This is a genomic window from Clostridium sp. JNZ J1-5, assembly GCF_053901425.1.
In genome coordinates this window covers 3370001-3485343 of record NZ_CM132773.1, presented here as the reverse complement: position 1 = coordinate 3485343, position 115343 = coordinate 3370001, and the positions used below count along the sequence as shown (strand labels likewise).

The 115343-nt window shown below is 30.4% G+C and carries 107 protein-coding genes, 1 tRNA gene, 2 rRNA genes, 1 other RNA gene, 1 riboswitch and 1 other annotated feature (2 of these 113 running past the window's edge); of the genes, 15 read left to right on the top strand and 96 right to left on the bottom strand.

All coding sequences use genetic code 11. The features are described from left to right. The 28 genes from ACWW38_RS16680 to flgL all read right to left on the bottom strand — a co-directional run. A protein-coding gene (locus tag ACWW38_RS16680) for an ABC transporter substrate binding protein (RefSeq protein WP_456258649.1) crosses the window boundary here: on the bottom strand, nt 1–260 show its beginning. The gene continues 2641 nt to the left of window position 1, outside the view; the window shows 260 of its 2901 coding nt (coding positions 1–260); its start codon is at nt 258–260; its stop codon lies off the left edge, out of view. 140 nt (nt 261–400) lie between these two features. Further along, nucleotides 401–748: a hypothetical protein gene (locus tag ACWW38_RS16675; protein WP_456258648.1), complete on the bottom strand. Its 348-nt coding sequence runs from the start codon at nt 746–748 to the stop codon at nt 401–403. Continuing rightward, entirely contained in the window at nt 749–2515 is a 1767-nt protein-coding gene (locus ACWW38_RS16670; RefSeq protein ID WP_456258647.1) for a motility associated factor glycosyltransferase family protein, read from the bottom strand. A gap of 93 nt (nt 2516–2608) precedes the next feature. Further along, on the bottom strand, nt 2609–3490 hold the full coding sequence (locus ACWW38_RS16665) for a flagellin N-terminal helical domain-containing protein (RefSeq protein WP_456258646.1): 882 nt from the start codon (nt 3488–3490) through the stop codon (nt 2609–2611). Between the two features lie 97 nt (nt 3491–3587). After that, nucleotides 3588–4826 carry a motility associated factor glycosyltransferase family protein gene (locus ACWW38_RS16660; RefSeq protein ID WP_456258645.1) on the bottom strand — a complete coding sequence of 413 codons (1239 nt, stop codon included), beginning with the start codon at nt 4824–4826 and terminating at the stop codon, nt 3588–3590. Between the two features lie 112 nt (nt 4827–4938). After that, entirely contained in the window at nt 4939–6069 is a 1131-nt protein-coding gene (locus tag ACWW38_RS16655; protein ID WP_456258644.1) for a DUF2920 family protein, read from the bottom strand. Between the two features lie 126 nt (nt 6070–6195). Further along, the gene (gene pseG / locus ACWW38_RS16650; RefSeq protein WP_456258643.1) at nt 6196–7191 is read right to left on the bottom strand and encodes a UDP-2,4-diacetamido-2,4,6-trideoxy-beta-L-altropyranose hydrolase; all 996 of its coding nucleotides are present in this window, start codon (nt 7189–7191) and stop codon (nt 6196–6198) included. A 9-nt stretch (nt 7192–7200) separates the two neighbouring features. Continuing rightward, nucleotides 7201–7881 carry a PIG-L deacetylase family protein gene (locus ACWW38_RS16645; RefSeq protein WP_456258642.1) on the bottom strand — a complete coding sequence of 227 codons (681 nt, stop codon included), beginning with the start codon at nt 7879–7881 and terminating at the stop codon, nt 7201–7203. Between the two features lies 1 nt (nt 7882). Then, nucleotides 7883–8569, bottom strand: coding sequence for a formyltransferase family protein (locus ACWW38_RS16640; protein WP_456258641.1), 687 nt, complete (start codon nt 8567–8569; stop codon nt 7883–7885). A 1-nt stretch (nt 8570) separates the two neighbouring features. After that, nucleotides 8571–9620, bottom strand: coding sequence for a pseudaminic acid synthase (gene pseI, locus ACWW38_RS16635; RefSeq protein WP_456258640.1), 1050 nt, complete (start codon nt 9618–9620; stop codon nt 8571–8573). Between the two features lie 84 nt (nt 9621–9704). Beyond that, nucleotides 9705–10154: a GNAT family N-acetyltransferase gene (locus tag ACWW38_RS16630; protein WP_456258639.1), complete on the bottom strand. Its 450-nt coding sequence runs from the start codon at nt 10152–10154 to the stop codon at nt 9705–9707. 257 nt (nt 10155–10411) lie between these two features. Continuing rightward, nucleotides 10412–10573, bottom strand: coding sequence for a hypothetical protein (locus ACWW38_RS16625; protein ID WP_456260478.1), 162 nt, complete (start codon nt 10571–10573; stop codon nt 10412–10414). Nucleotides 10574–10625: 52 nt separating this feature from the next. Next, nucleotides 10626–11333, bottom strand: coding sequence for a cytidylyltransferase domain-containing protein (locus ACWW38_RS16620; protein ID WP_456258638.1), 708 nt, complete (start codon nt 11331–11333; stop codon nt 10626–10628). Beyond that, entirely contained in the window at nt 11327–12118 is a 792-nt protein-coding gene (locus ACWW38_RS16615) for an SDR family oxidoreductase (protein WP_456258637.1), read from the bottom strand. Before ACWW38_RS16615 ends, ACWW38_RS16620 begins: the two co-directional genes overlap by 7 nt. 1 nt (nt 12119) lies before the next feature. Beyond that, nucleotides 12120–13013, bottom strand: a complete 894-nt coding sequence (locus ACWW38_RS16610) for an aldo/keto reductase (protein ID WP_456258636.1) — start codon at nt 13011–13013, stop codon at nt 12120–12122. A 63-nt stretch (nt 13014–13076) separates the two neighbouring features. Further along, nucleotides 13077–14090 carry a UDP-N-acetylglucosamine 4,6-dehydratase (inverting) gene (gene pseB / locus ACWW38_RS16605; RefSeq protein ID WP_456258635.1) on the bottom strand — a complete coding sequence of 338 codons (1014 nt, stop codon included), beginning with the start codon at nt 14088–14090 and terminating at the stop codon, nt 13077–13079. A gap of 30 nt (nt 14091–14120) precedes the next feature. After that, nucleotides 14121–14468, bottom strand: a complete 348-nt coding sequence (locus tag ACWW38_RS16600; RefSeq protein WP_456258634.1) for a hypothetical protein — start codon at nt 14466–14468, stop codon at nt 14121–14123. Continuing rightward, complete coding sequence (locus ACWW38_RS16595) at nt 14469–16268, bottom strand: motility associated factor glycosyltransferase family protein (protein ID WP_456258633.1); 1800 nt, start codon at nt 16266–16268, stop codon at nt 14469–14471. It abuts the gene before it with no gap. Nucleotides 16269–16422: 154 nt separating this feature from the next. Next, nucleotides 16423–17256 (bottom strand): flagellin Hag, encoded by an 834-nt coding sequence (gene hag / locus ACWW38_RS16590; protein WP_456258632.1) that lies wholly within the window; start codon nt 17254–17256, stop codon nt 16423–16425. 141 nt (nt 17257–17397) lie between these two features. After that, the gene (locus ACWW38_RS16585; RefSeq protein WP_456258631.1) at nt 17398–18222 is read right to left on the bottom strand and encodes a flagellin N-terminal helical domain-containing protein; all 825 of its coding nucleotides are present in this window, start codon (nt 18220–18222) and stop codon (nt 17398–17400) included. 135 nt (nt 18223–18357) lie between these two features. After that, nucleotides 18358–18711, bottom strand: a complete 354-nt coding sequence (locus tag ACWW38_RS16580) for a hypothetical protein (protein WP_456258630.1) — start codon at nt 18709–18711, stop codon at nt 18358–18360. A 14-nt stretch (nt 18712–18725) separates the two neighbouring features. After that, nucleotides 18726–21149, bottom strand: coding sequence for a flagellar filament capping protein FliD (gene fliD, locus ACWW38_RS16575; protein WP_456258629.1), 2424 nt, complete (start codon nt 21147–21149; stop codon nt 18726–18728). 58 nt (nt 21150–21207) lie between these two features. After that, nucleotides 21208–21594, bottom strand: a complete 387-nt coding sequence (gene fliS, locus ACWW38_RS16570) for a flagellar export chaperone FliS (protein WP_456258628.1) — start codon at nt 21592–21594, stop codon at nt 21208–21210. Between the two features lie 24 nt (nt 21595–21618). Beyond that, nucleotides 21619–21933 (bottom strand): hypothetical protein, encoded by a 315-nt coding sequence (locus tag ACWW38_RS16565; RefSeq protein WP_456258627.1) that lies wholly within the window; start codon nt 21931–21933, stop codon nt 21619–21621. Between the two features lie 18 nt (nt 21934–21951). After that, entirely contained in the window at nt 21952–22347 is a 396-nt protein-coding gene (locus ACWW38_RS16560) for a flagellar protein FlaG (RefSeq protein WP_456258626.1), read from the bottom strand. Between the two features lie 44 nt (nt 22348–22391). Further along, entirely contained in the window at nt 22392–22607 is a 216-nt protein-coding gene (gene csrA / locus ACWW38_RS16555) for a carbon storage regulator CsrA (protein ID WP_456258625.1), read from the bottom strand. Beyond that, on the bottom strand, nt 22608–23039 hold the full coding sequence (fliW, locus tag ACWW38_RS16550; protein ID WP_456258624.1) for a flagellar assembly protein FliW: 432 nt from the start codon (nt 23037–23039) through the stop codon (nt 22608–22610). A gap of 146 nt (nt 23040–23185) precedes the next feature. Further along, nucleotides 23186–24592, bottom strand: coding sequence for a flagellar hook-associated protein FlgL (gene flgL / locus ACWW38_RS16545; protein ID WP_456258623.1), 1407 nt, complete (start codon nt 24590–24592; stop codon nt 23186–23188). A 170-nt stretch (nt 24593–24762) separates the two neighbouring features. On the opposite strand from flgL, the gene ACWW38_RS16540 reads away from it, so the two are divergent. Further along, complete coding sequence (locus ACWW38_RS16540; RefSeq protein ID WP_456258622.1) at nt 24763–25092, top strand: four helix bundle protein; 330 nt, start codon at nt 24763–24765, stop codon at nt 25090–25092. Here the strand turns inward: ACWW38_RS16540 and flgK are convergent. From flgK to glyA, 20 genes are all read right to left on the bottom strand, one after another. After that, nucleotides 25082–27007 carry a flagellar hook-associated protein FlgK gene (gene flgK / locus ACWW38_RS16535; RefSeq protein WP_456258621.1) on the bottom strand — a complete coding sequence of 642 codons (1926 nt, stop codon included), beginning with the start codon at nt 27005–27007 and terminating at the stop codon, nt 25082–25084. The two genes, ACWW38_RS16540 and flgK, sit on opposite strands and share 11 nt — an antisense overlap. A gap of 111 nt (nt 27008–27118) precedes the next feature. After that, nucleotides 27119–27556, bottom strand: coding sequence for a flagellar protein FlgN (locus ACWW38_RS16530; RefSeq protein ID WP_456258620.1), 438 nt, complete (start codon nt 27554–27556; stop codon nt 27119–27121). Nucleotides 27557–27588: 32 nt separating this feature from the next. Then, entirely contained in the window at nt 27589–27864 is a 276-nt protein-coding gene (gene flgM / locus ACWW38_RS16525; RefSeq protein ID WP_456258619.1) for a flagellar biosynthesis anti-sigma factor FlgM, read from the bottom strand. Nucleotides 27865–28166: 302 nt separating this feature from the next. After that, nucleotides 28167–29366, bottom strand: coding sequence for a flagellar motor switch phosphatase FliY (fliY, locus tag ACWW38_RS16520; RefSeq protein WP_456258618.1), 1200 nt, complete (start codon nt 29364–29366; stop codon nt 28167–28169). Next, entirely contained in the window at nt 29359–30354 is a 996-nt protein-coding gene (gene fliM, locus ACWW38_RS16515) for a flagellar motor switch protein FliM (protein WP_456258617.1), read from the bottom strand. The genes fliY and fliM overlap by 8 nt, the downstream gene beginning before the upstream one ends. 21 nt (nt 30355–30375) lie before the next feature. Beyond that, nucleotides 30376–30777, bottom strand: coding sequence for a chemotaxis protein CheW (locus ACWW38_RS16510; protein ID WP_456258616.1), 402 nt, complete (start codon nt 30775–30777; stop codon nt 30376–30378). Between the two features lie 17 nt (nt 30778–30794). Beyond that, on the bottom strand, nt 30795–31154 hold the full coding sequence (locus tag ACWW38_RS16505) for a response regulator (RefSeq protein ID WP_456258615.1): 360 nt from the start codon (nt 31152–31154) through the stop codon (nt 30795–30797). A gap of 16 nt (nt 31155–31170) precedes the next feature. Beyond that, complete coding sequence (locus ACWW38_RS16500) at nt 31171–31773, bottom strand: chemotaxis protein CheC (protein ID WP_456258614.1); 603 nt, start codon at nt 31771–31773, stop codon at nt 31171–31173. Nucleotides 31774–31785: 12 nt separating this feature from the next. Further along, nucleotides 31786–33861, bottom strand: a complete 2076-nt coding sequence (locus tag ACWW38_RS16495; protein ID WP_456258613.1) for a chemotaxis protein CheA — start codon at nt 33859–33861, stop codon at nt 31786–31788. 12 nt (nt 33862–33873) lie between these two features. Next, on the bottom strand, nt 33874–34641 hold the full coding sequence (locus tag ACWW38_RS16490) for a CheR family methyltransferase (protein WP_456258612.1): 768 nt from the start codon (nt 34639–34641) through the stop codon (nt 33874–33876). A gap of 3 nt (nt 34642–34644) precedes the next feature. Then, nucleotides 34645–35706, bottom strand: a complete 1062-nt coding sequence (locus ACWW38_RS16485) for a protein-glutamate methylesterase/protein-glutamine glutaminase (RefSeq protein ID WP_456258611.1) — start codon at nt 35704–35706, stop codon at nt 34645–34647. A gap of 15 nt (nt 35707–35721) precedes the next feature. Continuing rightward, nucleotides 35722–36210, bottom strand: coding sequence for a chemotaxis protein CheD (locus tag ACWW38_RS16480; RefSeq protein WP_456258610.1), 489 nt, complete (start codon nt 36208–36210; stop codon nt 35722–35724). Between the two features lie 10 nt (nt 36211–36220). After that, the gene (locus tag ACWW38_RS16475; RefSeq protein WP_456258609.1) at nt 36221–36673 is read right to left on the bottom strand and encodes a chemotaxis protein CheW; all 453 of its coding nucleotides are present in this window, start codon (nt 36671–36673) and stop codon (nt 36221–36223) included. A 24-nt stretch (nt 36674–36697) separates the two neighbouring features. Continuing rightward, nucleotides 36698–38623 (bottom strand): flagellar assembly protein A, encoded by a 1926-nt coding sequence (locus tag ACWW38_RS16470; RefSeq protein WP_456258608.1) that lies wholly within the window; start codon nt 38621–38623, stop codon nt 36698–36700. Between the two features lie 163 nt (nt 38624–38786). Then, nucleotides 38787–39614, bottom strand: a complete 828-nt coding sequence (locus tag ACWW38_RS16465) for an aminotransferase class IV (RefSeq protein WP_456258607.1) — start codon at nt 39612–39614, stop codon at nt 38787–38789. A gap of 12 nt (nt 39615–39626) precedes the next feature. Further along, nucleotides 39627–40268: an HAD-IB family hydrolase gene (locus tag ACWW38_RS16460; RefSeq protein WP_456258606.1), complete on the bottom strand. Its 642-nt coding sequence runs from the start codon at nt 40266–40268 to the stop codon at nt 39627–39629. 72 nt (nt 40269–40340) lie between these two features. Next, nucleotides 40341–40694 carry a DUF1292 domain-containing protein gene (locus ACWW38_RS16455; RefSeq protein ID WP_456258605.1) on the bottom strand — a complete coding sequence of 118 codons (354 nt, stop codon included), beginning with the start codon at nt 40692–40694 and terminating at the stop codon, nt 40341–40343. Between the two features lie 149 nt (nt 40695–40843). Further along, nucleotides 40844–44359: a pyruvate:ferredoxin (flavodoxin) oxidoreductase gene (nifJ, locus tag ACWW38_RS16450; RefSeq protein WP_456258604.1), complete on the bottom strand. Its 3516-nt coding sequence runs from the start codon at nt 44357–44359 to the stop codon at nt 40844–40846. A 306-nt stretch (nt 44360–44665) separates the two neighbouring features. Next, on the bottom strand, nt 44666–48169 hold the full coding sequence (nifJ, locus tag ACWW38_RS16445) for a pyruvate:ferredoxin (flavodoxin) oxidoreductase (protein WP_456258603.1): 3504 nt from the start codon (nt 48167–48169) through the stop codon (nt 44666–44668). 551 nt (nt 48170–48720) lie between these two features. Then, complete coding sequence (gene glyA / locus ACWW38_RS16440; protein ID WP_456258602.1) at nt 48721–49956, bottom strand: serine hydroxymethyltransferase; 1236 nt, start codon at nt 49954–49956, stop codon at nt 48721–48723. 227 nt (nt 49957–50183) lie between these two features. Between glyA and ACWW38_RS16435 the strand changes: the two genes are divergently transcribed. Together ACWW38_RS16435 and ACWW38_RS16430 are read left to right on the top strand one after the other, a co-directional pair. Beyond that, complete coding sequence (locus ACWW38_RS16435) at nt 50184–50960, top strand: threonine/serine exporter family protein (RefSeq protein WP_456258601.1); 777 nt, start codon at nt 50184–50186, stop codon at nt 50958–50960. Then, nucleotides 50957–51403 (top strand): threonine/serine exporter family protein, encoded by a 447-nt coding sequence (locus ACWW38_RS16430; protein ID WP_456258600.1) that lies wholly within the window; start codon nt 50957–50959, stop codon nt 51401–51403. The genes ACWW38_RS16435 and ACWW38_RS16430 overlap by 4 nt, the downstream gene beginning before the upstream one ends. Nucleotides 51404–51427: 24 nt before the next feature. On the opposite strand, the gene ACWW38_RS16425 is transcribed toward ACWW38_RS16430, so the two are convergent. The 27 genes from ACWW38_RS16425 to ACWW38_RS16295 all read right to left on the bottom strand — a co-directional run bounded on the left by ACWW38_RS16425 (nt 51428) and on the right by ACWW38_RS16295 (nt 77747). Further along, nucleotides 51428–51694 (bottom strand): metal-sensing transcriptional repressor, encoded by a 267-nt coding sequence (locus ACWW38_RS16425; protein WP_456258599.1) that lies wholly within the window; start codon nt 51692–51694, stop codon nt 51428–51430. Between the two features lie 156 nt (nt 51695–51850). Continuing rightward, a non-coding RNA gene (gene ssrS / locus ACWW38_RS16420) (6S RNA) lies at nt 51851–52034 on the bottom strand. Nucleotides 52035–52090: 56 nt separating this feature from the next. Further along, a complete protein-coding gene (aspS, locus tag ACWW38_RS16415) occupies nt 52091–53881 on the bottom strand; it encodes an aspartate--tRNA ligase (protein WP_456258598.1) in 1791 nt (596 codons plus the stop codon). Between the two features lie 177 nt (nt 53882–54058). Next, nucleotides 54059–55318: a histidine--tRNA ligase gene (hisS, locus tag ACWW38_RS16410; protein WP_456258597.1), complete on the bottom strand. Its 1260-nt coding sequence runs from the start codon at nt 55316–55318 to the stop codon at nt 54059–54061. A 102-nt stretch (nt 55319–55420) separates the two neighbouring features. Next, nucleotides 55421–56845, bottom strand: a complete 1425-nt coding sequence (locus tag ACWW38_RS16405; RefSeq protein WP_456258596.1) for a coproporphyrinogen III oxidase — start codon at nt 56843–56845, stop codon at nt 55421–55423. 15 nt (nt 56846–56860) lie between these two features. Beyond that, nucleotides 56861–57466, bottom strand: a complete 606-nt coding sequence (locus ACWW38_RS16400) for an MBL fold metallo-hydrolase (protein ID WP_456258595.1) — start codon at nt 57464–57466, stop codon at nt 56861–56863. A gap of 20 nt (nt 57467–57486) precedes the next feature. Next, the gene (dtd, locus tag ACWW38_RS16395; protein ID WP_456258594.1) at nt 57487–57936 is read right to left on the bottom strand and encodes a D-aminoacyl-tRNA deacylase; all 450 of its coding nucleotides are present in this window, start codon (nt 57934–57936) and stop codon (nt 57487–57489) included. Between the two features lie 74 nt (nt 57937–58010). Next, entirely contained in the window at nt 58011–60191 is a 2181-nt protein-coding gene (locus tag ACWW38_RS16390; protein ID WP_456258593.1) for a RelA/SpoT family protein, read from the bottom strand. Between the two features lie 156 nt (nt 60192–60347). Continuing rightward, a complete protein-coding gene (locus ACWW38_RS16385) occupies nt 60348–60866 on the bottom strand; it encodes an adenine phosphoribosyltransferase (RefSeq protein ID WP_456258592.1) in 519 nt (172 codons plus the stop codon). Between the two features lie 137 nt (nt 60867–61003). Beyond that, the gene (locus ACWW38_RS16380; RefSeq protein WP_456258591.1) at nt 61004–61861 is read right to left on the bottom strand and encodes a DHH family phosphoesterase; all 858 of its coding nucleotides are present in this window, start codon (nt 61859–61861) and stop codon (nt 61004–61006) included. A 191-nt stretch (nt 61862–62052) separates the two neighbouring features. Beyond that, complete coding sequence (gene secF, locus ACWW38_RS16375) at nt 62053–62922, bottom strand: protein translocase subunit SecF (RefSeq protein WP_456258590.1); 870 nt, start codon at nt 62920–62922, stop codon at nt 62053–62055. 5 nt (nt 62923–62927) lie between these two features. Next, on the bottom strand, nt 62928–64190 hold the full coding sequence (secD, locus tag ACWW38_RS16370; protein WP_456258589.1) for a protein translocase subunit SecD: 1263 nt from the start codon (nt 64188–64190) through the stop codon (nt 62928–62930). 84 nt (nt 64191–64274) lie between these two features. Further along, complete coding sequence (gene scfB / locus ACWW38_RS16365) at nt 64275–65651, bottom strand: thioether cross-link-forming SCIFF peptide maturase (RefSeq protein WP_456258588.1); 1377 nt, start codon at nt 65649–65651, stop codon at nt 64275–64277. A gap of 63 nt (nt 65652–65714) precedes the next feature. Beyond that, complete coding sequence (gene scfA / locus ACWW38_RS16360) at nt 65715–65852, bottom strand: six-cysteine ranthipeptide SCIFF (RefSeq protein ID WP_456258587.1); 138 nt, start codon at nt 65850–65852, stop codon at nt 65715–65717. Between the two features lie 74 nt (nt 65853–65926). Continuing rightward, entirely contained in the window at nt 65927–66304 is a 378-nt protein-coding gene (locus ACWW38_RS16355; protein ID WP_456258586.1) for a TIGR04086 family membrane protein, read from the bottom strand. Nucleotides 66305–66358: 54 nt separating this feature from the next. Beyond that, nucleotides 66359–66652: a preprotein translocase subunit YajC gene (yajC, locus tag ACWW38_RS16350; protein ID WP_456258585.1), complete on the bottom strand. Its 294-nt coding sequence runs from the start codon at nt 66650–66652 to the stop codon at nt 66359–66361. A gap of 23 nt (nt 66653–66675) precedes the next feature. After that, nucleotides 66676–67806: a tRNA guanosine(34) transglycosylase Tgt gene (gene tgt, locus ACWW38_RS16345; RefSeq protein WP_456258584.1), complete on the bottom strand. Its 1131-nt coding sequence runs from the start codon at nt 67804–67806 to the stop codon at nt 66676–66678. A 64-nt stretch (nt 67807–67870) separates the two neighbouring features. Continuing rightward, complete coding sequence (queA, locus tag ACWW38_RS16340) at nt 67871–68896, bottom strand: tRNA preQ1(34) S-adenosylmethionine ribosyltransferase-isomerase QueA (protein WP_456258583.1); 1026 nt, start codon at nt 68894–68896, stop codon at nt 67871–67873. A gap of 16 nt (nt 68897–68912) precedes the next feature. After that, nucleotides 68913–69926: a Holliday junction branch migration DNA helicase RuvB gene (gene ruvB, locus ACWW38_RS16335; RefSeq protein WP_456258582.1), complete on the bottom strand. Its 1014-nt coding sequence runs from the start codon at nt 69924–69926 to the stop codon at nt 68913–68915. Nucleotides 69927–69937: 11 nt separating this feature from the next. Continuing rightward, nucleotides 69938–70537: a Holliday junction branch migration protein RuvA gene (gene ruvA, locus ACWW38_RS16330; protein WP_456258581.1), complete on the bottom strand. Its 600-nt coding sequence runs from the start codon at nt 70535–70537 to the stop codon at nt 69938–69940. A gap of 954 nt (nt 70538–71491) precedes the next feature. Then, a complete protein-coding gene (locus ACWW38_RS16325) occupies nt 71492–71920 on the bottom strand; it encodes a DUF2935 domain-containing protein (protein ID WP_456258580.1) in 429 nt (142 codons plus the stop codon). Between the two features lie 219 nt (nt 71921–72139). Continuing rightward, on the bottom strand, nt 72140–72325 hold the full coding sequence (locus ACWW38_RS16320; RefSeq protein WP_456258579.1) for a DUF1858 domain-containing protein: 186 nt from the start codon (nt 72323–72325) through the stop codon (nt 72140–72142). A 105-nt stretch (nt 72326–72430) separates the two neighbouring features. Continuing rightward, the gene (locus ACWW38_RS16315) at nt 72431–72859 is read right to left on the bottom strand and encodes a SoxR reducing system RseC family protein (RefSeq protein ID WP_456258578.1); all 429 of its coding nucleotides are present in this window, start codon (nt 72857–72859) and stop codon (nt 72431–72433) included. A 92-nt stretch (nt 72860–72951) separates the two neighbouring features. Then, on the bottom strand, nt 72952–74508 hold the full coding sequence (locus ACWW38_RS16310; protein WP_456258577.1) for an ABC-F family ATP-binding cassette domain-containing protein: 1557 nt from the start codon (nt 74506–74508) through the stop codon (nt 72952–72954). A gap of 192 nt (nt 74509–74700) precedes the next feature. Next, nucleotides 74701–76044, bottom strand: a complete 1344-nt coding sequence (gene gdhA / locus ACWW38_RS16305) for an NADP-specific glutamate dehydrogenase (RefSeq protein ID WP_456258576.1) — start codon at nt 76042–76044, stop codon at nt 74701–74703. A gap of 317 nt (nt 76045–76361) precedes the next feature. Further along, nucleotides 76362–77297: an SPFH domain-containing protein gene (locus ACWW38_RS16300; protein ID WP_456258575.1), complete on the bottom strand. Its 936-nt coding sequence runs from the start codon at nt 77295–77297 to the stop codon at nt 76362–76364. 24 nt (nt 77298–77321) lie between these two features. Further along, nucleotides 77322–77747 (bottom strand): NfeD family protein, encoded by a 426-nt coding sequence (locus tag ACWW38_RS16295; protein ID WP_456258574.1) that lies wholly within the window; start codon nt 77745–77747, stop codon nt 77322–77324. A 408-nt stretch (nt 77748–78155) separates the two neighbouring features. Between ACWW38_RS16295 and ACWW38_RS16290 the strand changes: the two genes are divergently transcribed. Then, nucleotides 78156–80060 (top strand): NAD(+) synthase, encoded by a 1905-nt coding sequence (locus ACWW38_RS16290; RefSeq protein WP_456258573.1) that lies wholly within the window; start codon nt 78156–78158, stop codon nt 80058–80060. Nucleotides 80061–80123: 63 nt separating this feature from the next. On the opposite strand, the gene ACWW38_RS16285 is transcribed toward ACWW38_RS16290, so the two are convergent. Then, complete coding sequence (locus ACWW38_RS16285) at nt 80124–80546, bottom strand: YaaR family protein (protein WP_456258572.1); 423 nt, start codon at nt 80544–80546, stop codon at nt 80124–80126. A 162-nt stretch (nt 80547–80708) separates the two neighbouring features. Here ACWW38_RS16285 and ACWW38_RS16280 point away from each other — a divergent pair, with 162 nt between their 5' ends. The 4 genes from ACWW38_RS16280 (at nt 80709) to ACWW38_RS16265 (ending at nt 88591) form a co-directional block, all read left to right on the top strand. Beyond that, nucleotides 80709–81230, top strand: coding sequence for a chromate transporter (locus ACWW38_RS16280; RefSeq protein WP_456260477.1), 522 nt, complete (start codon nt 80709–80711; stop codon nt 81228–81230). Continuing rightward, complete coding sequence (locus tag ACWW38_RS16275) at nt 81227–81772, top strand: chromate transporter (protein WP_456258571.1); 546 nt, start codon at nt 81227–81229, stop codon at nt 81770–81772. The genes ACWW38_RS16280 and ACWW38_RS16275 overlap by 4 nt, the downstream gene beginning before the upstream one ends. A 207-nt stretch (nt 81773–81979) precedes the next feature. After that, nucleotides 81980–84589: a calcium-transporting P-type ATPase, PMR1-type gene (locus tag ACWW38_RS16270; protein WP_456258570.1), complete on the top strand. Its 2610-nt coding sequence runs from the start codon at nt 81980–81982 to the stop codon at nt 84587–84589. A gap of 1014 nt (nt 84590–85603) precedes the next feature. Beyond that, entirely contained in the window at nt 85604–88591 is a 2988-nt protein-coding gene (locus ACWW38_RS16265; protein WP_456258569.1) for a vitamin B12-dependent ribonucleotide reductase, read from the top strand. Nucleotides 88592–88673: 82 nt separating this feature from the next. Here the strand turns inward: ACWW38_RS16265 and ACWW38_RS16260 are convergent, their stop codons facing one another. The 4 genes from ACWW38_RS16260 to ACWW38_RS16245 form a co-directional block, all read right to left on the bottom strand. Then, nucleotides 88674–88961 carry a NifU family protein gene (locus ACWW38_RS16260; RefSeq protein WP_456258568.1) on the bottom strand — a complete coding sequence of 96 codons (288 nt, stop codon included), beginning with the start codon at nt 88959–88961 and terminating at the stop codon, nt 88674–88676. Nucleotides 88962–89032: 71 nt separating this feature from the next. Next, the gene (locus ACWW38_RS16255) at nt 89033–90493 is read right to left on the bottom strand and encodes a 4-hydroxyphenylacetate 3-hydroxylase family protein (RefSeq protein ID WP_456258567.1); all 1461 of its coding nucleotides are present in this window, start codon (nt 90491–90493) and stop codon (nt 89033–89035) included. A gap of 226 nt (nt 90494–90719) precedes the next feature. Then, a complete protein-coding gene (locus ACWW38_RS16250) occupies nt 90720–92135 on the bottom strand; it encodes a sigma-54 interaction domain-containing protein (RefSeq protein WP_456258566.1) in 1416 nt (471 codons plus the stop codon). Nucleotides 92136–92198: 63 nt separating this feature from the next. Further along, complete coding sequence (locus tag ACWW38_RS16245; RefSeq protein ID WP_456258565.1) at nt 92199–93257, bottom strand: HD-GYP domain-containing protein; 1059 nt, start codon at nt 93255–93257, stop codon at nt 92199–92201. Nucleotides 93258–93414: 157 nt separating this feature from the next. Here ACWW38_RS16245 and ACWW38_RS16240 point away from each other — a divergent pair, with 157 nt between their 5' ends. After that, nucleotides 93415–94683, top strand: coding sequence for a CehA/McbA family metallohydrolase (locus tag ACWW38_RS16240; RefSeq protein ID WP_456258564.1), 1269 nt, complete (start codon nt 93415–93417; stop codon nt 94681–94683). A 79-nt stretch (nt 94684–94762) separates the two neighbouring features. Here the strand turns inward: ACWW38_RS16240 and ACWW38_RS16235 are convergent, their stop codons facing one another. After that, a complete protein-coding gene (locus ACWW38_RS16235) occupies nt 94763–95530 on the bottom strand; it encodes a histidinol phosphate phosphatase (RefSeq protein ID WP_456258563.1) in 768 nt (255 codons plus the stop codon). 57 nt (nt 95531–95587) lie between these two features. Then, nucleotides 95588–95965 (bottom strand): hypothetical protein, encoded by a 378-nt coding sequence (locus ACWW38_RS16230; protein WP_456258562.1) that lies wholly within the window; start codon nt 95963–95965, stop codon nt 95588–95590. Nucleotides 95966–96325: 360 nt separating this feature from the next. Here ACWW38_RS16230 and ACWW38_RS16225 point away from each other — a divergent pair, with 360 nt between their 5' ends. The 3 genes from ACWW38_RS16225 (at nt 96326) to ACWW38_RS16215 (ending at nt 98216) form a co-directional block, all read left to right on the top strand. Continuing rightward, nucleotides 96326–96790, top strand: a complete 465-nt coding sequence (locus ACWW38_RS16225; RefSeq protein WP_456258561.1) for an Lrp/AsnC ligand binding domain-containing protein — start codon at nt 96326–96328, stop codon at nt 96788–96790. A 167-nt stretch (nt 96791–96957) separates the two neighbouring features. Continuing rightward, nucleotides 96958–97167 (top strand): DUF378 domain-containing protein, encoded by a 210-nt coding sequence (locus ACWW38_RS16220; protein ID WP_456258560.1) that lies wholly within the window; start codon nt 96958–96960, stop codon nt 97165–97167. A 102-nt stretch (nt 97168–97269) separates the two neighbouring features. After that, nucleotides 97270–97530 (top strand) — a binding site (T-box leader). Nucleotides 97531–97682: 152 nt separating this feature from the next. Further along, a complete protein-coding gene (locus tag ACWW38_RS16215; RefSeq protein ID WP_456258559.1) occupies nt 97683–98216 on the top strand; it encodes a tryptophan transporter in 534 nt (177 codons plus the stop codon). 193 nt (nt 98217–98409) lie between these two features. Here ACWW38_RS16215 and ACWW38_RS16210 read toward each other — a convergent pair whose 3' ends face one another. The 10 genes from ACWW38_RS16210 to ACWW38_RS16165 all read right to left on the bottom strand — a co-directional run bounded on the left by ACWW38_RS16210 (nt 98410) and on the right by ACWW38_RS16165 (nt 110000). Continuing rightward, nucleotides 98410–100152, bottom strand: a complete 1743-nt coding sequence (locus tag ACWW38_RS16210; RefSeq protein WP_456258558.1) for a Na+/H+ antiporter NhaC family protein — start codon at nt 100150–100152, stop codon at nt 98410–98412. A 132-nt stretch (nt 100153–100284) separates the two neighbouring features. Beyond that, a riboswitch (Lysine riboswitch) is annotated at nt 100285–100460 on the bottom strand. 121 nt (nt 100461–100581) lie between these two features. Further along, a complete protein-coding gene (gene argH, locus ACWW38_RS16205) occupies nt 100582–101895 on the bottom strand; it encodes an argininosuccinate lyase (protein ID WP_456258557.1) in 1314 nt (437 codons plus the stop codon). Nucleotides 101896–101994: 99 nt separating this feature from the next. Beyond that, nucleotides 101995–103194 (bottom strand): argininosuccinate synthase, encoded by a 1200-nt coding sequence (locus tag ACWW38_RS16200; protein WP_456258556.1) that lies wholly within the window; start codon nt 103192–103194, stop codon nt 101995–101997. A gap of 90 nt (nt 103195–103284) precedes the next feature. Then, nucleotides 103285–104016, bottom strand: a complete 732-nt coding sequence (locus ACWW38_RS16195; protein ID WP_456258555.1) for an amino acid ABC transporter ATP-binding protein — start codon at nt 104014–104016, stop codon at nt 103285–103287. A 14-nt stretch (nt 104017–104030) separates the two neighbouring features. After that, the gene (locus ACWW38_RS16190) at nt 104031–104678 is read right to left on the bottom strand and encodes an amino acid ABC transporter permease (RefSeq protein WP_456258554.1); all 648 of its coding nucleotides are present in this window, start codon (nt 104676–104678) and stop codon (nt 104031–104033) included. An 81-nt stretch (nt 104679–104759) separates the two neighbouring features. Continuing rightward, entirely contained in the window at nt 104760–105593 is an 834-nt protein-coding gene (locus ACWW38_RS16185; protein ID WP_456258553.1) for an amino acid ABC transporter substrate-binding protein, read from the bottom strand. A 285-nt stretch (nt 105594–105878) separates the two neighbouring features. Next, a complete protein-coding gene (locus tag ACWW38_RS16180; protein ID WP_456258552.1) occupies nt 105879–106181 on the bottom strand; it encodes an AzlD domain-containing protein in 303 nt (100 codons plus the stop codon). Beyond that, the gene (locus ACWW38_RS16175) at nt 106174–106902 is read right to left on the bottom strand and encodes an AzlC family ABC transporter permease (RefSeq protein ID WP_456258551.1); all 729 of its coding nucleotides are present in this window, start codon (nt 106900–106902) and stop codon (nt 106174–106176) included. Before ACWW38_RS16175 ends, ACWW38_RS16180 begins: the two co-directional genes overlap by 8 nt. Before the next feature lie 139 nt (nt 106903–107041). Beyond that, nucleotides 107042–108040, bottom strand: a complete 999-nt coding sequence (locus ACWW38_RS16170; protein WP_456258550.1) for an isocitrate dehydrogenase (NAD(+)) — start codon at nt 108038–108040, stop codon at nt 107042–107044. Nucleotides 108041–108080: 40 nt separating this feature from the next. Then, the gene (locus ACWW38_RS16165) at nt 108081–110000 is read right to left on the bottom strand and encodes an aconitate hydratase (RefSeq protein ID WP_456258549.1); all 1920 of its coding nucleotides are present in this window, start codon (nt 109998–110000) and stop codon (nt 108081–108083) included. 314 nt (nt 110001–110314) lie between these two features. Between ACWW38_RS16165 and ACWW38_RS16160 the strand changes: the two genes are divergently transcribed. Beyond that, nucleotides 110315–111766, top strand: a complete 1452-nt coding sequence (locus ACWW38_RS16160) for an NADP-dependent glyceraldehyde-3-phosphate dehydrogenase (RefSeq protein ID WP_456258548.1) — start codon at nt 110315–110317, stop codon at nt 111764–111766. Nucleotides 111767–111897: 131 nt separating this feature from the next. Here ACWW38_RS16160 and ACWW38_RS16155 read toward each other — a convergent pair whose 3' ends face one another. Further along, the gene (locus ACWW38_RS16155; protein WP_456258547.1) at nt 111898–112605 is read right to left on the bottom strand and encodes a lysophospholipid acyltransferase family protein; all 708 of its coding nucleotides are present in this window, start codon (nt 112603–112605) and stop codon (nt 111898–111900) included. A 165-nt stretch (nt 112606–112770) separates the two neighbouring features. On the opposite strand from ACWW38_RS16155, the gene ACWW38_RS16150 reads away from it, so the two are divergent. Further along, the gene (locus tag ACWW38_RS16150; protein ID WP_456258546.1) at nt 112771–113634 is read left to right on the top strand and encodes a ComEC/Rec2 family competence protein; all 864 of its coding nucleotides are present in this window, start codon (nt 112771–112773) and stop codon (nt 113632–113634) included. A gap of 5 nt (nt 113635–113639) precedes the next feature. Further along, nucleotides 113640–114410, top strand: coding sequence for a prolipoprotein diacylglyceryl transferase (lgt, locus tag ACWW38_RS16145; RefSeq protein WP_456258545.1), 771 nt, complete (start codon nt 113640–113642; stop codon nt 114408–114410). Nucleotides 114411–114502: 92 nt separating this feature from the next. On the opposite strand, the gene ACWW38_RS16140 is transcribed toward lgt, so the two are convergent. From ACWW38_RS16140 to ACWW38_RS16130, 3 genes are all read right to left on the bottom strand, one after another. Then, nucleotides 114503–114577: transfer RNA gene (locus ACWW38_RS16140), tRNA-Asn, on the bottom strand. A gap of 6 nt (nt 114578–114583) precedes the next feature. Further along, nucleotides 114584–114700, bottom strand: a 5S ribosomal RNA gene (rrf, locus tag ACWW38_RS16135). A gap of 111 nt (nt 114701–114811) precedes the next feature. Further along, nucleotides 114812–115343 (bottom strand): 23S ribosomal RNA (locus tag ACWW38_RS16130); it runs 2371 nt beyond the window's last position.

Below are 115343 nucleotides of genomic sequence, written 5' to 3'. Positions count from 1 at the left end.
TTTCTATATAAAATTTCAATATATTGAGGATTATTCACATTCTTTGTATCCATAAACTCATAATATAAGTTTATATTTTCACTACTTCCCAGTACACTCTCTATTCCATTTTCAATATCTTTTGTCCACTTAAATCCTTGATCATATGAATTTAATATTAAAACTTTTTTGTGCTCACTAGCTTTTACATTAATATCTAAATTTATAACTAAAATTAAATAGAATGCTATAAAAATAAAAAACTTAAATTTGTATTTCATATATTAAAGCACCTCAGCTTCACATAAATTTACAATATTTTACACTAACATATAACACTATATCTATTTATCGTTATAAAATGAAAAAAAATTAGTAGAATTAATTTTATTCTGCTAATTTTTTATATTCTCACTTAATTTTATACTAATGAAGAGTTAAGTTTTAGTTCCTCTATTTTTTTTCTTAATCTATAGTATATAACATCTGAAGAAGATATGTAGTCTTCCAGTTTTATATATTCATCTATTGTCATTATTTCTTTCTTTATATCATTGATTTTATTTATTGCTAAGTCTTTATATTTAGGGGTTAATTCCTTTTTTTCATAGTTAATTATTTTTTCCAATTCTTTTATATTATTTTTTGCAAAATCAAGAATTTTATTTCCATCTTCAAAATTTGCTCTTATAAAACAATTGTGTGAATATATTAATTGATTAATTATATTAGCCGTAATAAATTTATTAAATCCTTCTTTAAATTCCACTTATTCACCTTCTTTTATTATATCTTCTCCATAAAAAGCTTTTTCCATGATATAGCACTTGTCTAGTACGTACATATAGTAATTTAAGCTTCTTCCTATATAATTTTTAGGAAGAAGGAATTCTATTGGCTTCATAAGTTTTTTTAATATATTATTATACAGATCCAAATTTAATAATACTTTTTCCCTTTGTTTTATTTTTTCTACTAATTCATGGTTATCCTTTTCTTTGTTTATTAAATTAACTATCTCCTCACAAATATTAATAATCTTTTTATTTTGATTATGAAGATCTAATATTATATCATTATCATTGATTTTATCTTCATCAACTTCATCTTCATATACTTTTTCTAAAATTTCATCAATATTTATCTTTTTACTACTACTTATTATATCATCAAAATACCTGTTAAAGTCTATATTATCTGCACCTTCTATATTTAAGCCATTATCGCTACCATTTAAATACTTTATATGGGGATGTTCTTTAATGCAGTTTTCTAAAGAATACTTAAATGACAAAAATACAGATGTAGTATATACTTCTTCTCCCTTTTTATTATGCACTTTAATTAAATTTGGATTAGCTTCCAATTCCTCTTTAGTAAATTTATTATATCCTTTTGCACCCTTGGCATAAGAACTATTTTCACTATAACACACATCTTGTCCTAAAAGAATTATAGGATTGCACCCCAGTTGAGAAAGATTATATGTAACAATATTAGCAATTGAAGGTCCAGAGTACCCCTGTGATTTTTTCCACCCCATTGCTTTATGTAAGTACTCATCCATATCTACTTGATTTAATAAAAATTTTTTTCCTTTAAACATATGTAAAACCGAATAATAAGTCTGACTGGAATATAGAAGTGCAGTATTACTATTTAAAGCGAAATCTTTAAATATACTTTCCTCAGCCTTACCTCCATCTATTGCTCCTATAATATGGGCTTTTATTTTATTGCTCTCTAAAACTGTAGCACCACTACCTGCAGCTACTATTATACACCTGTCATTAATATTTTTTAATGCTTCTATATTTAAATTTAAAGATGGTCCTCCTGATACCACTATTGCTGGTTTTCCACTAAAATATTTTTTTAGAGATTCTACAGGTTTACTTTCTTTTAGGCTGCTTAAATTTAGAATATAATTTCTTGCCCATCTTTTTTGAAAAAAATTATTAGTGTTCACAGAAATGTAGTACATATTTAAGGTCTTCTTTATAGAATTCATTACATTTTCCCATAATTTTTTATATATTACTTTATAGGATGGAAGTACAACAAATTTAACTCTAAGGCTTTTATATCGATTTAATATATAACTGAAAACTTCATTTATGGCCTTTTCATCATTTCCAATAAAAAGATTTATGCTTTCCATAATAGGTTTAATATCTATGCAGTGAAGAGTGTTTTTAAATATTTCTACATCAGGCTCTATTACAAGATATATTTTATTAGGATTTTTCTTTTGCATTTCCCAAAGCTCATAACCAATACCTAATCCAAATTGAAAAACTATGTCACAATCCTCTTTAGATATAGCATCTGCTATTATTTTTCCGTTAACATATGGATCATAATTACTATGTATAGGGTACTCTGCATTATTAAAAATTTTTATAATATTCCTCTTACCAAGGACCCCTCTTTTAATATAGGCACTGTTGCCATTAGTCCTTAATATTTTTTTTTGAAGAGGGCTGTTTACACGCTCTAGATAACCCAGATTCTTTTTATATAATGCATCACTCAAATATCTACACTCCTTTTCCATTTATACCATTAGTATATAGTAAAATCTTAAAAATTTATACCCCAGAGTATACTTTACTCTGGGGTTACTATTCTATCTTGATCTTATATTTTCAAGAATTCTAAGAATATCTTGCGGGAATTTGTTAGTTTGAGCAAGCATAGCATGTCCTGCATCTATTAATATATTGTCCTTTGTATATTCTATCATTTCCTCAGCTATATCTGCATCCCTAACTTTACTTTCTGCCGATACTATTGTATCATGAATTTCTCTTACTTTATCAAAAGTACTATCAAATCTATTTGATAAGGCTCCATACTTATTTCTAGCTTTAGTAACCTGATCTATTGCGGAATCTACTACCGAAATTGCGTCACCAGTATTAACAGCTGGCGGTGGTAAATTTACACCATTTTTTAAGTCCTCTAACTTACTAACTAAATCTTTTAAATTACTGCTTTTTACATTTTGCAGAGGTATGTCTATTTTTTCACCTACATTTGGTCCTATTTGAGTAAAAATTTTATCCACATCTTTGCCGTTTACATCTTTTAAACTTCCATTTAATAATTTAACACCATTAAATTCTGTATTATCTGCTATATTGTCAATACCATCTATTATAGTTGATATTTCATTTTTTATGATATTTTTTTCTTCATCTGTATTAGTATCTGTTCCCGCTTTTACAACAAGCTCTTTAAGCCTTATAAGCATTTCAGATATATTTCCCAAAGCCCCATCAGCAGTCTGCATCATAGAAACCCCGTCTTGTATATTTCTTTCTGCCATTTGAAGACCTCTTATTTGAATTCTCATTTTTTCACTGCTTCCTATAACATTAGGATTATCCTTCGCTGAGTTAATCTTATAACCTGAGGATATTCTTTCAAGGGCTGTGCTTTGAGCATCTAAGGTTTTTATATGTCCTCTATATATGTTAAGAGATGCTAAGTTGTGATTTAGTCTCATTTTATCAACTCCATTTGAATATATTATTCTCCTTTTAGAAAACATAACAAATATCTATTATTATGATTTATCGTACTTTTTATTCCAATCTTTACAATTAGAATAGATTTTTTAAATCCATTTCAATAGTTCCTTTTATTCTAGCTCCCTTACTTGAATTAATGAATTTTATATTTTTATTATTTTCTATAAGTCTTTCTATACCTTTTTTAAACTCTAACATGCCAGAAGTAGTATTTAAATATGTTCCATCTACTCCTAATACTTTTTTGTAAGAATTATTTTCTTCTACAATTTCATTGTCCCCAGCGTGAAATCTATTATCTAAAAAAGCTATATCTTGTCCACATAGAATTATTTTAGAAGCTTCAGTCTTTATAGCTATATCTATGGTAGGTATAGCTACAGTTTTACCTGTTTCTATTACAATACCCTCTTTATTGTAGCTGCATTTTTTATTAAAAAACATATATTTAGGCCCTTTATAAGCTTCAACTGCCCATCTAGAACCTGTAGATATAAAACAGAGAGGAATATCTAAATTTTCATAACCCTCTATCTGACTATATACAATTTCTTGGGGGTCTAATATGGTAATTAAATCTGGTTTTATTCCATTTTTCATTAAAATATCTAAAGCTCTTCCCACAGCAAATATTTTAATATTATTCCTATTTTCTCTTATAGCAGATAAATCTTTTTCTAGTGAAGGTCCTGCAGATGCAATTACAACTGATTTCTTTTCTAATTTAAAAGACTTAAAAAATTCTCCTATAGTGTTATAATTATTTTTTATATTAACATTTTCGTTCTCTTCCATTATTGGCTTGAACTTTTCCAAATTAGTTTTTGATATTTTATAGCTTTTTATTGCTTCTTTAAAGTCTCTATATTTATCTTCCAAAACTTTTATAAGTGGTTCATAAACTATAATGTCCTCTACTAATGAAATCTTATTAGTAAACTGTTTATAAAAATCTTTACGATCACTTAATATAAGTTTTACCCTACCATCTCTTTTTATATCTTCTAAAAGATTGTACTTATTTGCTATATCATGTATTTCCATATCTAAATCAAATATAAACACTTGTGAATCCTTAGATAGTACTTTTAATAGCTCTTTTACATGATATCCAAAGCCTAATCCGTACATAACAATATATTTTTTGTTTAAAATTAGCTCACTATTGTTTTCAATAAACTTTGCTGCATCCTTCAGAGGATAAAATTTACTATATACAAACTTGTTTTCTACTTTTAAACAATAATTATTATCTTTAGATTTAATGATTTCTATTTTCCTTTTGTTACTACTCATTTTTTTATAATTCATTCCTCTATTTTTATTCATCAGTAAAACTATATTTAAAATTATTTTTCTGTTTTTATAATATAATCGTAAACTTATATACTATCTTTTCTTTTATAATTTTTTAAAATCACAGCTACACTATGTAAAACTCCGGTATTATATTGTCATAATTTATTAGATAGTTATTTTGTTTTGTACTTATTTTTAAACTAGGCAAATAAAAATTATTATCTTTCTCAAATTTAAAATTAAGCTTCTCTAAATCTTTCATAGTATAATCAAATAGATTTAAAAAATCTGCCCCTAATCCATGAGTATTAGACTTGAATGTAATTCCATCTATATTTTTTTCAGATATTTCATTATAGATACAATAATCTAAACTAGAGCAAAAACTTTTTTTAAGCTCATTATTTATTAGATTATCATTATCCCCATGATATGAAACTATGTTACAATTATTTCTCACCTTACTATATAAAACACTTAAATTTAGCAATTCTTCATCAAAATTTATGTTTTTAGCAAAGTAATCGAATTCTATAGCTAAATTCATTTTACCTGTTCTATTAAAAATCATTCTATTACTTTTAAGATACACAGGAAATAACCATGCAGAATTATCTATTAATAGAGAAAATAAATGAGGTGCTAGCACATTACACAAGTATGCTAAATAAGCACCATGAGAATGCCCGTATAAAATTACTTTTTTTGAATTGAATTTATAATTATTATTATACAATATAGACATTACACTTAAAACTGCTGTTATATTATCTAAAGTTTGCATTATTCCCATATCATTAAAATTTTTAAATTCTTCATTTGATAAATCCTCTTTACCAAATATGTTTATGTTGTAATTTTTTCCAACTTCAAGTAGCCTATCTAATTTTATATTATCTTGCTGAAATATAAGTTTGATTTCATCATTCGCAAATATTCCTTCTATATCGTTCCCGTTTAAATTTACCAATATATTATTTGCACCCTGCATAAATTCATATCCAAAATAATCACATTGTATAGTAACTAAATTATATTTATCTGCAAATATTTGTCTCATTTTTTTATAAACATTGGAATTGCTATTTCCCCCAAAACCTGAAATAAACAATAATATACCTGTCTCTTCATTTACTCCAAAATCCGGTTCAGAAAAATAAACTTTAAATTTTCTTTTATTATAATTATTTTTTAGGTAATTATTAATATATATACTATTATGGCCACACACATCTAATATGTATTCTTTTGCCATGCTATTGGCACCCCTTTGTTATTTATTAAAATTGTATTTTAAATTACTTTACTTTTTATGGTAATTTTATTGTGACAACTTTTTATCATAATACTATGCCTCATACAGTGCTTGAATTCTTCTTGCTTATAATTTTTCTATTTTTATTACTAATTCTTCTACTCCATTTCTATTTATGACTTTTTGCTTTTTAGTCATTATTTCTCTATTGTCTAATTTGCATATTCTATTAATATTGTATATAATTTTATCTTTATTTAACTCATTATACCAACCTAAGTTATATATTAGTCCTTCACAGTGCATTTTATATGCTATTTTTTCTTGGTTATCCGCGACAACTATTCCAAGGGTGGGAACACCACAAACTGCGAGTTCATATAGTGTGCTTCCACAAGCCGATATAGCTACATCACATTTATTCATTATTTCAATCATTTTGGGATTAAAATATAAATTTATATTTTTTCTCATATTTTTTAACTTTGTTAACTTTTTAATGTTCTCTTCTTTAAATGATGATCCTACTACAATATGAAATGTAAATTCTAAATCTTTTACATACTCACATATAATGTTAGTAATTCCGTTAGGGTCTGCTCCCCCTACAGTTATCATGATATCTGAAACTTTTTTGTTAATACCTTTACTATTAAATCTTCTAAATTCTTCTCTTAGCATAGTATACTCAGTTCCTAAAAGTAATCTTGTATCAGTATTAACCCTATATTTTAATCCTTCAGCCCCAATATTTTGATTTATTAGAAAATCTACATTAAAATAATATAGATTCATATCATCTATATACCCTGTAATTTTAAAAAACTTTTTAGTGACATTAAAATACTCTTCACTTACATCATAGCTGTCTGTAATTAAACAGTCAGCTCTAACTTGGAATAACTCTTTAATAAGGTTGTCTTCATTTATGGTTATTACCTTAAAACCATTAGACTTAACCATACTTATTCCAGGCTTATATTCATCAGAGAACAGCTTATCTATTTTACATACATAGAAAACTTCATTGGTCTTTTTTAATTCTTTAGCTAAAACCAGTGTCCTCATTATATGACCCATTCCAATTTTAGAACCACCATCTGCTCTTATTGCTATTTTCATCTAATCACCTTATTTTATCACTCTCACAACTTCAAATGCCTCTGCATAATCTCTACTAATTACACTACCCCACTTTAAAGCGGAAGCCTTTAAAGTTTTACTTGATCTTGGATGTGGAAAATCTCTTAATTCACTTTTGTAACATTCCATGGCTTTTAATTTCATATCTAAAGTTTCCGTCACATCAACAAAGTAATTTGGTTTAAAATTAGATTTACTGCCGAAGTTCCATTCTGTAGAGGATACAGTTTCAAAAGCATATATTTCTTTTACATACTGTTCTCCAATTGGTCTTGTAGCAGTTAATACAGCTTGAAAAGTTATTTTGTGATCTATATTCAAATCGCCTCCAAAATGAGTATATATTATATCAGGTTTTATGTTTTCTATATATTTTTCTATTATTTTTATAATGTCTAATAGAGGAATTGAATCAAATCTATTATCTGGCAAGTTTTTCATATAAGTCGTTTTATATCCTAAAATCTTTGCTGCTTTATATGTATCTTCATGAAGTTTTTCGATTTTTATACTATCTGCTAATTCCCTTTTATTATATCTTGATGTCATTCCTTCGCCTAAAATAAGTGCAAAACACTGGTCGCCATATTTAGTATGTCTCAAGACAGTTCCACCTACTCCCAGAATTTCATCATCTGGGTGTGCAGCTATTACTAATATTTTTTTCATATCACTCATCCTCGTCTATTATTTCAACATCTGCAATTATTCTATTATCTTTTAAACTAGCTCTTGAAAATTGAAGCTTATATTTCCCAAATTTAATAAAAGCCTTAGGATATCCTTCGCCATCTAACATTCTTATATAATCATATATTCTTTTCAAATCATAATTTAAAAGTATTTCACTTTGTGAAGGTTTTCTCCTTTTAAACTCGACGACTTCTCCTTTTTGCTTTTCAGGTACTATTTTCTCATTAATTATTTTAGATATCATCTTTTCAAAAATAATTTTAGATGATCGCATAAATATCTCATCAGCTGTTCCATTTAAATTCAAAGTTTCTTTAAAATATATATCGCCAGTATCAATACCATCATTGACTTTTATTACAGATATTTTAGTATTTTCTATTCCTCTTTCTATTAAATTTTGTAATGGACTTCCACCTCTACCAAAAGGTAAATCAGTCATATGAAAAACTATGCAGTTAAAATTTTGATATAGTTCTTTTGGAATAATCCATGACCAATGAGGAAAAAAAATGTATTCAGGATTTATTTGACTCACTTTTTTATAAGTTAAATCATTTTTATCTGTTATTATAAAAATATCATGCTTATAATTATTATCTCTTTTAAATTTTTCTGCATTTTTTATATTCCACGACTTAATAGTTGCAATTATAATTTTCATGTTACATCACCTTATCCCATGAAAGTGGAGTTCCTCTTTCTATATCACAAGCTGCTATTTTACCTAAGACATCATCATAATATTTGGGTTTCAATCCATTTCCAGGACGTATTATTCTTATATTTTTTTCTGTAAATTTCTCACCTTTTCTAATATCTTCTATTATGAAAATTGATCTTCTAAATATTTTACTTTGATTCTCTTTGTAAGAGAGTTTATAACTAACCTTTCCTATAGCTCTTTCTGCAGCTCTAACATCTTGTACCATATTTTTAAATTCTTGTGGCTCCATAGAAAAAGAAGCATCTGGATTTTCTATATCTCTACTTAAGCAAAAGTGTTTTTCTATTACTTTAGCTCCCATAGCAACTGCTGCAACTGCTGCAATTGACCCCAAAGAATGATCTGATAATCCTACTGGGACTCCAAAAGTATCACTTAAATTTTTCATAGTCATTAAATTCATATCGTCTGGTATAGCAGGATACGCACTTGAACATTTTAACAAACATAAATTTTTATTTCCAGCAGATTTAACAGCGTTTACAGCTTCCTCTATTTCATCTAATGTTCCCATACCAGTAGACATTATTATGGGTTTATTTTTAGATGCAATGTATTTAATTAAAGGAATATCTACTAATTCAAAAGAAGCAATTTTATAAAAACTAACATCTAAACTCTCTAAAAAATCTACTGAAGTTTTATCAAATGGAGTGGATAAAAAATCCATTCCTAACTCTTCTGCTATATTTTTTAATCCTTCTTGCCATTCCCAAGGGGTATATGCTTTTTCATAGAGTCTATACAAATTCTCTCCTTTCCATGTACCCTCTTTTATAGAAAAATATTCATTGTTGCAGTCAATAGTCATAGTATCTGGAGTATATGTTTGAATCTTAATACAATCTGCTCCTGAATCATTTGCTGCCTTTATTATTTCTATTGCTCTTTCATAACTTCCAGCATGATTTGCTGACATTTCAGCAATTATATAACAAGGTTGATTGTTTCCTATAATCCTACCATTAATATTTAATTCATTATTCATAGATAATTCTCCTTGCATATATTAAAAAAGTATTTTTACTATTAATCATAAAATAAATAAAACTTTTACTTAATTAATTTTATATTATAAATTTTTTCTATACACAACATATGATTCTTCAATAAATTTATTATAAGTATTTCTTTCAAAACATTTTTGAGATGGAATATTATTTATTTTAACTCTTCCCTCTAATGTTTTTATATATGACCAATTTGTCATTATCTCTCTTTCAAGCATATTTAAAATTTTATATCCATATTTCTTTCCTCTGTAATTTCTATCTATACTGTAATCAATAACTGCCTTTGTTTTATTAATATCAATTCTTATTTGACCTATCTTTTGTTCTTCTTTTTCTAATATGAATATTTGTGAAGATTGATCATCTAATTTATTTTTAAACCATTTTTTGTGTTCTTCATAGTTAATTTTGCTACTATTAAAAGAATTATTTCTTACTTCTTCATCGTTCACCCACTGGTACAGTAAATTGCAATCATTTAAGTTTGCCTTTCTTAATTCAATATTCATATTATATACCTCTTTTTATATATGCTTTTGCATTATTTTCTTGTTAATATCATAAAGCTTAGGGTACTCATTGTATAGATTTAATATATTTTCAAATTTAAATTTTGAATTCATATTTGGATATAATAGGTTATATATTTTATAAATAAGTTCAAAATCTTCCTCTGTATCTAATGTCCATCTTAAATATGAGTAGTCTTTACTACTTTTATATTGTTCTAATTTGAAAATTTCATTATTATCCCAAATATATGGTGTTATATGTTCTCTATCTCGTTGAATAGAACATCCTCTTCTGATCTTCTAAAGCACTTTACTCCTAATCTTTCACATTCATTTACAATAGCATTATCCTTTTCTAATGTGGTTGTAGCAATTACTATTTCATCTATATTCTTAATTCTTTTAAGTCTATCTATATCATGCTCTAGTATTACTTTTCCAAAATTTCGTTTTAATTTTTTGTATTAATTATTTATAATCTGTTTCCATAGCAATTCTCTTTTTATATAAATTCACAACCTCTCTCCAACTAAAGTCGATTCCAGAATTAGTTGTCAATTCATATAATAATTTTTCCGCCCTAATAAAATCTTCTTCGTAATCGACAGTTAATCTAACATTTGATAAATCTTCATCTAGTGGTATTTCTAATGTTTTAAAGTCATCAGTATTTTCTTTTATATACATTGTTACGTGTTCTCTATGTGACTTTTCAACTGCTTTTTTCCATGTTTTTTGTAATGCTTCAAATGTAAATACTTCTACATCCAGCCCATATGGCCACGTGTTTGTTTTATTTCTCATTGTAATATAATCCTTATTATAAGATAAAATAGTTGTAATAAGTAGATCTATTATCTTTGGATCAATAAAAGGATCATCAGCAGTAACTCTAACAATTATTTCAAATCCATACTTTAATGCCGCTTGATAATATCTATCTAATACATCATCTTCACTACCTCTAAAACATTCAATACCATTCGACAGACACCATTCTTCAATGCTGTCATCCATTGTTTCAATTGTAGTAGCTACAACTAGTTTGTTAATGTATTTAGAAAAGCTAGATCTTTTTACACTGTAGTATAGTAGAGGTCTTTTATCTATTTCTCTTAATGATTTTCCAGGTAATCGAGTTGACCCCATTCTAGATTGAATTATAACACCTACCATATTGTCCATCCACCATCCACGCTAATATTTGCACCATTTATATATGATGACGCATCTGAGGATAATAATGCAATAACCCCTTTTAATTCTTCTGGTTTTCCAATTCTACCCAAAGGCACTTTTCTTTCTAAGTTATTTATAAATTTTTCATTTTTTTGGACACTATCATTAGGAAAAGGACCTGGTGATACACAATTACATGTAATGCCATACTTTCCATATACAGCTGCAATATATTTTGTAAATTGAATAATTCCAGCCTTACCAATGCCATAATTAGCAGGATTGTAAAAATTATTTCCTTCATAAATTGAAACATCTGGTGCTACTATACCATACATTGAGGCAATGTTTATTATTTTTCCATATCTCTTCTCAATCATTGATATTAATACAGCCTTAGTTAGTCTAAAAACTCCATTAATGCTCCCATCAATTCCTTTATTCCAATCTTCTTCACTCATATTTAAGAGTTCAGCACCTGCTCCAAAGTAAGAATTGTTAATTAGCACATCAATTTTTCCGTATTTTTTTAAAATATTTTCTACAACCTCATTTATCATGATTGAATTTGATATATCTAAATTCATAGTTTCAACATGATTACCATATTTATATTCCAAATTTTGTTTAAGTTTTAAATTTTTTTGTTCATCTCTACTGGCCATAACTAAATTTGCACCAAATTCAGATAAAATTTCACTCATTGCTGTTCCTAGATAACCACTTCCTCCAGTTATCAAAACTACTTTTTCATGTAAATCAAATATAGTTTTTTCTATCATATTAAAACCTCCAATTTCTTGGATCTACTAATTCTTTAGGTATTTTTGAGAACTTATTTTTAATTATTTCTCTGTCAACACTATTTTCACCTTTAATTGTTATGATTTCTTTTAGCTGTTTAATAGAATCAACACCAAATACTATACTATCTATACTTTCATGATTCATTAAATAACTTATAGCAATCTCGCTAATACTCAATTTATAATAATTAGATATCTCTTTTAATTCTATAATATAATTTCTTATTTCGTACAATTCCCTAGGTAGCTTATCTTGATTAATAAAAATTAATCCTTGAACAAATGCACTTCTAACAAAAGTTTTAATATTTTTTTTCTTTAACTTAGTTAATTTATCTGATTCTAAAATTCTTTGGTTAAAAATACTGGCTGGAAATTGAATTGTATCAAAATTATATTTTGAAAGTACATCTATAGATTCCAAATCATAAATTGAATATCCTATATTTTTGGTATATCCTTTATCTTTCAATTTTATAAGAATTAAAGCTATTATATCACCATACTTCACTAAATCATTATAATCATGCAACATAATATTATCTAATTTATCAACTCTAAGTTTTTCAAGCGATAAATATACCTGTTCCTCTACATATTGCCACACATAATCTTTTGAAATATTTTTATTTGAAATAGACGGTATTTTCGAGGTAATATATAAATCATTATGCTTACTACTTTCCATCCACTTTCCAATTACATTTTCGCTATCTCCGTATGCAACTGCAGTATCTATTGACCTAATGCCATTTGCATATGCATATTCAAGCATTTCAATGCTTTTATTTAAATCAGGTTTTCCAAAATGATTATTAATACCGTACTTTAATCCAAATTGAGCTGTACCAAGTGTTAATTTTAATGACATATTATCGCCTTGCTTCCATAATAAAGTATTGTTTAATTTGTTATCTTCCTATTATTTTTATTATTACTCTTTTAAAATTCCTAATTTAACTAACTCTGTTTTTAAATCTTTTACTCCTAGCCACTCATTATTAGTTCCTGAATCATATTCAAAGCCCTCTTCTATAAGTTTTCCACCATTAGTATAGTGCTTTGATTCTTTCCACCAATTAAAATGAGGATAAACTATATAGTGTTCTGGATATTCATAGGTGTATCTTGAGTCATCCTTAGTTACCATTACTTCATGTAGTTTTTCTCCTTCTCTTATACCTACTTCCTTTAGTTTACAATCTGGTAGCATTGCCTTTGCCAAATCTATTACTTTAAATGAAGATATCTTGGATATGTAAGTTTCTCCCCCTTTAGATTCTTTTAATGCTTTAAGCACTAATTCTACTCCCTGCTCTAGTGTTATCCAAAATCTAGTCATTCTAAAATCCGTTATAGGAAGCTCCTTACACCCACTTTCTATTAAGGATTTAAAAAATGGAATTACAGAGCCTCTACTTCCTGCTACATTACCATATCTAACTACTGAAAATATAGTTCCACACTCTCCTGAGTAAGCATTAGCAGCAATAAAAAGTTTATCGGATACTAACTTTGTTCCTCCATATAAATTTATTGGATTTACCGCTTTGTCTGTAGATAAGGCTACAACTTTTTTAACCCCTCTATCCAGTGCTGCATCTATTATATTTTGTGCTCCATGTATATTTGTCTTTATAGCTTCAAAGGGATTATACTCACAAGCTGGTACCTGCTTCATAGCCGCAGCATGTACAACATAATCCACCCCATTAAAAGCTCTATATAATCTATCCTTATCTCTTACATCTCCTATAAAAAATCTAAGCTTGTCTACTTTATCTGGATATTTCAATGAAAATTCTTTTTTCATTAAATCCTGTTTAAATTCATCTCTTGAATATATAATTACTTTTTTAGGATTATACTTTTCTAAAATTATTTCAGTAAATTTTTTACCAAAGGAGCCTGTCCCTCCTGTTATTAAAACTATTTTATCTGATAGCATATTATCTCCCCTTAAATATCTATTGTTCTACTAATTAGCTAAACTTAAATTAATCTTTTCTTCAATATCATCTATAATTGGAATCAATTCATACTGAAACAAATCTCCAACTAAAATAAAATCATTATTTTCAACAGCTTCTACTATTTCTTCTAGTTTTTCATTCAATTCATATAATGATATTTCTGATTTTTGAATGTCCTTTGTTAATTCGATAACCTGTGTAAGCCACTCTATACCATCAACTATTAAAGGTATCGCCTCTAACCCTATATTTTCATCCCCTGTCTGAAATTTTTCAGCTGAATTTATTATACCTAGTTTTAAGTTTCCAATATATTCACTAGCAGTTTTTAGTGCTTCAAACTTCTCATTCACTTATATTTCCCCCTTTAAGCTTTCTATTCCATCTTTTAAAATTGGCATAAACTCTTTTATTTTATCCCTTATTCCTTTATATAAAGTCATACTTTTTTCTGCCACTTTTATGCTATTCTCTCTTTCACTATCCTTAGAATTTAACATATATTCAGTATTACATAATACATTCTCTATAGTCTCAAATAATAATGAATTTATAAGAATTATTCTTTCCCTATTTTCTTTTATATAATTATCTATTTCATCTAACTTTCTATTTATTTTACTTATATTAATGTTTATATTTTTTGCAAATGCAAGATACATATCATTAGAATAGTTTAGTGCTTTTTCTGCTTTTTTGCATATTTTATCTAATATCTCTTCACTTTCTTCTAAATATTTTAGTATTTTTTCTTTTACTACCATAGGGTGGTGTTTTAATATATTTTTTATTTTTTCTTTTTCTATGTCTTCTTTTCCATATTGTTCTATGGTTCTATCTAGAGATTGAACTATAGTTCCCTCCATATTTGCTCCACCCTCAGTACTATTTATAAAAATTTTATCATTATAATTATTTATTATTCCCTCCATATTAAGCCTATATATATTTAATATTCTATCTGTTTTAACTAAATTACCAAAGATATCTTTAACCTCTATAGTATCTATTTCGTTGTCTATTATATTTTTTTCTTGAAAAACAGAAGAATCTGAATGTAGTTTCTCTTCTGTGTAAGCAAAATCTTGTCCTATAAATGTAATAGGATTACATCCTAAATAAACTGCAAAAGATGTGCAAGTATGAGCAACTGACCCTCCTGTTATCAATCCATCCACATCATATTCTAACATAACAGAAGTTAATGGGTTACCTGAAAATAAAACTTTAGGTCCTCTATATAAATCCATAGCTTTATAGCTAGTATTCTCATAAAATACTAATGGAATTTCATACTCAGAATAGTCCTCTATAAACTTACAATTAAACTCTTTAGGATCTATCATACATATAAAATCAGGTGTTATACCATTTTTAATTAATGAACCTAGGCTTCTAGCTCCTGTTATTATTATAAATTTGCCTTGAACAGATTTTAATTTATGAATATTTTTCTCTAAAGATGGTCCGGCAGAAACCACTATAGAAGGTTTATCTTTAAATTCATTTTGAAAATAATTTATTGGAGTAGATTTTACTATGTGTTTTAAGTTATTTATAAAAGCTTTTGTAAACGTTTCTGAAAAATACTTTGTAGTAATATTATTCATTAATGAATTTTCCATAACCTTTTTCAAAACATAAAACGTTTCTAATAGAGGCTTTTGATATATCTTATCATATTTTGAGAATACTTTTATTTTTATATATTTTTTTACATTCATATTATCTATAATGGTATTAAATAAGCTTTCTATTTCTTCTTTTTTATATAGATGTAGAATTACTCTATCGTCTTCTATTATATCATTTGAATATTCTACTTCTATAAATTTATTTAATACATTTATATCAGGTTCTATAATTAAAATTTTATTATCCTTTTCTAATTTTTTTAAGATTTCTTTTATATGTTCTCCTGAAGCTAAACCAAAAACTATTATTATACTTTTAGAAGTTATATCTTCTAAATCATCTAGAAAAGTATCTATATCTCTTTGAACATTATATTTACTTCCTAAATATATATTTTTTCCTTCTTTATTTATTTTTATTATATATCTGTTATCCTTACTTTTTTCTAAAGAATATTCTTTATCTATATCTTTAAAATTTTTTAGATACTGTAATGTTTTATCTGTAAAGTTGTTCATACTACACCTCTAATATAGTTAATCTTTTCTTATTATGTTTCGTTATTTTTTATAATAACTTTACTATGAGTAAGAATTTGTTTTTATCAATTATTCAATTAAAAAAGAGCTAGAGAAAATTTCTCTAACTCTTTTTTATAAAATAATTTTCTGCTTATCTTAATAATTGAAGAACTCCTTGTGGTGCTTGGTTTGCTTGAGCTAACATTGCTTGTGCAGCTTGAGATAATATATTAGTCTTAGTGAAGTTCATCATTTCTTTTGCCATATCTACATCTCTTATTCTTGATTCTGCTGCTTGTAAGTTTTCTGATGAATTATCTAAGTTTGCTATTGTATGTTCTAATCTGTTTTGGTTAGCTCCAAGTTTTGCTCTTTCTTCTGATACAGTATTTATAGCTGTATCTATTGTTGTTATCATTCCAGTTATAGATGCTGCTGTTCCATCTACCTTTACTTTAGCTGCGTCAACACCTAAAGCAGATGCGTTCATTTTGCCAATATTTAAAGCAATTGTCTGACCACTATTAGCACCTATTTGGAAAGTCATTGCGTTAGCAGCACCAGATGCTGTTCCATCTAATAATTTTTTTGTATTAAATTCTGTCTGAGTTGCTATTCTATCTATTTCTGCTTGTAATTGTTCAACTTCTTTATTTAAGTTTTTTCTATCAACTGTTACATTTGTATCATTACTTGCTTGAACTGCAAGTTCTCTCATTCTTTGAAGAATTGAGTGTGTTTCATTTAATGCACCTTCAGCTGTTTGGATTAATGATATAGCATCTTGAGAGTTTCTTGATGCTTGGTTTAATCCTCTGATTTGGCCTCTCATTTTTTCAGAAATTGCTAGTCCTGCTGCGTCGTCTCCAGCTCTGTTTATTCTTAAGCCTGAAGATAATTTTTCAATAGCCTTTCCTGTATTTCCTGTGTTTATACTCATCTGTCTATGAGCGTTCATTGCATTTAAATTGTGGTTAATTATCATCTTTTATTCCTCCTTGAATTTTTTGAGCGTCCATGCTCTTGTTTTATACTTCAATAATTTATAAAGGAAATTCCTTCTCCTTATGTCGAATGAGTAAGCGATTCACACAATTTTAGAAAAACATTAAAATTGGTTCACTGCTTATCTTAATAACTGCAGCACTCCTTGTGGTGCTTGGTTAGCTTGTGCTAACATTGCTTGTGCAGCTTGAGATAGTATATTAGTCTTAGTGAAGTTCATCATTTCTTTTGCCATATCTACGTCTCTTATTCTTGATTCTGCTGCTTGTAAGTTTTCTGATGAATTATCTAAGTTTGCTATTGTATGTTCTAATCTGTTTTGGTTAGCTCCAAGTTTTGCTCTTTCTTCCGACACAGTATTTATTGCTTTATCTATTATTTCTACCATTCCAGTTATGTCGCCAGCACTTTTGCCTGAAAAAGTAACTTGTGCAGTATCTACACTTAGTTTAGCTGCATCCATTTTATTAATTGTAATTGAAATCATTTGATCTTTGTTAGCACCTATTTGGAATTTAACATTTGCTGCAGAACCGTTTAAAAGCTTTTTAGTGTTAAATTCTGTTTGGTCTGATATTCTTGTTATTTCTTTTTGCAGTTCTTTAACTTCCTTATCTAGATTTTTTCTATCTACATCTACGTTTGTATCATTAGTTGCTTGAACTGCAAGTTCTCTCATTCTTTGAAGAATTGAGTGTGTTTCATTTAATGCACCTTCAGCTGTTTGGATTAATGATATAGCATCTTGAGAGTTTCTTGATGCTTGGTTTAATCCTCTGATTTGTCCTCTCATTTTTTCAGAAATTGCTAGTCCTGCTGCGTCGTCTCCAGCTCTGTTTATTCTTAAGCCTGAAGATAATTTTTCAATAGCCTTTCCTGTATTTCCTGTGTTTATACTCATTTGTCTATGAGCGTTCATTGCATTTAAATTGTGATTAATTATCATTCTTTATTCCTCCTTGAATTTTCTTTAAGATAAACCTCCTTGTTTATCTTTTGAATTATTATTTATATAAAGCTTTTGCTTTATAATCACCATAGTATATATTTCGTAATAGGCATACATTACTTTACACTTTATCTAAATTTTTTTATTAAAATATATTGAGTCTACAGCTGATGTCCTTTTGTAAGATTTATTAGCTGTTTTATTATTTAAAATATTATTTATTTTGTCTTTTACATCTAGTCTTTTATTATTTATTAGGTTCTTTAGTTTTTCTTGAAGGGTTATGATTTGAAGCTCTGTTGCTATACTACTAAACTCTTCCTTGCTATACTCCAATTTATCCATGTTTTTAATAGCTTTTTCTCTATTATCAAGTATGTCACTTAAAGAGTCTATTTTTTCTTCTTCCAATGCAACAATAAGTTCTAAAGTATATTTTTTATAGGCTTCAAGTTCTTTTCTCAAATTTTCTAAATTGTAATTCATATTTCACTCCTAAACTATTGACCACCGCCACCAAATTGTTGCGCTAACCATGCAGATTGTTGATTCATTTGGCTCATGGCTCTTTCTAACTGGGCAAATTGAAGATAATATTTATTTTCTTTATCCGCTAATTTTTCATTTAGTCTATCAATTAAATCATCTTTTTCAGTTATATATTTGGATAGTGTACTATTTAAATCACTAAAGTCTCCCTTTATGCCTGCTTTTTCTAGAAGGGACCCTTTGCGGCCTTTTGAATCTCTTGTAATCCTTGTGTAGTCTTGAAGTATATCATTAACTCTTTGAAATATTCCTTCATCTTCATATCTTTCTTTTCTTTGAGAAGCTGTTAAGTCAGGATTATAATACTTGTAATTTGATGAAGTTTCTTTAGTAAATAAACTGGCTACTTTATCCCCATTTTCACTTATAGCCTTTTTAAGCTTTTCTTCATCTATTACAAGTTTTCCTCCTTCTTTATAGTCTCTTGAGGTTGTAATGCCTATATCACTAAGGGAGATACCAGCTCCTTCAACCTTGTCCGAGAAGGCTTGTCTTAATCTTATGAGCATACCTTGAAGTTGACTATCCCCTTTTATTATACCCATTTTAGCTCTCTCTTCCCAAAGTTTTATGTCATCATCCTTCATGTCTTTTCTTTGTTCATCTGTAAGAGGCTGATACTTGTATTGTTTTTTCTCAGTAAGCTTACTATTTATTTTTCCTATTATTTCATTATATTTGTCTACAAGTGATTTTATATTTTCAAAGGTTTTAGATGGATCCTTTGATAAATTGAAGGTTATATCAGTTCCTATTGGAGTATTGTTACTTAACTGATAATTCACACCATCTATAGTGAAGTTGTTTGTAGGTTTTGAAACTTTTGTTCCATTTATGGTGACTACAGCATCTTCACCGGTAGCTTCTATAGTACTAGTACCAAATAAAGTACTTAAAAAGCTACCGGTTACATCTTTAGCACTAACTTTAGATAACATACCTTCATTCTTAGAAGAAATTGAAAACTTATTAGTAAGTTGACTATATGAAATATCTACATTTGCCTTACTTGAAATATCAGCTAGTATATCAGATATGGTTTTATTATTATCTACTCCTGTACTAGTAAAATCATAATTAAATTCTACTCCGTTAATTGTAAACCCTACTTTTGCATTTACTAAATTGGACATTTTTTCTGTAGAATTCATACTTAGCTCATAGTTGTCTGGAACTCCCAAAACCGATGATGCATTTCCATACATACGAATTTGTTTTCCTGAAGTTGAAGAAAGCATAACATTTCCTTCTGAAGTTCTACTAACTGCAAGTGATGATGATATATTACTTGTACTACCATCTGATATTTTCTTTGCATTTTTTAAAGCATCTGTTACTCTTATTAATATATCTGAGTCATCTGTTTTTCCTGGAGCTATTTTTATTTCATAAGTATCTGTACCTACAATTATATTAAGTGTATCATTAAAGTCAGAAATTATTTCTTTTGAATAGGTTAATTGATCCATATTTGTTGATACATCTGTACCTGTTATACCATCTCCAAATTCACTACCAGCTAAGCTAATCTGATTTACATTAAATCCATTAGGAGTTGAAGATATAGTTCCTAAAAATGATATACTAGTTCCATCAGCACTTAATTCCGCTTTAACCGTATCTGTTAAAGTTTTAGTTCCATCTGTAGACTTTAATCCTTTTAATTTATTGTTAATCTGAGTAGTAAGATCCTCTAAGGTATAGTTACCATTATCCAATTTAACTTGAAAGTCTTTATCCACTCCATCTATATTTACTTTTAAATCCACAATATTATTATCATCTTTAATTTCTAATAAATTCATAAACTTTATGGAACCATCTTTTACTACGGCTTTTACTTTATCTTTTAAAGTGGAATCACTAATTTTATTATTTATTTCAGCACTTAAGGAATTTAAATCTCTATAATCCCCTTTAGACAAAGTTATTTCATTACCACCTATTACCATTTTATCATTGCTATCATCTATATTTATTCTAAAGTTTGTTTTACCTACTGTACTTACGTTATTAAATACTGCACCTGAGAACTCAGCTTTCTTAGCAACTTTTTCTACATTCATTGTATAACTTCCACCTACTGCATTAGCACCTGGAGTTACTTTAACTCCATTAGCTTCTGCAGCTCCACTTACTTGATAACTTGCATAATTTCTATTAGATAACATATATGTGTCTGATTTTAATACATCAAAGTATGTGCTTTTGAACATATTAAAATCCTCAAGTACTCCTCTGTATGCTTCTTGCTGCCATACCAATGCTTGTCTTTGTTGTTTTACTTTATCTACCTTCATATATTCAGCCTTCATTAGCTGTTTTACCATATTATCGGTGTCCATTCCGGTAGCAAGACCAGGTATCCTTAACATACTTATACATTCCACCTTTCCTTATATATTTTAGTAAAGAAAATTTTTGCTTATTGTTTTATCTAGATGAAGCTGCCAGCTTATAAACTTCATGCCACATATCTTTTATTTCATCAATTAATGGAATGACTTCATCTAATATTTCTGTGCTCTTTTTTATATTTGCCTCAGCTAACTTTCTTGTTATAAATTCATACAGTGCCATAAGGTTCTTTAACCAATTTTCTCCACTTGATACATCTAAAGTAGCCATAAGTTCATAAAATATGTCTTGAGTTCTTGTTAAATTGTCATGAGCTTTTGATATGTTTTTATCCAAGATAGCTTGTCTAGCTACTTTTACATATTTTGCCGCCCCATCTACTAGCATCAACAAGAGTTGTTCTTTTGATGAAAAATTAACGCTATTTTGTTTATAGGTATTATATGCATTAGATGGATACATCTTTTAAAAGACCTCCTATTTATTTTATCTTTTAGTGTTTAAAAATCTACCTCTTGTATAATCTTCAATGACATTTTCTTTTACCGCTTGTATCTCCACAGTTTTTTCTTTTACACTTTTTTCTATTTTTTCTGCCTGTACTTGAAATCTATTCTTCTCATCCTTTTGCCTTTTTGAAAGTTCTTTTTGAAATTCTTCCTTTTGTTCTTTATGTTTTCTTTCTCTTTCTTCTTCACTTATTCTTGTTGTCTCTTTATTCCCGTGGACAATTCCTTCTTTTGTAGAATCATTAACTATTTGTCTCAGTTCAGTGTCTATTTTGTTAAGTCTGAATTCCATAGAGAACACCCCCCATTTTTAGGCTTTTTCATCAAACATTACTCCTGCTAGGCGGCACATCTCTGCTACCATGTCCAGGATCTTTTTAGGTGGTATTTCTTTTATTACTTCTTTTGTATTGTTGTCTATTATTCTAATTACAAATTGAGTTTTTAACTTATCATGTCTTTCATATTCTACATGGGTGTTTTCACCTTGCAGAAACTTGTTTAATTTTTCTACAGATTTTTTTATTTGCTTTTCTGTGAATTCTCCTTGACCTTTACCTTTATCCATATGTTCCATGGATTTTTCATTTCCTAATACAGGAAGATTATTTTGAATATTTGCCTTTACATTATCACTTATCGGCACTGAGCTTTGCCCTAAAGTAACGTTATTTTGTCCTCCTTGACTTATAACATTGACACCCATTTTACACACTCCCTTATTTTAATGAGACTCACTCCATTGATAACTCATTTTTTAATACTTTTAAGCAATTCTAAATCTGAAACAACTGATTTTTTATTCTGTTCTTGTATTTCATTGTAGAGTTCTTTTCTTAAAATAGTTATGCTTTTTGGTGCTTCTATGGCAATCTTTACTGAACCATTTTCTATACTAACTACTTTTATCTCAATATCATCTCCAAGTATTAAACCTTCTCCTTCTTTTCTCTTTATAACAAGCATTTACGCACCAGCCTTTATTAGTGGATATTTTATTAAATATTCTTCGTTATTTAGAATTATTTGTTCCCCTAATTTATATTTTTTATTTATTATTATAGGGGCACGCAAATTAGTTGTAATGTTTTCCACTTTAGAATCTAGCGTTACTGTGTTTAATACTATTACTTGATCCTGAGACTCTATTTTTAGTCTCTCAATTAAACTGTCTTCAAGTTTAAATTCATAGTCTTCCATTGCATAAAAAGGCGAAATCACAACTAAAGCTACGGCTTCATCATCAATGGAATGCAGTATACTAAATATTTCATTTTCTTCAGCTGGAAAAATAATAAATTTCCTCAGTTCTTCAAAACCAGGCAATCCTTTGTTAAAAATTATTACATCTTTTTCCTCATATTCACGTTTTCCATGATATTTTGTATTTAGCTTCAATTTTACTAACCCCCGCTTTTTTTAGTAACCAGTTGCCAGTTGCCAGTGATCAGTCCAGAATGTTGTACTGGTTACTGGGGCTTGGTTACTAGTTACTATCCTCCCTAGTACCTGCTTTCTATCTCGTTTATCTGATGACTACCATTTTATCTAAGGTAATCTAATAGTGATGGTTGTAGTACTCGTGCACTTGCTTGAAGCGATGCCATGTACACTGTTTGAGCCACAGCAAACTCCATAGTTTTCTCAGTAAAATCTATATCTTCAGTTTTTGATAATATTTCTGTCATATTAAAATTAGAATCTAGATTTTTATCCTTCGCACTATCCATTCTATTTTGCTTTGCTCCAACTTCTGAACGAATTTTAAGAAAATTATTTATTGCATCTGTCATATTTTTAAGATCTCCATTAACTAGATCCTTCACAGAATCTGGACTTGCAATAGAGCCATCATCATTTTTACCATCAAGATGATTTATTATATTGTTCAAGATGTTTCTTAAATCTTTACTTTCTCCATTGTCATTTTTAAATTCCATAACTTCTGTAGCTGTTACATTATAATCCATAACTACCGCTTGCGCTATTTGAACCTTAAGTTTTGTTCCAATTTGGTTATATTCAGCACCATCAACTAATTCTCCGCCATCTTTTTTATAGTAAATTAGTCTGGCATTATCTAAATTATTATCTTTATATTCAGAAGTGCTCTTATTTATTGCTATAGAAGGATGAGTTATTGAAATTTCATAATTAACCCCACTTCCTTCTTCAGAATTAGTATTAACAAACATTACTTTACCTTCAGAATAATTTGGAATTGCCTTTAATTTATTTTCAGCATCGGTTCCTTCCATCTTTTTATTTATTATACTAGCAAGATCACTTAAACTCGTGATTTTAGTATCCTTTGCAATAGTAATATCAGGTAGTGGAGTTCCAGCTCCACTAACAGGTTGTTTTGTTATTTTAATTGTGATAGGAGATTTTAGTGTATAATCCTTATTAATAATTGAATCAACGGGCGTAGATGTAGCAGGAGGTGTTACAGTATTATCTATTATTATCTTTTTTGTAGAAGCAGCATTTCCAAAGTTAGTTCCACCTAATACCTCCACTGGTTTTGTTGTGCCCCTTGTTCCTCCAAAAATATAGGAGCCGTCGAAGTTTGTGTTTAGTATTTGGCCCATTTCTCCTATTTTTTCATTTATTTCATCTTTTATTGCCAATCTTTCATTTCCGCTATAGGCACCATTGCCGGCATTTACTAAAAGTTCTCTTATTCTTTGAAGTACGTCAATTCCTTGTCCCAATGCTGTATCTGTAGTATCTAGCCAATTAATTGTACTTGTAATGTTACTATTAAATTGCTTATTTGTGTTTATATCAGTATGCAGCTGCATAGCTCTAGCAACTTTAAAAGGATCATCTGAAGGCTTTCTTATTTCCTTTCCACTTGTAAGCTGTTGCTGCAAGGTTTTTAAGTTGCTAAGATTTCTTGTCATATCCGTTAAAAAATTATTTGAAAGCATTTTATTTGTAATTCTCACTAAAACTCACTCCCGTTCGTTTTTAGTAACCAATGGCCAGTTATCAGTGGCCAGTAATTTGAGCCTAGTTACTAGTTTTTATTTATAAAAATAAAGTTTTTATTGAAATATGCATTGGACTTTAGTCAATACTCATAAATGTAATAAATTAATTGTAAGTAGGTGCATTTATGAGATTTGAAGAAAATAGTATTATATATAAAAAATCTTTTAATTTTTCATTAGATATAATAAATTTATACAAATATCTAATTGAAGAAAAGAAAGAATATATTATGTCAAAACAATTATTGCGTTGTGGAACAAGTATAGGTGCAAATGTTAGCGAAAGCTTTAATGCTCAAAGTAAAAAAGACTTAATAGCTAAACTCTATATTTCATTAAAAGAAGCTGGAGAATGTGAATACTGGTTAAAACTTTTAGTTGCCAGCAATACTATAGATAATTCCTATGTAGTTCACTGGTCACTGGTCACTAGATTTAAAGCGCCTAGCGCTTAAGTCCATTAACCACCACATCTAAAAGTTCATCTACCGTTGAAATTATCTTTGCATTAGCTCCATAGGCATGTTGAAACTGGATTAAGTTAGCCATTTCTTCATCTAGAGAAACTCCTGATATTGAGTCCCTTCGCTCTTGAAAGCCTTGAAGTAAAGTTTCTTGATTTGCAACGGTACGCAAAGCCTCTTGTTCTTGTATACCTAATTTATCTACTGTATCTTTAAAATAAGCATCTATTTTCATTCCGTTAATATCACTACTTATTGTGGACATGTCTATGCTTACATCATTTGTAAAAATCCCTACAAAGTCAGCTCTTGTAGTATCTACTTTTATATCTTGAATTTTTAATAAGGTATTTCTCAATTTTGCTATAGCTAAAGCTCTTCTTCCGTCCTTTTCTCCACTTTGATCGTTTTGTGATGCAAAAGCATACTGATCATCACTGGATCTTGTTTTAATTTCCATAACATTGTCAAGTATCTGCTTATTAACAGATATGTTTCCCGCAGTAATTTCCACTTCACCATCTAAGGCACTTTGCAGGGCAGCTGTAGTTCCAGTTACACCATCATAAAGTATATGTTTCGTGCCATTAAGCACATATAAATCTTTAGCTTTATCATTGTTTACGAAAAAGGGCATATAATCTGCATCTGGTGGCTGCTCTGTTGGATCAGCGGCACTACCTATATCTGTTTTACCACTATGAATAGCATTCACTGAAAAAGCAATTGCCTTTGCCAATTTATTTAATTGATCTATATAACTGTCCACGTCCTTCTGCACTGACATATATCCTTTAAGCTCTCCCCTATATATGTCATCTTTTAAATCAAAAAGTCCTAAGTTTTTAAAGTTTACAGGGTCTCCATTTTTTATTGGAGTTCCATCAGCTTTTATAGGTAGTCCATTATTATCATCATTATTTCTATCTACCTGAGACCAAAGAACTCTGCCTTGGTCAAGTCTCTTAAATTCCTCTTCATTATTAATCTTTAATGTAAATGTACCTTCTTTATCCTTGTCCCCATTTTTTAAATAAGTTATAGTATATGTTCCCGGTACTCCTGACTTTTGTCCATCTTTTGGCTCTATACTTTTAATATAAGAAAACCTTCTTACTGAATCATTAGGACTTCTTTTTACCAAATATGGATTTCCTATGTTTCCATTTCCCTCAATATTGCTAGTATAGTTTGGTTTTAAATTTATAGAGTAGAAATTATCCTTTTCTACTGTTATATTGAACTTTTCGCTAAGTTGATCTAGCAGTAAATCTCTTTGATCTAAAAGATCGTTCGGCTCCATCCCTGAGATTTTAACACTCATTATCTGCTGATTTAATTTATCTACTCTATCTAAAATTCCATTCACATCAAAAATTGATTGTTTTATAGATTCTTGAGCATTTTTCTTTACTTCCATCAATTGATTGTATGTGTGATTAAGTTCATCTGCAAGAGCTGCTGATTGTTGTGCTACTACTGTTCGAGAGTTAGAATCCTCTGCCTTTGTAGAAAGCTCCTCCCAGGCATTAAAAAACTTTCCTATTAGTGTAGACATGGCTGTATCAGAGGGTTCATTAAAAATACTTTCAACTTCACTAAGATATTTATCTCTTGCTTGATACTGACCAAGTGTACTTTTCTCTCTTCTTACTTGATAATCCATAAATTCATCTCTTATCCTCTGTATTGCTTTAACCTCTACCCCAGTACCTATTTGTCCTGGTCCAATAGCACTGTTCATTGATGGCATACCAAAAGGTTTAGTTGTTTCAAGTATAGCTCTTTGTCTTGAATAGCCTTGCGTATTTGCATTAGCTATATTATGTGTTGTTACGTCTATAGCCTTTTGTTGTGAAAATAAACCTCTTTTACCTATATTAAAAGTTGCAAATAAACCTGACACATTATCACTCCTTTTTTTAGTAACCAGTAACCAAGTCCCAGTAACCAGCAAACCCACTATTTTTTTATCCCCATAACTGGTTACTTGTTACTGGTAACTGGCTACTGGTTACTATCTTCCTATTTTTCCGTATCCATTATATGTTTTCGCTTGTCTATCTGGATTTAATAGCATAAGCATCTTATTTGTAAAACTTAAGCCCTGCTTTATTAAAAGCTCATTTGTATCCTTTTGAAGTCTAATCTCTTCTAACAATCTTCTTAGGTTTTTAAAATTATTTTCTAGTTCTTTATCGTTTAGTTGCTGAATTAATTTACCAAAAGTTTTATCTTTTAACATATCTTTTGTTAATTCTCTTCTCTTCAATTCAGCATTTGCTATTTTTTGATTAGAAGTTTGTATTTTTTCTACCATCGATTCCATATTGAAAACATCATTTTTTACTATATAGGAATGCTGTTCTTCCATCAACTTCAGCAGCTCACTTAGGGTATCAATTTGAATAATCATAAGCTGATTTAACTGTTTCTTAAATTCATACATATTCATATACTTATATGTTCACCTCTACCTTATAATTATTAGCCTATTCTTCCCTTCATGGCATCTACCATCTTTTCAGCAACTAACCTAGCATTCACTTTATAAGTGCCATTTGATATTTCCGCTCTTATTCTTTCAAGTCTTTCACTAGATATGTTTGTAGGCTCATCACTGCTAAAAGTACTTAGACTTTTGCCAAGTTGTGAAATCTCTATATAATCCTTTTTTGTGCTATCTTTGCACTTATTAACTTCCCTTTTATTTCTATCATACATATTTATTACTTTATTTACCGATGCTCCTGTAATTTTCATTCCCTACACTCCTCAATTCCTATAATTCATCTATTACCATTATCGAATTAACAAAAATAAAGTTTACACTTTTTAAATAAAAAAAGAGAATAAATGCAAGAATTTATTCATCTTTAATTCTATCTTTTATTGTATTAAAATTTTATTTTAAAAACAAAAGTAATAAATATGCAAAGTAGACATATTAAGTGTGTTTTGAGCTGGATAAATATTACATTAAAATGAATCTTTAAGTTTTATTTCATGCAAAATCAAAAGAAGGCATATGGCGTAAAATATACCATGCACCTTCCCATATTTAATTATCCTTTTAAAGTTTTTACTCTTTCTTCACTGCTTACAATATTTATTATTCTAACGCCAAAGTTTTCATCTACAACAACAACTTCTCCATAGGCAACTTTTTTACCATTAACATGAATTTCTACTGGTTCTTCAGCAAGCTTATCCAATTCTACAAGAGAGCCTGTACCTAAACTTAGTACATCTTTTATAGTCATTTTTGCTTTACCTAGAACAACAGAAATTTCAAGTGGTACATCTAATATTAAATCAATATTCTTAGGAGCATCGTGTACAGCTACTTGGCTTAGCGGCTGGAAGGATGCTTGATGTACATTTATTGGAGGCTGAGGTGCATATTGTTGTGTATACTGTGTAACTTGTTCTGGTTCATTATTATATATCTCAGCTGGTTTTGGTTGAACTTCTTGTTGAGGCTGAGGCCCTGCAATCTTTGGAGTCTCTTTTTTCTCTTCTATTTCTTCTTGTCCCATCATTATAGATACTATTTTCTTAGCTGTTCTTATAGGAAGTATCTGCATTATAGTGCTATCAACTAAATCACCAATGGCCATTTTAAAAGAAACTTTTATTATTTCTTCGTCTTCACTTATGCTGTCTGCAAGGGGCGATGTTAAATCTGCCCATATCTTAGAAGTAGGTGGAGATATATTTACCTCTCTTGCAAACATAGTTGCCATAGATGTAGCTGCTGAGCCTATCATCTGATTCATAGCCTCAGAGACAGCACTGACTTCAAGTTCTGATAAATCAGCCTTACCTTCGTCTAACTTTCCATCTTTACCCATCATCAAATCTGCAATAACAGCTGCATCTGATATCTTCATTACAAGTAAATTTCCACCAACAATACCACTTGTGTACTTTACCTCTAAAGCTATGTTAGGAACATGGAATGTATCCCTTAACTCTCTTAAAGTAGTAACTGTGACTTCTGGAGTAGTTATATTTACTTGTTGCCCTATTATTGTAGAAAGCGCAGTAGAAGCTGATCCCATAGAAATATTTCCTATTTCACCTAACAAATCTATTTCGATATCTGTTATTGAATCATTTTTCTTTGCTTGTTCTTCTACCTTGGGTATTTCGCTTTCAGCATTTCCTTCTGAAGATGAATTTTCTTCACTTTGACTGCTGCCCCCTCCATTTAAAAGAGCATCAATTTCATCTTGTGAAAGGAATCCATTATCGCTACTCATAGTTTTCCACATCCTTATCAATAATATCTAGTATCTGAACGCCCTTATTCTTATTGATTGTTCCTGGCTTTCCATATAAATAAGGCTGATCTCCAACCACAATCTTGACAGGGGTTGTAATATTGTCATTTAAAGTTACTACATCCCCGATAGAAAGTCTTAAAAAGTCTCCTACTGATATATTAGTGCCGCCAAGTACAGCAGTTACAGATAAGTCCACTATACCCAATCTCTTTTTAAGTTTTTGTTTAGATTCTTCTAATATTTCTTCATCATTTTCTCTAAACCAGTATTGTACAACTAACTTATCTAAAACTTTTTCTATGCTTAGGTAAGGAATACATATATTAATAAATGTACTACTTCCACCCATTTCAACTGAAAAAGTTATTAGAGCTACAGGCTCACTTGGAGCCAAAGTTTGATTTAATGCAGGATTTGTTTCTAAACCTTCTATCTCTGTTTCAACTTCTAATACATCTTCCCATGCAAGTTTTAGATTAGCAATTAAACCTTTATTTATTTGTCTTATTATATTTTTATCTATATCGGTAAATTCCCTTGCTTTATACGGGCCTATCCCTGAACCTCCTAATAGAACATCTATAACTTGATATACAAATTGAGGATTTGTTTCAAAAAGTATAGATCCATTTAATGGAGGCATCTTAAATATTGTTAATATAGTTGGGTTAGGCACAGAGTGAATAAATTCCTCATAAGTTATCTGTTGAACTGTTTCAATTTTAATTTTTACATTTGATCTTACTTGAGCACTCAGGTAGTTAGAAATTATTCTTGCAAAGTTATCATGAACAAGTTCTAGTGTTCTAATATGATCCTTAGAAAATTTTTGAGGTCTTCTAAAGTCATATTGCTTAACTTTCTGCTTCTCTTCTTCCTTCTCAAGTTCTTCAGGATTTAATTCACCAGAGTCCAAGGCAGATAAAAGGGCATCTATTTCTCCTTGCGATAAAACGTCTGCCATGTTTGTCCCTCATTTCTATATCTAATTTACAAACAATTTGTCAATATCTATTAAGGTTACCACTCTATCCTTAAAGTTGATAACGCCTTTGATATAACCTTTTCTTTGATCATCAACTTTTTCAACTATATTTTCTTCTATCTCTAAAACTTCGTCTACTTGATCTACTGTAATTCCTACTTGTTCATCTTGCATTTTAAGTATAATTATATTGCTTTGTTCATTTTCTTCAGTTTTAGATATGTTTAGAAGTAAATTTATATCTAAAAGTGAAATTACATTTCCTCTTAAGTTTATTAATCCTTTTATATGTTGTGGAGCTTTAGGTACTTTTGTTATTTCCATAATATCATTTATACCTTGAACATTTGCTGTTTCTACTGCAAATTGTTCATCTCCAAGTTTAAATATAACTACTTGCACTTTTCACTCCTCCTCTATTAACCTACTGCTTTTCTAATAGCTTCAAGGACCCTTTCTGCTTGGAATGGCTTAACTATAAAATCTCTAGCTCCTGATCTTATAGCATCCATTACCATAGTTTGTTGTCCCATAGCGCTACACATAATTATTTTTGCAGCAGGATCAAAAGCTTTTATAGCCTTTACTGCTTCAATTCCATCCATATCTGGCATTGTTATATCCATTGTAACAACATCAGGATTTTCGGACTTATATAATTCCACTGCTTTAAGTCCGTTACTTGCTTCACCTACTATTTGATATCCATTTTTTTCTAATATGTCCTTTATCATCATTCTCATAAAAGCAGCATCATCAACAATTAATACTTTAGCCATGTGTTTATAACCTCCATTAATTTACTCCTAGTGTATTCAATATTTTTTCTAATGATCCCGGCATGGGAATATAGTAAAAATGTCCACTTATTTCTTCGTTATTGTTTTGTAAAAATCTAGTTTCTAAGTCCAATACTTGTTCATCAAATTGACCTGATTCTATAAATGTTGTAGATAATATTGCACCTAACATATCATAGCTAACTGCTGGTACTGAAGGGGTTATAGCTAGATTTGTAAACTTAGCTATAGCATTCATATAGGAAGTTGCTATTATATTTCCAATTTCAGAAAGTACTGAATGTCCCATCTCCGTTAATTGTTCTGACTCTTCTCCTGTTAAAGTTTTGATAATTTGAAACGCAGTTTCCTTCTCTAGTACAAAGAGTATATTTCCTGGAGTATCACCAAGTACTCTAACAATTATTCCTATAACAACTCTTTCCGTACCATCCCCTGAAAAAACATCATCAAAAGGAACAATATTAACTGCCGGCACTGTCATATCAACAGTTTTATTTAAAAGTTGAGATAGTGCAGTGGCAGCATTTCCAGCTCCAATGTTCCCCACTTCTCTTAGGGCATCTAGTTGCATGGGAGTCATGTCAAGATAACTCATCAAAATTCCTCCTTAAATTAGGGCAGCCACATCAAGAATTAGAGTTACTAATCCATCACCATAGATGGTTGCACCTATATATTCTTTTAAGCTCTTAAGTGTTTTCCCTAAAGGTTTTATTACTGTTTCTTGTTGTCCTAATAATCCATCTACTAAAAGCCCCACTGTTTTTTCGCCGACTTTTACAATTACAATATAATTTTTACTACTATTGGTTTTTGGAAGACCTAATTTTTCATAAACTCTAATAAGCGGTATAACATTTTCATTGTATATTATAACTTCTTTATTATCTGTTCTCATTACTTTATTTTCATCATAGTCTATAACTCTATCGATATATCCCAATGAAATTGCCATGGTTTCACTTCCAACCTTAACTAATAGGGCTTGAATGATTTGAAGAGTTAGAGGAAGTCTTATTATGAATGATGATCCTTTTCCTCTTTCACTTATAACATCTACAGTACCACCTAGGGAGCTTATTTTGGTTTTAACTACATCCATTCCAACTCCTCTGCCTGATATATCTGTAACTACTTCATTGGTACTAAAACCTTGAGCAAAAATAAGATTTTTAATATCTGATTCACTCATACCTTCTGTATTTATTCCTACCTTTTGAGCTTTAGCACGAACTTTTTCAACATCTATTCCAGCTCCATCATCTTCTACTTTGATTATAGCCTTTGTTCCTTCTTGATAGGCTATAAGTCTAATAGTTCCAGTTGGATTTTTTCCATTTGCTACTCTTTCTTCACGGCTTTCAATTCCATGGTCTGCAGCATTTCTAATTAAATGAATTAGCGGTTCACCAATTTCATCTATTACTGTTCTATCAAGTTCAGTATCTGCACCTTTAATTATAAAATCAATTTCCTTATCAAGTTCTACTGATAGGTCTCTTACCATTCTTGGAAATCTATTAAATACTGTTTCTAGTGGAAGCATTCTAATTTTCATAACAAGATCCTGTAAATCTGATGTAGTCCTTGCTACCTGTTCTAAAGTTTCATTTAGTTCAGTAGATTTATAGTTTGTACTTATTTGTTCCAATCTTGTTCTATGAATAACTAACTCAGAAACCATATTCATAAACTTATCTAATCTCTCTAAATCAACTCTTACTGATTGATGAACTTTCTTATGTTTTTTCTCTTCAGTATTTTTTTCTACTTCTTTTGGCTTTACAAAATTATTTTTTACACTTGCTTTTTGAGTTTCAGATTCCTTAGCTGGTGATTCATCTTTACCTTTTTTCATCTTTTCTTCATGACTATCTGTTTTTTTATAATTTTCATCTACCTTTACATTATCGACTGTAACTTCTGCAACTTCAGATATATTTATCAAAATGTCATATATTTCTTCCTTACTTTTATGAGTTAGATAAAGCATTTCTATTTCGAAATCAAAGTTTTCATTTTCCAAATCATCAGCAGATGGTATGCATTTTATAATTTCTCCAAACTCTTCTAATCCTTTAAATATCAAAAATGCTCTAGCAGACTTTAGTAATGTATTTTCATCTAAAATTATCTTAATTTGTTGAGCGTGATATCCCTTGTCCATAGCTTGCTTTATAACATTAATGTCATATTCGTTCATCTCTATGAACATATCATTATCATCTTCTAAACTCTCTTTTTCATTTTCACTACTAGGTGTACTTTTTTCTAGATGTCTTTCTCCAACCTCTTCCTCACTTTTGCCATCCACAATTGACTCTAGATGCTCTATTATCTCTTCAATAGGAATACTCTCTTCTATTCCTTCTGATATATTATTTACCATTTGTTCCAAAGTATCTAAGCACTTAAATAAAACTGTTACCACCTGTTGAGTAACTTTTAATTTTCCTTCTCTAAATTGAGAAAGCACATCTTCCATTTTGTGAGTTAATTCTGCCATTTCATTAAAACCCATAGTGGCAGCCATGCCTTTTATTGTATGAGCAACCCTGAAAATTTCGTTTAATTTGTCTATATTTTCTGGTTCTTGTTCTAACTGCAATAAAGACTCATTTAAAGTTTGAAGATTATCCATTGATTCCTCAAGAAACATTGATAGATATTGTGATGTGTCCATGTTTTTCCCTCCTTACAGCTTCTTGTATATAAAGGTAGAAGCTTTTTCGAATCCATAGTCTTTATAATTATATATACTCTCAGTAGCTCCTACAAAAAGTAACCCGCCTTTTTTTAATGAATCACTAAATTTTTTATAGATTTCATTTTTCACATCTTGGTTAAAATAAATTACAACATTTCTACAAACTATTAAATCAAATCCACTTTCATATTTATCGAGAATAAGATCATGTTTCTTAAATGTAACCATATTTTTAATTTTTGAATCTATAATATATTTATCGTTAACTTTATTAAAATACTTTTGTAAATATTCACTTTTAACATTTTTCACTTCACCGTTTACATACTCTCCCTTTTTAGCTCTTTCTAATATAGTATTGTCTATATCTGTAGCTAAAATGGAATGTCTACCTTTTATCTTTAAATTATCTAGTATCATAGCAATAGAATAAGGTTCTGCTCCTATAGAACATGCAGCGCTCCAAATTTTTAAATTATTTTCTTTTACCATTAGTTCACTTTCGATTTTTTTTCTAAGCTCTTCAAAGATTTCCGGATTTCTAAAAAATTCTGTAACATTTATAGTTATAAAATCTAAAAACTTCATCCTTTGATTTTCATCTTTTTTTAAAAGCTCTACGTATTCATCTACAGAATTAACTCCAACTCTGGACATTAAACTTAAAATTCTTCTATGTAACTGATTAGATTTATATGCTGATAAATCTATTTTAAATTCTTTCAATACCCATTTTTTAAAATCTTCCAGCTCCATTTTTTACCTCCAAGTTGTTTTTATATTTCTCGTTATGGCATCGGCAATTTCATATATAGGAAGTACTTGATCTACTTTTTCTGTTTCATAGGCAGCCTTTGGCATTCCATATATTGTACAGGTGGATTTATCTTCTGAAATTGTAATTCCTCCAACATTTTTAACTTCAATTGTCCCTTGTGCTCCGTCTTTACCCATTCCTGTAAGTACTACACTTAGTAAATGTGCTCCATAAACTTTAGCTGCTGATATAAATAGCTTGTCCACAGCTGGCCTAACTCCCCATACTGTAGGATCAGTATTTAAATGTATTTTTTTGTCCATACCAACTTCCATATGAAAACCACCTGGAGCTACATACACTACATTTTTTTCTATAACCTCTCCCTCAGAGGCCTCCACTACTTTTATTTTACTATTTGAATGGAGTCTTTCTGCAAAAGCCTTTGTAAACCCAACAGGCATATGCTGAACTACAAAAACAGGTACTTCTAAATCAGCTGGCAATTCAGTAATCACTTTATAAAGTGCTTTAGGTCCTCCCGTTGAAGCCCCTATAACCACAGCATTTATTTTTGTCCTATTTTTTTCTACTGGATTCATTGGCTTAATTTTATTGATTTCAACTTTGCCCTTAACCACATTCTTTTCTAATTGGCTGTTTTTATTTGAAGCAAGTCTAACTTTATCAACTAATTCTTCTGCAACCTTTTCTATATCTAATGATATAGTGCCAGAAGGCTTTGGTATAAAGTCAAAGGCTCCATTTTCTAAACATTCCATTGTAAGAGCTGTACCTTTTTTTGATATACTGCTGAGCATTATTACAGGTACATTATAGTTTTTAACTCTCATTTCTTTTAGAGTTGTTATGCCATCCATTTTAGGCATTTCTACATCTAATGTTATAACATCAGGCATATCCTTTGACATTTTTTCTAATAGATCTTCACCATTTCTTGCTATGTTTATTACTTCCATATCCTCTTGCGAATTGATTATATCTGAAATAATTTTTCTCATCAGTGCTGAATCGTCTACTACTATAACTTTAATCTTTTTCAAGGCTATATCACTCCATTAAATTTCTTTTATACCAATTCCTACAGTTTTTATTTGCACAACACCATTTATGGTATCAAAGATCATAGTCCTACCTTTATTTCCACCAGTATCTTCACCAATTATAGGAATGCCAATCTCCTTTAAAACCTTTTTTACTGAGATACCATTTCTATTTCCAATGTCCATAATCATACTTTTATCCGAGAAATTGAACATTGATGCTCCCCCTGCAATTTTAGCCTTTAAATTTCTCTTAAGGGCACCTTTTTGTCCCATTCTTTCTAATAGTATGGGAATAGCAAGATCTGCAAATTTCATAGGATTATTAACATTACTAAATTGAGTGCTATCTGGAAGCATAATGTGAGCAAGTCCACCTACTTTGCTACTTGCATCGTATATGGCTATGCCCACACAGGAACCTAAACCTACAGTTATAAGCTTTTCCGGCGGAGCTGCAATATTTAAATCCGCAATTCCAACCCTAACTTCATTATTATTCATACGCTACACCTTACTTTAAAATTAGTTCTTTTTCTTCTTGTGTTAAAATAGTAGCTAAATTTAGGAATATTATTATTTTCTTATTTATCTTTATTAGTCCTTTTATATATCTTTTGGATATTCCTGCTACTATTTCTGGTGCTTCCTCTATGTTATCAACTTTTACATCACAAACCTCTGATACAACATCAACTATTATTCCTATTTTATTTTTTTCTTGTTTTGCAACAATTATTTTAGCATCATTTCTAGCTTCATTATGTGGTATGTTGAATTTTTTAGCCAAACTCATTATAGGCAAAATATTTCCTTCATAATTTATTACACCTTCTACAAAGTCAGGTGAATCTGGAAGCTTTGTTGGAACTTCATATCCCAATATTCTTTCTACCTCCATAATGTCCGTAGCATAAAACTGATCATTTATGCTAAATATCAATACTTTAATTTCTTTTTCATTCATTTGACCTATCCCCCTCTATAATGTCTATAATATAAATTTATCTACAACTATTTCACCTTCATCGTTTAAATAAGCGTGCACATCTTTACTTGCAGTTTCAAGAGTATATTCTTTTCCACCTACAACAAAACAAGTATTTTGATAGGCAATATCTGCCCAAATACTGCCGTGAGATTCAACCATTAATTTTGTTGATACACCACCTTCACTCCCTACGCTTTTACACTTTATCTCATTTTTAGCCTTCATAACACCACCTCTTGCTAAGCTCCCTGGACTTATGAATTCAATACTTTCATGAGCTGTTATTTTTGATACATATTCACCTTTTCCTGTAATTATTATATTGCCTGAACTTTTTATAACTGAATCTTGACAATAGCTTATTTTCACGTTAACAGGAACAGCCAACATTCCATTTAATATTTTTTCAGTATCCTCTATTTTATGAATCAACTCTCCTAGCTCCGAAACGTCTCTAATGCTAAGAGGTGCAAATCCAATTAACTTTTGCTTAATAAAGCTAGCCAGCTTTTTTTCTTCGTTTGTATCATTCATAGTTATAGATTTGATAAATTCTGCAGCTATTTGAGTTACATGTTTAAATTTGTTCTCAATTAGTACTTTAACTATTTCTCCATCACGAACTTCTTTTCCTAAAAGGTTAAATTTTTTAATATGATCAATGGTACTAATCATTTCTGAAAGTGATGAATTTAACTTATTTAAATATTTTAACTTATTTAATTTTTCTATATCTTCTCCTCCAGCACTAACTGTAGAATTAATTATGCTTCCCTGTATATCAACATCACCTTTTGAATGTACTTTAGCACTTTCAAGATTTTTATTTATTGTAAGATTATGACCAGCATTAACTTTCATACCTTCTTTTACGCTTCCATAGATAATTACATCTCCTATAAAGTCTATATTGCCAGTTTTTAGTTCAACATCTTTTTCAACTATATGTACTTGATGTACTGAAAAAACATTTCCTTGACAAGAAGGTTTCCCCTCTATAGCTGCAACTACTGTATTTTCGTCCTTAAGTTCACAACCTCCGCCAGCTTTTAATTCATATTTCTTTGCAGTTCTATGTTTTTTTATTCCACCTTTTACATCAATACCATCTCGTCCTTGTTTTCCTTCAATCCTTATAGCTAGGGGATCACCTTTTTTAAAGGCATCAATATGTCCTATACTCTTATAGTCAATTCTACCTTCTTTATCTTCTACTAAATTTTTAACATCTTTGTCAACATGAAACTTAATTTGAATTTCATCATCTATACCATCTATTGGTTCTATCCCTTTTGCTATTAAAACATTCTCAATATCCTCAATACCTAGTATCTTATTTAGATTTTCTTTAATAACTCCACATTTAATACCAGCTGCAGCTAACTGCTCTAGTATTTCACCTTCAGTATATGGATTTGGGTATTTTTGCTCTTTTACTTTTGTATATACCTTTAGCTCACTACTCTCTTCCATATCATCTAATGTATAAATATTTTGAGGTATGTATCTTATGCTAATATACGCTTCCATTTTGTCAGGGCTAATGCTAACATTCATTCTTCTTTCAGCAGTATTCTCGTCAAAAAACACTTCAATTTTACTGTCTCCAAAAACTTCTGTTTTTGAATTTATTTCAATTCCATCTACTAATACCTTTACCTTCTCTACTGGCTTAATTAAAGCAGGTTTTCCACCTTCTTTAGGATTTTTAACGATAATCTTTCCCTCTTCAACTTTTATGCTTCCATTTTTATTTTCCTTTAAAACTTCTTCAATTTCTACAGAAATAGATACTTTTTTTACAAAGAAGCTCTTCTTTTCTTCTAAAATTTTATATTTCAAATTTTCTTTTGGTATATTAAGTTGAAAAGAGGCTGTTTCCAAGCATTCATTCAAAGTTTTTCCAGTAAACACTTTTTCGCTCAAAGAATCAACTCCCTAAAATATTTATCTTAAGAAAAGTATACCATATTTTGATAAGTTATTTTACTTAATTTATCGTTATTTTCCACATTTACTTTATAATAATTTTAGTTTTGTTCCAATTAATGTAATATATAAAAAAACACGTACTTTATAAAAGTCCGTGTTAATATCTGCTATTTTCTATATATTCTTCTATTATTTTGTCGTAACCATATTTTATGTTCTGAACAACAGAATTTTTAGGATCAAAATTTATATTATCTACTTTAGAAATTGGAAGCACCTTAGGTGATGTTCCTGATATAAACAATCCATCTAATTCATTTACCTCATTGCAATTAACTCTTTTTTCTATTACTTCATATCCTAAGTTATTACATGCTTTGATAATATAGGCTCTAGTTATTCCAGGCAGTACATCCTCTACAGGCGAAGTATATACTTTTTCCCCTTTAATCATAAAAATATTAGATCTACTTCCCTCTGTTATATATCCATTTCTATCAACTAAAATTACTTCATAAACTCCCTTATCCTCTATGATTTTATTTGTAGTTTCTCTTAAATTCATATTTATTATCTTGGCATTAGGATTTTCTCTTTCAGCTTTATATAAAACTGTTGAAACCCCATTTAAATACATATCTTCGCTAGGGTATTTGTGTTTTATAAAATATACTAAAAAATTATTATTTCCATCTTCATTAAAGTTAAATATAAGCTTTACATTTCCAAAATATGTGGAATTAATTTTGCAAAGTTCTTTAATAGAATTCTTAATATGAGACTCTTCAAGCCATAGATTTAACCCTGTAACTTTAGCAGAATTAAATAATCTTTTAAGATGATCTTCTAGAAATAGAGGAACTCCTTCTACAATTCTTATTACCTCATATAATGATTTGCCTTTATGCAGAAAACTATCTTTAAATTCATTACATTCCATAACGTTTCCATTACATATAAATCTTTCGCTATAGCATTCACTCATATATGTCACCTCTTACTTCCATTTTAAGATTTTGATCTTATCATGTTTTTTTCTATAATTAATGAGATATGGATTTCCAACCAGTTCAAATAATGGAAGATCAGCAAGGGAGTCAGAGAACATATAGGAATTTTTATAATCTACTTCTATATTTTCCCTTTTTAAAACTTCCTTAAGTCTTTTAACTTTTTCTTCACCTTTATTATTTTCACCTTCTATAATGCTTTTATATACACCATTTTCTTTTCTCAATCTAGTGCCTAATATCTTATCAACTTCTTTTATATTATATAATTCATTTAAGTACATTTCAGGTGATGCTGAGATCAAGTATATTTTACATCCTTCGCTTTTAAGCTTTTTTATAGTATCAATAGCATCCTTATATAAAATTTTACTTAGCCTTTTTTCATAAAAATCTTTAACTAGTTCCTGCATTTCTTCTTCATTTATACCTTCTAAGAATTTTATAAAAGCTTCTTTAGCTTTTCTAGCATCATACACCTTAAATCCATATAATATACCAGTTAATATTACCCTTGGAATGTATTTTAACAATTTAGGATTCTTCTTTAACATAAATAAATACAATTCAGTTAAAGTTTCACGTTTTGTTAATGTATAATCTACATCAAATATAGCTAGCCTTTCCATACGCTTGATCACTCCTAGACAAAAACTTCTTTAGTAAAAAAGTCGATGCATACGCAACGACTTTTCTATTAATTATTCTTCATCATCTTCTACTAAAGTATCATAGTAAGCTGTAACTTCTTCGAATTCTGCGTCATCTGGAACGACTAATTCTGCGTTATCACCTTCACCTACAACTTTGAATAGATAAACTGAACCATCTTCTGGATTTTGCACAAGAGCATATTCATTATCTTTATATTCAAATCCATCAACTACTTCACATGGAACAACATTGCCATTTTCATCTTCTAATTCAACTATTAAACTTTCTTCTTCATGGCATCCACATCCACAGCTTCCTTCATGATCATGTTCATGTTCATGATCGTGACATCCACAGCCTTCATCTTCACATCCGCAGTGATGTAATTTCTCGTTATCCATTTTATACCTCCTATAGTTAACTTTTTATTTATTACCTTATTTGTTAACAGTAATAGTCTTATTTTACCCCTTATTTATAAATATTAAAAGAGTTTTTTTATTTTTTATTATAAATCTAAAAAACTCTTTTAATTATCTAAAAACTTTTTTTATTTTTGTGATGCTAATCTCTTATAATTTTCTAATCTTTCCTTAGCATCTTTCTCAGTTTTAGCAAAGAAATCATCTGCTATATCCGGTCTTACTTTTTGCAGAGAAGCATATCTAACTTCACCTAATAGAAAATCTTTAAATGATGCAGTTGGCTCTTTTGAATCTAAACTGAAAGGATTCTTGCCCTCTTCTTTTAATTCTGGATTATATCTATATAGACCCCAATATCCACATTCTACTGCTTTCTTTGATTCCAATTGAGAACATCCCATACCTGCTTTTAATCCATGATTTATACAAGGTGAATAAGCAATTATAATTGATGGTCCATTATAAGCTTCTGCTTCTTTAATAGCTTTTATAGCTTGATTTTTATCTGCTCCCATAGCAATTTGAGCTACATACACATATCCATATGTCATTGCCATCATACCAAGATCTTTTTTCTTTGTCTTTTTACCTGCAGCTGCAAATTTAGCAATGGCTGCCTTTGGAGTTGATTTAGAGGATTGACCACCTGTATTTGAATATACTTCAGTGTCAAAAACAAGTACATTCACATCTTCTCCTGATGCTAAAACATGGTCAAGTCCACCATATCCAATATCATAAGCCCATCCGTCTCCTCCAAATATCCATTGAGATCTCTTAACTAATAGATCTTTTTCCTCATATATTTCAGCTAATGTTATATCCTTATCTTTTTCTGCTTCTAGTAATGGTATTAAATTCATTGAAGCTGTCTTTGATTCTTCTCCATGATCTTTATTTTTACACCATTCACTTAATGCATTTTTTAATTCTTCACTTATATTTAAATTTACTGCCTTTTCTACTAACTGAACAAGTTTTTCTCTTCTTTGATTTGTTCCCAAAAGCATACCTAATCCATATTCAGCATTATCTTCAAATAGAGAACTAGCCCAAGCAGGTCCTTTTCCTTCATGGTTTTTAGTATAGGACATTGCAGGTGCTGAGCCTCCCCAAATTGATGAACATCCACTAGCATTTGCTATAAGCATTCTATCTCCAAATAATTGAGTTACAACCTTAGCATATGGAGTTTCTCCGCATCCAGCACAAGCACCATGGAATTCAAGAAGAGGTTTCTCAAATTGACTTCCCTTAACAGTATACTTATTTGCTGGATTCTTTTTAACTGATAATTTTTCAGCATAGTTGAAATTATCTTGTTCTTTAAGTTGAGTTTCAGCAGGGCGCATTATTAATGCCTTTTTAGGTGCCGGACAGACTTCCGCGCAGTTTCCGCATCCTGTACAATCTAAAGCACTTACATTTATTCTAAAGTATAATTTTTCTTCTGATTTTATTCCTTTAGCCCCTAATGCTTCAAACCCTTCTGGTCTATTTTTATATTCTTCTTCATTAAGTAGTGCTGGTCTAATTACTGCATGAGGGCAAACATAAGAACATTGATTACATTGGATACAGTTGTCAATTTGCCATTCTGGAATATTTACTGCTATTCCTCTCTTTTCAAAAGCTGTAGTTCCATTAGGGAAAGTTCCATCTTCTCTTCCCTTAAAAGCACTTACTGGAAGACTATCTCCTTTTTGTCTATTCATCGGTTCAAGAACTTGGGATACAAATTCCGGTACTTCTTTAGATACTTTCTCTTCATCCTTTGCATTTTTCCATGCTTCTGGAACTTCTATTTTTACAAGAGATTTTATTCCTCTGTCTATAGCATCATTATTCATGTTAACAACTTTTTCGCCTTTATTTCCATAAGAAGTAATCACAGCATCTTTTAAATATTTTACAGCTTCTTCAATTGGAATTATATCAGCTAATTTAAAGAAAGCAGATTGCATTATCATGTTTATTCTTCCGCCCAATCCTATTTCTTTAGCTATTTCTACTGCATTTATAGTATAGAATTTAATATTATGCTCAGCTATATATCTCTTCATTGAAGCTGGAAGGTGTTTGTCTAATTCATCTTTGTTCCATATACAGTTAAGTAAAAATGTACCTTTATCTCTTAATCCCTCTAACACATCATATTTATTTACATAAGATTGGTTATGACATGCTACAAAGTGAGGTTCATGTATTAAATAAGTTGATCTTATTGGTGATTTTCCAAATCTTAAGTGAGATATTGTAATACCACCTGATTTTTTAGAGTCATATGCAAAATATCCTTGTGCATACATATCTGTATGGTCACCTATAATTTTTATAGCACTTTTATTAGCGCCTACAGTACCATCTGATCCTAATCCCCAGAACTTACATGCTGTAGTGCCTTCTGCTATTACATCTATACCTTCAATAGTATCTAGTGAAGTATGAGTTACATCATCTACTATTCCTATAGTAAAATTATTTTTTGGATTTTCCTTGTCTAGGTTTTTAAATACTGCCACTATTTGGCCTGGAGTTGTATCTTTAGATCCTAAACCATATCTTCCTCCAACTATAACTGGTCTTTCTGCTTTTTCATAGTAAGCAGCTTTTACATCTAAGTAAAGAGGTTCTCCAAGTGACCCTGGCTCTTTTGTCCTATCTAAAACAGCAATCTTTTTAACTGTCTTTGGTATGCAATTTAAAAAGTGTTCAATTGAAAAAGGTCTATATAGATGAACTTTAAGTAATCCTACTTTTTCGCCTTTAGAATTTAAATAATCAACAGTTTCTTCAATTGTATCGCAAACAGATCCCATAGCTATTATCACTCTATCTGCATCTTCAGCTCCATAATAGTTAAATAGCTGATAGTTTCTTCCTGTTAATTTGTTTATTTCCTTCATATAATTTTCCACTATCTTTGGAATGTCATTATAGAACCTGTTAGCAGCTTCTCTTGCTTGGAAATAAACATCTGGATTTTGCGCTGTACCTCTTGTAACTGGATTTTCTGGACTTAGAGCATTATCCCTAAATGCTTTTAGTGCATCCATGTCTACTAAGCTTTTTAAATCTTCATAATCTAAAACTTCTACCTTTTGAATTTCATGAGAAGTTCTGAATCCATCGAAGAAATGCAAGAATGGCACTCTTCCTTTAATAGCTGCAAGGTGAGCAATAGCTCCTAAATCCATAGTTTCCTGTACATTTGCTGAAGCAAGGAGGGCAAATCCTGTCTGCCTAGCTGCCATTACATCTTGGTGATCTCCAAATATTGATAATGCTTGTGCAGAAAGAGCTCTTGCACTTACATGAAATACTCCTGGTAAAAGCTCTCCAGAAATTTTGTACATATTAGGAAGCATTAATAATAATCCTTGAGATGCAGTATAAGTTGTAGTTAGTGCTCCACTTTGAAGTGAACCATGAACTGAACCAGCCGCTCCTGCTTCTGATTGTAGTTCAACTACTTTTACAGTCTGTCCAAATATATTTTTCTTGCCTTCTGCACTCCATTTATCGGCAACTTCTGCCATGGTTGTAGATGGAGTTATGGGATAAATAGCTGCCACATCAGTAAAGGCATAGGATGCATAAGCTGCAGCAGTATTTCCATCCATTGTTTTCATTTTTGTCATTTCATTACCCTCTTTCTATACAATTAAAAATATGTGTTAGTATTATTCTCAGGACTTTCATCCTAAAACTTTTATATATACTTACTTTAACATAATAATCATTATTATATAAAACTAATTATCTGTTATTTCCTATTATTTCTTATTGTTTTTTATGGTTTTCATTATATATCTTCCTAATACTATTAATCTTAATAAATTTTTTCTATGATACAGTACTTCTGTTATATATCACTTAAATGTAAAAAAAAGACAGCTTCTTTTATAAAAAGCTGTCTTCTTTAAATATATTATTTGTATATACTATTATTGATTTGCAAGTCTCTTATAGTTTTCTAGTCTTTCAAATGCGTCCTTTTTAGTTTTTTCAAATAATGCTTCTGCTGCTTCTGGGAATTGCTTAGCAAGTGATGAATATCTTACTTCTCCCATTAAGAACTCTTTAAAGTCTGCTGTTGGCTCTTTTGAGTCTAGAATAAATGGATTCTTTCCTTGCTCCTTTAATGCTGGGTTATATCTATACATACCCCAATATCCTGATTCAACAGCCTTCTTAGCTTCTTCTTGTGATTTACCCATTCCATTTCTTAATCCATGGTTTATACATGGAGCATAAGCTATAATTAATGATGGTCCTGGATAAGCTTCTGCTTCAGCTATAGCTTTTAATGTTTGGTTCTTGTCAGCACCCATTGATATTTGTGCCACGTAAACATATCCGTAGCTCATAGCCATCATACCAAGGTCTTTTTTCTTAGTTTGCTTACCGCTAGCTGCAAATTTAGCTATAGCAGCTGTTGGAGTAGCTTTAGAAGATTGTCCACCAGTATTTGAGTAAACTTCAGTATCAAATACAAGAACATTTACATCTTCCCCTGACGCAAGAACGTGGTCTAATCCGCCGTATCCGATGTCATAAGCCCAGCCGTCTCCACCAAATATCCAATTTGATCTCTTAACTAAGAAATCTCTATTTTCATATATATCATTTAATAATGGGTTATTCCCTTTTTCAGCTTCAAGTAAAGCTATTACTTGATCAGCTCTTTCTCTTGATTCTGCTCCAACATTAAAGTTATCTTTCCAAGCTTGAAGAGTAGCTTTTAATTCGCTGCTGATGCCACCATTCATAGCTTCTTCTGCAGCCATAGCTAATCTTTCTCTTACTTGTTGAACTCCAAGGTACATTCCAAGACCAAACTCAGCATTGTCTTCGAATAATGAGTTAGCCCATGATGGTCCATGACCTCTATGATTTTTAGTATACGGAGTTGCTGGTGCTGATGCTCCCCAGATTGATGAACATCCAGTAGCATTAGCTATCATCATTCTATCTCCAAATAATTGAGTTACAAGCTTAGCATATGGAGTTTCTCCACATCCTGCACAAGCACCTGAGAATTCAAGTAATGGCTGCTCAAATTGGCTACCTTTTACATTGAATTTGTTCATTGGGTTTTTCTTAGGTGATACTGCCATAGCAAAATCCCAAGCTTCAGTTTTTGCTAATTGAGTATTAAGAGGTTTCATTACAAGAGCTTTTTCCTTAGCTGGACAGATGTCAGCACAGTTTCCACATCCTGTACAGTCAAGTGGAGATATAGCTATTGTAAACTTAAGTCCTTTAGCCCCTGTAGCATCCTTAGCTTCAAATGTAGCTGGTGCCTTAGCTAATTCTTCTTCATTTGAAAGAATTGGTCTTATAGCAGCGTGTGGACATACATATGAACATTGGTTACATTGAATACACTTATCAATTTGCCATTCTGGAACATTTATAGCTATTCCTCTCTTCTCATATGCAGCAGTTCCATGTGGGAATGTACCATCTTCCATTCCAACAAATGCACTTACAGGAAGTTTGTCTCCTTCTTGTCTGTTCATTGGATTAACAATTCTACTAATGAATTCTGGAACTTCAACTGCAGCAGCAGCTTCCTCAACAACTTCCTTCCATGATGATGGAACTTCTATCTTAACTATTGATTCAACACCCTTATCAATAGCAGCGTTATTCATGTCAACAACCTTTTGTCCCTTCTTACCATAAGAAGTTACAACTGCTTCTTTTAAGTATTTAATAGCGTCATCAACTGGAATAACTTCTGAAATCTTAAAGAATGCTGATTGCATTATCATATTGATTCTTCCGCCAAGGCCTATTTCTTCAGCTATCTTAACAGCATTCAATGTATAGAACTCAATGTTGTTTTCAGCAATAAATTTCTTATATGATGCTGGTAAATTAGCTTCTAATTCTTCTGGACCCCAGATAGTATTTAATAAGAATTTACCACCTTTTTTCAACCCTTCTAATACGTTATATTTGAAAACGTAAGATTGGTTGTGGCAAGCAACGAAGTCAGCTTTATTTATTAAATATGGTGACTTGATTGGAGTCTTACCAAATCTTAAGTGAGAAACTGTTATACCGCCAGATTTCTTTGAGTCATATGCAAAGTATCCTTGTGCATACATGTCTGTGTGATCTCCAATGATCTTTATAGCACTTTTGTTGGCTCCAACAGTACCATCTGATCCAAGACCCCAGAATTTACAAGCTTTAGTTCCTGCTGGTGTTGTATCTATATCTTCTCCAACTGGTAATGAAGTATTAGTTACATCATCAACTATTGCTATTGTAAACCCATTTTTTGGTGTGTCACTCTTTAAGTTTTCAAATACTGGTAATATATGAGCTGGAACAGTATCTTTTGAACCTAATCCATATCTTCCACCAACTATTACTGGTTGATAGTCTTTTCCGTAGAATGCATTCTTAACATCTAGGTATAGAGGTTCTCCAATTGATCCTGGTTCTTTAGTTCTATCAAGAACAGCAATCTTCTTAACTGTCTTTGGTATATATTTAAAGAAGTGTTCAAGTGAGAATGGTCTATATAAGTGAACATTTAGTAAACCAACTTTTTCACCTTTAGCCATTAAGTAATCTATTGTCTCTTCTATAGCATCACATATAGAACCCATAGCTATTATAATTCTTTCAGCATCTGGAGCTCCATAATAATTGAATAGGTGATATTCTCTTCCAGTTAACTTAGTTATCTCTTGCATGTATTCTTCAACTATTTCTGGAAGTGCATCATAGTATTTGTTTGAAACTTCTCTTTCTTGGAAGTATATATCTGGGTTTTGAGCAGTACCACGAGTTACTGGGTGATCTGGATTTAATGCACTTCTTCTAAAAGCATTAACAGCATCCATATCAAGTAATTTTCCTAAATCATCATATTCTAAAACTTCTATTTTTTGTACTTCATGGGAAGTTCTAAATCCATCAAAGAAATTTACAAATGGAACTTTTCCTTTTATAGCTGCTAAGTGAGCAACTGCTCCTAAGTCCATAACTTGTTGTACTGAACTTTCTGCAAGTAAAGCAAAGCCTGTTTGTCTTGCTGCCATAACATCTTGGTGATCCCCAAAGATATTAAGTGAGTTTGCAGCTAAGGCTCTTGCTGATACGTGAAGTACACCTGGTAAAAGTTCTCCAGCCATCTTGTACATGTTTGGTATCATTAATAAAAGACCTTGTGATGCAGTGTATGTAGTAGTTAATGCACCAGCTTGTAATGAGCCATGAACAGCACCTGCTGCACCAGCTTCAGATTGCATTTCCATAACTTTTACAGTTTGTCCAAAAATATTTTTTCTTCCTTGAGCTACCCACTCATCTACGTGCTCAGCCATAGGAGATGAAGGAGTAATTGGATAAATGGCTGCTACATCAGTAAATGCATATGAAACGTGTGCAGCAGCAGTATTACCATCCATTGTTTTCATTTTTGCCATGTTTATACCTTCTTTCTATATAATTTTAACTTACTATTTAGGGGTAAGTTATTTTAATTAACAATTAAGATTATAATAATTGATACTTATAGTTCTTAGAAAATATACATATAGGCTTTTAAATTTTAGAAAGCTTGTAATATCTTTTATATGCTTTCTTTTAACAATTTATTATAATTGAACAATAATAGTTTAATAGTATAGCTTAATTACTTTTATATGTGGCTTCATAAATGTAAAATATATATTAATATATCATATTTTTATGACTTAGCATATACTATATTTTATTTATGCAACATTTCTTAAAAGTCTATAAGCTAATTTATAAATTAATTTATTTTATAAACAAACTTAAATCTAAAATTTAACAATAATTTTATAATAATATTTAAAAATAATCTATAATTCATAATATAACTTATATTATTTAATAAATTTTATCTTTTGTCAATAAATAAAATAAATGTCAGACTATTAAAATAGTTAAACCTTTCACCAACTTTACACTATAATCAAAGCAAAAGGTAGTCACATTTGACTACCTGCCGCTATTTATATAATGGATATCTGCTACATATTTGATTAACTTTTTCTCTTATTTCACCTAAATCTCCATCTCTATTTTCTATAACATAATTTATGAGATAGGCTATTTCCTTCATTTCTTCTTCTTTGAAACCTCTTGTTGTTACAGCTGGTGTTCCTATTCTTATACCACTTGTAATAAATGGACTTTTAGTTTCAAAAGGAATTGTATTTTTATTAACAGTAATTCCTACACTATCTAGAAGTTTTTCTGCATCTTTACCAGTAATATTTTTGTTGCTTAAATCTATTAAAATCAAGTGATTATCTGTGCCTCCTGAAATTAATCTAAAATTGTACTTAGTTAGTTCTTCCTCTAGTACTTTGGCATTCTTAACAACTTGGTTTATATAGGCTTTGTACTCATCTTTCAAAGCTTCACCAAAGCAAACTGCTTTTCCTGCAATAATATGCAATAATGGTCCTCCCTGTATTCCTGGGAAAATAGCTTTGTCTAGGGCCTTTGCATATTTTTCTTTACACAGTATAGCTCCTCCTCTAGGACCCCTTAGTGTTTTGTGAGTTGTTGTTGTGACAAAGTCAGCATATGGTACTGGAGATGGATGAAGTCCAGCTGCAACAATTCCTGCTATATGAGCCATATCCACCATAAAATATGCATCAATTTCATCACATACTGATTTTATTCTTTCAAAATCGATTATTCTTGAATATGCACTTGCACCAGCAACTATCATTTTAGGCTTATTTTCTAATGCAAGTTTTCTTAGCTCATCATAATCTATTCTTTCATTCTCTCTATCTACTCCATATGAAATGAACTTAAAAAGCTTTCCTGAAAAGTTTACAGGACTTCCATGAGTTAAGTGCCCTCCATGGCTTAAATCCATTCCCATTATTGTATCTCCTGGTTCCAATACAGATAGATACACTGCCATATTTGCTTGTGAACCTGAGTGTGGCTGAACATTTGCATGCTCTGCTCCAAATAACTTTTTTAATCTCTCTATAGCTAAGTTCTCAACCTTATCTACTTGTTCGCACCCGCCATAATATCTTTTGCCAGGGTATCCTTCAGCATATTTATTCGTTAGCTGTGACCCCATAGCTTCCATTACGGATTTGCTAGTAAAATTTTCTGAAGCAATCAACTCAATGTTGCTGTTCTGACGATTGTTCTCCATTTCAATCATATTAAATATATCTGGATCATTAATCTTTAGGTTATCAAAATTCACTTTTATCCCTCCTTAATGTATTTATTCGGTAATTACTATATAGTTTTACTCTATTATAAGATTTTATTGTCAAAATATCAATCAAATATCCAATTTCATAATAATATGTACAAACATTTAGTTCATTTTATATATTATTATTCTTATTTTCCTATAGAGATTTTTCTAAAAATCATGCTATAATAACTTTGTTAATAAACAATTATATGAAGAAAGGACTTCACACTATGGATAGGAGCGACAAAATACTACATATTGCTGCTGAAGCAGGAAGAATAATACTTCAAAGTGGTGGAGAAACGTATAGAGTTGAAGAAACCATACTCAGAATATGCTATGCCTTTGATGTTAAGCAGGCAGATAGCTTTGTGACTCCAACAGGAATAATGTTATCTATAACAGATGAAAATGATAAAACAATTTCCTTAGTTAAACGAATTAGCATTAGAACTGTTAATTTAGAGAAAATTTCAAAAGTTAATGATTTATCTAGAGCAATAGTTAGTAAATCCCTTTCGCTGGAATATGTGGAAAAAAAATTAAAAGAAATCGATTTCATTCAAGGATATAATGATAAAGCTTTACTTATAGCCTCATCTTTTAGCGCAGGCTTTTTTTCCTTACTTTTTGGCGGTACCTTTAGAGATTTTTTTGTTTCTCTTTTTATAGGATTTATAATAAAGATTATGTCTATAGCACTAAATAACATAAGAATAAACGAATTTTTCATAAACTCCTTAGGTGGCGCTATAGCTGCATTAATAGCTTTAGTAAGCGTACATTTAAATTTAGGCCAAAATGAAGACAAAATTATAATAGGTTCCATAATGCTTCTTGCTCCAGGCTTAATCATCACAAATGCTATTAGAGATACCATAGCTGGTGATTTATTATCCGGCATATCAAGAGCTGTGGAAGCTATCTTTGTAGCCATTGCCGTTGCTGTAGGTACCGGTATAGTTATGAAATTATGGTTTTTACTTTTTGGAGGTATAGTAAGATGATATTAGGTTCTCTATATGCATTATTAGCTTCTTTAGGATTTGGAGTAATCTTTAATATAAGAGGAAAAAACTTATTTTTTGCATCATTAGGCGGATCTATTGGCTGGTTTTTTTATTTATTATCTCTAGAATATTATCCATCTAAAGTATTTGCATTATTTGTAGGCTCTTTAGCCATAAGTATATATTCAGAGGTTATGGCAAGAGTTCTAAAAACGCCTGTTACTACGTTTATGATTTGTGCAATGATACCATTAGTTCCTGGTGCAGGCATGTATTATACAATGCTTGAATCCATTCAAGGTAATATAGATAAATCTTTAACATTAGGATTACAAACCATAGGCGGTGCTGGTGCTATAGCTGTTGCAACAGTATTAGTAGCTTCCACTACAAAAGTTATTGTAACGCTAAAACAAGGTAAAATAAAAGGAAGTAAGTAAAAATAGGCAATCCAGATGGATTGCCTATTTCATAAACATAGTTAATGTTGACACTAAATCGTCTATTTTCAAATCTCCATTATCTTCTCCACTTGCCATACAATCTTGAGCATAATTTTTCAGTATTAAAGCTCCTACTTTGTTTACAGCAGCTCTTACTGCTGCAACTTGGACCAGCACTTCTTTGCAGCATGTATTATTATCTATCATTTTTTCTATTCCTTTAACTTGCCCCTCAATCCTTCTAAGCCTTACTTGTATATCTTTTTTAGCATCCTTTTTATTATCCATATATACAATTCTCCTATCTACAACAATTGAATTCTTTTATCCAATAACCACTACCCACAATACTACTTATACCTATACCCGGTATAATAATATAATTATATCACTAATTACTTTTAAGTTCAATAATGGAATAAAGACTTATATTTTTTGAAATTAAAAATTCCCACTACACCGTAGAACGAGTAATAGTTGAACCTGTATATAACAGGTGGGCATCTCCTTTTTATTTCTTGTCCTTTAATAGTCGCCTTTAAAGTTTCATTCCATAAAAAGAGTCGGATTCCCTTTTTTAATATTGTTGGGTCAATATATACTCATTATACTAATATAGTAGGAATTATTTTTTATTTTATACTTATATTATACTACATTTCTAAAAAAATATCATAGTTAAATCTATTTAGATTGATTATTTTCTTGAAAGGCTATTCCTAGTTCATTTATTTGTTTACTGTCTACAAAGTTTGGTGCCTCTGTCAAAGGACAATAAGCATTTTGATTCTTAGGGAAAGCTATAACGTCTTTAATATTTTCAGTTCCAGCCAAGAACATTATTAATCTGTCAAATCCATAAGCCAATCCGCCATGTGGAGGTGGTCCAAATTTGAAGGCATCCAATAAGAAACCAAATCTCTCCCATGCACTTTCTTTTGTAAATCCAAGCACATTAAACATTCTTTCTTGAAGTTTAGTATCGTGTATTCTTATACTTCCTCCACCAAGTTCTTCTCCATTTAAAACTATATCATATGCTATAGCTCTAACTCTTCCTGGATCACTTTCTAGATATTGAATATCTTCTTCCATAGGAGCTGTGAATGGATGATGTTCCGCTTGATATCTTTCTTCTTCTTCATTGTAAGATACTAATGGGAACTCAGTTACCCATACAAATCTGAAGTCCTTATTGTCTTTTAGTATCTCTAGTTTTTTTGCCATTTCAAGTCTTAATGCTCCAAGAGTTTGTAAAACTATACTGTTTTTATCTGCTACTATTAATATTAAATCTCCACTCTTAGCATCTAGAGTCTTAATTATTCCATTAATTTCTTCTTCCTTTAAGAATTTTGATATAGGTGATTTTATTTCACTATCTTTACAAGCTATCCATGCAAGTCCTTTAGCTTTATAAGATTTTACAAAATCAGTTAGCTTATCTATTTGCTTTCTTCCCATATCAGCAGAATTAGGTACTTTTATAGCTCTTACACTTCCACCATTCTCTAATGCATCTTTAAATACTTTAAATTCAGCATCCTTAACAATTGAGCTGATATCATTTATTTCCATACCAAATCTTAAGTCTGGTTTATCACTTCCATATTTACTCATAGCTTCATTATAAGTAATTCTCTCAATTGGAAGCTTTACATCCACATCTGCAATTTCTTTAAATATCTTTTGTATTAGTTTTTCGTTTAAATTTATTACGTCTTCCATATCTACAAAAGAAAGTTCCATATCTATTTGAGTAAATTCTGGTTGTCTATTAGCTCTTAAATCTTCATCTCTAAAACATTTTGCTATTTGGAAATATTTATCATAACCTGAAACCATCAACAATTGCTTAAATAGTTGTGGTGATTGAGGTAATGCATAGAACATTCCAGGATAATTTCTGCTTGGAACTAGATAATCCCTAGCCCCTTCTGGCGTACTCTTAGTAAGTATTGGAGTTTCCATTTCTAAAAATCCATTTTCATCTAGAAAATCCCTTACAACCTTTGCAGCTTTATGTCTTATTTTAAATATTCTTTGTATATCAGGTCTTCTAAGATCAAGATATCTATATTTTAATCTTACCATTTCATCTGTGTCTAGATTTTCCTTTATGTAAATAGGTGGTGTTTCTGATTCAGATAAAATTTTAATACTTTCCCCTTTAAGTTCAACCATTCCTGTTGGCAAACTTTCATTTGGTGACTCTCTTCTTACTAACTCTCCTTCAACAGCAATACAATATTCAGGTTTAACTAAATCTGCTTTTTCAAAAGCATCTTTATTGATCTTTTCTCCGAATACAACTTGAAGTATACCTTCTCTATCTCTAAGATCTACAAATACTAATCCACCTAAGTTTCTTTTTCTTTGAACCCATCCCATTACAACATGCTTTTGTCCTATATGGGATTCTCTAAGTTCACCGCACATTATGCTTCTTTTAAGTCCATTTAACGACTCTCCCACTTTTTCGTCCTCCTTTTATTTTAGATGCTAGGTACTAGGTACTAGGTACTAGGTGCTAGGTGCTAGGTGCTAGGTGCTAGGTGCTAGGTGCTAGGTGCTAGCACAATTTTAATTAGTAAAGATTATTTTGTACATTCCTAAAAATATTTTCTCCTATTACCTATTACCTATTACTTATTATCTATTACCTTCTTTTAATATTGTTGCTATTTCATCAATATTATCTAATGCTACTTCAATTTGTGTTCCATCTTCCATTCTCTTTAGTTTTGCTTTTCTTTCAGTTATTTCAGTATCTCCTAAAATAACTGTATAAGTAGCTCCTATTTTGTTAGCATACTTCATTTGTGCCTTTACGGATTTATCCATATGATCACATTCGGCTTTAATGCCTCTTTCTCTTAAGCTGTTTACAAGCTTAATACTTTCTATTTTACCTTTGTCTCCCATAAATCCAATATATATATCTATGTAATTTGGTTTAGGGATCTCAATATTATTTTCTTCTAGTGTGAGTATAAGTCTCTCTATTCCCATACCAAAGCCCACAGCTGGTGTTGATTTTCCTCCTATTTGTTCTATAAGTCCATTATATCTTCCACCACCGCATACAGTTATATTATCATTTATTATTTCAAACACGGTTTTAGTGTAATAATCAAGACCTCTTACAATATACGGATCTACCTTATATTTTATATCTAGTGCATCTAGGTATAGCTTCAAGCTTTCAAAATGATCCCTGCAATCATCACATACGTAATCTAAAATTATAGGAGCTCCTTTTGCAATGGCTTTGCACTCCTCATTTTTACAATCCAATATTCTCATAGGATTTCTTTCAAACCTGCTTTTACATGTATCACAAAGCTCATCATGTTTTTCTTTAAAATAACTTTTTAAAGCTTCATTATATCTCTGCCTGCATTCTGGACATCCTATGTTATTTATGTTTAACTCTAAATTTTTTATTCCAAACTTTTTGAAAGCTCCCATGGCAAGACTTATTATTTCAGCATCTAATGAAGCTTCTTGAGAACCAAAAACCTCTACTCCAAATTGGTGATGCTGCCTTAATCTACCTTTTTGAACATTTTCATATCTAAATACAGGTGTAAAGTAATACATCTTTATTGGTAAAGCTTCATTAAACAATCCATTTTCAATAAAAGCTCTCGCTGCTGGAGCAGTGCCTTCTGCCTTTAAAGTAACACTTCTACCTCCTTTATCATTAAAAGTATACATTTCCTTTTGAACAACATCAGTAGTTTCTCCTACTCCTCTTTCAAAAAGTTCAGTATGCTCAAATATAGGAGTTCTTATTTCTCTACAAGCATAAACCGCTGCCATTTGTCTTAAATTTTCTTCTATGTACTGCCATTTATATGAATCCATAGGTAGTAAATCTTTAGTACCCTTTGGCGCTTGAATTGCCACTATTGCTCACTCTCCTTAGATAAATTATAATTCCATTGAAGGTCTATACACTAACTATAAATTATAATCCTTAAAGCCTTAGCTGTAAACATCAAAGTACTGCTAGTATAGAGTTTTTAATAATTGTAGTTTGCTCTCTACTTTTTCCTCAATTCTATCTACATACTCTCTTACATCTTTTATATTTCCCATTCTCTCTATTTTATCAATGTCTAAGAATATAACTTTAGTAACTGCATCTGCTCCTAAGGCTATTATAGTTTGCCTTTCTTCTATCATCTCAACGTTATATATTCCCTCTTTGTTAGGTTTGGAATATCCTACATTCTCCATATTGCCCACCATGTTTTTTTGCCTATACATATAATATGGTATCATATTTAGCTTTTTTGCTAATTCTACTGTTTTACTATACATTTCATTTAACTCTGTTTGCTCCATAACTTTAACTTTCCCAGTGACTATTTGTTCATGCAGTATAGAAGCTCTTTTTACAGACATTCCATGAACCGTTATACTATCTGGATTGAGTTTTAATATTTCTTCACATGTATTATTAACATGCTCTAGATTTTCGTTTGGCAGACCTATAATTATATCCATATTTATATTATCAAAGCCCATCTTCCTAGCTAAATTAAATTTATCTATTACCTCCTGTACACTATGGCTTCTCCCTATAGCTTTTAAAGTACTATCATTCATAGTTTGAGGATTAATACTTATCCTATTTACATTAAAATTTTTCATAGATTTTAACTTAGCCTCAGTTATACTGTCTGGACGTCCACATTCCACATTAAACTCTTTAACATTTCTACTTTTTACAAAGCTCTCATAAATAAGTTCTAAAGTACTGTGAAATTCATCATCATCTATAGCCGTTGGAGTTCCGCCTCCAAAATACACACACTCAACCTTTAATCCTTTACAATCAATAAATTCCTTAATTTTATGAATTTCGTAGCTTAAAGCCTCCAAGTAGGGTTTAACCATCTTCTTAAAGCTCTTTATAGGATTAGATGCAAAAGAACAATAAAGACAGCGTGTAGGACAAAATGGCATAGCCACATAAATACTTATAGTATTAGTATCTTTATTTACCATTTTTTGTTCAGCCTTAGCCACATCAATAGAAAGTTTTGCTTTGTCTCTTCTTACAAAGAAATTTTCCATTAATGATCTAATTATTTCTTCTTCTTTCAATCCTTCTTGAATCATACGATGAACTCTCTTAGTAGGTCTTATTCCTATTAAGCTCCCCCATGGGAGTTCTTTTCTAGTTTTGTCTCTAAGATATTTAAATATTATTCTTCTTAATTCATCTTTAAATTTTACATTTCCTTTTACGTTAAAAACATTATTACGGTTTTCACTATCATATATAATTACTTTATCTTCTTCTATATGTACCCTATAATCATAATCTTCTTCCACAAATTCAATGTTTGAAAGATTATAAAAGAGCTTAAAGATATGATATACATCATATCTATAAGCAAAATTATTTAATTTTATCTTTACCATATCTTTAATCACCCCTTATATGAAAGGGTTATGTTCTCTTTCAAATTTAATACTGCTTTCACTTTCATGTCCTGGAAGAACTACGGTATCATCTGGAAGAATCATAAGTTTTGTCTTTATACTATTAATTAATTGCTTGTAATCTCCTCCTGGAAAATCCGTTCTACCAATAGATCCATGAAATAATGTATCTCCTGTGAACACTACATTTTCCACTGCAAAACACATTCCTCCTGGAGTATGTCCTGGAGTTTCTATACATTTTATCTTTAAATCTCCAAGTTCTATTATATCTCCATCTGCTAATTCACTATCTTCTGATGTTTCATTCCACATTGGTCCAAAAACATTTTCTCTGTCTTCCATTAAAACTTTATCTTTTACATTTATATATACAGGAATATTATATTTTTCCTTTAATGAGTTAACTGCACCTACATGATCTAAATGTCCGTGAGTTAATAATATGAATTTAACATTTATATTACTATTTTCTACATGTTTAATTATAAAATCTTCATCTCCACCCGGATCTACTATGCAACCAAATTGCGATTCTTCATCAATCAATATATAACAGTTAGCAGCATACATACCTGCTGGAATTCTCTTTATTTTCATAAACTCTTCTCCTTTCTGATTTAGAATACTTTTTTACTATCTATTATTAGCGTAACTGGTCCATCATTTTTTATGTCTACAAGCATTTCTGCTCCAAACACACCTGTTTCAACCTTAGATAGTTCATCTTTACACAAATTAACGAACTCTAAATATAACTTTTCAGCTTCTTCTCCGCCTAAGGCTTCCATGAAATTAGGTCTTCTACCTTTTCTACAATCTCCGTAAAGAGTAAATTGAGACACTATTAATAACTCCCCATTTACTTCTTTTAGTGATTTATTTAGTTTACCATCATCATCTTCAAAGACTCTGAGGTTTACTATTTTATCTTTTAAGTACTTCACATCTTCTATTGTATCATCTTTTGATATTCCCAATAATACATTAAATCCTTTTCCTATTTCTCCAACTATTTTATTATCTACTATAACGTTTGAATGTTTTACTCTCTGAACTACAGCCCTCACATTAAACACCCCAATATTAAATATTTCATTAATTCTTTTCAAAAAATCAAAAATGAAGTATATAGAACTAAAATTTAATTTTTAGTTCTATATACTGCTATCACACCTTTGAGTCTTCTCATTTTTCGCATTACTTCTTTTAGTTTTTCAACATCAGAAATTCTAAGTTTTATTGTTATTATTGCCACGTTTGCTTTTGAAGTTTTTGCATTAACGGCATATAATACAATCTTAGTTTCAATTATTGCCTCCATTATCTCCGCTAATAATCCATGTCTATCTTCTGCTCTTACTTCAATCTCTGTTATATATTCTGATTTTCTAGAATTTTCATCTTCCCAGGATGTTTCAATAATCCTACTTGCATCACTCATTATTAGTGACTTTACATTTTCACAGTCTTGCCTGTGAACAGATACTCCTCTTCCTTTTGTAATATAACCTATAATAGAGTCTCCTGGTACAGGGTTACAGCATTTAGCAAATCTAACGAGAACATTGTCAATTCCCTTAACTTTTACTCCTGGGGAATTTGACTTCTTTCTATTTTTAGCTGATTTCTCTAACTGTTCTTTTATCTCTTCTAGATCAGCCTCTTCCTTTTCTTGAACCTTTAGGAATCCTATTAATTTGCTCACTATAGACGCTGGATTTACTGCTCCTATGCTAACACCTACATATAAATCATCCAAATTATTAAAATTATATTTTTTAAGTAAACTTTCTAAATACTCTCCTTTTGCAATTTTGCCAAAGTTTACTCCTTGTCTTTTGCTTTCCTTTTCAATTAGTTCTTTACCCTTTTCAATATTGTCATGTCTTTTTTCTTTTTTAAACCATGCTTTAATTTTAGATTTCGCTTGATTACTCTTTGTAATATTAAGCCATGCTATATTAGGTCCTTTTGGAACAGTAGATGTTAATATTTCAACAATTTCTCCTGTTTTTAATTTATAGTCTAATGAAACTATTTTTCCATTAACCTTTGCTCCAATACATTTATGTCCAATATCTGTATGAATTCTGTATGCAAAATCGATTGGTGTTGAATCATACGGAAGATTAATTACCGTACCTTTAGGGGTAAATACAAAAACTTCGTCAGAAAACATATCTATTTTAAAGTCTTCCATAAATTCTTCTGGATTAGAAGTTTCTCTTTGCCACTCTAACACTTCTCTTAACCAAACTAACTTTGATTCAAAATCCATATCTCCATTTTTAGGGTTGCCTTCTTTATACTTCCAGTGAGCTGCAATTCCATACTCTGATGTATAGTGCATCTCATAGGTTCTTATTTGTATCTCAAAGGGTTTTCCCTGAGGTCCAATTACTGTTGAATGTAAAGATTGATACATATTTGGTTTTGGCATTGCTATATAATCTTTAAATCTTCCTGGAATAGGTTTATACATAGTATGTACCATACCTAAAGCAGCATAACAATCTTTAACATCATTTACAAGTATTCTAACAGCTGTTAAGTCAAATATTTGATCGATGGTTTTATTCTTCACAACCATCTTTCTATATATACTATAGAAGTGTTTAGGTCTTCCTGCTATTTCAGCTTCGATCCCTGCTGTTTTAAGTTTTTCTTTTAATTGATTTATTATTTTATCAATATATTCTTCTCTTTCGACTCTTTTTTCCGCAACTTTTCTAACTAAATCATAGTATTCATTTGGATGTAAGTATCTTAAAGCTAAATCCTCAAGTTCCCATTTAATTTTTGAAATTCCTAGCCTATGAGCCAATGGTGCATATATATCTAAAGTTTCTTTAGCTTTTTCCTTTTGTTTCTCAACAGACATATACTTTAAGGTTCTCATATTATGGAGTCTATCTGCCAATTTTATAAGTATAACTCTGATATCCTTTGTCATAGCAAATAACATCTTTCTAACATTTTCTGCCTGTTGCTCTTCTTTTGTCTTATATGTTATTTTTCCAAGTTTAGTTACCCCTTCTACTAAGTTTGCTACTTCAGCGTTAAACTCTCTTTCAACGTCTTTATAAGTGAATTCTGTATCCTCTATTACATCATGTAATAAGCTTGCAGCAATTGTATTTTCGTCTAATCCCATTTCAGCTAGAATGGACGCAACTTCAACTGGATGTATTATATAAGGTTCTCCTGAAACCCTTTTTTGCTCTTTATGTGCACTTTCAGCATAATTATAAGCTTTTATGATTATATCTTTATTAATATTATTACAATTTTCATCAATTTTTTCTAATAAATCATCCAGCATATAAATACTCTCCTAAAATCAAAAGCTGGTTTATATAACCAGCCAACATTTTTTTATAAATATTATATAATACAGTGTAGAAATTTGCAATAAGAACCTAAATTCAAATAAAATCCTTACCATTTTATTTAATTTAGTAAGGATTTCATCTGAATTTTATATATTGTACTCTACTAAAGACATTACATCATATTTTTTTAATTTTTCTCTTCCTTTTAAATCTGTTAACTCAATAACAAAGTCAAGACTTACTACTTCTCCACCTAATTGTTCAATTAATTTTACTACAGATTGCATTGTACCTCCTGTAGCTAATAAATCGTCAACGATTGCAACTCTTTGTCCAGGCTTAATAGCATCCTTGTGTACTTCTAAAACATCAGTACCATATTCTAAATCATATTCTACTTTTATAGTGTCACATGGAAGTTTTCCTTTTTTTCTTACAGGAACAAAACCAGCCCCTAATGCATAAGCAACTGGAGTGCCAAATAAAAACCCTCTAGCCTCAGGTCCAACAATTATATCTATATTTTTATCTTTTAAATAGTTTACTAATTCATCCACAGCATTTTTAAAAGCGCTTCCATCCTTTAAAAGTGTAGTAATATCTTTAAAACTAATACCTTCTTTAGGAAATCCTTCGATTATTCTTATACTTTCTTTTAATTCCAAATTATATTCCCCCTAGTACAAAATACACTTATTTTTATGTATTAATTCTATCCACTTAAACATTATATATAAACTAGATGTTTTATTCAAGGATAATTAGAAATTATAAATTTTTGTTAGTAAGATTATTTGCAAGGTTATGGCAGCTCATTATTTTTTTTCATATATTTCGCTATTTGCTCAGCTCTTTCCATATCAGATGTAGTAAACAATTCTACTACAATTCTTGCATCATCCATTCTTCCTACAGCATTAATTTTAGGCATAACTATATTACATAACTCTTTTAGCCTAAAATAATCCATATTGTCTATATTATTTATTTTAGTTATAGCTCTTATACCATAGTTATTTGATTTTGATAAATAATATAGACCTTTTTGAAGCATAGCTAAATTTTCTCCAATTAAAGGTACATCACTTGAAGCAATACCTATTGCTACAAGGTCTAAATACTTTTCTATACATTGCACATGATACTGTTCTGCTATTGCATATGCTAACTTATAAGATATTCCCACTGCGTTTAAATATTTAAAAGGATACTTACATCCAATTTGATTTGGATTTATTACAGTCGTATCAGGAATACTATTTAAAGACTGATGATAATCTGTAATAATTACATCGATTCCAAGTCTATTGCATAACTCCACTTCACAAACCGAATTTATTCCGCATCCAACTGTTATCACAAGTCCTGCCCCTAATAATTTAATATGGTTTTTTATCACATTAGAATTAAAGGTATCAGTATAATCTAATACCTCAGGTATGTAATACTCTACATCAGCATTTAAATATTTTAATATAAGCATTAAAAGCGAAACACTAGTTATGCCGTCTACATCGCATGAACCGTAAATAACTATCTTTTCACGTTCATTCACAGCTCTAGTAATTCTATTTAAAGCTTCTCCTATCCCTGTTAAAAGAAAAGAATCATATAAATATATTGAATTTGAAAAATTGTTATAAGAATAGTTACTTTTCATATTTAATCCCCCAAAATTTATAGGAAGCAAATAATATTATAATTTAAATCTCCGATTATTACAAATGGTTTTTTTCACGAAATGACAATATATTTAACTAAAAGTAAGGATTAACAAAATATAATAGGATATTTTGTTAATCCTTGCACTTTTTCTTTTCTTAAAAAAAATCAGAGCTGAAACTCTGATTTTTAGACTGCAACTTTTTTATTTCTTTTTTTAAGTATAATCCATATAGGACTTGCTATAAATATTGAAGAATATGCCCCTGACAATATACCTATTATTAATGGGAAAGTAAAATCTCTTACCGCTGGTACGAATATATAAACTGCAACTATTGTAAATAATGTTGTTAAAACAGTATTTATAGATCTAGACATAGTTTGAGTTATACTTATATTAGTAAGTTCAATTAGATCCTTTCCTCTCATTTTTCTACTATTCTCTCTTATTCTATCAAATATAACTATAGTATCATTTATAGAATATCCTACTATAGTAAGCACAGCTGCTATAAAAGGCGAGTTAACTGGTATACCAAAGATTGCATATACACCCAATGTTATTAAAATGTCATGCACTAAGGCAATTATTGCTGCAATACCAAATTTAATTTCAAATCTAAAGCCAATGTATACTAACATTGCAAGTGTTGCAATTAGAAAAGCTTTTAAAGCTTTAGTTTTTAATTCCTGTCCAATAGAAGGACCAACATTACTTTGTGATAATAGTGATTTATCTTCTAATTTATATTTACCTTTTAATTCACCAAACATTTTGTTTATATTATCACTATTTAAAGTATTACTTTTTATTTCAAGTTGGGTTTCATTTGCAATATAAGTTGAAGCATTTGAATCATATTTTTTTATTATTTTATCGGCTTCTTCTTTGATTTGTTGATTAAAGTTTTTGCCCATTTCTATAGTAACTATAGTACCGCCTCTAAAGTCTATACCATAATTAAGCCCTTTAATTCCTAGAGATGCCATTCCTATAATTATTATAATCACCGAAATAGAAAACCATAATTTTGTCTTTTCAATAATCTTCAGCACGCTTCTTACCCCCTCTTTACACCGAAATGAGAAGAACTATTTATTAATCCCATCTCTATACTAAGATTAAGCAATAATCTTGTTATTGTTAAAGCAGTGAAAATACTTAATACTATACCAATCATAAGGGTAAGAGCAAATCCTTTTACTGAACCAGATCCTAGATAATAAAGAACTATAGCAGCAATTATAGTTGTTATATTAGAGTCAAGTATAGATGATAGAGCTCTGTTAAATCCAGCCTCTGTAGCTGTTCTAATGGATTTTCCAAGTTTTAATTCTTCTTTTATTCTTTCAAATATTAAAACGTTGGCATCAACAGCCATACCTACCGTAAGCAGGAATCCTGCAATACCTGATAATGTTAACGTAGCTTTAATTGCTGAGAATGTTCCTAAAACTAAAACAACATAAAATATTAATGCAATTCCAGCCATTAATCCTGGGCCTCTATAATAGAAAAGCATAAATAATAACACTAAGCTTATTCCTACAGCTCCAGCTTTCATACTTAAAGGCAATGCATTCGCTCCTAAAGTTGCTCCAACTGTCTTAAATTCAACAGCTTCTAAGGTTACAGGAAGTGCTCCTGATTTTATTATATTAGCTTGACGTTTTGCTTCTTCAAGTGTTTTACTTCCTGTTATAGTTGCTTTTCCTCCTGTTATAACACTTTGTACTACAGGATTTGTCAGCATTTCCTCGTCCATATAAATTGCTATATTTTGTCCTTTAAATTTACTTGTAGCTTCGGCAAACTTTTTAGTTCCCTCTGGATTAAGTTCAAGACCAATAGTGGGACTATTCATGTCATCTAAATATGCTGTAGCATCCTTAATATCAGAACCAGTTAATATAACTTTTTTATCTGGTCCTCTAAACTCTAACTTTCCTGTCTTGCCTATGCTATCTAATACTCTTTTAGCATCAAATTCACCAGGAATTTCTATTCTAATTCTATTTTTTCCTTCTCTTTGAACTGAAGTTTCTTTTACTCCCTCAGGGTTAACTCTCATTGAAAGCATCTCTATAGTTCTTTCCACAGTGGCATTATCTACATTTCCTTTGATTTCTTCTAATACAGATATACCACCTTGTAAATCCAATCCTTTATTAATTGTTTCACTAAAAGGTTTAACTTTATAACCAAAAATATTCTTAAATCCAAAAAATCCAGCATAAGCTAATAGTAATATGACTATTACTGAAAGAAGAAACAATACTGAACTTTTGCCTTTTTTGGACGTGTTCACTTTTGAGTTTCTCATCTTAATCCCCCTTCGTTCCTCAATTTAAGCACAAATTATACTTAATTATATTACTTTTAAATATAATAGTCAATAACAGGTAATTTATTGTTTTTCTGACATTAGTTTTGACTTTAAAGCTATTGCACATTCAATTCTCTTCTTCTGCATTTTACATCCTATTTCATAAGGAATATGCATGTCTCCATTAAAGTTATAATTGTTAGCCTGGCATCCGCCGCTACAATAGAATCTAGCCCAACACTCTCTACAAGCTGGCTTATTATATATGTGTGCTGATTTAAAAGTTTTAGTAATTTCCCAGTTTATATCTTTATCTTCATTAAATATAGTTCCTAATTTAAAGTCTTCATTTCCAACAAATTGATGGCATGGATATATATCTCCATCTGGTGTGACAGCTATGTACTCATGTCCTGCTCCACAGCCTGATATTCTCTTATATACACAAGGCCCTCCTTGTAAATCTATATTAAAATGATAAAACTTGAATTCATTACCGTTTTCATATCTTTCCAACATATCTTCATATAGTTTATCATAATTTTCAAAAATAGTCGGTAGATCCTCCTCTTTTAAAGATAGTGGATGTTCATCTGGAAGTACAACAGGCTCTACAGATATTTCTTTAAATCCTAAATCCGCTAGATGTTTAATGTCATTATAAAAATCTATATTTTCATGGGTAAAGGTTCCCCTTACATAGTATGCTTTAGACTTGTCTCTTCTATCTACCATCTCTTTTATTTTAGGCAAAATACCTTCATAAGTTCCGCTTCCGTCAACTCTAGTCCTTACTTTATCATTTACTTCAGGTCTTCCATCTATACTTAATACTATATTTCCCATTTCTTTATCCATATATTCCATAATTTCATCATTTAGCAAAGTAGCGTTTGTAGTCATTGTAAATCTAATTACTTTATTATGTACCTTTTCTTGTTCTCTTGCATATTTAATAATTTCTTTAATTTCTTTTATAGCAATTAATGGTTCTCCGCCAAATAAATCTATTTCAATATTTTTTCTCGGCCCGCTATGTGCAATTACAAAATCTATTGCTTTTTTAGCAACTTCTAAAGACATTATTTTTCTTGCACCATGATACTTACCTTCATCAGCAAAACAATACTTACACCTTAGATTACAGTCATGTGTTATGTTAAGACATAGCGCTTTTATAAAATCTTTTGAATCTTGACCTTTAATAGCAATTTCTTCATAAGTATCTTCTGAATAAAGGAATCCTTCTTCTTTTAATTCCATTATTTCATTATAAACTTCTATGATTTCTTCAATTGAATACTTGTCCTTAAATAGTTCAATAAGCTCTTCTTTTGATTTTAAAGTATCTTCATCTAATAAATCATAAACTAATTCATCTACTATGTGAACTGCTCCTGTATTTACATCTAGTATATAATATTCTCCGTTTTGAATAAATTTATGAACTAATGACAATTTTCCATCCTCCTTAAATAAACACAAAGCAGTAACTCTCAGGTTACTGCTTACTTAGTTTTATTAGTTTTCACAAGCTAAATTTGCAACTGTGCAAGAAGTTTTACATGCTGATTGACATGAGTTAGCACATTCTTTACATCCTGGTTTATTTAAACTTTCCTTAATATTTCTTTTGTTTACAGTTTTGATATGCTTCATTTTACTTCCTCCATTCCCACTATAGAATTATCCTGTAAGATTATATCATAGATTTTGATTTTAATAAAGCCATTTTAAATATTTATTCCTAGCATGCCAGAAAGTGTTCCAACAAAAATGGCTAAAGCTATTCTAAGTACTCCATAACTTGATATGTCAAATCCTCTTCCATTAACAGCTGATACTAGGTAAATAATCAGCATATATAAAATTGCTACTATTAACCCAACTAACCATCCTTTTTTCTGTATTTGCTTTACAGCGTATACAGCCCCATACATAACACTTAGGGCGGTAATTGCTACAAAATATACAGAATCTATCTTTGGATTGGGTTTAGTAAAGTATGTTATTATAGCGTAAATTATAAGTAGTCCTAAAGTTAGAAAAAAACTTCTAATTACTCCTTGTCCAATATAAAGAGCTTTACTTTTTTCTTCCAAACAAAACACCTCCTATCTACTAATATGTATGTATATAGAAGGTATCTTATTACTTTAATTATTCTACTTTTTTTCTTCAACTACTTCACTTAAAATAGAAGCTATTCCATTTTTCTTTATTTTTAACTTCACCTTATCTGGACCTGTTTCCAATATTACAAAATCATCTTGTATCTTTACTATACTTCCTACAATACCACCTCTAGTCATAACGTCATCCTTTATTCTTAGTCCTTCTAACATAGCATTGTACTTACTCTTTCTCTTTTTTTCTGGAACTAAAACAACTATGTAAAATAAAAGCAACATAAATGCAAAAGGCAGTATAACTGCAACAATATTGTTACTTTGAGGCATAACCTCACCCCCTTTCTTTAATTTTAAGCTCTTCCTCCCCATTCTTCAAGTTTTTGAGCTTTAAAATCTTCAAAATAATCTCCGTCTATGGAAGTTCTTATATCCTCCATAAGCTTATTATAAAAATATAGATTATGTAGAACACAAAGCCTCATAGCCAACATTTCCTTAGCTTTGAATAAGTGTCTAATGTAGGCTCTAGTATAATGTCTACAAGCTGGACAATCACACTCTTCGTCTATAGGTCTGTCATCTAACTCAAACTTTGCATTCATTAAATTAATTTTACCATATTTAGTAAATACATGTCCATGCCTTCCATTTCTAGCTGGTAAAACACAGTCAAAAAAGTCTACTCCTCTTGAAACTGCTTCTAATATATTACTTGGTATTCCTACTCCCATTAAATATCTTGGTTTATCTGATGGTAAAAAAGGTTCTACAGCTTCAATAATTCTATACATTTCCTCGTGGGTTTCACCAACTGCAAGTCCTCCTATAGCATAACCATCTAAATTCATCTTAGAAATTTCTTTAGCATGTTCTATTCTTATATCTTCATACACTCCACCTTGGTTTATGCCAAACAACATCTGTTTTTTGTTTATAGTATCTGATAAAGAATTTAACTTCTCCATTTCCTTTACACATCTTTCAAGCCATCTTGTAGTTCTTGCTACAGATTTTTCCACATAATCCCTAGGGGATGGGTTTTCTACGCATTCATCAAAGGCCATAGCTATAGTAGATGCTAAATTACTTTGAATTTGCATGCTTTCCTCTGGACCCATGAATATTTTTCTACCATCTATATGTGAATTAAAATGTACTCCTTCTTCAGTGATTTTTCTCATTTGAGATAGAGAAAAGACTTGAAAACCGCCTGAGTCTGTAAGTATTGGTCTATCCCAATTCATAAATTTATGTAATCCACCTAATTTTTTTATAACTTGATCTCCTGGTCTTAAATGTAAATGATATGTATTAGATAATTCTACTTGACATCCTATTTCTTTTAAATCCATTGTTGAAACCGCTCCCTTTATTGCAGCTAAGGTTCCAACATTCATAAATACAGGAGTCTGCACTACTCCATGAGGAGTAACGAATTCTCCTCTTCGTGCACTTCCATTCACTTTATGTAATTTGAACACTGTATTTTCCCCTTCCATATTAGTATCTTTAATAATTGTATTTTTTCACTGAAAATAGTAGCCTTTACTCTAAAAACATAGCATCTCCAAAGCTAAAAAATCTATATCTTTCTTTAACTGCCTCTAGGTAAGCGTTCATTATAATCTCTCTACTTGAAAAAGCACTTACAAGCATTAAAAGTGTAGATTGTGGTAAATGAAAGTTTGTAATTAGCGCATCTACTATTTTAAACTTATATCCTGGATACATAAAAATATCTGTCCATCCCGATTGTTCTTTTAATCTTCCATTATTATCTGCTATGGTCTCTAAGGTCCTACAGGATGTAGTTCCAACAGCTATTACTCTTCCCCCGTTTTCTTTAGTGCTATTTATCATATCCACAGTTTCTTTTGATATAGTATAATATTCTGAGTGCATATGGTGTTCTTCTATATTTTCAACTTTTACAGGTCTAAAAGTTCCTAATCCTACATGTAAAGTTACAAAAGCTATCTTAACACCCTTTTCTTTTATTTTGCTTAACAGTTCTTCTGTAAAATGTAATCCTGCAGTAGGTGCTGCTGCTGAACCTACTTCCTTTGAGTATACTGTTTGATATCTTTCTTTATCTTCTAGCTTTTCAGTTATATATGGTGGTAAAGGCATTTGTCCAAGTCTATCTAAAACCTCTTCAAATATTCCATCATACTGAAACTCTACTACTCTGCTTCCTTCTTCTCCAATTTCTTTAACTTCTGCTTTTAACTCTCCTCCACCAAATACGAATCTAGAACCTATTTTCGCTCTTTTTCCAGGCTTAACTAGAGTTTCCCAAAGATTTTTATCAATTCTCTTTAAAAGCAAGAACTCCATCCTTCCGCCTGTGCCTTCCTTTTCCCCTATTAACCGTGCTGGTAAAACTCGGGTATTATTTAGTACCAGGCAATCTCCATCACTTAAACGCTCTATTATATTTTTAAATATTTTATGTTGTATTTTTCCGCTTTTCCTATCTACAACCATTAACCTTGATTCATCCCTTTTTTCTAAAGGGTGCTGTGCTATCAATTCTTCTGGTAGATAAAAATCAAAATCTGTAACTTTCAAAATTTGCCAACTCCTCTTATGTTAACTTTGTCTGTTCTACATATTTTCTTTTTAAATGTTTGTATGCCTTTTCAGTAGCTTTCCTTCCTCTAGGCATTCTTATTATAAATCCTTTTTGAAGTAAATACGGTTCATACACATCTTGAATTGTGTCTAGTTCCTCTCCTATAAAATAGGATAGGGTTTCTAATCCTACCGGTCCTCCTTCAAAACTATCTATAATAGCTTCTAAAATTTTATTGTCTATTCTGTCAAAGCCTTCTGAATCAATCTCAAGTAAATCCAAAGCATTCTTTGCAATTTGAATATTAATTATGCCATCACCTTTTACATCACAGTAATCCCTCACTCTTTTTAATATTCTATTTGCTATCCTTGGAGTTCCTCTGGATCTTTTTGCTATTTCATAGGCTGCATTTACTTCTATAGAAACACCTAAAATTTTAGCAGATCTTATAATTATCTCCTTTAAGTCATCTTCATTGTAAAATTCCATAGAACTCAATACTCCGAATCTATCTCTAAGTGGAGATGTTAATAATCCTACCCTTGTAGTAGCTCCAATTAGAGTAAATTTAGGAAGATCTAATCTAATAGATTTTGCAGCCGCTCCCTTTCCTATAACAATGTCTAATGCGTTATCCTCCATGGCAGGGTACAAAATTTCTTCAACCGTTCTATTTAGTCTGTGGATTTCATCTATGAATAATACATCATAATCGCTAAGAGTTGTAAGTATTGCAGCAAGGTCTCCCGCTCGTTCTATTGCAGGTCCTGAAGTAACTTTAAGGCTTCCCCCCATCTCTTTTGCTATAATATTAGCTAAAGTAGTTTTACCAAGTCCAGGCGGCCCATATAAGAGTACATGATCCAGTGCTTCTCTTCTTTTTTGTGCAGCTTTTATAAAAATATCTAATTTTTCTTTAACCTTTTCCTGTCCAATATATTCATCTAAACTCTGAGGTCTCAAAGAATACTCTATATCTACATCCTCATTTTTACAAGAAGGAGAAATAAATCTGTCCTCCATAATATCCCCCCTTAATTCATTAGGTATTTTAAGCTACTTTTAATAATCTCTTCAAGACTACCATTTGTGTCTACAGTTTTTAATGCACTTTCCGATTCTTTTTCTGTAAAGCCCAATGCAATTAATGCTTCTAGAGCTTCATCATGATTTCTACTTATATCTTGAGTAGTATCAATAATATTTTCTAAGTCTATATCACTTTCTCCAATTTTACTAATTTTATCTTTAAGTTCTAACACTATCCTCTGAGCAATCTTTTTTCCTACACCTGGAGCTTTGGTTAATGTTTTATAATCACCAGATAATATTGCAAGCTTCAATTTACTGACGCTTGCTATGGATAACAAAGATAATGCAGCTCTTCTCCCTACTCCATTAATAGTCATTAATAAATTAAACATTTCTCTCTCTTCTTCTGTTAAAAATCCGTATAATCCTAAAAAATCTTCCCTTACTATTTGTTCAATATAAATCTTCACTTCTTCATTTATATTAGGCATTTTAGCCATGGTACTCCCAGATGTATATATTTTATATCCTATATTATTATTTTCTACTACTATATATTCTTTATTTAGTCCTATATATGTACCCTTGATATAATCAAACAAATTTAACCCTCCAATTTTGCACCACATAACAATCATATAATACTTTACCATTTTAGTTTTAAATTATCAAGAAATCAAAATGAAGAAATTTATTTTATAATATAAGTAAAGTACGACAAAATGGCGGCCTTGGAAACTACAGAGTAAGGTGCTAAAAATCGAAGGTATATAATTCAACAGAGAATCTTTGCTACGTTAAGAAGTTCTAAGTTTGTGCCTTTAAAAATTCCCTACCCAGTCCTATGCATCGTCCTGATGCAGGCCTGTCTCCCACCCGTCCTAGGTGGGAGTTACGGTAATTTTCAAATTCACAAACTAAGAACTTCTAGAACTTGCTCAAAATTCTCTTAATGAATTATATACTTTCTAACTTTTAGTACCTTAAAGCTGGTAAATTAAAGCCGCTATTGCTTATACAAAACATATATTAGCAACTTTAACAGTAATAACTATTTATACTATAGTTGATTTAATGATCAGTGTAAGAATTATATCAATTGACTTACTAAAAAAGCACAAAACGCTTAACCCAATAGGGTGTCAGGGTTTTAGGCGTAGCCTTTTGAATTTATGCTAGTACCTTTTGATTACAATTAATTAAGGTATATAAGAAGAATCCTAGACTTCAGAGGAGATTTGTAACTCCAAGTGAAGTTTATTAAAAGAATTATTAGAAGTTTTACTCAATAATACTTAATTAGTAACTTTACAGTGTGGCTACGCCAGGCAAAATTATCATTTTGATTTTTGAAGTCCTCATAATATTTACTATAGTACTTTTTCTTTGCAACAAATTAAGGCATGTAAGATTACTGGCTAGCATATATGTATCAATTGAAGAAACTTTGAAGGAATAACTAGTAGTACTTAAGGTTTCTCAATGATACATATATGTGTTAGCCTAGTAATCTTACATGCCGCTATTTTGTTGCACTTTACTTAAATTTTTATAAATTAAAGTGTCAATTGCATTCTTATTTTTGTAAAAAGCTCATACATAAATCTTTGTTCATGAGTAATATGTTCTAAAAGAGTTTGCCAAACCTTATCCTCTTTACCATACTTTTTAACTTCATCTAAAACATTAAATACATATTTATCATTTACTAAGAAACTATCAACGAGTTTTCTAAGTTGTACCATATAATTAAAATTCATATAATTATATGGCATTGATTTTCTTAATTCTTCTGATTGTATCTTTAATTTACTAAATACTTTTGTAATTTCAGATAACTTATCTAATAAATCCTTAGGTAAATTTTTATTAGTTAAACTTGCAACTGTTTTTATGAATATAGGATGTTCACTTGAGATATCACTCCAAAGATATAACTCATTTAACACACAGCCAAAATTATTTACATAAGTAAGACAATACAACTTTATACCTCCCCAAAATTAACACAATATAATATATTCAAATGTTAAAATTTATATGTTATTTTCTTTAACTTTGGTTTCAAATATTATATTTGATGCTAAAAAATATAAGTTTATAACTATTAACTTATATTTAGGTGGTATACTTACGCACTATATTTATGAATATTTTATAAACTATATTTAAACTAAAATAAAGAATAGCATTTTTGCTATTCTTTATTTATTCAACGCCTCTAGTAAAGCATTTAAATCTATTCCATGCACTGAAGCTGCTTCTTCTAATGTTTCTCCTTGAGCAGATGGACATCCAACACATCCCATGCCAAAGTTCATTAACACTTCAGCTTTAGAACTATCCATTCTAATTATTTCACCTATAGTCATATCCTTAGTAAATTTCATGTTTATATCTCCTTCTTAATACTTATTTTAAAAAATCTTAAATATCTATTATATATAGTACCCAAATATTACTTAATAAAATACATGGACTATATAAATATATTTCTATTTTTCAACTATTTCTGTCATTTGGAGAGTATATTCATGTTTATTGCTAACTTTTTTGTTGTATAAATTTAGAACCATATATGAAATTGCTAAAGCAGCTAGTCCTAATAAGAAACTTAGCATCTCGTAGCTGGCATATCCTGCAGCTTTAAATACTTTTGTTCCAACTCCAATACCTATAGCCATCATAATTAGTGGAAATACATATACCCAAAGAAGCATTTTATTAAAAGCACTTTGCTGCATTTCAATTTTAACTTTATCACCTTTCTTGGCTCCTAAAGTATTTTTAATATCAGTTGTTACCGATGTTGCTGCACAGCCTGCCTTACAGCTTGCACAGTTGTCTCCACAACCTGATTTTCTTTTAAATGATACAGAAACATAGTCTCCATGCACGGAACTAACATATCCTACTTCTGTCATAATATCAACTCCTAAATTACATTTTGTATATTAATTATATCATATTAAAACAAATTTTTTACATGTTTTTATGTTGCAATATTTGTAAAAATTTAAACTATTTTAGTGGACCAACTTTCACAATCCCATACATCAGTGACTATATCTTCATAAAATTCAGGTTCATGAGAAACTAAAAGTATGCTTCCCTTATATTCTTTAAGAGCTCTTTTTAATTCTTCCTTTGCATCTACATCAAGATGGTTAGTAGGCTCATCAAGTATTAATATATTTGTCTCCCTATTAATTAACTTAGAAAGTCTTACCTTTGCTTGTTCTCCTCCACTTAAAACCATAACCTTACTTTCAATGTGCTTAGTTGTAAGACCACATTTAGCTAAAGCAGCTCTTACTTCATATTGAGTAAACCCAGGAAACTCTTTCCAGAACTCTTCAATACAAGTATTTCTATTGTCCTTGCTTCCTTCTTGCTCAAAGTATCCCACATATTGATACTCTCCTCTGTAAACTTTGCCGCTTATTGATTTAATATCTCCTAGTAAACTCTTTAATAGGGTTGTTTTTCCTAATCCATTAGCTCCACGCAAGGCTATTTTTTGGCCTCTTTCCATTCTTAAATTTAAAGGCTTAGATAACGGTTCTGTATATCCTATAACTAGATCGGTTGTTTCAAATATTACTTTTCCTGAAGCTCTAGCAGTCTTGAAATTAAATTCTGGCTTAGGTTTTTCTTGAGGTAATTCTATCATTTCCATTTTGTCCAAAACTTTTTGCCTAGATTTTGCTCTACCTGTGGTAGATATTCTAGCTTTATTTCTAGCAATAAAGTCTTCTAGTTTTTCTTTTTCCTGTTGTTGTCTTCTATAAGCAGCCTCTAATTGCTTCTTATTTGCTTCATATATTCTCAAGAAATTATCATAATCCCCAACATATCTTGTTAACTTTTTATTATCTACATGGTAAATTATATTTATTACACTGTTTAAAAAAGGTATGTCATGAGATATTAATATAAAAGCATTCTCATAAGCTTGAAGATATCTTTTCAGCCATTCTATATGCTCTTCATCTAAATAGTTTGTAGGTTCATCTAATAATAGTATATCTGGTTTTTCTAAAAGGAGTTTTGCAAGCAAAACCTTAGTTCTTTGTCCGCCGCTTAATTCTGTAACATCTCTATCCAAACCAACATCCTTAATTCCAAGTCCTCCAGATACCTCTTCAATTTTGGCATCAATTGTGTAAAAATCGTTATTATCTAATAGGTCTTGAATATTTCCCATATCTTCTAATAGTTTTTCAAGTTCTTCTGGAGAAGCTTCTCCCATTTTATCTGTAATATTTATCATTTCTTCTTCTAAATCAAAAAGATACTTAAAAGCATCTTTTAGTATATCTCTAATAGTTTTGCCTTTTTCTAATACTATATGCTGATCCATATATCCTACTCTAACTTTATTTGACCATTTAATTTCACCTTCATCTGGCATCAAATTACCAGTAATGATATTCATAAATGTAGATTTACCTTCACCATTAGCTCCAATAAATCCAACATGCTCTCCTTTTAATAATCTAAAAGATACATCTTCAAATATTGCCCTATCACCAAAACCATGATTCATATTTTTTACTGTTAATATGCTCATCCTCACTTCTCCTCATAAAACTATTTTATATATCTTTTACTGACACTGTATAGTTTAAAATATATAAATACAGCTTGTCAAAAGAAATTTTCACAATTTTTATATTAACAAAAAAATAGATAATACTCTTTACTTTGAGTATTATCTATTTTATATTTTAAATTATTAAAAACTTCTTAAAAATATGTGGTTTTACACTACCCCTTGTGCTAACATAGCTTCAGCAACCTTTAAGAATCCAGCAATATTAGCTCCAACTACTAAGTTGTTACTATATCCATATACTTCTGAACATTTTACTGAGTTTTCATATATGTTCTTCATAATATTCTTCAATTTTGCATCAGCTTCTTCAAAAGACCAAGAATATCTAATGCTGTTTTGAGACATTTCTAAAGCTGAAACTGCAACTCCACCAGCATTAGCTGCTTTTGCAGGTGCAAATAAAATACCATTCTCAATAAATATGTCAATAGCTTCTAAAGTTGATGGCATATTTGCTCCTTCTCCTACAGCAATTACTCCATTTTTAACTAGTGCCTTTGCATCTTCTACATCTATTTCATTTTGAGTAGCACATGGAAGTGCTATATCACAAGGTATATTCCATACTCCTTTACCCTCATGATATTCTGCTTCTGAATGATATTTTACATATTCAGTTAATCTCTTTCTTTCAACTTCTTTTATTTTCTTTAATGTTTCTAAATTAATTCCGTTTTTATCATAAACATAACCATTAGAATCACTACATGCTACAACTTTTCCACCTAATTGATGTACTTTTTCTATAGCATAGATAGCAACATTTCCAGATCCAGAAACAACGACAGTTTTTCCTTCTATATTCATTCCCTTGCCTTTTAGCATTTCATCAACGAAATAAACTAATCCATATCCAGTTGCTTCTGTTCTAACAAGACTTCCTCCGTAAGTTAATCCCTTTCCAGTTAAAACTCCAGCTTCATAGGAACTGGTCATTCTTTTATACTGTCCAAACATATATCCAATTTCTCTTCCGCCTACGCCAATATCTCCAGCTGGAACGTCCATGTCTTTTCCTATATATTTGTAAAGCTCAGTCATAAAGCTTTGGCAAAATCTCATAATCTCTCTATCTGATTTTCCTTTAGGATCAAAGTCTGAACCACCTTTTCCTCCGCCTATTGGAAGTCCAGTTAATGAATTTTTCAATATTTGTTCAAATCCTAAGAATTTTATTATACTTAAGTTTACACTAGGGTGAAATCTTAATCCACCTTTATAAGGTCCTATGGCACTATTAAATTGAACTCTAAATCCTCTATTAACCTTAACATTACCTTCATCATCAACCCAAGGAACTCTAAACATTAATTGTCTTTCTGGTTCAACAAGTCTCTCTAAGATTCCATTTTGAATATACTCAGGATGTTTTTCTAATACTGGAATTAAAGAGTATAAAACTTCTTTAACAGCTTGATGAAATTCATTTTGACCAGAATTTCTCTGTAATAGTTCTTCATAAATTTTTTCTACATATTGTTTTGCTTCCATATAAACAACCCCCTAAAAATTCTTATCATTTGCTATATAATATCATAAAAAAGATAAAAATTACATAGTTTTTTTATATTTTTTTTATTTTTTTATACTTTTTATTAACAATATAATAAAACTCGTGTAATTATTTTACATATTCTTCAGTTTATTAAATTTGTATTACTTAGAATAAATAAGTAGTTTGAAAATCGCAAAAATTTTTATACTATCTTTAGCATTTTTTTATAAATTTATTCATTTTATGTCTAAAATTTTTAATTATAAAGGCTGTAGACATTGAGTATTGTCTACAGCCTTTTTATTCTATTATTTTACTTCTTAATCAATTCCCCAATAGCTGCTATACTACCCAAAGAAGATAGTGTTTCATTTGGAAGTATAAGCTTATTTGCAGGTGATTTTGCCATTTCTTTAAGAGCCTCCACTTGCTTTAATGCTATAACTGTTTCATTAGTTCCTGATTCTATAATGGCTCTATTTATCTTATTTATTGCCTCTGCTTCAGCTTCAGCTACAATTTCAATAGCTTTAGCCTTACCTTCAGCTTCAAGTAATTGAGATTCACGAAGACCTTCAGCTCTTCTTATATTAGCTTCTTTTTCTGCTTCAGCTTGAAGAATTCTAGATTGCTTTTCTCCTTCTGCCCTTGCAATTTCACTTTGCTTTTGTCCTTCTGCTTGAAGAATAGTTGCTCTTTTATCTCTTTCTGCTCTCATCTGTTTTTCCATTGCCTCTTGGATTTCTGCTGGAGGTATAATATTTTTAATTTCAACAGACAATATTTTTATGCCGTATGCATCTGTGATCTCATCTATTATTTCTAATAATTTTGAGTTAATTCTATCTCTCCCTGATAATACTTCATCTAAACTCATATCACCAACTATATTTCTCATATTTGTAATAGTTGAGTATACTATACCTGATTTGTAATCTTCAATATTATAAACTGCATCTTTTGAATTTAAAACCTTATAAAATATAACATTGTCTATTGATATTTTAACATTATCTTTAGTAATAACACTTTGTGGTTGTATGTCTAAGATTTGCTGTTTTGTAGATATTTTCTTTCTAACAAAATCAGCAAAAGGAATTGTAAAATGCCAACCAGGTTCAAGAGTTCTATGATATTGACCAAATCTTTCAACAATGTATACATATCCTGTATTTACTATCTTTATTGAAGATATTACTGCTAATAGAATAATAATTAACAATACTATTCCTAAAATGTTTAATATCATGATCTACACCATCCTTTTATCTTATTATATTTTCTTTATTATTAGTTTATTCCCTTGAATTTTTATAATTTTGACTTTATCCCCTTTTGATATAAGTTCTCCTTCGTTTTTAACTGTCCAATATATTCCTTGAAATTTTACTGTAGCTTTTTCTACTATATCTGTATTTACTATAAATTCTCGTCCAATATATTCCTCTTCCATAGTTGGAGTTACCGGTACAGTTTTTTTAATTGTTTTTTTAACTATTGGATATCCAACTGCCATTAGGGCAGAACTCACTGCTATAAATGTAATTAACTGTGTTGTAAAGGAATAATCAAATAGTGCCAATGCTATTGCTACTATTCCTCCTATGGTAAACCATATAAATAGAAAACTGCTAGTTACTAAATCTATTCCTAGTGCAACAGCAGCTACAATTATCCACAATAAAAGATATTGCCACATAATATATTCCCTCCTTCTAATCGTCGTCACCTATAATTTTATTATACAATAAACTCCCCCTCTTTAATATACTTGAATTCTAAATATATCCGTTTCATATGTTTATATTACAGCATTTCATTCTACAATTAAAACCTTGTTTTATCTATAAAATCTTATCTATTAATCCTTTTTACGGTTTCCAATACCTTATTCACTATTCTCTTAACTTTACTATGTTTATTTGAGTAAGGCTATGTTTTAAAAAATAGCCCTAATCTGCTAGTGATGGGTTTCAATTTTTTATATTATATTTACCTAACATAAAGTTGACAAATAAATACTGTAGGGTATAAAGTTTAATAGAATATCCATACACTACACTTATTAAGGACGTATTTATAATCTAAAAAATGGAGTGTGAATTAAATGAATTTTATTAGAGTTGCTGCTGCATGCCCTATTACTAAAGTAGCAAATATAAACTTTAACCTGCAAAATATAAAAAAATGTATAGAAATAGCCCTAAAAAAAGAGTCTAAAATGATAGTTTTTCCTGAACTCTGCATAACATCCTATACCTGTGGCGACTTATTTTTGCAACAACATTTACTTCAGGAATCTGAAGATGCCATAAAAGCTCTGTGTAGTTTTTCTATTAATAAAGATATTCTTATTGCTGTAGGGGCTCCTTTAATCTACAATTATTGTTTGTATAATTGTGCTTACATAATATATAATGGAAAATTAATTGGAATTGTTCCAAAAAGTTATATTCCTAACTACACTGAGTTTTATGAAAAACGCTGGTTTACAGAAGGTAAAGATATAGTTAATGAGCGTGTTGACTTATCTTTTCAAAATGATATTCCATTTGGAATAAATTTAATATTCAAAAGTGATACCTTTAGATTTGGTTTTGAAATATGCGAAGACTTATGGACAGTTATACCACCTAGTTCTTATCTTAGTCTGTTTGGTGCAAATATAATCGGTAACCTATCTGCTTCAAATGAGCTTGTATCTAAAGCTAGCTATAGAAAATCTATTGTAGAATCTCAAAGTGCTAGATGCATGTGCTCATATGTTTATGCTTCCTCTGGAGTTTTCGAATCTACTACAGATTTAGTATTCAGCGGTCATTTGATGATAGGTGAAAACGGTATAATATTAGAGGAAAATGAACGATTCCAAAGAGAAAATGAGATAATAAGTTATATAATAGATGTAGATAAACTAAATAATGAACGACTTAAAAACTTAAGTTTTAGAGATAGTATTAAATTATGTAATTTCAAACCTTTAGAAATTCCATTTAGTTTTTCAAAAACTGAAGTTTCTGTATTTGATAGATTTATAGATAAACACCCTTTTGTGCCTTCTAATGAGCATGAAAGAGAAGAGCGATCTAGAGAAATTTTTAATATTCAAACTGCCGGCCTTGCTAAACGATTAAATCATACAGGAATTGAAAAAGTTGTAATTGGAATTTCAGGAGGACTTGATTCCACTCTTGCACTACTTGTAGCAGTTAAAACCATAGATATGCTAAAATTACCAAGAAAAAATATAATAGCTATAACCATGCCAGGATTTGGAACCACAGATAGAACCTACAACAATGCTATTAGTCTATGTAAAGAACTTGGAACAGATTTAAGAGAAATAAATATAGTGGATGCTTGTCTCCAACATTTTAAGGATATTGGTCATCCAACTGAAATTCATGATGTAACTTATGAAAATGTTCAAGCAAGAGAAAGAACACAGATCCTTATGGATTTAGCTAACAAGAAAGCAGCTTTATTAGTTGGAACTGGGGATTTGTCTGAACTAGCCTTAGGATGGGCTACTTATAACGGAGATCATATGTCCATGTACTCTGTAAATTGCTCTGTTCCTAAGACTCTTGTTAGATATCTAGTAAAATATGTATCTGACAAAGAAGTTGCTAAAGAAGTATCTGATATTCTTGTTGATATCTTGGATACTCCTGTTAGTCCTGAACTTCTTCCTAAGGATAAAAATGGAGAAATATCTCAAAAAACCGAGGATATAGTTGGGCCTTATGAGCTTCATGACTTTTTCTTATATTATTTTATAAGACAAAGTGCTACCCCTGAAAAGATATTATTTCTTTCAAAAGAAGCTTTTAAGGATATTTATGATAATAATACTATTGAAAAATGGTTTGAGAAATTTATAAAACGATTCTTTACCCAACAATTTAAACGCTCAGCTCTTCCCGATGGTCCAAAAGTAGGAACTATAAGCTTATCTCCTAGAGGAGACTGGAGAATGCCGTCTGACGCTGACTTCAGTACATGGATTTAAATCTTAAAATATAGAAAGGGATTAAGTCATAATTGTTTATGACTTAATCCCTTTTATTATAAACTACTTATATATATCAACTATAAGTCCTGATATTTCATCAATAGTACTAGCAATACTTAAATTTTCCTTTTCTTCACTTAAAAGCATCTGAGTTAATTCTTCTAATTTTAAGTCTATAGTTTCAACTGTTATAAAATATTGAGTCTGCCAAAAACTAATGTCTTTTTTTACTCCATACATATAGCTTAAAACAGATTCTAAATATTCTTTTATCATCCTTTTATAAGCTGCTACATCTCCATAACATTTTGTAATAGCAAGTCTATTTCCTTTTTTCTTTATATCCTCAAGCATTTGTTTAAGTTGTTGTTCAGATTTTCTTTGGTGAGCAAAGCTAAAGCTTTGAGAAAAATCCTTTTTACTAGTCACTACTTTTTTCTCGGAACTTATTTGTGTTCCACTACGCACCCTTGATATCTCCATCGATCCACCCCCACCTAAAATCATTAATTATATTATATAGCATATTACTGTAAAAACAAAGTATAGTAAATTTGATTGTAAAATAATATACAGCTATAATAGTATTAATTAAATTTTTTAGTTTATATTGGGAAGGTGATAAATGTGAAAAGACTTCTGACTATGTTTGTTAGTTTTTTTAAAATAGGTGCTTTTACTTTTGGTGGCGGATATGCAATGATTCCTCTTATTGAAGCAGAGGTTGTAAATAATCGTGAATGGTTAAGTAAAGAAGATTTTCTAGACATACTAGTCATATCTCAAACCTTTCCAGGAGCCCTTGCTGTAAATTCATCTATTTTCATTGGATATAAAATTGGTGGACTAATGGGTGCAGTATTAGCGTTGCTTGGTGTGGTTTTACCCTCATTTTTTATAATATTAATTATAGCTACATTCTTTTTTCAATTTAGAAACAACGCCTTTGTTGATTTAGTCTTTAAAGGAATAGCTGCTGCGGTGCCTATGCTAGTACTAATTGCAGTAGTTAGTCTTTCAAAATCTATTGATAAAAACTTAGTAAATTTGCTTATTATAATAATCACCGTCATTGCAATTTCTATTTTTAAAATAAATCCAATTATAGTAATAATTCTTTCAGGGCTATATGGATTAATGTTTTTTAGAAAGAAGGTAGATGAATGAATTTAATTATAAACCTATTTTTAGCTTTTTTGAAAATAGGTATGTTCAGCTTTGGTGGTGGATATGCAATGATCCCTTTTATTGAAAAAGAAATTGTAACAAATCATAGATGGATAGATTTAAAAACCTTTGTAGATATAATAGGTATATCTCAAATGACTCCAGGACCTGTAGCTATAAATTCTGCAACTTTTGTTGGATTTACTGTTAAAGGTGTTTTAGGTAGTATAGCTGCCACCTTAGGAGTTGTTAGCTTCTCCTTCTTTTTAGTTTCTATAGCAACACATTATATAATTAAATTTAAAGAATCAAAATTTTTAAAGGCTGCTATGAAGGGAATGCGTCCTGCACTTATAGGCCTTATAATTTCTGCATTTATATCCCTTTCAAAAGTTTCTTATAGCATCAAAAATATAAAAAGCATTATTATTGGTATAATAATTGGAGCATTATTATTTAAAACTAAAATACACCCTATATTAATCATAGTTATTTCTGGAATACTAGGAATTTTGTTTTATAAATTTCTTCCAGCATTTTAACATTAGCAAAATAAATCTCACTTCAAATTAAATTTAGCATCTAATATTTTTAAAATAAATTTAAATAATTATTTTTAAGAACAGTATAAAGCTTCCTTTTATGTGCTGTTCTTATTTTTTACACATAAAAAACCAAAACTAAAATATCATTATAAAAGTAATATTTTTATTAGCCCTATAGAATAATAAGACTGAGGTGATTTTGTTATGTTGTATTCTAAAAAAATTGAAGAGATACTAGACAACTTTAATACTGACCCTAATAATGGTCTTACTTCTGAAGAAGTGCAAAATAGAAGAGAGAAATACGGTCTAAATAAACTTATAACTCAAAAAAAACAAACACTGCTTCAAATGCTTATTTCTCAGATAAATGATATATTAATATATATTCTTATAGGAGCTGCAATAATTTCCGCAATAGTTGGAGAAATAAGTGACTCCATTATTATTGCAATAATTATAATCTTAAATGCAGTTATCGGTGTAATACAGGAGTCCAAAGCTGAAAAATCACTAGAAGCTTTAAAAAGTTTATCCACTCCTAAAGCTATTGTAAAAAGAAATGGAGAGTTAAAAGAAATTTCTTCTGAAGAAATTGTGCCTGGTGATATTGTTGTAATAGATGCTGGTAGATATATTCCCTGTGATTTAAGACTTATTGAAACTGCTAACTTAAAAATTGAAGAATCAGCCCTTACTGGTGAGTCAATACCTGCAGATAAAGAAGCTGATTTAATTATTGAAGATACAAATACTCCTTTAGGTGACCAAAAGAATATGGCTTTTATGTCTACTTTGGTTAGTAATGGTAGAGGTATCGGAGTAGCTGTAAGCACAGCTATGAATACACAAATAGGTAAAATAGCATCTATGCTAAAAGATAATGAAAAGGAACTTACTCCCCTCCAAAGAAGGCTAGAACAACTTGGAAAAATTTTAGGTATAGCAGCTTTAGCTATTTGTGCAGTGATTTTTATAATAGGCTTTATACAAGGTAGAGATTTACTTGAGTTATTCCTAACCTCTATTAGCTTAGCTGTTGCTGCCATTCCTGAAGGTCTTCCTGCTATTGTAACAATTGTGCTTGCTTTAGGTGTGCAGAGAATGATTAAAGAAAATGCAATTATAAGAAAACTACCCGCAGTAGAAACCTTAGGTTCTGTAAATATTGTATGTTCAGATAAAACAGGAACACTTACCCAAAATAAAATGACTGTTACAAAATTTTATGCTGACAATATTTTCGATGATATAGAAAATTTAAATATAGATAATTCTGCCCATAGATTATTAGTAGAAAATCTAGTACTATGCAACGATGCTACCTATTCTGAAGAAAATACCACTGGTGACCCTACTGAAATAGCTCTTTTAAACGCTGGAGTTAAATTTAATATATTTAAAGATGATTTGCAAGAAAACCATAAAAGAATAGATGAAGTTCCCTTTGATTCTGATAGAAAGCTTATGACCACAGTTAATAAATATGAAAATGAATTTTACGTAATGACTAAAGGTGCAACTGATAACCTCTTAAAAATATGTTCTAATATTTATATAGATGGCAATATAGCTCCTTTAACAGAAGAATTAAAAAATACTATATTGTCATTTGCTTCTGATATGTCTAGCGAAGCACTAAGAGTTTTAGGTTCTGCTTTTAAAAAAATGTCTAATTCACACGTTGAAATAGACACTCTTGAAAGTAATCTAACTTTCATTGGTTTAGTGGGTATGATTGACCCTCCTAGACTTGAAGTAAAAGACTCTATAGCTTTATGTAAAAAGGCTGGAATATCTACTGTAATGATAACTGGTGACCATAAAGATACTGCTTTTGCAATTGCTAAGGCATTAGATATAACTAAAAACTCCGAAGAAATTATGTCCGGTTCTGAAATAGATGATTTAACTCAAGAAGAGCTTAACGAAAGAATAGATAAATTAAAAGTATTTGCAAGAGTTTCCCCTGAGCATAAGGTTAATATTGTTAAGGCATTTAAATCTAAGGGAAATATTGTATCCATGACTGGTGATGGCGTAAATGATGCCCCATCACTGAAAATAGCAGATATAGGTGTGGCAATGGGCATTACTGGTACAGACGTTGCTAAAGGTGCCTCAGATATGATATTAACTGATGACAACTTCTCAACCATAGTTTCTGCTATTAAAGAAGGTAGAAACATATACAAAAATATTAAGAAATCTATTTTATTTTTACTTTCCTGTAATATGGGGGAAATAATAGCTATATTTATAGCTATAGTTATTGGATGGGCTACTCCATTAAGACCAATACACATTTTATGGATAAATCTTGTCACTGACTCTCTCCCTGCACTTGCTTTAGGCGTTGATCCTAAGGATGAAAGTGTCATGGGCGAAAAACCAAGAAGTCCTAAAGAGAGTATTTTCGCAGGCTCCTTATGGAATTTACTTTTTAATGGAGCTTTAATAGGAGTTATAACATTAATTGCATTTTTTATTGGCATGAAAAAATATTCAAATTCTCTTATGCATGCACAAACCATGGCTTTTATGGTAATGAGTATTTCTGAACTTATACATTCGCTAAATATGAGAAGTACAAAAAAGTCCATATTTAGTTTAGGATTATTTAGTAATAAACTTCTAATAATATCTATAATATTAGGTATACTGCTTCAGAACATTATTTTATATGTACCTATACTTGCCAATATATTTAATGTATATAGATTAAATTCATATGATTGGCTTTGGGTAATAATTTTAAGCTTAATGCCGTTACTATTTAATGAAATTATTAAGTTATTTAAAAAATCTAAATAAAAGTAAAGTGCTACAAAATGGCGGCATATAAGATTACTTGGCTAACGCATATATGTGTCATTGAGAAACCTTCAGTTCATAGAGTAGTACTAAAGGCTGCTTTATTTAAAAATCCTACCCCGCTCCATCCGAAGTCCTGTCGGGGAGCGGGCTGTGCTCGTCCTTGAGCACAATTACGGATTTTTAAAACAGCAGTCTTAAGTACTACTAATTATTCCTTCAAAGTTTCTTCAATTGACACATATATGCTAGCCAGTAATCTTACATGCCTTAATTAGTTGCAACTAATAATTACTAAAGTAAATACTAAAAGGACTTCAAAAAGCAAAATGATAATTTTGCATGGCGTAGCCACACTGTAAAGCTACTAAGTAATTATTATTAAGTACAACTTAAAAAATTACTATATATAAATGCGATAGAATGTTGATTAATAATAATACTTACTACAGTTAATAAATTATCTATAGTCTAAATAGTAATTACTACTACAGTTATTAATATATGCTTTGTATAAGTAATGGCGGCCTTGTTTTACCTAGTTTAAGGTACTAAAAGGAAGAAGGTGTATAATTCATTAAGAGAATTTTGAGCAAGTTCTAGAAGTTCTTAGTTTGTGAATTTAAAAATTGCCGTAATTCCCACCTAGGACGGGTGGGAGCCAGGCCTGCATCAGGACGATGCATAGGACTGGGTAGGCAATTTTTAAAGGCACAAACTTAGAACTTCTTAACGCAGCGAAGATTCTCTGTTGAATTATATACCTTCGATTTTTAGCACCTTATTCTGTAGTTACCAAGGCCGCCATTTTGTTGTAATATACTTTTATGTTAAAAACTTACACAGAAAAAATTTTTTTAACATAAAGTCTGCTATTTTATTAGGTTTTTGATTGTCAAGTAAATATTTTACAAATATTCTTCTTGAACATTACCTACTTTTACTATATAATACTACATGTAGTATTTTTCATTAAATAACTAACTACATATAGTATTGTTTAGGAGGATTCATATGAGCTCTATATTAAAGATCATCAATAGATATTATACCAAAGAGTTGGAAAAAGACAATTCAAAGACTGTTTATGACTTATTCAATTGGAAAAAAGTAGATGTAGTTTTAAAGGATTATAAAACTGGAAATACCTTAGTGGACATGAAAAATTTAGAATTTCCTGAGCATTATTCACAAAATGCTTGTGATATTATAGCTTCGAAATATTTCAGAAGAGCTGGTGTACCTAACAAGCTTGGGTATGAAAATAGTATGAAAATGGTTGCCCACAGATTAGTAAATTTCTGGTGTGAAGCATTGAAAGATGAAAAGCTAATTACAACAGAAAAAGAAGCTGAAATTTTCTATGATGAGATGGTTTATGGATTATTAAACCAAATGTATGCACCTAATTCACCACAATGGTTTAATACAGGACTTGCATTATCTTATGGGATAAAAGGTTCAAAAAACGGTAGCTTCTATTATGATGAAGCAGAAAATAAAGTTGTAGAAAGCAATGATGCATATACACGAACTCAAGCATCAGCTTGTTTTATACTTTCTATAGAGGATAAACTTTTAGGATTGCATTCTATTTCTGAACAGTATATAACTGAAACTAGGCTATTTAAGGGCGGTTCTGGAACTGGAACTAATTTCTCTTCTATAAGAGCAAAGGGCGAACCTCTCTCTGGAGGTGGATTTTCCTCTGGACTTATGAGCTTTCTAAAGGGGTTAGATAGAAATGCTGGCGCTATAAAATCTGGTGGTACCACAAGACGTGCTGCAAAAATGTTATGTCTTGATGTAGATCATCCTGAAATTATGGATTTTATAAGCTGGAAAGCTAAAGAGGAAGATAAGGTTAGGGCTCTAGGCAAAATGGGATATGACATTAGTTTTGAAGGTGAGGCTTACGAGACTGTTTCTGGACAAAATGGAAACAATTCTGTTAGATTTTCTGATGAATTTATGGAAAAAGTAAGCAATCTTGAAAATGATCCTAATTCAACCATAGAATTAAAAGGTAGAGTTGATAGTTCCGTAAATAAGAAACTTAATGTATCTGAATTGTGGGATACTTTTAATGAATGTGCATGGAAATGTGCAGACCCTGCTCCACAATTTGATGATATATTTAATGCTTGGCACACTTGTCCTTGCGGTGAAGACGGAAAATACAATGCACCATACAATAGAATAAATTCTACTAATCCATGTGGTGAATATGCCTTTTTAAACGATACATCTTGTAATCTAGCTTCAATTAATATATATAATTTTTATAATACAGATACAAAAGAATTTGATTTAAATGGATACGTCCATATGGTTGGATTAATTCAACTTGCCTTAGAAGCTTCTATTCACTGGGGACAATTTCCTACAGAAGATATAGCAAGAAAAACCTACTTATTCAGAACAACCGGCCTAGGCATTGCAAATATAGCTTCATTATTTATGGCCATAGGTTATCCTTATGATTCTGATGAAGCAAGAAATCTAGCATCTTCTTTAATAGGAATACTAACTGGTCATTCATATTATGTTTCTTCACTAATGGCTAAAGAAGTGGGAAGTTTTAATAAATATAATATGAATAAAGAATATATGTTAAGAGTAATTAGAAATCATTGTAGAGTAGCTGGAGCTTTAGATACTCCTTATGAAAAGTTAAACTATGATCCAGTTAAAGTTAATCATGAAATACTTAAAAAAGAGAACTTTACTAATCTTAGTAAGACACTTAGAGAAGTTTGGAAAAGTTCATTAGAATCTGGCGAAAAGTATGGTTATAGAAATGCCCAAGTATCTGTTTTAGCTCCAACTGGAACAATATCTTTAGCTATGGACTGCGGAGCTACATCCATTGAGCCTTTTTTCAGCCATGTTGCATACAAAAAACTTTCTGGTGGGGGTTTCATGACTATAGTAAACCCTGTTTTAGAGATTTCTCTAGATAACTTAGGTTATACTAGCGAACAAATAAAAGATATTGTTGATTATATTATGAGAAAAGAGACCGTAGAAGAAAATGGATATGAGTATGAAAAAATTATAGATGGAAAAATTGAAGGAGCACCTCATTTAAAACAAGAGCATTTAGCAATATTTGATACTGCAAATAAGTGCGGAAGTGGAAAAAGATATATAGCACCAATGGGTCACGTAAAACTAGTAGCGTCCATTACTCCTCTTATTTCTGGTGCTGTATCTAAAACAGTAAATCTTCCTAAAAGTGCAACAGTAGATCACTTTAAAGATGTAATACTGTCTTCATGGAAGCTTGGCATAAAGGGAATTACTCTATATAGAGATGGTTCAAAGGCAAGTCAACCTCTTAATACAAGTTTAACTGAAGATGGTAGTAAGAAACTTGAAGACTTAAGTTATGCTGAATTGTTAGACAAAGTACGTGATTTACAATCAAAGCATCACTATTCAAGAAGAGATAAAATAATAGGTATACGCCAAGGTACTACCCATCCTGCACAAATTGATGATGTTAAAATATATACTACTGTAAACAGAAATTCCGATGGTGAAATATCTGAAATATATATAACTACAGATAGAGAAGGAACTATAATTACCGGACTTTTAAATTCTCTTTCAAAATCAATTTCAGTAATGCTACAATATCATGTACCACCACAGGATATCGCTAAAATGTTAAGAGGTCAAAAATATGAGCCTTATGGCTTTGTAAAAAAACATCCGTATATTAAGTATGTAACCTCTATTTCTGATTTAATAAGTAAAATAATCGATATAGAATTAGGGGATTTTACAAGATGTCAGGTTAAAGACCAGGAATATCTTTCAAAGATGTTTAATGTAAATCTACAAACTGCTTATGATAGTTCAAAATCTGAAAATAAACCTGCTGAAGGAGAGCGTCTTTATGATAGTACGTGTCCTACTTGTTCAAGTACAAGGATGATGAAGAATGGTACTTGTAAAGTTTGTCTAGACTGTGGCTCCACTACAGGATGTAGTTAATTCACTGGCATTTAAAAAGACTGCAGTATTTTGCAGTCTTTTCTATTGTTCTTTATATTTTCAACCTTTTAGATCATTGTCTTCATATAGTTCCATTTTTCTTTTTTAAAATTGCTTTAGCCATATCAAACAATTCATTGCTTACTTCATTATCTAGTATAACTTCTTTTATTTCAGGAATTTCCTGCTTTAATGCAGATTCTATTACATCCTCTACAGTATATTTAGCACAAGGGCATCCGCTGCACTGTCCTAATAGCTTTATTTTAACTATTCCCTCTTCAACTTGTATAAGTTCTATATCTCCATAATGCTCTGCCAGATGGGGTTTCACTTTTCTATCTAATATTTTCTGCACTTTTGCAAGCATAATTTCACTCCATTCCAAATTAATAAAAAAGAAACTTAAGCAGTAGAATTCTTTTAAATAGACTACTTAGCTTAGAGAGATTCATTTACCCTAGCGATTGCTTTTGCTAAGGACTTTTTGTGCTCTAAGTTAGATTGTCTTGATATCATTATTCTTTGTGCTTGTGGCGAGCCGGCTCCATGCATTGACTCTGTTCTATACCCTACAGCTGCTGCTCCAAGAGTTATATTTTCTATAAGTCTTAATACTCTCATACGGTTTTCTACTGAAATCTTAGCGTTACCTACTAAATACTTTCTAATATATGGTCCTATTTTCTCATCTCTAAGATCTTTTTCTGAAGGCATAGTTACCATTAATCCTCCAGCTATATCCTCAGCAAGTCTTGCTATTTCATATGGGAACCTTGTGACATTTTGCTTACATACATTTGCAAGTAATAAATCTATTTGATAGCTGCCTGATTTAGTTTTATGACCTTCAGCGGAACAAGCAATTCCACAAGCATACAATGTTTCATTAAGGTGAGTCATTTCTATTATCTTATCTTTAACATGGCTTGCTTTAGCTGCTCCATTATATTCAGCAGCAAGTGCTGTAGCACCTATTAATACGTCCCCTACTCCAACCTTACATCCTCCATAACTTTGACGATGGAATCCTGCAAATCTTTCTACAAGCATTCCTGCAAATTCTGTTTCCCCATCTAAGAATATCCTTTCATTTGGAACGAATACATTGTCGAATATAGTTAAAGCTTCTACTCCTCCATAAACCTTGTTTCCCACATCTATATCTGCCCCTTCTTCAGCTTTTCTTGTATCACAAGATTGACGTCCTATAACCATGAACAATCCCTTTGAATCAGTTGGTACTGAGAAAGAAATGGCATAATCCTTATCCTCTGGTTTTAATGCAATTGTAGGCATTACTAATACTTCATGAGAGTTGCATATTCCTGTTTGGTGAACTTTTGCTCCCCTAACTATAACTCCATCTTCTCTTCTTTCTACTACTCTAAGATATAAATCTGGATCTGCCTGCTTACTTGGAGATAATGCTCTATCCCCTTTAGGATCAGTCATAGCTCCGTCTACAGTTAAATCATTTTCTTGTACATACTCCATAAACTTTTTAAATCTTTCATGATAGTTTGTGTCATGAGCTTGGTCTATTTCATAAGTAGTGCTGTATTCAGCATTGAAAGCGTCCATACCAACACATCTTTGGAAACATGCTGCAGTTTTTTGGCCTAAAAGTCTTTGCATTTTAACCTTTTTAACTAAATCTTCTGCACTTTGATGTATGGTAGTAAAACGATTTATTTTCTTCCCAGTTAAATGTGAAGTGGCAAGCATTAGATCTTCATACTCTGGCATCTGAGCTAAATCATATGTAGCTTTTACTGAATTAGCTGAAGGACTAAGTATGGGGTGATCTACTGGGCTTTCTATCCTCTCACCAAACATATAAACTTCTAAATTAAGCTTTCTTAAACTTTCAATATATTGTTCTCCACTCATTAATGACATTTTTAACCCATCCTCTCAGATTCGTATTATATATATCTATGTAGTAATTTATAGCAATATCCGTTCCCATTTTCATTTTCTTAAGTTAATACCTTAATATGTATAGGCTTATCTTTATATATAAGTAAAACTTTCATATATAACAAATAAGGATTTTGTTGCAAAACAGCAACAAAATCCTATTTAATCTTTATTTTATGAGCCCATTGCATATATGCAACAAATTTCATTTATGCAACAAATCCCTTTCTGAATATTTTTTTCTCTTTCTAACAAAAGTAGATGCATCAATATTTAGTGCTTTTGCAGCATCTCTTACATTACCATATTTTTTATAGGAATTATTTATAAGTTTAAATTCTAATGTCTCCACAGCATCTTTTAATGGCATTATATTCTCTTTAATGTCTATTATTTTTTCTTTGTATAATTCCTTAATCTCATTTGGCAAATCTTCAAATTCTATGCTGTGACTACTTCCCATAATCACAAGTCTTTCTATTATATTTTTTAACTCCCTAACATTTCCATGCCAACTATATTCGAATAAATATTTTAAAACCTGAGAAGAAAAAATTTTATTCATTGAATGTTTTTCATTAAATTTCATTAGAAAATGATTGGCAAGAGGTATTATATCTCCTTTTCTCTCTCGTAAAGGCGGAATAGTTATGGGAACTACATTTAATCTATAATAAAGGTCTTCTCTAAAGTTACCATCAATTACCATTTGCTCTAGATTTTTATTTGTTGCAGCTATTATTCTAACGTCTATTTTTATAGGTTTTACTCCACCTATTCTAAATATTTCTTCTTCTTGAAGAACTCTTAAAAGCTTTACCTGCATATCTAAAGGAAGGTCACCTATTTCATCTAAAAATATTGTTCCACCATCAGCAATTTCGAAAAGTCCTAGTTTTCCTTCTTTATTAGCTCCTGTAAAGGCTCCTCTCTCATAGCCAAACAATTCTGCTTCTATAAGTGCATGAGGAATAGCTCCACAATTTATTTCTATAAATTGATTAGCATTTCTAGTACTTTCTTTATGAATTAATTTTGCGATTTCCTCTTTTCCTACTCCCGTCTCACCTCTTAGCAGCACAGTAGTCTTAACTTTTGCTGCTCTTCTAGCTAATTTTATGGTCTTTATCATATTTTCGTCTTCTGCAATTATGTCATTAGAGTGTAAAAGTTGAAGCTTCATTTCTTCTATTTGTGAGTAATACTTTTTTGTAAGTTCTTTATTTTTTTCTAGCTGCTCCTTTAATTGAAGTAGCAATGTTACATCTCTTACGTTAGTTACAACAAGAGCTATTTGTCTATCTTCATCAAATATTGGATTACTTGATACTAGCAACTTCTTCCCTGTGTTAAATTCTTGTTCTATAGTGACACTTCTACCATACTTTAGCACCATCAAAGTTGCAGATTTAGATATATATCCCTCTTTCTCTAAATCTAACATATTCTTTCCCAGCATATCTTCTTTATTTAAACCCGTTAATTCTTCATAAGCTTTGTTTATTATTAAAGTATTGGCTTTTCCATCAGTTATATATATTCCATCATAAGACGATTCTATAATATCCTCCAAATCTTTTTGGCTAAGCTGTGACTTTTCATATTGACTCAAATCATCCACTTATATTCCTCCTGTATATAGGTTTTATCTGCACTCTATTTAATATTACATACTATCTCTTTACTAATCTACTACAGATTGGATTGCTAAAGTTAATTTTTCCATTAAATCAACTTCGTAAAATTGTATAGGATTCATTGTCACACTATCATAGACAACTCTTATTACAGGCCTATCCGGGAAATTTTTATTTTGTCTAACAATATATCCTTCAACTCCATTTGAAAGTTTTACACAGCATCCTAATGGATAAATAGCAAAGTTCTTTCTAAATCTATCAATTACAACTTCATCAAATACACTTCCCATTCCGCCTAGTATAAGTTCATAAGCCTCTTTAGGATCAAATTTTTTTCTGTAGCTTCTATTGGCACTTACCGCTGTAAAAACATCGCTTACAGTTATTATTTTAGCATAATCTGAAATTTCATACCCTTTAAGCCCATATGGATATCCTTTCCCATCTACTCTTTCATGATGCTGTACTACACCATCTATAACTTCTTTTGAAAATACTCCACTTTTTTCTAAGATTTCTTTTCCATATAAAGTGTGCTTTTTTACCTCTTCAAATTCTTCCTTAGTAAGCATATCTCTCTTATTAATTAATTCATTGGATATTTTTATTTTTCCAATATCATGAAGAATAGCTGAAAGTCCTAATTCTTTTATTTGAGAAGGGTTTAGCTTTAGACATGCACCAAGATAAATAGCCATAATACTTGTATCAACACAATGAATATATGTATAGTTATCATAGGTCTTAACTTCATATAAGTTAGTGTTAATACTATTTTGTTCTATTATATCATCAATTAATTCTTCTATCATATCTATTGATTTAGTAGAAATGTGTTTGTCTCCATCTAATAGATCATTAAACAATTTAGGCATTATTTCTAAAGTAGTCTTCTTCAATTCAGTAAGATCCTGTTCTTTAGGGATATCATGAAATCTTTCATCTTCAACATATATCATAAAAATTCCGTATTTCTTTAACTTTGGTATTATTCCATTACTAATTTTACAACCTGACTTAAGTAATATCTCTCCACTTCCACTTAATATATCCTTAGCTAAAATTTCGTTGCCTTTAAGGTTTCTAATAAATTCCAACCTCATAAAAAACCCTCCAAAATGAAACTTATGTAACTTTATCTAAATTATAACATATTCTCTTAATGGTACACAGATATAAATTTAATGAAATACACTATTATTAGAATATATATTTTTAAAAATAAAAATAAGAAATTTTACTAATAAGGAGAATTTCAATATGGTTACTAATAAATTCATAATAACACCACAAGATAGAACATGTATAAATAATAAACTTCCTAATATATCATTATTAATATTAGATAAAGATTATTTAAAAGATGCAATTTCTCTAAAAATGTATCTTGATAGTAAAAAGATAACTCCAAAAGTTGCATTAAATATAATTAGTTATATACCTGACAAAAGTCTTAGTCGTGGTAAACACAAAGTAAAATTTATAATTAAATTTTTAGATGGTTCTAAAAAAACTATAAGCTGGTCCTTTAAAATTAATTCATCTAACTGTAAATCCTCTCCTCTTGATAAATATAATTTTTACTATGGTATACCACATGCCCATACTTCTCTATCAACAGGAAAAGGTATTCCTATTGATGCATTTAATTATGCCTATAAAAATAAACTAGATTTTTTAATAATAACAGACCATTCTAGATACCTTAACAAGCGAATATCATTTAACTCAAGCGATATTAAGAAATGGGATTTAATTAAAAGAAGTTCTATGTCATTTAGCAAAAATCATACTGACTTCTTAGCTCTTAGTGGATTTGAGGTAACCTCTAGTGATTATGGCGACTTTAATGTGATAAATACAAATAACCTCTATAGTGAAAAAATTAAAAATTTTTCAAAGTTTACTAATTGGTTGGAACAATCAGGTAATCCAATAGTATTTATAAATCATCCTCATAAATATATAGAAAATTTTAATTATAGCCTTAGGTTAGACAAGTTTATAAACTTCATTGAGGTTGGAAATGGATGCTTCCCTACTAAATACCTTAATGGTGAAAAATATTATTATAAATTATTAGACAACGGTTGGCATATAGGAGCTATAAATGGACAAGATAATCATAAGCTTAATTGGGGTGATAGCGATAACTTAACTGTAGTGATCTCTAAATCACTAAAATCAAAAGACTTTTTTGAAGCATTAAATAATAGAAGAACTTATTCAACGGAAACTAAAAGCTTAAAACTTATTTTTACAATAAATGATTGCTGGATGGGTAGTAAAATTGCTTCTAATGATAATTCTAAGCTTAACTTTAGAATTTATGCCGAAGATAAAAAGGTACCTATAAAAAAAGTTCAATTATTATCAAGAGGTGGCATAGTTATACAAGAGAAAACTTCTCATAAAAAATCTAAAATTAAATGGGACTTTTCATTGACTTTTAAAAAGAATAGTTGGTACGTAGTTAGAATAATTCATGAAGATGGACGCTGTGGTGTGTCTTCAGCTATTTTTACTTAAAATAAGATTAGTTGGAATAATAAAAACACCTTCTTAAAACTCGAAATCTAGAAGGTGTTTTTGCTTATATGCAAAAATATTAAATAAACTCCATTTTTTTATTTTTAAAATATACTGCTTTTAAGTTACAGTCATTTATAATATTTTCCGCTATATTAAAATTTTTACCTATGTCTTCATCTTTATGAGCATCAGAACCTATAGTTACGTATCTTCCTCCTAAATCATAAAATCTTTTATATATTTTTATTAAATTTTCCACAGCCTTTTTATCGCTTAGTCTTCTTGTATTTAGTTCTATAGTTATTCCTTTATCTATAATTTTCTTTAACACTTCATCTATATATTCCCCATATTCTTCATAGTAAATTTCCCCATCCTCATATTGAGCACACCTTGCAATATAGTCAATATGTCCTAAACTATTTATAAAATCATGTGTATCTACACAGCTTACCATCTGCTGAAAATACTCCTGATAAAAATCTGTTTGATTTTTATTTTTATATAACTCTTCCGCCTCATATAAATCTATATCATACATTTCGTGTAGAGATCCCAATACATAGTCAAAAGGATTTTCTATACATATAGATTTGTTTTCCTCTAAATATTTATTACACATACCTATTTCTATCCCAAGAAGTAACTTATTATTTCTATATTTATTATAACTATCAAAGTAATCATTTATATCAAATCTGAATTTACTCTTATCTCTGTAATTTAAATCCATATGTTCTGTTATTATAACTCCCATATTATATTTAATACTTTTATCAATAACCTTATTTATCTTCATTTTAGAGTCAGAAGAATATTCTGTATGCATATGTGTGTCAAACATTACTTTCCCCTCCTAAAAAAATAGCAAAACATTTATATGTTTTGCTTATAATTAAAATTATTTTTTCTTTTTTTTGCCTTTTGGAATAACTTCCATATTGTTATTATTTTTTACCCTATTAGGTTTAGCTTTAGTTCTTATAGTAGCATTTTTGGTATCTTCCTTTTTTACAGCTCTTCTTCCAGACATACCTACCAAATCCATAAACCATAAAAAGAAAATTAAAAATACTCCTGTTTGTATGTATTGCACAACACCTTTAATTTTACCAGGCCAAATCAAATTTGGGCCAGCAAATATTACTGCAGAAATAATAAGTATTACCCATTTATTAACTTTAATATTTTCTAAAACATAAACTTTTAGTACATTATAAATTAGCAAAATAACAACAACCATTAAAAGCATCGGTAAAAATACCTTTACAAAAGTCATTATGTTTCCTCCTTTTTGTCTCTTATTTACTATATCATTATACATTTATATATGTATATTTATCAAGTTTAATATATATATACTCTATAACAAATTATCTCTAAAAAATTTTAAATAATTGAACCCCATATTTTGTATGTAAAAATGCCAAGATAATACTTTTACAAATATTATAATCATTTTTTATGAAAAGTATTAATTTATCAATATAAAACCTATAAATTTGATATATATCAAATAAAATTGTTGTATAAAAATTATTTTACTAATATTATTTTTTTTTGAAAAAGGTTTTTTTGATAATTTATTAATAATTCTGTTATAATGTTGTTAAATATTATATCTCTTGAGGTGGTTTCTATGGATTTAAAAATAAATGGACTTGATGATTTAGATATTCAAATATTAGAAATATTGATTAAGGATTCTAGAACTCCTTATTTAGAAATAGCTAGAAAATGCCACGTCAGTGGAGGTACTATCCATGTTAGAATGAAAAAGATGGAAGACATGGGCATAATTAAAGGTACTAAACTTATTTTAGACAATACTAAACTTGGATATGATGTATGCTGTTTTATAGGTATATTTTTAGATAAGGCAGCTTCTTTTAATAGAGTGTTAAGTGAACTTGAAAAAATCAAGGAAGTAGTTGAACTTCATTATACTACTGGAGAATATTCTGTATTTATAAAAGTTATATGTAAGAGTATTACTGATTTACAAAGCTTGCTTATGAATAAAATTCAAGTTATACCTGAAATTCAAAGAACTGACACTTTTATATCACTTTCACAACCAATAGAGCGAAATGTTCAATTATAATAATTTACATATAAAACAAAAGTTATGCTATTTTTAAACATGTAGTGTAACTTTTTTATTTTTTTTCATATTTTCACTAAAGCTTTTGTTTTTTTAATAATATTTTTTAAAAAGAATGCAAATAATAACTCTGTAAAATTAATTTTAAAAAGGAGATGCAAGTTGTTATGAGAACATTAGATGTGATTGCACTTATATTAGTAGTTATAGGAGCAATAAACTGGGGATTAATAGGATTCTTTAGATTTGATCTTGTTGCAGCTTTATTTGGAAATATGTCCAGTTTCACTAGAGTTATATATGCACTAGTAGGTTTAGCAGGATTGTATGCAATATCCTTCTTTGGAAGAGATAGAGACAGAGACGAAGTTAAATAACATTATTAAAAATCTCAAATATATGAAATATTTGAGATTTTTTTATTTATCACTTGACTTCATTACTTTATTAGATTAAAATATACTAAAAGAAAAGTTAATTTAAAATCTTTGATCAGGAATAGTAGTTATTTGGTTTAGTTTCAGAGAGTTGAGGATGGTGGAATCTCAATACAATGGCCTATAACGAATGGACCTGTTAGATGTAAACCGAAATCTATTTTAGAAAGTAGTATTTACCGTGTTTCGCACGTTAGAGCGATAGGATATGTTAGTATCTGAAAGAGATATGTTTTAAGTATATATCTTATTATACTTTTAGCATAATTTAGGTGGCAACGCGAATAATACTTCGCCCTATGATTAGGGTGAAGTTTTTTTATTTATCTAGAAATTTTATAGTGGAGGTGAGTTAATATGGCATGAAATGAAGATTTATCGGACTGGACTAAACAAATTTATAAAAATAACTATAATTTATTAATTAATTTTTATTTAAGAAAGGAAGATTTTTTATGGAATCAAATTTTAAAAAAGTTATTATTAACTCACTATTACTTGCTATAGGATTTATTTTACATCAGATTGCTCCTCCTCTATTATTTGGCATGAAACCAGACTTTTCATTAGCCATGATGTTTATAGTAATACTATTGAACGATGATTATAAGAGTACTTTAGTATCAGGAATTATATGTGGAATTTTATCTGCTCTTACCACTACTTTTCCCGGTGGGCAGCCTGCTAATTTAATAGACAAAATTGTAACTTCTCATATAATTTATTTAATGCTAATACCTATAAGAAACAGATTTAATAATCAGATTAAAATTATTTTTATCACAGCTATAGGCACAATGGTAAGTGGACTTGTATTTTTATATTCGGCTTCAATTTTAGTTGGACTACCTAAGTCATTATCTGTATTGTTTGTTGCTGTTGTTCTTCCTGCTACTGCAGCTAACACTATTGCAGCACCTATATTATATAATACGATTAAGTTATCCTTAGTTAAATCAAGGGTTAAAGTATTTAAAAACCAATATTAAAATAAGGCTATATTTTAAGAGATTGTTGAGTTCATTATAATGAACTCAACAATCTCTTAAAACAGCCTTAACTTACTAATGGAAAGTTTTAAATGAATGTAAAAATCAACATTCATTTAAAATAGAACATAATATAAAAAACATGTAGGACATATTTTATCCTACATGTTTTTTTATTTTATAATAATTTCGATTATTGAGCTTTTTCAAGTTGGCCTTCTGCTTCAATGACATTTACAGGTTTACCTATAAATCTAACTACTAATCCAATGAGAATTATATCTAGTGGAAGTACTATATATATAGGTGCTCCAAGACCTACTGGAATATATCCTGCAACTACAGTTATAATTCCAACTACTATAGAGTAAAATAGTTGAGTGTTAACATGATCCATGTGGTCACAGGCTGATCCCATGGAAGAAAGTATAGTTGTATCCGAAATTGGTGAACAGTGATCACCAAATATGGATCCTGTTAGTACAGAACTAATAGCAGTAATCATATAAGCATTAGTAGGATTTATTGCAAATGCAAGAGGTATTGTAAGTGGCATTAATATTCCCATTGTTCCATAAGAAGTACCTGTTGCAAATGAAATAATTGAAGCTAATATGAATATTATAGCTGGCAGTATAAATGCAGGTAATGTATCTTTTAACGCACCTACTAAGAATAAGGCAGTTCCTAATTCTTTAACTACTGAGCTTAAAGACCAAGCAAGTAGTAATATAACACCTGTAATAATTAGAGATTTCATTCCTTGTATCCAAGTATCAATTGCTTCACTTACTGTGAATAATTTTTGTCTTACTCCCATTATCATAGCTACTATACTAGCAACTAAAGCTGATTGGAATAAAACTATACTTGCATCAGATGCACTAAAAGCTTCTCTTATACCAGTAAATGACATTGGTGAATCTTTAAGTAATTGAATTAATTCTTTATTTTCTCCACCCATTATTGAGTTATAACCATTGTAATAGAATCCTATGAAAGCTCCTAAAACTAAAATTAGTATAGGTACTACTGCATTAGCAACTCTTAATTTTATACCTTCTTTTGGTTCAAGTTCTGTAGCTTCTGATGAAACCATTGGTTTTGAACCTTTACGTAAAACTTCTCCTGTAGCTCTAGCACGTCTTTCTGCCTTAAGCATTGGACCAAATTCTCTTAAAAATATTGCTGTAAACACTATGAATATAAGAATTAATATATTATAAAATCTATATGGAATAGTTTGTAGGAATATATTATAAGCACTTACATTTTGTCCTACAGATTGATATCCATCTTTAATTAAACTAAGTTCAAGTCCTATCCATGTTGATATAACTGCAATACCTGCAATTGGCGCTGCAGTAGCATCAACTATAAAAGATAGTTTTTCTCTTGATATTTTCATTTTATCAGTAACTGGTCTCATCATAGGACCTACTATTAATGAGTTTGCATAATCATCAAAGAATACTAATATTCCTAAAAACCAAGTAATCAATTGAGCACTAGTTGGGCTTTTAGCTTTTTTAGCTAATGATTCTGCTACCGCCTTAGCTCCACCCATTTTAGAAATTAGAGCTATAAGTCCACCAATTGTTAAACATTGAAGTATAATACCAGCATTCCACGGATCTGCTAATGACCCTACTAATCTATTAACTATATCAAAAAATCCAAGGAATAATGCATAAAATACATTTGCTCCTTTTAATTGCAATATAACTGTTCCTGAAAGTATTCCTAAGAATAGTGATATTACAACATTTTTAGTTATAAAAGCTAATATTATAGCAACTAGCGGTGGCATTAATGTCCACATCCCAAAGTTATTTGCATTTGCCTTTGCTACTTCTTGATCAACCCCTAAAGCCGTGGTAGCAAATGCTAAAACCATAATTAATAAAGTAAGTAAAAACATCTTTTTTCTTTTCATTGATTTTCCCCCTGTTTTCTTTTTATCATATACCGAGCTTCTGCGGAAGAACATCTTTAGACAATAACAAAAGCCTTGAGTTTTCACCCAAGGCTCATTAAATACTACAGAATTATAATAGTACCCAACAAGTTGAATGATAGCTCTCCACAAATATTACTTGTGACAATCTTACACATATTTTATGCAAGACCAGCTGTATAACTTTAAAGTATCCGTTATACGCTTCGGCGGTATTTCCTTTCCTGCTACATCATCGTACTTCTCTCCGTAACAATACTCTTAAATATCGCACCTCTACCAACAAACTTCGATATACGCTTTTTTATTATTTTATAACACTATCATAATATAGTCAACCTATAAATTAATAATTATTCAATTTAATTAATTTTAAACCTAAATATTCACTATTTAAGTAAGATTAAACTATATATATTTCTTTATTCCTCTGCATAAGGTATTTTTGTAGTCTATAAATTCATATACATCTTCTTCAAAAAGCTGACTAAAATTCTTTAACTCTTCTAATTTTAATTCCTCAATACTTGAACCATTTTCTTCACAGTATAAAACTATAGAACCGATTACTCCATGCGCATCTCTAAAGGCCATCCCCTTGTTTACTAGATAGTCAGCTGCTTCGGTGGCATTTAAGAATCCTCTTTTAACACTATTATACATATTATCTTCTTTTATTTTTAGTCCATCTAACATACCATTCATAACTTTTAAAGACTTTAAAACAGTGTCTAATCCATCAAAAAATCTCTCTTTATCTTCCTGCATATCTTTATTATAAGCTAGTGGAATACCTTTCATAGTAGTCAAAAGTCCCATTAAGTCTCCATAAACTCTTCCTGTTTTGCCTCTTATTAATTCAGCGGCATCGGGATTTTTCTTTTGAGGCATGATACTACTTCCAGTTGAAAATTCATCACTTATAGATATAAAATCAAACTCTTTACTGCTCCATAATATAAGTTCCTCACTTAGCCTACTTAAATGCATCATTATTATAGAGAATGAAGATAAAAGACTTATTAAATAGTCTCTATCACTTACTCCATCCATAAAGTTATCTACAGGTTTTTTAAAACCTAGCTCAGCTGCAGTAAAGTCTCTATCAATATTATAAGTAGTTCCAGCTAACGCTCCACATCCAAGAGGGCTCTCATCCATTATATTGATGTCACTCACAATTCTATTTTTATCTCTTTTCAGCATACTGTAATATGCCATCATATGATGCTTAAATGTAACCACTTGTGCCCTTTGTAGATGTGTGTAGCCTGGCATCATTACATTATTTTTTATTGCAAGTTCATTTATTGTGTTAAGTAATTGATCTAGATTTTCTATAACTTCATAGGCTTTTGCTTTAGAGTACATTCTCATATCTAAGGCAACCTGGTCATTTCTACTTCTTCCTGTATGAAGCTTTTTTCCAACCTCTCCTACTCTGCTAATTAGATTGACCTCAACAAAGCTGTGAATATCTTCGTAATCACCTTCAATAAGAAGTTTTTTAGCTTCAATATCTTCTAATATTGACTTTAACCCCTTTACTATTGTATCTTTTTCATCTTCCTTTAAAACCTTGCATTTTGCTAGCATTTTTACATGGGCAATACTTCCTATAATATCTTCTCTATATAATCTTTTATCAAAGCTTAGGGAACTATTAAAGTCCTCCATAAGCTTACTTTCTTCATTTTTAAATCTTCCTCCCCAAAGTTTCATAAGTAAAATCACTCCGTTCTTTTAGTCTTCAATCACTAATCGCTAATCTCTATCTCTTTTTAGTGATTAGAGACTAGAGATTAGCGATTATGTTTTTAGTTATTTATTTTTATTAAGCATAGCATTAATTTTATATGGCAGTCCGAAAAGATTAATAAATCCTTCTGCATCACTATGATCATATAAGTCGCTTGCACCAAAAGAAGATATTGTCTCTTCATATAATGCATAAGGAGATTCCATTCCTGCAAACATTATATTACCTTTATACAATTTTAATTTTACACTTCCAGTTACTTTTTCTTGAGTTTTATCTACAAAAGCATCAAGAGCTTCTTTTAAAGTAGTATACCACAATCCATTATATACTAATTCTCCATACTTTTGAGATACCATTTCTTTAAAGTGGAAAGACTCTTTTTCAACAGTTAAATATTCTAACTCTTTGTGAGCAGCATATAATATTGTACCTCCTGGAGTCTCATATACACCTCTTGATTTCATTCCAACAAGTCTATTTTCCAATAAATCTACAACACCAATTCCATTTTCTCCACCTATTTTATTTAACTTATTAAGCATTTCTACAGGACTTAATTCTTCTCCATTAATTTTTTTTGCTATACCTTTTTCAAAATATATCTCCACATAAGTAGCTTCATCTTTTGCCTTTTCTGGAGGTACTGTCATAAGATACATATCTCCCTTATGTTCATTTTTTAGATTTTCTAAATCTCCGCCCTCATGACTTGTATGCCAAATATTTCTATCTCTTGAATATATCTTTTCTTTAGTTACTGGTACCTCTATTCCATTAGTATTAGCATAATCTATAGCATCTTCTCTTGATTTAATGTCCCACATTCTCCATGGAGCTATTATATTTATAGAAGGATCAATAGATGCTATCCCAACTTCAAAACGTACTTGGTCATTACCTTTTCCTGTACATCCATGGCATATATATTTTGCACCTTCTTTATGAGCTGTCTCAACAAGTTTTTTAGCAATCAATGGTCTTGCAAAAGATGTTCCTAAAAGGTACTTACCTTCATATATAGCATTGGCTTTAACACCTTTAAATAGGAAATCAGTGATAAATTCTTCTGTTACATCTTCTATATATATCTTTGATGCTCCAGATTTTATTGCTTTTTTCCTAATCTCCTCAAAGTCTTCATCTTGACCTACATTTACACAACATGCTATAACTTCTAAATCATAGTTTTCCTTAAGCCAGTGTATAATAATAGATGTATCTAATCCACCTGAATATGCTAATACTACTTTTTCTTTCATTGTTAAATCCCCTTTCTTCATTACCCAGTTGTTAATAATTTATATGATTTGCAATTGCAAAATTTTAATAACTATTTTTGTTAATTAATATTAAAGTATTTTATCTAAAAATGCTTTTGTTCTTTCTTCCTTAGGATTGCTGAAAATATCCTCTGGAGTACCTTCTTCTACTATTTTTCCTCCATCCATAAATATAACTCTATCTCCAACTTCCCTTGCAAATCCCATCTCGTGAGTAACAACCACCATAGTCATTCCCTCTTTTGCAAGATCTTTCATTACATTTAAAACTTCCCCTACAAGTTCAGGGTCCAGTGCTGAAGTAGGCTCATCAAAAAGCATTATATCTGGGTCCATAGCAAGAGCTCTAGCAATAGCAACCCTCTGCTTTTGGCCTCCTGAAAGCTTAGATGGATAATAATCTTTTTTATCACCTAATCCTACCTTATTTATTAATTCATTTGCTTTTTTTAGAACATCTTCTTTTTTTTCTTTCTTTACTGTAATTGGAGCTTCTATTACATTCTGCTCTACAGTCATATGTGGAAAAAGATTAAAGTTTTGAAAAACCATACCCATTTTTTCTATTTTTAATCTTGTATCCTTTTTATCTTTTATATTTAGCTTTTCACCTTCTATAATAATTTCTCCTTCATTAGGTAGCTCAAGTGTATTTAAACATCTTAAAAACGTACTCTTACCTGAACCAGAAGGGCCTATTATAACTAAAACTTCTCCTTTTTTTACCTTAACATTTAAATTTTCAAAAACTGTTAAATCTCCAAATTTTTTAGTTAAATTTTTAGCTTCTATCATATTCACCTTAACCACCATCCTTAATATACTGAAAGCTTTCTTTCAGTTAAAGAGAATATAGTTGTAAATACTGTTGTCATAAGTAAATACAAGCATCCTGCTATAAAAAAAGCTTCTATAGGTCTTGCTGTAGAGGAAATTTGTAATTGTGCGTTTCTCATAAGTTCTTCCATTGCAATTGCGGAAACAAGTGAAGTATCTTTGAGCATTGTTATAAACTCATTTCCTATAGAAGGAATTATTACTCTAAAAGTTTGAGGTAATATTACCTTTTTCATAGTTTGAAAGTAAGTAAATCCTAATGCCTTGCAAGCTTCAAACTGCCCTTTATCTATAGAAAGTATTCCTCCTCTTATAATCTCTGCCATATATGCTCCTGAATTTAAGCTTAATCCAATTATAGCTGCACTCATAGGAGTTAACTCTAGTCCCACAAATGGTAGTGCATAATAGAAAAAGAAAAGCTGTAAAAGCATTGGAGTTCCTCTAAACAACCAAGTATAAAAAGATACAATTGAAACAACTATTTTGCTTTTAGATAATTTCAAAGTAGCTACAATTATTCCTATAACACTTCCTAAAATTACTGATATAACTGTAAGTTCTATAGTTATAATACTTCCTTTAAGCAATATTGGAAGCATATTTTTTAAAATTGCTATATCCATATTATCCCCCCATAGTCCATCCTATAAGCCTTTAAGTTTCTATACCTCTGTATTCACAAATATACAGAGGTATCTTTATTACTATTTTTTATATGCATCAAATCCAAACCACTTAACTGATAACTTAGATAATGTTCCATCTGCTTTTAATTCATCTATAGCCTTTTGAATGGCATTTTGTAATTGCTTATCTTCTTTTTTGAAGCCTACTCCCATAGGTTCTTCACTTACCATTTCTTTTAAAACTACAAATTCACCTGGTTTCTTTGCTATATAATATCCACCAACTTGGGCATCCATAATAACTGCATCTACTCTTCCTATTGATAATTCACTAAAAGCCTCTGTTATCTTTCCATATTTTCTAAGCTCTTTAATATCTTTTAAGTTAGTTTCTGCGGCCTTCTGTCCAGTAGATCCCATTTGACAACCAACTTTTTTACCTTTTAAATCAGCAAGTGTTTTTATAGAATCATTTCCAGCTTTAACTGCTATAACTTGACCACCCATAACATATGGTTCTGAAAATGCTATTGATTTTTTTCTTTCTTCTGTAATACTTAAGCCTGAAATTATCATATCAAATTTCTTTGATTGAAGAGCTAATAAGATTCCATTCCATTCTGTTGTCATGAATTCTACCTTAACTCCAAGCTTTTTTCCAATTTCATTAGCTAAGTCAATGTCAAATCCAACTAAATTGTTTTTTTCATCTCTGAATTCCATTGGAGGGTAAGCATCATCTAATCCAACCACTAATTTTCCTGCCTGCTTTACTGTCTCCAAAGAATTATCAGATTTAGTTTCAGTACCTGCAGTACCTTTTGAATTACTAGCAGCTGACTCCTTTCCACAACCAACTAATAATGTAAGTCCCATAATAAAAACTAATAAAATAACACCTATTTTTTTCATATTTATACACCTCTCTATTTGTTAATCCCCTGTATTAGTTGGATCTATGATATAAATTACCATATACAACCAACTTTTAATATAATAATTATACATAATATATTATATTTATGCAATACCTTTTCTAATATTTATTCTGTTTTTTTGAATTTTTATTCATCAAGAACAAAAATCAATATATGGAAAATTTTAAATGAATGTAAAAATCAACATTCATTTAAAACAGAACCATTAAAGAAAAAAGGTCTTTGAGCGAACACTCTCAAAGACCTCTTAAATCAGATGCTAAAAATATAAATTTAAAAAATATACTAACACTATAGTTCCTAATACCGAAACAATCATATTCTGCTTTTTTAATATCAAAACACTAGCAAAGACTCCTCCAGCTAATGCTGTTATTAAATTTCCTGTAGAATACAATACTTCTGGGAACAAAAGACCTCCTAGTGCAGCATAAGGTATATATTCCAAAAAGGATTTTATAAATTTTCCTGGTTCCTTTCCTCTATAAAAAATCATAGGTATAGCTCTAGTCAAATAAGTTACTAATCCTGTTACTATTAGCATAATAAGAAATCTATTCATTTTTTTCACCTTCTTCACTAGGTAAAAGTGCAGCTCCAATTAAAGAAGCTAAAATAATAGTAATAACTATTCTCCAACTTCCAATAGTTTTATTTAATATTGGAATCCAATATATGATAGAACTAATTATCATGGCAACAACAGATACAATTGCTATTTTAATAGATTCTTTTGCTGCTGGAAGAAGTAAGCCTAAAAACATTATATATATTGCAATACCTATACTGCTTGAAACTCCCTCAGGTAATATATTAGCCAAAAGAACTCCTACTATGGTTCCCAAAACCCAACCTGAATAGGAAACAAGTTGTGCTCCAAATATAAAACTAGGTTTTAAATCCTCTTTAGTCATTGATACAACAAAAACTTCATCTGTAATTCCAAAACTTAATGCAGCTTTTATTTTAGTACTGGCTGAATTTTTCAATTTATTAGCAACACAAAATGACATTAAAAGGTATCTTGCATTGATCATAAAAGTGGTCAAAACAATATTGCTAAGAGCAATTCCCTGAGCAAACATATTTACTCCAATAAATTGTGTAGCTCCTGTAAAATTTGTCACTGCCATTAATACTGCTAGAAATCCATGTACACCTGAAGCCTTTGCAATTAGTCCAAAAGTAATAGAAATTGGAAAATATCCCATAAATATCGGAATACCTGCTTTCATACCTTGCTTAAACTCTGTTTTATAATCTGAATCTAAGTTTAACTCCATCCATTATCCCCCTCTTAATTATGTATACTGGTTCATATTTTGAAATTATAATTAATAAATATGTAATTAATAACATAAAAGATGTATAGACAAATCTATCTACACATCTTTTATAAATATTAATGTTAAAACTTACAGGTTATAGATTTCTAATTATTTCTTCTGCAAACTCCATTGTTTTTGCATTTCCACCTAAGTCAGAAGTTTTTACTTTTCCTTCTTTTAGTACCTTTGCTACAGCATTATCTATTTTTTCTGCTGCTTCATACTCTCCTAAATATCTTAACATCATAACTCCACTTAGTATAGCTGCTGTAGGGTTAGCTATATTCTTCCCAGCAATATCTGGTGCTGAACCATGAACTGCTTCAAATACAGCAATTCCGTCCCCAATATTTGCACCTGGAACCACACCAAGTCCTCCTACTAATCCTGCCGCCATATCTGATAAAATATCTCCATATAAATTAGGCATAACAAGTACATCATAATTTTCTGGAGATTGAACTAATCTCATACTCATAGCATCTACTATCATATCTGAAAATTCAATAGTTTTGTGCTTCTCTGCCACTTCTTTTGAGCATCTTAGGAAAAGTCCATCTGATAATTTCATTATATTAGCCTTATGAACTGCTGTTACTTTCTTTCTTCCTTGTTTTTCTGCTAGGTCAAAAGCAAATTCAGCTATTCTATCACTAGCTTTTTTTGTAATTATCTTGATACTCTCAGCAGCCACATCTCCTATACTGTGTTCAATACCTGCATATAAATCCTCTGTATTTTCTCTAACTATTACAATATCTACATTTTCATATCTTGAAGCTATACCCTCATAAGTTTTTACGGGTCTTACATTAGCATAAAGATCAAGTGCTTGTCTAAGTCCTACATTTACACTCCTAAAGCCTTTCCCTATTGGAGTAGTAACTGGTCCCTTTATAGCTACTTTATTTTTCTTAATACTTTCTATTACATAGTTTGGAAGAGGTGTGCCATATTCTTCAATAACCTTTTCACCAGCTTCTACCATTTCCCAATTAATTTGTACTCCACTTGCATCAATTATAGTCTTAGCTGCTATCATAACCTCTGGTCCAATTCCGTCTCCCGGAATTAAAGTCACATCATATTTCATTACGTTACCTCCAATTGCTGATCAATTCTAATGCTTTATATTATTTATCTTTAATAGTGTTTATAAGCCCACCTTTTAATATCATCTCTTTTTGTCTTTCAGAAAGCTGTAAATTCATCTCGTATTCCTTATTCTTAGTTTTATTTTTAACTATAATTTTTCCACTTTCTATCCCTTGAAGAACATTTTGCATAATAAGCTCATCAAACTCATCTATATTATCATAATCATTAATATTATTGAATACTAAAGGCATTATTCCATTGTTTATCAAATTGGCCATGTGTATTCTAGCAAAAGATTTAGCAAGCACAGCTTTTATTCCTAAATAAAGAGGTACTAAAGCTGCATGCTCTCTACTTGATCCCTGTCCATAGTTAGCTCCACCTAATATAAATCCTCCGCCATTTTCCTTAGCTCTTTTGGGGAAATCTTCATTACATGGTGCTAAACAATAATCAGATAAATAAGGAATATTAGATCTAAATGGTAATAATTTTGCATTTGATGGCATTATATGATCTGTAGTTATGTTGTCTCCTACTTTTATAAGCACCTTACCTTCTATATTATCTTTAAGTGCTTTAGCCTTTGGAAAAGGCTTTATATTAGGTCCTCTTACAATTTCAACTTCCTCTGGATTGTCTGATGGTTTTACAATTAAATTATCATTTATTAAAAATTCTTCTGGCATTTCTATTTCTGGAGCTTTGCCAGATTCTCTTGGATCTGTAATGTAACCAGTTAGCGCTGAAACTGCTGCTATCTCTGGACTTACAAGATAAACTCCTGCTGTTGCTGTTCCACATCTTCCTTCAAAATTTCTATTTATAGTTCTAAGAGATACAGCTCCGTTGGCAGGTGCTTGACCCATTCCTATACATGGTCCACAGCCTGATTCTATTATTCTAGCGCCTGCAGATATCATAGCTGCTAAAGCACCATTTGAAGCAAGCATGTTTAGAACTTGCTTTGATCCTGGTCCAATTACTAGTGATACATCCTCATGAATAGTCTTTCCATCTAATATTTCAGCAACTTTCATCATATCTACATATGAAGAGTTTGTACAACTTCCTATGGTAATCTGATTAACTTTTACCCCTTTGAGCTCAGTAACTTTAACTACATTATCAGGACTATGAGGACATGCTACCAATGGTTCTAATTCACTTAAGTTAATTTGGATTATTTCATCATAAGTGGCATCCTCATCTGGCATTATTTTAACATAATCTTCTTCTCTTCCTTGAGCCTTTAAAAACTCTAAAGTTACCTCATCGCTAGGGAAAATTGAAGTAGTAGCTCCAAGCTCAGCACCCATATTTGTTATTGTAGCTCTTTCTGGAACTGATAGGGTTTTTACACCCTCTCCACCATATTCAAAAATCTTATCAACTCCCCCCTTTACTGTAAGGCGTCTTAAAATTTCTAAAATAATGTCCTTTGCTGAAACCCAAGAATTTAGCTTTCCTTTCAATTCTACTTTTACAACCTTAGGAGTCTTTATATAGTATTCTCCGCCACCCATTGCCACTGCTACATCAAGTCCACCAGCTCCAATCCCAATCATTCCGATTCCACCTGCTGTTGGAGTATGGCTATCTGAGCCTACAAGAGTTTGTCCTGGGACTCCAAATCTTTCCAAATGTACCTGATGACAAATACCATTTCCCGGCTTAGAAAAATAGATTCCATGCTTTTTCGTTACAGTTTGTATATATGCATGATCATCTGCATTTTCAGGACCTGTCTGAAGCATATTATGATCTATATATGCAACTGAACGTTTTGTCTTTACCTTATCAACACCAAGAGCCTCAAATTGCAAATAAGCCATGGTACCTGTAGAATCTTGAGTTAAAGTTTGATCTATCCTAATACCTATTTCGTTACCTTTTTCCATCTTTCCAACTACTAAGTGGTCTTTTAAAATCTTTTCAACAATATTGTACCCCATTCTATTCAACCCCTTTTTAATGAGAATTTTATACTATTTAAAATTTTTAATAACTACATATTTATATTATGAATTTTACTCAAGTTTATCAATCATAAATATAAGTTTTCATAATACTAAAACTGCGTTTATTCAACATTATATCATATTTATACAATCTCAGTAAAGATGCTTGCAATATTCGTCATTAAATAATTCATTTTTCAAAAATTAACTAATGCTCATTAACTGGTTTTTTATAAAATATTTATAGATTCCTATAAGGTCACCTCTTTTAGTACATAATAATATTAATAATTAAAGGGGTGATTTTTTTGTTTGAAAATATTCATGAAAATAATATTTACAAAAATTTATACAATGGCCAGTGGGTAGAGTCTTCAAATATGCCAATTGAAATTTTTTCACCAGTAGATGGTACATTAGTTGGCAAAATTCAATCTATGAATGAAAGGGAAGTAGATGCTTCTATACAGAATTCACATCTAAGCCAATTATCTTGGGGAGAAACACCTATAAATAAACGTTCTGAAATTCTGCATAGAGCAGCAGATATTCTCTCCAATAAAGTTGATTTTTTAGTTTCTATACTTCAAAAGGAAATTGCTAAAGATAAAAAGTCCTCAATATCAGAAATTCAAAGAACAGTAGATTTTATTAGATTTGTTGCTGAAGAGGGTAAGCATTTACATGGTGAAACAGTTAGTTCCGAAAACTTTCCTGGATTTAATAAGAATAAAATTTCATTTGTCACTAGAGTTCCTATAGGTGTTGTATTGGCTATATCACCTTTTAATTATCCTATAAATCTTTCCGCATCTAAAATTGCCCCTGCCTTAATTGCAGGAAATAGCGTTGTCCTAAAACCTCCAACCCAAGGTGCTATATCCACATTGTACCTTGCAGAAATATTTAATGAAGCAGGCATTCCTAAAGGGGTTTTAAATACTGTTACAGGAAAAGGTTCTATAATAGGAGATTATCTAGTAACTCACAAAGATATAAATTTTATAAACTTTACAGGAAGCTCTGATATAGGAAAACACATAGCTGTAGTGGCTGGTATGGTTCCTATGCTGATGGAGCTAGGAGGCAAAGATGCTGCATTAGTCTTAAAAGATGCAGATTTAGAAAAAACAGCTGACAATATAGTATCTGGAGCGTATAGTTATTCTGGTCAAAGATGTACTGCTGTGAAAAGAGTTTTAGTAGAAGAGACAATAGCAGATGAACTTGTACTAGAACTTAAAGAAAGAGTAGAAAAACTCAAAGTTGGAAATCCAGAAGATGAAGTAGATATTACTCCTCTAATAAATAATGAAGCTGCAGATTACGTGGAAGGTTTAATTAAAGATGCTATAGTGAAAGGTGCCACTATGCTTACACCAAGTAAAAGGAAGGGTAATTTAATTTATCCAGTTCTTTTTGATAAAGTTACTACAGATATGAGATTGGCTTGGGAAGAACCATTCGGGCCCGTGCTTCCAATAATTAGAGTAAAAAATATTGATGAAGCTATTGTAATAGCAAATTCATCTCAATACGGACTTCAATCATCTATTTTTACTCGTGATATAAATAAAGCCTTTTATATAGCTAATAAATTGGAAGTAGGTACTGTTCAAATCAATAATAAGACAGAAAGAGGTCCTGATAACTTTCCATTTCTTGGAGTTAAATCTTCTGGGCTTGGAACTCAAGGCGTTAGGTATAGTATAGAGGCAATGAGCCGTCCTAAAGCCATAGTTTTAAATATAGAAAACTGACAATACTCGCTAGTCACTAATCACTAATCACCTAACATTTAGAACTTAAACATTATTTTAGGGACTAGAGACTAGAGATTAGCGATTGTATTTTTACTCTAGTATCCTCAATTCTAATTTGTAGCCTTGTTTTACAGATTTTTAACTATTTCTGCTTTAACTATTTCTGATAAATTTTTTTGTTCTTCTTGAGAAAGCTTTTCCAAATATATCGGCTTTTCAATGGTTAATTTAATTTCTCCTTTTCTAAGCCATCCGTTGTGTTCTTCGAAAATTTTGTAGCTTCCATCAATTGTAATTGGCACTATAGGAACTTTAGCCTTAGTAGCCATCTTTAAGCTACCTTTTTTAAATTCTCCTATATTATGGCTTTTACTTCTTGTCCCTTCTGGAAAAATAACCATAGAATATCCATTTTTTAAATTATTTGCTCCTTCATTTATAGCTTTTAAAGATTCTCTAACATTTTTTCTATCAATAAACACACATCTTATATTCCTCATCCATCTTGAAATTAAAGGTATTTTCGCCATTTCTTTTTTAGCAATAAATCCCATAGGTTTATCTATAGCAGCTAATATTGCTAAAATATCAAAATTACCTTGATGATTTGCTACAAAACAACAAGCTCCATCCGGCACATTTTCTACTCCTCTAGCTTTAACTTTTACTCCGGCCTTTTTAAGTACTTGCTTTGCCCAATAAAAAACTGTGCTATGTAAAAATTTTTCTGCCTTTTCTTCTTCTCCTTGCCTCTTCATTTTTTTATACTTACTGTCTAGTCCTAGTGTACGTATTAAATTAAAAATAATGTATGTATATATACCTATTGATCTCATGTTCCCATTCCTTTCTTAGATTGTTTAAGCAACTTCTATTATAGCTATGTAAAGACATCAATTCAATAAATAGTTTATTTTTCTCCTTGTATAGGTTTATTTTTCTATAGAATTGGTATTATTATATAATAATTATATTATTTTATGAATTTTTGAGGTGAGTACATGAAAATCAATAAAAAACGTTCAAAGGCTATCTTGGTTTTTTTCACAATAATATTAATATTATGTGTATATGTCATATATAATTATTCTATGAAAGCTTCTGTAGTATTTCCATCAAAAGATAAACTTTTAATTCACTATATAGATGTAGACCAAGGAGATGCAATTTTAATCCAGTTTAATAATGAAAATATTTTGATTGATTCTGGTTCAGGAAATAAAAAAGCTTCCTCCTATTTAAAGAAACAAAAAATAAGTAAACTTAATTATGTAATTGCCACTCATCCTCATGATGATCACATAGGAAATATGAGTCATATAATTAAAAATTTTTCTATAGATAAATTCTACTCTCCTAAGATTACAACCACCACTGATACATTTAAAAATATGGCTTTAAATCTAAATAAAAAAGGATTGAAAATATCACCTATTACATCTGAAATCACTTTAAATTTAGAAGAAAAAATACACTGCTACATAATACCCACTTACTCTAATTATACTAACCTAAATAACTATTCCGCCATAATAAAAATTGTTTACGGTAACACTAGTTTTATCTTTTCAGGAGATGCAGAGTCTATAAGAGAGGAAGAAACATTAAATAAAGGCTATAATATTAGTGCTGATGTTATAAAGATAGGACATCATGGAAGCAAATCCTCCACGTCACAAAAATATTTGGATGAAGTTAACCCTAAAGTGGCTATTATCAGCTGTGGAAAAGGGAACGATTATGGCCATCCCCATAAAGAAACTTTGCTTAAATTAAAAGAAAAAGGTATAATTACATTTAGAACTGACATACATAAAACAGTTGTATTAGAAAGTGATGGAAATAGAATAGTAAAAAGGACGTGATATTGATGAATCCAGTAGCATTTGAACTGTTTGGTCTACCAATTCGTTGGTATGGAATTTTAATAAGTATGGGCATTATGGTAGCCTATTTTGTAGGCTATAAACAAAGCAAAATTCACAATGTGGATTTTGATAAATTAACCGATATATTTATAGTTGCACTTCCTATTTCTGTATTATGTGCTAGGTTATATTATGTAATATTTGAATGGTCTTATTATAGCGCAAATCCCTCTCAAATATTAAATATTCGTGGAGGAGGTCTTGCAATTCACGGTGGAATTTTAGGAGCTTTGCTAAGCGGTTATATTATGTCAAGAGTAAAAAATGTGAATTTTCTAGATCTACTGGATACCATTGCTCCATCTTTCATAATAGCTCAAGCTATTGGTCGTTGGGGAAACTTTTTTAATCAGGAAGCTTACGGCGGAGAAGTATCTAAAGAATTTATATCTCATTTTCCAAAGTTTATTCAAAATGGAATGTACATAGAAGGCGCCTATCATCATCCTACATTTTTATATGAATCAATTTGGAATCTACTAATTTTTATATTACTTATATTTTTAAGCAATAAGAAACACTTAGCAAAAGGTTCAATTTTCTATTTATATTTGATTCTATATTCTATAGGTAGGTTTGCAATTGAAGGTTTAAGAACTGACAGTTTAATGTTAGGACCATTAAGAATGGCTCAAGTAATTAGTATAATATTTATAATAGCATCCACTATATTCTTAATGAGCGCTAATAAATATAAGAATAACAATCAATAAATTGTAAAAATAAAACTAAGAGCACTAATTACTCTTTGATAGAGATTAGTGCTCTTTATAGTTATTTACATTATTTTATCAAAAAATAAAAATGGCTCCGCGAAAAGGATTCGAACCTTCAACCTATCGGTTAACAGCCGAGTGCTCCACCGTTGAGCTATCGCGGAACATTTACCTGGCTACGACCTACTCTTCCACACCGTCTCCAGTGCAGTACCATCGGCGCTTTGAAGCTTAACCTTCGTGTTCGGAATGGGTACGGGTGTTACCTTCAAGCCATAATAACCAGATGCATGATTTGTCAAAATCTTCGATTTTGGTAACAAATCAGTACTCATCAGCTACGCTGAGGAGTTTCCTTAGAGAGATTGTTCTCTCAAAATTGCACAGTGAATTAATATTTGATCAAGCCCTCGATCTATTAGTATCAGTCAGCTTAATGCATTGCTGCACTTACACCTCTGACCTATCAACCTGGTAGTCTTCCAGGGATCTTACTAGCTTACGCTATGGGAAATCTAATCTTGAGGTGGGCTTCACGCTTAGATGCTTTCAGCGTTTATCCCTTCCCGACATAGCTACCCAGCTGTGCTCCTGGCGGAACAACTGGTGCACCAGAGGTCAGTCCATCCCGGTCCTCTCGTACTAAGGACAGCTCCTCTCAAATTTCCTACGCCCACGGCGGATAGGGACCGAACTGTCTCACGACGTTCTGAACCCAGCTCGCGTGCCGCTTTAATGGGCGAACAGCCCAACCCTTGGGACCGACTACAGCCCCAGGATGCGACGAGCCGACATCGAGGTGCCAAACCTCCCCGTCGATGTGGACTCTTGGGGGAGATCAGCCTGTTATCCCCGAGGTAGCTTTTATCCGTTGAGCGATGGCCCTTCCATACAGAACCACCGGATCACTAAGCCCGACTTTCGTCCCTG

Bases quoted from the DNA above. Each gene is read 5' to 3' on its own strand.
- ACWW38_RS16665 (WP_456258646.1), bottom strand. From the start codon at position 3,490: ATGAGACTAAATCACAACTTAGCATCTCTTAACATATATAGAGGACAT.
- ACWW38_RS16660 (WP_456258645.1), bottom strand. From the start codon at position 4,826: ATGAATTATAAAAAAATGAGTAGTAACAAAAGGAAAATAGAAATCATT.
- ACWW38_RS16655 (WP_456258644.1), bottom strand. From the start codon at position 6,069: ATGGCAAAAGAATACATATTAGATGTGTGTGGCCATAATAGTATATAT.
- pseG (WP_456258643.1), bottom strand. From the start codon at position 7,191: ATGAAAATAGCAATAAGAGCAGATGGTGGTTCTAAAATTGGAATGGGT.
- ACWW38_RS16645 (WP_456258642.1), bottom strand. From the start codon at position 7,881: ATGAAAAAAATATTAGTAATAGCTGCACACCCAGATGATGAAATTCTG.
- ACWW38_RS16640 (WP_456258641.1), bottom strand. From the start codon at position 8,569: ATGAAAATTATAATTGCAACTATTAAGTCGTGGAATATAAAAAATGCA.
- pseI (WP_456258640.1), bottom strand. From the start codon at position 9,620: ATGAATAATGAATTAAATATTAATGGTAGGATTATAGGAAACAATCAA.
- ACWW38_RS16630 (WP_456258639.1), bottom strand. From the start codon at position 10,154: ATGAATATTGAATTAAGAAAGGCAAACTTAAATGATTGCAATTTACTG.
- ACWW38_RS16620 (WP_456258638.1), bottom strand. From the start codon at position 11,333: ATGGTAGGTGTTATAATTCAATCTAGAATGGGGTCAACTCGATTACCT.
- ACWW38_RS16615 (WP_456258637.1), bottom strand. From the start codon at position 12,118: ATGATAGAAAAAACTATATTTGATTTACATGAAAAAGTAGTTTTGATA.
- ACWW38_RS16610 (WP_456258636.1), bottom strand. From the start codon at position 13,013: ATGTCATTAAAATTAACACTTGGTACAGCTCAATTTGGATTAAAGTAC.
- pseB (WP_456258635.1), bottom strand. From the start codon at position 14,090: ATGCTATCAGATAAAATAGTTTTAATAACAGGAGGGACAGGCTCCTTT.
- ACWW38_RS16595 (WP_456258633.1), bottom strand. From the start codon at position 16,268: ATGAACAACTTTACAGATAAAACATTACAGTATCTAAAAAATTTTAAA.
- hag (WP_456258632.1), bottom strand. From the start codon at position 17,256: ATGATAATTAACCACAATTTAAATGCAATGAACGCTCATAGACAGATG.
- ACWW38_RS16585 (WP_456258631.1), bottom strand. From the start codon at position 18,222: ATGATAATTAATCACAATTTAAATGCAATGAACGCTCATAGACAAATG.
- ACWW38_RS16580 (WP_456258630.1), bottom strand. From the start codon at position 18,711: ATGAATTACAATTTAGAAAATTTGAGAAAAGAACTTGAAGCCTATAAA.
- fliD (WP_456258629.1), bottom strand. From the start codon at position 21,149: ATGTTAAGGATACCTGGTCTTGCTACCGGAATGGACACCGATAATATG.
- fliS (WP_456258628.1), bottom strand. From the start codon at position 21,594: ATGTATCCATCTAATGCATATAATACCTATAAACAAAATAGCGTTAAT.
- ACWW38_RS16565 (WP_456258627.1), bottom strand. From the start codon at position 21,933: ATGGAATTCAGACTTAACAAAATAGACACTGAACTGAGACAAATAGTT.
- ACWW38_RS16560 (WP_456258626.1), bottom strand. From the start codon at position 22,347: ATGGGTGTCAATGTTATAAGTCAAGGAGGACAAAATAACGTTACTTTA.
- csrA (WP_456258625.1), bottom strand. From the start codon at position 22,607: ATGCTTGTTATAAAGAGAAAAGAAGGAGAAGGTTTAATACTTGGAGAT.
- ACWW38_RS16540 (WP_456258622.1), top strand. From the start codon at position 24,763: ATGAGATTTGAAGAAAATAGTATTATATATAAAAAATCTTTTAATTTT.
- ACWW38_RS16530 (WP_456258620.1), bottom strand. From the start codon at position 27,556: ATGAATATGTATGAATTTAAGAAACAGTTAAATCAGCTTATGATTATT.
- flgM (WP_456258619.1), bottom strand. From the start codon at position 27,864: ATGAAAATTACAGGAGCATCGGTAAATAAAGTAATAAATATGTATGAT.
- fliY (WP_456258618.1), bottom strand. From the start codon at position 29,366: ATGAGTAGCGATAATGGATTCCTTTCACAAGATGAAATTGATGCTCTT.
- fliM (WP_456258617.1), bottom strand. From the start codon at position 30,354: ATGGCAGACGTTTTATCGCAAGGAGAAATAGATGCCCTTTTATCTGCC.
- ACWW38_RS16505 (WP_456258615.1), bottom strand. From the start codon at position 31,154: ATGGCTAAAGTATTAATTGTTGATGATGCTGCTTTTATGAGAATGATG.
- ACWW38_RS16500 (WP_456258614.1), bottom strand. From the start codon at position 31,773: ATGAGTTATCTTGACATGACTCCCATGCAACTAGATGCCCTAAGAGAA.
- ACWW38_RS16495 (WP_456258613.1), bottom strand. From the start codon at position 33,861: ATGGACACATCACAATATCTATCAATGTTTCTTGAGGAATCAATGGAT.
- ACWW38_RS16490 (WP_456258612.1), bottom strand. From the start codon at position 34,641: ATGGAGCTGGAAGATTTTAAAAAATGGGTATTGAAAGAATTTAAAATA.
- ACWW38_RS16480 (WP_456258610.1), bottom strand. From the start codon at position 36,210: ATGAATAATAATGAAGTTAGGGTTGGAATTGCGGATTTAAATATTGCA.
- ACWW38_RS16475 (WP_456258609.1), bottom strand. From the start codon at position 36,673: ATGAATGAAAAAGAAATTAAAGTATTGATATTTAGCATAAATGATCAG.
- ACWW38_RS16465 (WP_456258607.1), bottom strand. From the start codon at position 39,614: ATGAGTGAATGCTATAGCGAAAGATTTATATGTAATGGAAACGTTATG.
- ACWW38_RS16460 (WP_456258606.1), bottom strand. From the start codon at position 40,268: ATGGAAAGGCTAGCTATATTTGATGTAGATTATACATTAACAAAACGT.
- ACWW38_RS16455 (WP_456258605.1), bottom strand. From the start codon at position 40,694: ATGGATAACGAGAAATTACATCACTGCGGATGTGAAGATGAAGGCTGT.
- nifJ (WP_456258604.1), bottom strand. From the start codon at position 44,359: ATGACAAAAATGAAAACAATGGATGGAAATACTGCTGCAGCTTATGCA.
- nifJ (WP_456258603.1), bottom strand. From the start codon at position 48,169: ATGGCAAAAATGAAAACAATGGATGGTAATACTGCTGCTGCACACGTT.
- ACWW38_RS16435 (WP_456258601.1), top strand. From the start codon at position 50,184: ATGGATAGGAGCGACAAAATACTACATATTGCTGCTGAAGCAGGAAGA.
- ACWW38_RS16430 (WP_456258600.1), top strand. From the start codon at position 50,957: ATGATATTAGGTTCTCTATATGCATTATTAGCTTCTTTAGGATTTGGA.
- ACWW38_RS16425 (WP_456258599.1), bottom strand. From the start codon at position 51,694: ATGGATAATAAAAAGGATGCTAAAAAAGATATACAAGTAAGGCTTAGA.
- ACWW38_RS16405 (WP_456258596.1), bottom strand. From the start codon at position 56,845: ATGGTAAAGATAAAATTAAATAATTTTGCTTATAGATATGATGTATAT.
- ACWW38_RS16400 (WP_456258595.1), bottom strand. From the start codon at position 57,466: ATGAAAATAAAGAGAATTCCAGCAGGTATGTATGCTGCTAACTGTTAT.
- ACWW38_RS16390 (WP_456258593.1), bottom strand. From the start codon at position 60,191: ATGCTGGATGATTTATTAGAAAAAATTGATGAAAATTGTAATAATATT.
- ACWW38_RS16380 (WP_456258591.1), bottom strand. From the start codon at position 61,861: ATGAAAAGTAACTATTCTTATAACAATTTTTCAAATTCAATATATTTA.
- secD (WP_456258589.1), bottom strand. From the start codon at position 64,190: ATGAGAAACTCAAAAGTGAACACGTCCAAAAAAGGCAAAAGTTCAGTA.
- scfA (WP_456258587.1), bottom strand. From the start codon at position 65,852: ATGAAGCATATCAAAACTGTAAACAAAAGAAATATTAAGGAAAGTTTA.
- yajC (WP_456258585.1), bottom strand. From the start codon at position 66,652: ATGCCTCAAAGTAACAATATTGTTGCAGTTATACTGCCTTTTGCATTT.
- ruvB (WP_456258582.1), bottom strand. From the start codon at position 69,926: ATGGAGGACAGATTTATTTCTCCTTCTTGTAAAAATGAGGATGTAGAT.
- ACWW38_RS16320 (WP_456258579.1), bottom strand. From the start codon at position 72,325: ATGAAATTTACTAAGGATATGACTATAGGTGAAATAATTAGAATGGAT.
- ACWW38_RS16315 (WP_456258578.1), bottom strand. From the start codon at position 72,859: ATGACAGAAGTAGGATATGTTAGTTCCGTGCATGGAGACTATGTTTCT.
- ACWW38_RS16310 (WP_456258577.1), bottom strand. From the start codon at position 74,508: ATGAGCATATTAACAGTAAAAAATATGAATCATGGTTTTGGTGATAGG.
- gdhA (WP_456258576.1), bottom strand. From the start codon at position 76,044: ATGGAAGCAAAACAATATGTAGAAAAAATTTATGAAGAACTATTACAG.
- ACWW38_RS16300 (WP_456258575.1), bottom strand. From the start codon at position 77,297: ATGATATTAAACATTTTAGGAATAGTATTGTTAATTATTATTCTATTA.
- ACWW38_RS16295 (WP_456258574.1), bottom strand. From the start codon at position 77,747: ATGTGGCAATATCTTTTATTGTGGATAATTGTAGCTGCTGTTGCACTA.
- ACWW38_RS16290 (WP_456258573.1), top strand. From the start codon at position 78,156: ATGAATTTTATTAGAGTTGCTGCTGCATGCCCTATTACTAAAGTAGCA.
- ACWW38_RS16285 (WP_456258572.1), bottom strand. From the start codon at position 80,546: ATGGAGATATCAAGGGTGCGTAGTGGAACACAAATAAGTTCCGAGAAA.
- ACWW38_RS16280 (WP_456260477.1), top strand. From the start codon at position 80,709: ATGTTTGTTAGTTTTTTTAAAATAGGTGCTTTTACTTTTGGTGGCGGA.
- ACWW38_RS16275 (WP_456258571.1), top strand. From the start codon at position 81,227: ATGAATTTAATTATAAACCTATTTTTAGCTTTTTTGAAAATAGGTATG.
- ACWW38_RS16270 (WP_456258570.1), top strand. From the start codon at position 81,980: ATGTTGTATTCTAAAAAAATTGAAGAGATACTAGACAACTTTAATACT.
- ACWW38_RS16265 (WP_456258569.1), top strand. From the start codon at position 85,604: ATGAGCTCTATATTAAAGATCATCAATAGATATTATACCAAAGAGTTG.
- ACWW38_RS16260 (WP_456258568.1), bottom strand. From the start codon at position 88,961: ATGCTTGCAAAAGTGCAGAAAATATTAGATAGAAAAGTGAAACCCCAT.
- ACWW38_RS16255 (WP_456258567.1), bottom strand. From the start codon at position 90,493: ATGTCATTAATGAGTGGAGAACAATATATTGAAAGTTTAAGAAAGCTT.
- ACWW38_RS16245 (WP_456258565.1), bottom strand. From the start codon at position 93,257: ATGAGGTTGGAATTTATTAGAAACCTTAAAGGCAACGAAATTTTAGCT.
- ACWW38_RS16240 (WP_456258564.1), top strand. From the start codon at position 93,415: ATGGTTACTAATAAATTCATAATAACACCACAAGATAGAACATGTATA.
- ACWW38_RS16235 (WP_456258563.1), bottom strand. From the start codon at position 95,530: ATGTTTGACACACATATGCATACAGAATATTCTTCTGACTCTAAAATG.
- ACWW38_RS16230 (WP_456258562.1), bottom strand. From the start codon at position 95,965: ATGACTTTTGTAAAGGTATTTTTACCGATGCTTTTAATGGTTGTTGTT.
- ACWW38_RS16225 (WP_456258561.1), top strand. From the start codon at position 96,326: ATGGATTTAAAAATAAATGGACTTGATGATTTAGATATTCAAATATTA.
- ACWW38_RS16220 (WP_456258560.1), top strand. From the start codon at position 96,958: ATGAGAACATTAGATGTGATTGCACTTATATTAGTAGTTATAGGAGCA.
- ACWW38_RS16215 (WP_456258559.1), top strand. From the start codon at position 97,683: ATGGAATCAAATTTTAAAAAAGTTATTATTAACTCACTATTACTTGCT.
- ACWW38_RS16210 (WP_456258558.1), bottom strand. From the start codon at position 100,152: ATGAAAAGAAAAAAGATGTTTTTACTTACTTTATTAATTATGGTTTTA.
- argH (WP_456258557.1), bottom strand. From the start codon at position 101,895: ATGAAACTTTGGGGAGGAAGATTTAAAAATGAAGAAAGTAAGCTTATG.
- ACWW38_RS16200 (WP_456258556.1), bottom strand. From the start codon at position 103,194: ATGAAAGAAAAAGTAGTATTAGCATATTCAGGTGGATTAGATACATCT.
- ACWW38_RS16190 (WP_456258554.1), bottom strand. From the start codon at position 104,678: ATGGATATAGCAATTTTAAAAAATATGCTTCCAATATTGCTTAAAGGA.
- ACWW38_RS16185 (WP_456258553.1), bottom strand. From the start codon at position 105,593: ATGAAAAAAATAGGTGTTATTTTATTAGTTTTTATTATGGGACTTACA.
- ACWW38_RS16180 (WP_456258552.1), bottom strand. From the start codon at position 106,181: ATGAATAGATTTCTTATTATGCTAATAGTAACAGGATTAGTAACTTAT.
- ACWW38_RS16175 (WP_456258551.1), bottom strand. From the start codon at position 106,902: ATGGAGTTAAACTTAGATTCAGATTATAAAACAGAGTTTAAGCAAGGT.
- ACWW38_RS16170 (WP_456258550.1), bottom strand. From the start codon at position 108,040: ATGAAATATGATGTGACTTTAATTCCGGGAGACGGAATTGGACCAGAG.
- ACWW38_RS16165 (WP_456258549.1), bottom strand. From the start codon at position 110,000: ATGGGGTACAATATTGTTGAAAAGATTTTAAAAGACCACTTAGTAGTT.
- ACWW38_RS16155 (WP_456258547.1), bottom strand. From the start codon at position 112,605: ATGAGATCAATAGGTATATATACATACATTATTTTTAATTTAATACGT.
- ACWW38_RS16150 (WP_456258546.1), top strand. From the start codon at position 112,771: ATGAAAATCAATAAAAAACGTTCAAAGGCTATCTTGGTTTTTTTCACA.
- lgt (WP_456258545.1), top strand. From the start codon at position 113,640: ATGAATCCAGTAGCATTTGAACTGTTTGGTCTACCAATTCGTTGGTAT.